This window comes from Listeria sp. Marseille-Q6474, assembly GCF_946902005.1.
Classification (GTDB): domain Bacteria; phylum Bacillota; class Bacilli; order Lactobacillales; family Listeriaceae; genus Listeria; species Listeria innocua.
The window spans coordinates 634388-749730 of the sequence record NZ_CAMPPS010000002.1 but is presented as its reverse complement, the minus strand read 5'-3'; the positions used below and the strand labels follow the sequence as shown (position 1 = coordinate 749730).

110 protein-coding genes, 1 tRNA gene, 3 rRNA genes and 2 other annotated features (2 of these 116 running past the window's edge) are annotated in these 115343 nt (G+C 37.8%); of the genes, 26 read left to right on the top strand and 88 right to left on the bottom strand.

All coding sequences use genetic code 11. The features are described from left to right. On the top strand, nt 1–265 hold the end of the coding sequence (locus tag OC533_RS14495; protein WP_045552636.1) for a TIGR01777 family oxidoreductase. The gene continues 638 nt to the left of window position 1, outside the view; the window shows 265 of its 903 coding nt (coding positions 639–903); its start codon lies off the left edge, out of view; its stop codon occupies nt 263–265. 17 nt (nt 266–282) lie between these two features. Here OC533_RS14495 and mprF read toward each other — a convergent pair whose 3' ends face one another. After that, the gene (gene mprF / locus OC533_RS14490; protein ID WP_262265272.1) at nt 283–2880 is read right to left on the bottom strand and encodes a bifunctional lysylphosphatidylglycerol flippase/synthetase MprF; all 2598 of its coding nucleotides are present in this window, start codon (nt 2878–2880) and stop codon (nt 283–285) included. A gap of 25 nt (nt 2881–2905) precedes the next feature. Beyond that, nucleotides 2906–3580 (bottom strand): VanZ family protein, encoded by a 675-nt coding sequence (locus tag OC533_RS14485; protein ID WP_003762618.1) that lies wholly within the window; start codon nt 3578–3580, stop codon nt 2906–2908. A gap of 207 nt (nt 3581–3787) precedes the next feature. Between OC533_RS14485 and OC533_RS14480 the strand changes: the two genes are divergently transcribed. Then, the gene (locus tag OC533_RS14480; RefSeq protein ID WP_194324106.1) at nt 3788–4753 is read left to right on the top strand and encodes a cation diffusion facilitator family transporter; all 966 of its coding nucleotides are present in this window, start codon (nt 3788–3790) and stop codon (nt 4751–4753) included. 44 nt (nt 4754–4797) lie between these two features. Here OC533_RS14480 and OC533_RS14475 read toward each other — a convergent pair whose 3' ends face one another. Further along, nucleotides 4798–5340, bottom strand: a complete 543-nt coding sequence (locus tag OC533_RS14475; protein ID WP_185485080.1) for a GNAT family N-acetyltransferase — start codon at nt 5338–5340, stop codon at nt 4798–4800. Between the two features lie 190 nt (nt 5341–5530). Between OC533_RS14475 and OC533_RS14470 the strand changes: the two genes are divergently transcribed. Beyond that, entirely contained in the window at nt 5531–6433 is a 903-nt protein-coding gene (locus OC533_RS14470; protein WP_010990964.1) for a methyl-accepting chemotaxis protein, read from the top strand. Nucleotides 6434–6460: 27 nt separating this feature from the next. After that, nucleotides 6461–6667 carry a hypothetical protein gene (locus tag OC533_RS14465; protein WP_003762628.1) on the top strand — a complete coding sequence of 69 codons (207 nt, stop codon included), beginning with the start codon at nt 6461–6463 and terminating at the stop codon, nt 6665–6667. Between the two features lie 34 nt (nt 6668–6701). Here OC533_RS14465 and OC533_RS14460 read toward each other — a convergent pair whose 3' ends face one another. The 7 genes from OC533_RS14460 to OC533_RS14430 form a co-directional block, all read right to left on the bottom strand. Continuing rightward, nucleotides 6702–7055 carry a hypothetical protein gene (locus OC533_RS14460; RefSeq protein ID WP_194324108.1) on the bottom strand — a complete coding sequence of 118 codons (354 nt, stop codon included), beginning with the start codon at nt 7053–7055 and terminating at the stop codon, nt 6702–6704. 20 nt (nt 7056–7075) lie between these two features. Continuing rightward, nucleotides 7076–7477: a fosfomycin resistance hydrolase FosX gene (gene fosX / locus OC533_RS14455; protein ID WP_003762632.1), complete on the bottom strand. Its 402-nt coding sequence runs from the start codon at nt 7475–7477 to the stop codon at nt 7076–7078. A 70-nt stretch (nt 7478–7547) separates the two neighbouring features. Beyond that, complete coding sequence (locus OC533_RS14450) at nt 7548–8519, bottom strand: serine hydrolase domain-containing protein (RefSeq protein WP_262265271.1); 972 nt, start codon at nt 8517–8519, stop codon at nt 7548–7550. Continuing rightward, nucleotides 8520–10826 (bottom strand): excinuclease ABC subunit UvrA, encoded by a 2307-nt coding sequence (locus OC533_RS14445; protein ID WP_194324110.1) that lies wholly within the window; start codon nt 10824–10826, stop codon nt 8520–8522. Between the two features lie 16 nt (nt 10827–10842). Then, a complete protein-coding gene (locus OC533_RS14440) occupies nt 10843–11748 on the bottom strand; it encodes a GyrI-like domain-containing protein (protein WP_262265270.1) in 906 nt (301 codons plus the stop codon). A gap of 266 nt (nt 11749–12014) precedes the next feature. Beyond that, nucleotides 12015–13388, bottom strand: a complete 1374-nt coding sequence (gene rlmD, locus OC533_RS14435; protein WP_153648789.1) for a 23S rRNA (uracil(1939)-C(5))-methyltransferase RlmD — start codon at nt 13386–13388, stop codon at nt 12015–12017. Between the two features lie 64 nt (nt 13389–13452). After that, on the bottom strand, nt 13453–13833 hold the full coding sequence (locus OC533_RS14430; RefSeq protein ID WP_070023968.1) for an OsmC family protein: 381 nt from the start codon (nt 13831–13833) through the stop codon (nt 13453–13455). Between the two features lie 105 nt (nt 13834–13938). Here OC533_RS14430 and OC533_RS14425 point away from each other — a divergent pair, with 105 nt between their 5' ends. Continuing rightward, nucleotides 13939–14583 carry a deoxynucleoside kinase gene (locus OC533_RS14425; RefSeq protein ID WP_070751897.1) on the top strand — a complete coding sequence of 215 codons (645 nt, stop codon included), beginning with the start codon at nt 13939–13941 and terminating at the stop codon, nt 14581–14583. A gap of 27 nt (nt 14584–14610) precedes the next feature. Here OC533_RS14425 and OC533_RS14420 read toward each other — a convergent pair whose 3' ends face one another. Then, the gene (locus tag OC533_RS14420; RefSeq protein ID WP_003762733.1) at nt 14611–15480 is read right to left on the bottom strand and encodes a YihY/virulence factor BrkB family protein; all 870 of its coding nucleotides are present in this window, start codon (nt 15478–15480) and stop codon (nt 14611–14613) included. 90 nt (nt 15481–15570) lie between these two features. Between OC533_RS14420 and OC533_RS14415 the strand changes: the two genes are divergently transcribed. Further along, nucleotides 15571–15792 carry a DUF1128 domain-containing protein gene (locus tag OC533_RS14415; RefSeq protein WP_003768985.1) on the top strand — a complete coding sequence of 74 codons (222 nt, stop codon included), beginning with the start codon at nt 15571–15573 and terminating at the stop codon, nt 15790–15792. A 19-nt stretch (nt 15793–15811) separates the two neighbouring features. Here OC533_RS14415 and OC533_RS14410 read toward each other — a convergent pair whose 3' ends face one another. After that, complete coding sequence (locus OC533_RS14410; RefSeq protein ID WP_194324120.1) at nt 15812–16618, bottom strand: aminoglycoside N(3)-acetyltransferase; 807 nt, start codon at nt 16616–16618, stop codon at nt 15812–15814. 128 nt (nt 16619–16746) lie between these two features. Continuing rightward, the gene (map, locus tag OC533_RS14405) at nt 16747–17505 is read right to left on the bottom strand and encodes a type I methionyl aminopeptidase (RefSeq protein WP_003767285.1); all 759 of its coding nucleotides are present in this window, start codon (nt 17503–17505) and stop codon (nt 16747–16749) included. A gap of 189 nt (nt 17506–17694) precedes the next feature. Here map and OC533_RS14400 point away from each other — a divergent pair, with 189 nt between their 5' ends. From OC533_RS14400 to OC533_RS14380, 5 genes are all read left to right on the top strand, one after another. Then, a complete protein-coding gene (locus tag OC533_RS14400) occupies nt 17695–18141 on the top strand; it encodes a flavodoxin (protein ID WP_003767289.1) in 447 nt (148 codons plus the stop codon). Between the two features lie 137 nt (nt 18142–18278). After that, entirely contained in the window at nt 18279–19511 is a 1233-nt protein-coding gene (locus OC533_RS14395; protein WP_194324122.1) for an aminopeptidase, read from the top strand. A 102-nt stretch (nt 19512–19613) separates the two neighbouring features. Next, entirely contained in the window at nt 19614–20873 is a 1260-nt protein-coding gene (locus OC533_RS14390; protein ID WP_003768991.1) for an MDR family MFS transporter, read from the top strand. A 220-nt stretch (nt 20874–21093) separates the two neighbouring features. After that, nucleotides 21094–22086 (top strand): rod-share determining protein MreBH, encoded by a 993-nt coding sequence (gene mreBH, locus OC533_RS14385; RefSeq protein WP_010990971.1) that lies wholly within the window; start codon nt 21094–21096, stop codon nt 22084–22086. A 109-nt stretch (nt 22087–22195) separates the two neighbouring features. After that, a tRNA-Arg gene (locus OC533_RS14380) sits at nt 22196–22267 on the top strand. Between the two features lie 80 nt (nt 22268–22347). On the opposite strand, the gene OC533_RS14375 is transcribed toward OC533_RS14380, so the two are convergent. Further along, nucleotides 22348–23016: a class I SAM-dependent methyltransferase gene (locus OC533_RS14375; protein ID WP_194324124.1), complete on the bottom strand. Its 669-nt coding sequence runs from the start codon at nt 23014–23016 to the stop codon at nt 22348–22350. A gap of 184 nt (nt 23017–23200) precedes the next feature. Here OC533_RS14375 and OC533_RS14370 point away from each other — a divergent pair, with 184 nt between their 5' ends. Beyond that, a complete protein-coding gene (locus OC533_RS14370; RefSeq protein ID WP_185513308.1) occupies nt 23201–23776 on the top strand; it encodes a TetR/AcrR family transcriptional regulator in 576 nt (191 codons plus the stop codon). 78 nt (nt 23777–23854) lie between these two features. Here OC533_RS14370 and OC533_RS14365 read toward each other — a convergent pair whose 3' ends face one another. The 13 genes from OC533_RS14365 to OC533_RS14305 form a co-directional block, all read right to left on the bottom strand. After that, the gene (locus OC533_RS14365) at nt 23855–24922 is read right to left on the bottom strand and encodes a type I restriction endonuclease (RefSeq protein WP_010990974.1); all 1068 of its coding nucleotides are present in this window, start codon (nt 24920–24922) and stop codon (nt 23855–23857) included. A 234-nt stretch (nt 24923–25156) separates the two neighbouring features. Beyond that, nucleotides 25157–26245 carry a DUF871 domain-containing protein gene (locus OC533_RS14360; RefSeq protein ID WP_003768999.1) on the bottom strand — a complete coding sequence of 363 codons (1089 nt, stop codon included), beginning with the start codon at nt 26243–26245 and terminating at the stop codon, nt 25157–25159. Nucleotides 26246–26266: 21 nt separating this feature from the next. Continuing rightward, nucleotides 26267–26569 (bottom strand): PTS lactose/cellobiose transporter subunit IIA, encoded by a 303-nt coding sequence (locus tag OC533_RS14355; protein WP_003722196.1) that lies wholly within the window; start codon nt 26567–26569, stop codon nt 26267–26269. Between the two features lie 67 nt (nt 26570–26636). Beyond that, complete coding sequence (locus OC533_RS14350; protein ID WP_003762761.1) at nt 26637–26945, bottom strand: PTS sugar transporter subunit IIB; 309 nt, start codon at nt 26943–26945, stop codon at nt 26637–26639. A 157-nt stretch (nt 26946–27102) separates the two neighbouring features. Next, a complete protein-coding gene (locus OC533_RS14345; protein WP_003769001.1) occupies nt 27103–29781 on the bottom strand; it encodes a sigma 54-interacting transcriptional regulator in 2679 nt (892 codons plus the stop codon). Nucleotides 29782–29915: 134 nt separating this feature from the next. Beyond that, nucleotides 29916–31244 (bottom strand): DEAD/DEAH box helicase, encoded by a 1329-nt coding sequence (locus tag OC533_RS14340; protein ID WP_010990977.1) that lies wholly within the window; start codon nt 31242–31244, stop codon nt 29916–29918. Between the two features lie 42 nt (nt 31245–31286). Then, nucleotides 31287–32060, bottom strand: a complete 774-nt coding sequence (locus OC533_RS14335) for a hypothetical protein (protein ID WP_194324126.1) — start codon at nt 32058–32060, stop codon at nt 31287–31289. Further along, nucleotides 32053–32733 (bottom strand): ATP-binding cassette domain-containing protein, encoded by a 681-nt coding sequence (locus OC533_RS14330; RefSeq protein WP_194324128.1) that lies wholly within the window; start codon nt 32731–32733, stop codon nt 32053–32055. The genes OC533_RS14335 and OC533_RS14330 overlap by 8 nt, the downstream gene beginning before the upstream one ends. After that, nucleotides 32726–33094 (bottom strand): GntR family transcriptional regulator, encoded by a 369-nt coding sequence (locus OC533_RS14325; protein ID WP_003761776.1) that lies wholly within the window; start codon nt 33092–33094, stop codon nt 32726–32728. Before OC533_RS14325 ends, OC533_RS14330 begins: the two co-directional genes overlap by 8 nt. A gap of 120 nt (nt 33095–33214) precedes the next feature. Next, nucleotides 33215–34198: a Gfo/Idh/MocA family protein gene (locus OC533_RS14320; protein ID WP_070751884.1), complete on the bottom strand. Its 984-nt coding sequence runs from the start codon at nt 34196–34198 to the stop codon at nt 33215–33217. A gap of 59 nt (nt 34199–34257) precedes the next feature. Continuing rightward, nucleotides 34258–35223 (bottom strand): LacI family DNA-binding transcriptional regulator, encoded by a 966-nt coding sequence (locus OC533_RS14315; RefSeq protein WP_185562944.1) that lies wholly within the window; start codon nt 35221–35223, stop codon nt 34258–34260. A 47-nt stretch (nt 35224–35270) separates the two neighbouring features. Further along, the gene (locus tag OC533_RS14310) at nt 35271–38531 is read right to left on the bottom strand and encodes a 1,2-beta-oligoglucan phosphorylase (RefSeq protein WP_194324130.1); all 3261 of its coding nucleotides are present in this window, start codon (nt 38529–38531) and stop codon (nt 35271–35273) included. Beyond that, nucleotides 38528–40699, bottom strand: a complete 2172-nt coding sequence (locus tag OC533_RS14305) for a glycoside hydrolase family 3 N-terminal domain-containing protein (RefSeq protein WP_070751880.1) — start codon at nt 40697–40699, stop codon at nt 38528–38530. The genes OC533_RS14310 and OC533_RS14305 overlap by 4 nt, the downstream gene beginning before the upstream one ends. Nucleotides 40700–41127: 428 nt before the next feature. Here OC533_RS14305 and OC533_RS14300 point away from each other — a divergent pair, with 428 nt between their 5' ends. Genes OC533_RS14300 through OC533_RS14290 form a run of 3 tightly spaced genes read left to right on the top strand, consistent with a single transcriptional unit; the run spans nt 41128 to nt 44174 of the window. Beyond that, nucleotides 41128–42372, top strand: a complete 1245-nt coding sequence (locus OC533_RS14300; protein WP_010990984.1) for a sugar ABC transporter substrate-binding protein — start codon at nt 41128–41130, stop codon at nt 42370–42372. 60 nt (nt 42373–42432) lie between these two features. Then, nucleotides 42433–43326: a carbohydrate ABC transporter permease gene (locus tag OC533_RS14295; RefSeq protein WP_003762776.1), complete on the top strand. Its 894-nt coding sequence runs from the start codon at nt 42433–42435 to the stop codon at nt 43324–43326. A gap of 17 nt (nt 43327–43343) precedes the next feature. Continuing rightward, complete coding sequence (locus OC533_RS14290) at nt 43344–44174, top strand: carbohydrate ABC transporter permease (protein ID WP_003722209.1); 831 nt, start codon at nt 43344–43346, stop codon at nt 44172–44174. 45 nt (nt 44175–44219) lie between these two features. Here OC533_RS14290 and OC533_RS14285 read toward each other — a convergent pair whose 3' ends face one another. Both OC533_RS14285 and gltB read right to left on the bottom strand, forming a co-directional pair. Then, nucleotides 44220–45689, bottom strand: coding sequence for a glutamate synthase subunit beta (locus OC533_RS14285; protein ID WP_160464854.1), 1470 nt, complete (start codon nt 45687–45689; stop codon nt 44220–44222). 14 nt (nt 45690–45703) lie between these two features. After that, nucleotides 45704–50296, bottom strand: coding sequence for a glutamate synthase large subunit (gltB, locus tag OC533_RS14280; protein WP_194324133.1), 4593 nt, complete (start codon nt 50294–50296; stop codon nt 45704–45706). A 194-nt stretch (nt 50297–50490) separates the two neighbouring features. Between gltB and OC533_RS14275 the strand changes: the two genes are divergently transcribed. Then, nucleotides 50491–51378 (top strand): LysR family transcriptional regulator, encoded by an 888-nt coding sequence (locus OC533_RS14275; RefSeq protein WP_045554470.1) that lies wholly within the window; start codon nt 50491–50493, stop codon nt 51376–51378. On the opposite strand, the gene OC533_RS14270 is transcribed toward OC533_RS14275, so the two are convergent. From OC533_RS14270 to OC533_RS14210, 13 genes are all read right to left on the bottom strand, one after another. After that, nucleotides 51375–51893 carry a GNAT family N-acetyltransferase gene (locus OC533_RS14270; RefSeq protein WP_194324135.1) on the bottom strand — a complete coding sequence of 173 codons (519 nt, stop codon included), beginning with the start codon at nt 51891–51893 and terminating at the stop codon, nt 51375–51377. The genes OC533_RS14275 and OC533_RS14270 overlap by 4 nt on opposite strands. A 2-nt stretch (nt 51894–51895) precedes the next feature. After that, nucleotides 51896–53002 carry an iron-containing alcohol dehydrogenase family protein gene (locus tag OC533_RS14265; protein ID WP_077916507.1) on the bottom strand — a complete coding sequence of 369 codons (1107 nt, stop codon included), beginning with the start codon at nt 53000–53002 and terminating at the stop codon, nt 51896–51898. Nucleotides 53003–53093: 91 nt separating this feature from the next. Then, a complete protein-coding gene (locus OC533_RS14260) occupies nt 53094–53909 on the bottom strand; it encodes an amino acid ABC transporter substrate-binding protein (RefSeq protein ID WP_194324137.1) in 816 nt (271 codons plus the stop codon). Nucleotide 53910: 1 nt separating this feature from the next. Beyond that, nucleotides 53911–54558, bottom strand: a complete 648-nt coding sequence (locus OC533_RS14255; RefSeq protein ID WP_185501556.1) for an amino acid ABC transporter ATP-binding protein — start codon at nt 54556–54558, stop codon at nt 53911–53913. Between the two features lie 10 nt (nt 54559–54568). Continuing rightward, a complete protein-coding gene (locus tag OC533_RS14250; RefSeq protein WP_003769032.1) occupies nt 54569–55210 on the bottom strand; it encodes an amino acid ABC transporter permease in 642 nt (213 codons plus the stop codon). A gap of 56 nt (nt 55211–55266) precedes the next feature. Beyond that, nucleotides 55267–55507 (bottom strand) — a binding site (T-box leader). Between the two features lie 102 nt (nt 55508–55609). Then, nucleotides 55610–56650, bottom strand: a complete 1041-nt coding sequence (locus OC533_RS14245; RefSeq protein WP_070751874.1) for a sensor histidine kinase — start codon at nt 56648–56650, stop codon at nt 55610–55612. Nucleotides 56651–56671: 21 nt separating this feature from the next. Next, on the bottom strand, nt 56672–58411 hold the full coding sequence (gene ade, locus OC533_RS14240) for an adenine deaminase (RefSeq protein WP_194324139.1): 1740 nt from the start codon (nt 58409–58411) through the stop codon (nt 56672–56674). A 19-nt stretch (nt 58412–58430) separates the two neighbouring features. Further along, nucleotides 58431–58889 carry a hypothetical protein gene (locus tag OC533_RS14235; RefSeq protein WP_003767354.1) on the bottom strand — a complete coding sequence of 153 codons (459 nt, stop codon included), beginning with the start codon at nt 58887–58889 and terminating at the stop codon, nt 58431–58433. A gap of 20 nt (nt 58890–58909) precedes the next feature. Continuing rightward, the gene (locus OC533_RS14230; protein ID WP_070751870.1) at nt 58910–59785 is read right to left on the bottom strand and encodes an SDR family oxidoreductase; all 876 of its coding nucleotides are present in this window, start codon (nt 59783–59785) and stop codon (nt 58910–58912) included. Between the two features lie 71 nt (nt 59786–59856). Next, complete coding sequence (gene virR, locus OC533_RS14225) at nt 59857–60534, bottom strand: two-component system response regulator VirR (protein WP_003762805.1); 678 nt, start codon at nt 60532–60534, stop codon at nt 59857–59859. A gap of 61 nt (nt 60535–60595) precedes the next feature. Next, nucleotides 60596–62575 carry an ABC transporter permease gene (locus tag OC533_RS14220; protein WP_185590743.1) on the bottom strand — a complete coding sequence of 660 codons (1980 nt, stop codon included), beginning with the start codon at nt 62573–62575 and terminating at the stop codon, nt 60596–60598. Further along, nucleotides 62565–63332, bottom strand: coding sequence for an ABC transporter ATP-binding protein (locus tag OC533_RS14215; RefSeq protein ID WP_160464862.1), 768 nt, complete (start codon nt 63330–63332; stop codon nt 62565–62567). Before OC533_RS14215 ends, OC533_RS14220 begins: the two co-directional genes overlap by 11 nt. Before the next feature lie 129 nt (nt 63333–63461). Continuing rightward, nucleotides 63462–63971: a hypothetical protein gene (locus OC533_RS14210; RefSeq protein ID WP_185485098.1), complete on the bottom strand. Its 510-nt coding sequence runs from the start codon at nt 63969–63971 to the stop codon at nt 63462–63464. Nucleotides 63972–64144: 173 nt separating this feature from the next. Here OC533_RS14210 and OC533_RS14205 point away from each other — a divergent pair, with 173 nt between their 5' ends. Then, nucleotides 64145–64666: a shikimate kinase gene (locus OC533_RS14205; RefSeq protein WP_112120426.1), complete on the top strand. Its 522-nt coding sequence runs from the start codon at nt 64145–64147 to the stop codon at nt 64664–64666. A 32-nt stretch (nt 64667–64698) separates the two neighbouring features. On the opposite strand, the gene OC533_RS14200 is transcribed toward OC533_RS14205, so the two are convergent. From OC533_RS14200 to OC533_RS14150, 11 genes are all read right to left on the bottom strand, one after another. Beyond that, nucleotides 64699–65253 carry a molybdate metabolism regulator gene (locus tag OC533_RS14200; RefSeq protein ID WP_160464864.1) on the bottom strand — a complete coding sequence of 185 codons (555 nt, stop codon included), beginning with the start codon at nt 65251–65253 and terminating at the stop codon, nt 64699–64701. A gap of 342 nt (nt 65254–65595) precedes the next feature. After that, a complete protein-coding gene (gene rlmD, locus OC533_RS14195) occupies nt 65596–66957 on the bottom strand; it encodes a 23S rRNA (uracil(1939)-C(5))-methyltransferase RlmD (RefSeq protein WP_194324141.1) in 1362 nt (453 codons plus the stop codon). A gap of 23 nt (nt 66958–66980) precedes the next feature. After that, on the bottom strand, nt 66981–67736 hold the full coding sequence (locus tag OC533_RS14190) for a hypothetical protein (protein WP_003769050.1): 756 nt from the start codon (nt 67734–67736) through the stop codon (nt 66981–66983). Nucleotides 67737–67883: 147 nt separating this feature from the next. Further along, nucleotides 67884–68816 (bottom strand): diacylglycerol kinase, encoded by a 933-nt coding sequence (locus OC533_RS14185; RefSeq protein WP_003762823.1) that lies wholly within the window; start codon nt 68814–68816, stop codon nt 67884–67886. Between the two features lie 141 nt (nt 68817–68957). Continuing rightward, nucleotides 68958–70388 (bottom strand): Asp-tRNA(Asn)/Glu-tRNA(Gln) amidotransferase subunit GatB, encoded by a 1431-nt coding sequence (gatB, locus tag OC533_RS14180; protein WP_003762825.1) that lies wholly within the window; start codon nt 70386–70388, stop codon nt 68958–68960. A gap of 11 nt (nt 70389–70399) precedes the next feature. Beyond that, a complete protein-coding gene (gene gatA / locus OC533_RS14175) occupies nt 70400–71851 on the bottom strand; it encodes an Asp-tRNA(Asn)/Glu-tRNA(Gln) amidotransferase subunit GatA (RefSeq protein ID WP_010990995.1) in 1452 nt (483 codons plus the stop codon). 23 nt (nt 71852–71874) lie between these two features. After that, on the bottom strand, nt 71875–72168 hold the full coding sequence (gene gatC / locus OC533_RS14170; protein ID WP_194324143.1) for an Asp-tRNA(Asn)/Glu-tRNA(Gln) amidotransferase subunit GatC: 294 nt from the start codon (nt 72166–72168) through the stop codon (nt 71875–71877). Nucleotides 72169–72291: 123 nt separating this feature from the next. Beyond that, a complete protein-coding gene (locus tag OC533_RS14165; protein ID WP_003762831.1) occupies nt 72292–73407 on the bottom strand; it encodes a CamS family sex pheromone protein in 1116 nt (371 codons plus the stop codon). Then, nucleotides 73404–75419, bottom strand: a complete 2016-nt coding sequence (gene ligA / locus OC533_RS14160) for an NAD-dependent DNA ligase LigA (protein WP_010990996.1) — start codon at nt 75417–75419, stop codon at nt 73404–73406. The genes OC533_RS14165 and ligA overlap by 4 nt, the downstream gene beginning before the upstream one ends. A 23-nt stretch (nt 75420–75442) precedes the next feature. Continuing rightward, nucleotides 75443–77638, bottom strand: coding sequence for a DNA helicase PcrA (pcrA, locus tag OC533_RS14155; protein ID WP_010990997.1), 2196 nt, complete (start codon nt 77636–77638; stop codon nt 75443–75445). Between the two features lie 64 nt (nt 77639–77702). Further along, nucleotides 77703–78380, bottom strand: a complete 678-nt coding sequence (locus tag OC533_RS14150; RefSeq protein ID WP_194324145.1) for a heptaprenylglyceryl phosphate synthase — start codon at nt 78378–78380, stop codon at nt 77703–77705. A gap of 207 nt (nt 78381–78587) precedes the next feature. Here OC533_RS14150 and OC533_RS14145 point away from each other — a divergent pair, with 207 nt between their 5' ends. Next, nucleotides 78588–79943 (top strand): sodium-dependent transporter, encoded by a 1356-nt coding sequence (locus tag OC533_RS14145; RefSeq protein ID WP_185485102.1) that lies wholly within the window; start codon nt 78588–78590, stop codon nt 79941–79943. 42 nt (nt 79944–79985) lie between these two features. Here OC533_RS14145 and OC533_RS14140 read toward each other — a convergent pair whose 3' ends face one another. From OC533_RS14140 to OC533_RS14050, 19 genes are all read right to left on the bottom strand, one after another. Then, nucleotides 79986–80240 (bottom strand): hypothetical protein, encoded by a 255-nt coding sequence (locus OC533_RS14140; RefSeq protein WP_194322901.1) that lies wholly within the window; start codon nt 80238–80240, stop codon nt 79986–79988. A gap of 18 nt (nt 80241–80258) precedes the next feature. Beyond that, nucleotides 80259–80555, bottom strand: a complete 297-nt coding sequence (locus tag OC533_RS14135) for a YerC/YecD family TrpR-related protein (RefSeq protein WP_003720075.1) — start codon at nt 80553–80555, stop codon at nt 80259–80261. Nucleotides 80556–80691: 136 nt separating this feature from the next. Further along, on the bottom strand, nt 80692–81954 hold the full coding sequence (purD, locus tag OC533_RS14130) for a phosphoribosylamine--glycine ligase (RefSeq protein ID WP_194324147.1): 1263 nt from the start codon (nt 81952–81954) through the stop codon (nt 80692–80694). A gap of 26 nt (nt 81955–81980) precedes the next feature. After that, on the bottom strand, nt 81981–83510 hold the full coding sequence (gene purH, locus OC533_RS14125; RefSeq protein WP_185571227.1) for a bifunctional phosphoribosylaminoimidazolecarboxamide formyltransferase/IMP cyclohydrolase: 1530 nt from the start codon (nt 83508–83510) through the stop codon (nt 81981–81983). A gap of 5 nt (nt 83511–83515) precedes the next feature. After that, nucleotides 83516–84082 (bottom strand): phosphoribosylglycinamide formyltransferase, encoded by a 567-nt coding sequence (gene purN / locus OC533_RS14120; protein WP_003762851.1) that lies wholly within the window; start codon nt 84080–84082, stop codon nt 83516–83518. After that, nucleotides 84079–85125 carry a phosphoribosylformylglycinamidine cyclo-ligase gene (purM, locus tag OC533_RS14115; protein ID WP_003769067.1) on the bottom strand — a complete coding sequence of 349 codons (1047 nt, stop codon included), beginning with the start codon at nt 85123–85125 and terminating at the stop codon, nt 84079–84081. The genes purN and purM overlap by 4 nt, the downstream gene beginning before the upstream one ends. An 18-nt stretch (nt 85126–85143) precedes the next feature. Beyond that, nucleotides 85144–86571: an amidophosphoribosyltransferase gene (purF, locus tag OC533_RS14110; RefSeq protein ID WP_003762854.1), complete on the bottom strand. Its 1428-nt coding sequence runs from the start codon at nt 86569–86571 to the stop codon at nt 85144–85146. Next, nucleotides 86556–88775, bottom strand: a complete 2220-nt coding sequence (purL, locus tag OC533_RS14105; protein WP_194324149.1) for a phosphoribosylformylglycinamidine synthase subunit PurL — start codon at nt 88773–88775, stop codon at nt 86556–86558. The genes purF and purL overlap by 16 nt, the downstream gene beginning before the upstream one ends. Then, the gene (gene purQ / locus OC533_RS14100; RefSeq protein ID WP_010991003.1) at nt 88768–89451 is read right to left on the bottom strand and encodes a phosphoribosylformylglycinamidine synthase subunit PurQ; all 684 of its coding nucleotides are present in this window, start codon (nt 89449–89451) and stop codon (nt 88768–88770) included. The genes purL and purQ overlap by 8 nt, the downstream gene beginning before the upstream one ends. Nucleotides 89452–89454: 3 nt before the next feature. Further along, on the bottom strand, nt 89455–89700 hold the full coding sequence (gene purS, locus OC533_RS14095; RefSeq protein WP_003722248.1) for a phosphoribosylformylglycinamidine synthase subunit PurS: 246 nt from the start codon (nt 89698–89700) through the stop codon (nt 89455–89457). 11 nt (nt 89701–89711) lie between these two features. Then, the gene (gene purC / locus OC533_RS14090) at nt 89712–90425 is read right to left on the bottom strand and encodes a phosphoribosylaminoimidazolesuccinocarboxamide synthase (protein ID WP_194324151.1); all 714 of its coding nucleotides are present in this window, start codon (nt 90423–90425) and stop codon (nt 89712–89714) included. 80 nt (nt 90426–90505) lie between these two features. Next, nucleotides 90506–91798 (bottom strand): adenylosuccinate lyase, encoded by a 1293-nt coding sequence (gene purB, locus OC533_RS14085; protein WP_194324153.1) that lies wholly within the window; start codon nt 91796–91798, stop codon nt 90506–90508. An 18-nt stretch (nt 91799–91816) separates the two neighbouring features. After that, nucleotides 91817–92941: a 5-(carboxyamino)imidazole ribonucleotide synthase gene (purK, locus tag OC533_RS14080; protein ID WP_010991006.1), complete on the bottom strand. Its 1125-nt coding sequence runs from the start codon at nt 92939–92941 to the stop codon at nt 91817–91819. Then, nucleotides 92934–93422: a 5-(carboxyamino)imidazole ribonucleotide mutase gene (gene purE, locus OC533_RS14075; RefSeq protein ID WP_003762860.1), complete on the bottom strand. Its 489-nt coding sequence runs from the start codon at nt 93420–93422 to the stop codon at nt 92934–92936. Before purE ends, purK begins: the two co-directional genes overlap by 8 nt. Nucleotides 93423–93634: 212 nt before the next feature. Further along, on the bottom strand, nt 93635–94159 hold the full coding sequence (locus tag OC533_RS14070) for a DUF2179 domain-containing protein (protein WP_003762861.1): 525 nt from the start codon (nt 94157–94159) through the stop codon (nt 93635–93637). 139 nt (nt 94160–94298) lie between these two features. Continuing rightward, a 5S ribosomal RNA gene (gene rrf / locus OC533_RS14065) occupies nt 94299–94414 on the bottom strand. A 77-nt stretch (nt 94415–94491) separates the two neighbouring features. Next, nucleotides 94492–97423, bottom strand: a 23S ribosomal RNA gene (locus OC533_RS14060). A 247-nt stretch (nt 97424–97670) separates the two neighbouring features. Next, nucleotides 97671–99220 (bottom strand): 16S ribosomal RNA (locus tag OC533_RS14055). Together the 16S, 23S and 5S rRNA genes form the textbook arrangement of a ribosomal RNA operon. A gap of 339 nt (nt 99221–99559) precedes the next feature. Continuing rightward, the gene (locus OC533_RS14050) at nt 99560–100165 is read right to left on the bottom strand and encodes an HD domain-containing protein (protein ID WP_070753647.1); all 606 of its coding nucleotides are present in this window, start codon (nt 100163–100165) and stop codon (nt 99560–99562) included. Nucleotides 100166–100229: 64 nt separating this feature from the next. Between OC533_RS14050 and OC533_RS14045 the strand changes: the two genes are divergently transcribed. Continuing rightward, nucleotides 100230–101003, top strand: coding sequence for an ABC transporter ATP-binding protein (locus OC533_RS14045; protein WP_194323752.1), 774 nt, complete (start codon nt 100230–100232; stop codon nt 101001–101003). A 50-nt stretch (nt 101004–101053) separates the two neighbouring features. Further along, the gene (locus OC533_RS14040; RefSeq protein WP_194323750.1) at nt 101054–101416 is read left to right on the top strand and encodes a hypothetical protein; all 363 of its coding nucleotides are present in this window, start codon (nt 101054–101056) and stop codon (nt 101414–101416) included. 19 nt (nt 101417–101435) lie between these two features. Here the strand turns inward: OC533_RS14040 and pepT are convergent, their stop codons facing one another. Beyond that, the gene (pepT, locus tag OC533_RS14035) at nt 101436–102668 is read right to left on the bottom strand and encodes a peptidase T (protein ID WP_194323748.1); all 1233 of its coding nucleotides are present in this window, start codon (nt 102666–102668) and stop codon (nt 101436–101438) included. 57 nt (nt 102669–102725) lie between these two features. After that, nucleotides 102726–103256 (bottom strand): DUF1697 domain-containing protein, encoded by a 531-nt coding sequence (locus OC533_RS14030; protein ID WP_045553289.1) that lies wholly within the window; start codon nt 103254–103256, stop codon nt 102726–102728. Nucleotides 103257–103338: 82 nt separating this feature from the next. On the opposite strand from OC533_RS14030, the gene OC533_RS14025 reads away from it, so the two are divergent. After that, nucleotides 103339–104094, top strand: a complete 756-nt coding sequence (locus OC533_RS14025) for an exodeoxyribonuclease III (protein WP_185505632.1) — start codon at nt 103339–103341, stop codon at nt 104092–104094. Between the two features lie 40 nt (nt 104095–104134). On the opposite strand, the gene rplT is transcribed toward OC533_RS14025, so the two are convergent. From rplT to infC, 3 genes are read right to left on the bottom strand one after another with little or no spacing between them, the layout of a single operon-like run. Beyond that, nucleotides 104135–104494, bottom strand: a complete 360-nt coding sequence (gene rplT, locus OC533_RS14020; protein ID WP_003720097.1) for a 50S ribosomal protein L20 — start codon at nt 104492–104494, stop codon at nt 104135–104137. 39 nt (nt 104495–104533) lie between these two features. Beyond that, nucleotides 104534–104734 (bottom strand): 50S ribosomal protein L35, encoded by a 201-nt coding sequence (gene rpmI, locus OC533_RS14015; protein ID WP_003720098.1) that lies wholly within the window; start codon nt 104732–104734, stop codon nt 104534–104536. 21 nt (nt 104735–104755) lie between these two features. Beyond that, a complete protein-coding gene (gene infC, locus OC533_RS14010; RefSeq protein ID WP_010958948.1) occupies nt 104756–105271 on the bottom strand; it encodes a translation initiation factor IF-3 in 516 nt (171 codons plus the stop codon). 82 nt (nt 105272–105353) lie between these two features. Then, nucleotides 105354–105492: a sequence feature (ribosomal protein L20 leader region), on the bottom strand. A 311-nt stretch (nt 105493–105803) separates the two neighbouring features. On the opposite strand from infC, the gene OC533_RS14005 reads away from it, so the two are divergent. Then, nucleotides 105804–106346 (top strand): Ltp family lipoprotein, encoded by a 543-nt coding sequence (locus OC533_RS14005; protein WP_045554006.1) that lies wholly within the window; start codon nt 105804–105806, stop codon nt 106344–106346. Between the two features lie 90 nt (nt 106347–106436). Here the strand turns inward: OC533_RS14005 and OC533_RS14000 are convergent, their stop codons facing one another. Further along, on the bottom strand, nt 106437–106970 hold the full coding sequence (locus tag OC533_RS14000; protein WP_194323746.1) for an NAD(P)H-dependent oxidoreductase: 534 nt from the start codon (nt 106968–106970) through the stop codon (nt 106437–106439). A gap of 149 nt (nt 106971–107119) precedes the next feature. Between OC533_RS14000 and OC533_RS13995 the strand changes: the two genes are divergently transcribed. After that, complete coding sequence (locus tag OC533_RS13995) at nt 107120–107482, top strand: winged helix-turn-helix transcriptional regulator (RefSeq protein ID WP_003772428.1); 363 nt, start codon at nt 107120–107122, stop codon at nt 107480–107482. A 31-nt stretch (nt 107483–107513) separates the two neighbouring features. Here the strand turns inward: OC533_RS13995 and OC533_RS13990 are convergent, their stop codons facing one another. Together OC533_RS13990 and rplS are read right to left on the bottom strand one after the other, a co-directional pair. Beyond that, on the bottom strand, nt 107514–108089 hold the full coding sequence (locus OC533_RS13990) for a VanZ family protein (protein WP_185590836.1): 576 nt from the start codon (nt 108087–108089) through the stop codon (nt 107514–107516). A gap of 101 nt (nt 108090–108190) precedes the next feature. Continuing rightward, nucleotides 108191–108535, bottom strand: a complete 345-nt coding sequence (gene rplS / locus OC533_RS13985; protein ID WP_003762876.1) for a 50S ribosomal protein L19 — start codon at nt 108533–108535, stop codon at nt 108191–108193. Nucleotides 108536–108742: 207 nt separating this feature from the next. On the opposite strand from rplS, the gene OC533_RS13980 reads away from it, so the two are divergent. The 3 genes from OC533_RS13980 to OC533_RS13970 are packed head-to-tail and all read left to right on the top strand — an operon-like array spanning nt 108743 to nt 110501. Beyond that, nucleotides 108743–109177, top strand: coding sequence for a MerR family transcriptional regulator (locus tag OC533_RS13980; RefSeq protein ID WP_010991014.1), 435 nt, complete (start codon nt 108743–108745; stop codon nt 109175–109177). Beyond that, nucleotides 109177–109764 (top strand): NAD(P)H-dependent oxidoreductase, encoded by a 588-nt coding sequence (locus OC533_RS13975; RefSeq protein ID WP_003772420.1) that lies wholly within the window; start codon nt 109177–109179, stop codon nt 109762–109764. The genes OC533_RS13980 and OC533_RS13975 overlap by 1 nt, the downstream gene beginning before the upstream one ends. 20 nt (nt 109765–109784) lie before the next feature. Continuing rightward, nucleotides 109785–110501, top strand: coding sequence for an MBL fold metallo-hydrolase (locus OC533_RS13970; RefSeq protein ID WP_033533943.1), 717 nt, complete (start codon nt 109785–109787; stop codon nt 110499–110501). A gap of 31 nt (nt 110502–110532) precedes the next feature. Here OC533_RS13970 and OC533_RS13965 read toward each other — a convergent pair whose 3' ends face one another. The 8 genes from OC533_RS13965 to OC533_RS13930 form a co-directional block, all read right to left on the bottom strand. After that, nucleotides 110533–110922, bottom strand: coding sequence for a hypothetical protein (locus OC533_RS13965; RefSeq protein ID WP_003762883.1), 390 nt, complete (start codon nt 110920–110922; stop codon nt 110533–110535). A gap of 18 nt (nt 110923–110940) precedes the next feature. Continuing rightward, the gene (trmD, locus tag OC533_RS13960; RefSeq protein ID WP_003762885.1) at nt 110941–111678 is read right to left on the bottom strand and encodes a tRNA (guanosine(37)-N1)-methyltransferase TrmD; all 738 of its coding nucleotides are present in this window, start codon (nt 111676–111678) and stop codon (nt 110941–110943) included. Then, complete coding sequence (rimM, locus tag OC533_RS13955; protein WP_003772415.1) at nt 111678–112196, bottom strand: ribosome maturation factor RimM; 519 nt, start codon at nt 112194–112196, stop codon at nt 111678–111680. The genes trmD and rimM overlap by 1 nt, the downstream gene beginning before the upstream one ends. Nucleotides 112197–112205: 9 nt before the next feature. Next, nucleotides 112206–112592, bottom strand: a complete 387-nt coding sequence (locus OC533_RS13950; protein ID WP_003762889.1) for a YlqD family protein — start codon at nt 112590–112592, stop codon at nt 112206–112208. A gap of 27 nt (nt 112593–112619) precedes the next feature. Next, nucleotides 112620–113354, bottom strand: coding sequence for a gamma-glutamyl-gamma-aminobutyrate hydrolase family protein (locus OC533_RS13945; RefSeq protein ID WP_045553292.1), 735 nt, complete (start codon nt 113352–113354; stop codon nt 112620–112622). A gap of 109 nt (nt 113355–113463) precedes the next feature. Beyond that, complete coding sequence (locus tag OC533_RS13940; RefSeq protein ID WP_003728421.1) at nt 113464–113694, bottom strand: KH domain-containing protein; 231 nt, start codon at nt 113692–113694, stop codon at nt 113464–113466. 16 nt (nt 113695–113710) lie between these two features. Then, nucleotides 113711–113983, bottom strand: coding sequence for a 30S ribosomal protein S16 (gene rpsP, locus OC533_RS13935; protein ID WP_003767413.1), 273 nt, complete (start codon nt 113981–113983; stop codon nt 113711–113713). A gap of 102 nt (nt 113984–114085) precedes the next feature. Beyond that, nucleotides 114086–115343, bottom strand: the 3' portion of a protein-coding gene (locus OC533_RS13930) for a poly(glycerol-phosphate) alpha-glucosyltransferase (RefSeq protein ID WP_185311776.1). It continues 401 nt past the right edge of the window; only the last 1258 of its 1659 coding nucleotides appear in the window; its start codon lies beyond the right edge, outside the window; the stop codon is at nt 114086–114088.

The window sequence follows — 115343 nt, the reverse complement described above, 5'->3', positions numbered from 1 at the left end:
TTTTAATCATGAACAGATTAATGGGGTAGTTAATTTTACCGCGCCTCACCCTGTTCAAGAAAAGAAATTTGCCGAGCGACTCGGTAAAGCAATGCATAAACCTTATAAAACTCCAGTACCGAAGAAAATCATTAAATTCATTCTCGGTGAACGAGCAATGACCATTTTGGATAGTCAGAGAGCTTATCCAGAAAAATTGATGAGTAATCATTTTGAATTTCGGTTCGAAACGTTGCAAGAAGCTTTAGATGACTTAATTGATTAAAAAAACCAGATTCTGTTTTACTCAGAATCTGGTTTTTCTATTTCTTCATTTAGCGGGAAGTCGAGCACTACTTGATTATTAGCAAGTGGTCGTTTTTTCCCTACGAGAATCATTAGCTGTAACATTGTAAACGCAATGGAGCTTCGTTTTCTAAATGCTACAAATTTTTGTTCCCATTCTGTTACATATTTGGATTTGAAATTTCGTAAACCTTTAAATCCATAGAAACCTTGACTATAACGGTATACAAGCCCTGCCAATCGTTCACCTAGAAACGCATACTTACTTTCACCAACGTTTGCTAGTGGCGCCATGCCTGCATTGAATGTTTGGAATCCGTCTTCTTTCGCTTTTTCAAATAAATTGATGAAGAGAAAATCCATAATGCCTGGCGGAGCTTCTTTTGAGTATCGCATTAAATCAATCGAAGTCATTTCATCCGTATACGACGGCATCATAGAAGCAAAGCCAACTACGGTTCCGTCTGCATTTTTGGCAAGAGCTATATCTGCTTGTTCTAAATAATACGTATCAAAGAAACCAAGAGAAAAGCCTTTTTCTTCCCTGCCATCAAGCCATTCATCTGAAACAGCTCGCAAGGTCTTCCACATCTCATTGTTAAAAGGTGGCTGGATGATTTCAAACGTGTAACCTTCGCGATCTAATTTGTTCATTAGCGCTCGTTCACCTTTTTTCTTCTTACCGCTCATTGTAAAGTTTTGAACGTCGACAAAACCTTCCTCGCCAAGCTTAATGAAGTCAAAGCCGTGGTCATGCAGATAAGGAATCATTGTGCCGCGGACTTCATAGAACACGGGACGATAACCAAATCGATCCGCATTTGTCATGACTTCTTCAATGGCGTCTTCCATTTTGTCCATATTTCCAGTTGGTTCTCCCATAATTACCATCTTATCAGCAATAATTCGGTAAGAGAAAAGTACTTCCCCGTTTGCCGCCCAAAATAGTAGTTTATCGCGTAAGAACATGGTATGGCTGACTTCATTTCCGCCCCATTTCGCTAAATGTTCACGTACTTTGACTGCTTCAAATGGCGAGCCGAGTTTTTCTTTAGTAGTAGATAAGTAAATGTAAATAATAACTAAACTAACGACAGCAATAAAGACACCGACAAATCCGACTAACCATAAATGTTCAGAGGCAATGCGTAGATAGTCAGGTATTTCTTTGGAATGCTTGATGTTTGGTGAATTATAAATACCGATTACAATATAACCAGCTAAACATACGATAAAGATGATGCTATCAATGATTACTTTACTCCAGGTATATACAAGTTTTTCCCGGTAAAATTCATTTCTAGCAAGGAATAAACATAGTAAAACAATTCCTAGGAAAATCGCTTGTTTCATCGAAAATACGCGAGCAAGTGTGTTGAAAATAGCGCAACCTAGTACGATGACCGTTATAATGTAAGCTTTCTTTGTCTTACATTCAATCCCTCTTGCAAGCCCGAGTAATAAGAAGCCAAAAGCAACGATTGTAATTTGCGATGTAAACAAGAAGTTAAACGGCATGATTTTGTATAAGAATGGTACATGGTAAATCGCATTTGGAACTGCGGAAGATAAAATCAGTAATAGCCCCGATCCATATACGAAAAACACTAAAAATCGATGTGCCACTTTTTGTAAAAATAGTAGTGGTAATCCTTCTAAAAAATCGTTTAGTCGTTTTCCTGCTTTTTGAACAAAGAAAAGTAGACCGACAATGAACGGGATAATATAGTAGAAAATCCGATAAAATAGCATCCAAGCAAGTGCCAATTCCTGAGAAACACCGAGTTGGCTAAGTCCAAGAATCATTACTACATCAAAAGTTCCTACGCCCCCTGGAACCATCGAAGCAATACCGATGACAGAAGCGATAACAAATAATGGAAATACCTTGAAAATATCAACTGGTTCTCCCATTAAAACACCAATAATTGCAAAACAGCCAAATGCAAAGCCCCACTCTAAAAGGGAAGCAACAATTAACGTTAATTCTCTCTTAATTGGCAAGTCCACGAATAACGATTTACTTTTCCATTTTGTAATCGTGAATAAAATCGGAAAGTATAGACCGCCAGCTAGAAGCCATGGCCAGTAATTAACGAAATGATCAGCAAAACCTGGAATAAGTAATGTTGTTAATGATACTAAACAGTAAATCGATAATCCCGATACTAGGAATAAAGCAATTTTTGAGATTGCTAGTAAAATTTCTTTATGGGAGGCATTTTTTCCGTAGAAACTTGCTCTTAAACTTGCGCCTAATACCCCGCCAAATCCACCAATATTGGTGAATGTATTCGTAATCCAACCAGATGCAACCACATGAATTGGCGAAAACTTTCCTGGTAAAAGTTTTACAATAACATAATCATACAAAAGCATTGGTGTCACAGCAATTAAGCCGACAATGAACATAATAAATATCTGTTCTGGGCTTTGAGAAGTGATATTTGCCTTTAATGATGGGTAATCAATCCCTGTCGCAATATTGACAATCTCAAATATGACGAACCCCATTACAAAGGTAATAAAAACTATTTTTACGATCATACTATTTCTTTGGAACCAAGCATAGGCTTGCATTAACTTTTCTTTCATAACTAAGTCTCCTTAACGATTACATTCATCTTCTTTTATTTATACGTTTTCTAACTGGTGGGATTGCATATGCAAGTAAGACACCAATTAAACCGCTTAACGTATTTAAAATAATATCATCTACATCTGTAGAGCGGTTTGGTGGAAGTGAGATACTTTCAAATCCTGTAATCATCGTTGTTTGAGCAAATTGTAGCAATTCAATACCACAAGAAGTAAGGAAAATAACAAGTATAGTTTTTCCTGCTGTACTAGTGATTTTAAAGTAAAGTAGAAAGAAAGACAGCGGACATAATAATAAAACATTCCCGATTATTTGAATAATTGTTGGCATCGTTGGTAATGTTTGTTGGAATGTGTTTTCTATTGTTGTAAAAGGTATTAAATTAATCATTTCTTTTTGAATGTGGAAATTACCTGTATACGTGCTGTTTACAAAGTCACCAATTGAAATATAGGCTACTAGATGTAAGAGCACAAATATATATAAAATAAATACACAAAACCAGATGAAATCAATCCAGTTTTTTAATTTAGCCAGTTTTGTTAAAATTAATGTTGTTAATAAAAGTATACAACTATTAGTAATCGTATTAATTAAATCAGCGTTATTCCCAAATTGTAGTGCAAGTGAAACCCCATATAAGAGATATAATACTGGCAGTAACAATACAAAAAAACGGCATTTTTGGACTTGCATTCTCGTATCCCAACGCCTTCCGTTTCAAAATCAGCTTTCAGACTCTCTGAATAAGCACCTAGTACCAGTTTAGCAGATATAAATTTGAAAAGAAAGCTTGTTTATACTTACATTTTTGCAAGCTTCTAGAAAGCTTCTTAGTTCCTATTTTCTTTTTGAGTGAAAAAATGCTACAATTTCTTAATGATATTCGTGGAGGAGACTAGGATGAAAGAATTATTAGGGTTATTAAAAGAAGGCAATAAATCAGCTTTAACAGCAGCTCTTGTTAATACGATTGTTTCAATTATAAAAGGTGTCACTTATTTTTTCACAGGGAACATTGCGATGTTTGCTGAAACGCTACATAGCCTTGGTGACGCAGCTAACCAGTTTTTCGTATTTATAGGTTCTGCTTTAAGTAAGAAACGGCCGACGAAACGTTTCCCGCATGGTTTTGGCCGGATGGTTAACTTAGTACTTCTTGGCGCGGTAATTGTTGTTGGTATTATGGCATTTGAGACAATTCGAGAAGGTTTCGCGCACATCATCGATCCGACAAGTTCAACCGGTTTTCTTATTAATCTCGTGGTACTTTTACTTTGTACTATTTTAGAGTTTTCCGTTCTTGTAAAAGCGATGCACGAAATTGCTCATGATGTTGGTTTAGAATCAAAAGGTCTTAGCTTATTTAAAGATAGTATTTTAAATCTTGGTAAGGCAAAAGCGGCGACTAAACTAGTATTCTTAGAGGATTCGGTTGCAACTGGCGGTGGCTTACTTGCAATGATTGCAGTCATTATTTCCCACTACACTCCATTTCATCAAGCGGAAGGTATTGCCTCGATGTTAATTGGGGTTATGATGTTTATTGTTGTCGGAAAAGTATTTTTAGATAATGCTGCTGGGGTGATTGGAGAATCGGATCAAAGCATGCATTTAACTGTTGGACAATTAGTAATGAGCGATCCAGATGTACGTGATATACAAGTACTTACCGTGTTAAAAGAAGGCGATGTGTTTCACGTTGATGTCGAGGTCGAACTTGATCCGATGCTTACACTTGCGGAAGTAGATGATATTAAAGACCGTTTAGAAGAAAATATCGGTAAACTTCGCGAAGTTGCTGATGTGTTAATTTCTTTTGATGAAGACGATGCTATTCGTAACTGGGAATACGGCGACGGACGTTAAAAGAAGAAAAAGCCAAGTGCGCAAATTGCGCCACTTGGCTTTTTTTAGTCTCCAGGATTTATAATGGCTAGTACTTGATGATCTTCCCACGTTCCATTAATGCGCACATTTTGAACCGCTAGTCCTTCTAAATGAAATCCAGCATTTAAAAGAACTTGCTTAGATCGCTCGTTTTTTGGCATAACACCCGCTTCAATACGATGAAGTCCAAGAATATCAAATCCAAAATCTACTATTAACTGTACTGCCTCGGTAGCATACCCATTTCCGTTATGAGCCTTATCCAAAAAGTAACCGATAAATGCGGATTGTAACGATTCACGCAAAATACTAAATAAATTAATTGTGCCAATAAGTTCATCTGTATCTTTCAAGAAAATTCCATAATAATACTCTACATCACTTGCAGCAAAATCTTCTAATCGTAAAATAAGCGCTTGTTGCTCTTCTATCGTATAAAAGCGCTCATCCCGCTCCATCGAATAGCCCGCAAAAAAAGACTTATTCGCTAAATGAAAAGCTAGTTTTTGATTCGCATCAGTTATTTGAAAAGGTCTTAAGTAAATCCGTTCCCCCGTAATTCGCATCCCTATCCCTCCCGTATTTTTCTAAATTATAAGATTGTTCTAACAGGATTGCAAGTAACTCTACTGAGCTAAATTTTTCTATTATACCCATTTTATAAAAAAATAAACCTTCTAATACGAATATAAGTGTGTTATTATGTTGATGTTGGTTATTTTCATATTATTTTTCTAAAAAATGGAGGTTTTTTTAATGAATGTTAATGCGGAAACAGAAGACGCAACTCTCCTTCTCGATGGTTTACTTCAAAACGTAGCAATAATTCGTTTTGATACTAATAAAAAAGTAACTTACGCTAATGCACTTTTCGCGGAAGCTATGGGGTATACAGAAGAAGAAATGTTGCAATTATCACACCCTGACTTATGCTTTCCAGACTTTGTACAAACTGCGAGTTACAAAGAAATGTGGACAAATCTACTAGCTGGACAAAAATTTCAAAATAAAATTGAACGAAAAAACGCTCGTGGCGAACGTGTTTGGTTCGAAGCGACTTATATCCCTATTATTCGCGAAGAAACAGTAGTCGGAGTTGCAAAAATAGCAACTGATATTACGAGAAGAGAAGAAACTGTCCATGATTTTGCATCTGGTTTAAAAAGCATGGCAACAAATTTAAAAGAACATTCCAGTGTTGGAAAAACGCGCAGTGAAGCTCTCCTTGAACTCGTGAAATCAATCACGAAAGAATCAAATGAAAATACCGATACCCTTCACGATTTGCAAACAGAAGCACAAAATATTCACGGCATTATTAATACAATTAACGGAATTGCTTCTCAGACCAATTTACTTGCCTTAAATGCAGCAATTGAAGCAGCACGTGCTGGTGATGCTGGGCGTGGATTTAGTGTTGTAGCTGAAGAAGTTCGTAAACTTTCAAGTCGTGTAGAAGAAGCAATTAAAGAAGTCGAAAAAAGTGTCAACGGTATCACGCAAGAAATTAATACTATCTCAAGTGGTACAGAACGTGTCGAAGCAAAAGTCGAGGAAAGCCAAGAAGTCCTTATTTTATCTTTAGAAGATTTTAGCCAAATTGAATCTGCCTCTACTGCCTTGGATCAAAATGCCGGTGCTTTCACAAAAATGATTTAACCGACTGAAAAAAGGAGCGAAGAAGTCTTGAAACTAATTGGAAAACATCCTTCTGGTCGTGCGATTATTATTCGCTTGAACAATCAAGAGTACCACTACGAAACTGCAAATAGTTTTGGAAGTGCGACTTCATTAACACGAGCAAAAACAGAAGCAAGAGCTGATAGTTTTACATCAAATGAAATGGATCAAGGTTTACATATCGGTAATTGGCACTGGAAAGAACTTGGATGAAAGAGAATCCCACCTAACAATAGGTGGGATGTTTTTATTTATTCAAATCTTGTTCAAGTTGATTTTTAAAGTTGGTTGCTACGTCAAACACGGTAACAAATTGAAAATCGCTCATGTTGTAATGGACGTCAAACTTGTTATCACGATGGCGGACCATTATGGATGAGCGGACTTTATCACCGATTGCATCGCCAGCTTGTGCTCCACTATAGAAAACCCAGTGTGTTGCTTCGATTGGATTCACTGTTTTTTCTGCAAGATCACTTTGAATTAGCTGTTTTATCGTGGTACTTAATTCAGGTTCAAACTCATTTTCGATATAACCGTACCAAATAGTTCGGTAGTATTTGTTTTCAAATTCATTCGTTTCATCAAATAGTTTTTTCATAGTAGTTCCTCCTGTGTTTGCTATTTATGATACCTTTTTAAGCGTTCTTCTAATGTCCCGGCGTGTAATTCAAACAGGTGATTATCATAGTCATAAAAATAAACGGATCGTCCTTCGCCTTTTACTCTAGAGCGCTCTGGTTTTATTTCCATGCCGAGTGATTTAATTCGCTCGATATATTCATCCATTTCCTCTGCTTGAATTTGAAAAGCAATATGGTTGTAAGTGCGCTCTTGTAAAGATTCACCTTCCATAATGCAAATCCACAGTCCAGCGATTAGAAAAAACTTTTCTTTGGAGAGCGAAAATGTGTCATCGCCACTAGAATAGATTTCTTCTGCGTCAAAAATTTCTTCTAAGAATGTGGTTGTTTTATTCAAATCTTTCACAATTAAAGTGATATGACTTAATCCTGAAATCATGTACTCACCCGCCCTCTTGTTTTCTTTGCAGTACTTTTCCTACCTATCGACCTATTTCTCCTTTCACTGGCTATAGTATTGATAGTATCTTATCAATTAATTCTTGTCTATCTGCAGGTTTCGAAATGATAGTTGAAGCAATTGCAATTACTATCCGTTTATTTTTATTTATATAAATAATATTTCCACCTGAACCCACTGCCATATATTCGTCTTTATTATCTCTAACCCACCACAGGTATCCATAATATCCGTAACTATTTTTTACTTGGCGGGTAGACTCTTCTAGCCATTCTTTACTAATAATTTGCTTTCCATTGAAATATCCTTCCTGGAGGCATAGTTGTCCAAGTTTTGACATTTCATTTAAAGTTAGTGTTAGCCCCCAACCACCCGCATTATTTCCTAAAGGGTCAGAAACCCAACCTTTCATTTTCCTCCCAAAGACATGATCTATATCAAATTTCATCGGGAAATTAGGAACTGTTTCAATCGATAATGGTTCAAAAAGGTGTTTATTTGCAAATTCGCGCGCACTCATTTTTGTTGCTTTTGTAAGAATTGCTGATAACAAATGGGCACCGCTTGTAGAATATTTAAATGTTCCAAGTCTCCCGCCTGTCCCCATTATTTGAAGCGCATACTCCACCCAATCATTCTGCCGACATAGTCTTGTTAAAGGTTCTCGCATATTTGGAAAAGGAAATGGAGCCGTCATTGTTAAAAGGTTTTTAATAGTTATCTGATTCCTTAAAACATTGTTATCAGTAAATTTATATTCAGGAAAAAAATCTATCACTTTTTCGTTTACACTTCGAATATAACCTTTATCGATCGCAATTCCAATTAATAAGGATATGACGCTTTTAGTTATGGAAGCAACGTTAAATTTATCATTTTTAGTTTTACGACCATAATAGGTTTCTAGTACGTGATTTTCATTTTGAAAAATAGATAGTCCTCTAATATTTGAGTACTTCTTCTTTACTAATTCATCAATTATTAAAATTTTTTCTGGAGGCAACATAGGCGTGTTATTCACTTATAAATACCTCCCTGTAATAGATGCACTATTTTCGCTTAAGTCGGTTGGAGTTCCTTGTGCAATAACTTCTCCGCCCTTGTCTCCACTACCTTCGCCAAGCTCTATAATCCAGTCACAGCATTTTAATATATCGAGATCATGTTCAATAACAATTACTGAATTACCACTTGTAACTAACTCATTTAGTAAATAAAGCAATTTTGAAATGTCATATTGACTTAATCCCGCTGACGGTTCATCTAACACATAAAGGGTATCTTTTTTTCTTGTTTTTCCAATTTCTTTTGCTAATTTGATTCTCTGAGCCTCACCACCACTAAGAGTTGAGGTAGGTTGACCTAATTTCACATAATCCATCCCTATTTTTTTAAGGATATTTAATACGGATAGGTCAATCGTTGAACTTTCCAAAAATGAGATAGCCTCATCTACGCTCATTTCTAGAACATCATTAATATTTTTTTGCTTGTACAAAACTTGCAGGGTTTTAGAATTAAATCGTGTCCCATTACATTCTGGACAAGTTTTACTAAATTGAATGTCGTAGCCAATCGAAATATCTTCAACCCCACTACCTTTACAAGATGGACATGCGCCATTTGAGTTAAAAGAAAAATCGCCTGCTTTTAATCCTTCCTTAACTGCTTGAGGTTGTTTTGCAAATAATTCTCTTATCTTATCCCATAAACCTATATAAGTGACCGGGTTTGAATTTGCTTTGCGTCCAATTGGAGCTTGTGATATTTCAATTATCTTTTGTATTTTATCCATTCCTTTGATATTTGGATTACTGAAATCGCTGTTCTTTAATTGTTCTTTGCAGAGTGGTACTAATGTTTTAGATATTAAAGTACTTTTTCCACTCCCAGAAACTCCAGCAATTCCAACAAGCCTGTTAATCGGAATTTCAATTGAAATGTTTTTTAAATTGTTTCGATTTGCATTACTAATGCTTAGTGTATCTTTTGTTTTCTGCTTATTTTTTTTGAAACTTTTTGTCATATCATAATCTAGAAATTTTGAAGTAAGCGAATGGTGATTATTCAGAAACTCTGAATAGGATCCTTGATAAACTATTTCACCGCCTAAATCTCCAGCATTTGTTCCAACATCAATAATATGATCAGCAGCTTTTATTATTTTTTTATCATGAGAAACAATAAGTACAGTGTTTCCATGGGCTTTGATTGATTGAAGTGACTCGATAATCTCTTGTTTTTCTGATTCGTGTAGTCCGCTAGTAGGTTCATCAAACACGTAGATGAGTGAATCTAGTTTTGATTCTAAGTGGTCATATAAAAAAATTCGTTGTAGTTCGCCTCCACTTAAGGTCGGAATCTCTCGGTACATCGTTAAATGTCCTAATCTAATATGGATAAGTGAATTTAAAGTTGTAATAAGCGAACGAGATAACTCTGTCCCAAAAGCTGACAATTTTTTCATTTCTATATAATTATCAAGGAACTCTTTTACTTTTATTAAGGACATGCTGGCAATTTCACCCAAGTGTAGATTAGCAATTTTCATCATTCTAGCTTCATCACAAATGCGGTAGCCATTACAGGATTCACAGATTTCTTGTGAATAAAATCTCTGAACATCTTCATTACGTAAATACCGATTGTGTATTACTCGTTCAATGCAATAACTTGTTTTCCCAGAGTAATTATCTACTACACCATAAATTAATTCATTTTGAATCTCGATGGGACAATTCGAAAAAGGTTCATGAAAATAAGCAGTATATTTTCTCTGTAGTAAATTAAGATAACCTTTTGTTGAACCAATTTGTTGAAATACTTGTTCGACCGTCACTGTTTTAGATGAAATAATATTTTCCATATGAATATGAAATTGTTTACCAGTTCCAGCGCAGTCAAAACACATCCCATTTGGCGAAAGATAGGAAAAAATATCAGGATTTATATCATCATTAGCTAACGAAAAACTTTCACTATCTTGGTAAGAACCTTCATTTGCGAATAATAGACTAAATTTGTTTAAAAGTCCTGTTTTAGATCCAACAGTAGAGCGCGGATTACTTTGTCTGATAAGGTTTTGCTTTACTGCAACAGTGGGACTTAACCCGGTAATATTTGTATAATAGTCTGTTCCAAAATCTAAAGCCATTCCTATTGATTGAAGATACTTTTTTCTACCTTCTTCAAAAATCAAATCGAATGCTAGACTTGATTTTCCTGAACCACTGATTCCAGTAATTACAATAAATTTGTTTTTAGGGATTTCTATACTTATATTTTTCAGGTTATTAATATATGCGTTTTCAATTTGAATATAGTCCATGCTTTCCCCCTACTAATTAGTTTATTGGTTCAATAGGAATATAGATATCCACAATATGTTTTTGAAGTGGGTCTTCCAGTGGATTGTTTAAATATACTTCAAATGGAAATGAGTTTGCTGGCAAATAACCACTAGAAGGAAGCCACTTTCCGTAAACAAAATCCCAAGCATCTGGATACTCTTTTTGACGTATTTCAAAATGAATGACGCCGTATAACCCAGATGGTATCTCCATAAGCCCGATTTTCTCACTATCTAACTTTTTAACATTATGTTTAATAATAATACAACTACTAGCTCTCTGATTATCAGCTGTTGTTATATCGGGATGGCTATGGTAAATTGTCAACGGAAACGATGAATCTTTATCAAGTAAATCATGCTCCATTCCATATTGAAAGAGTTCACTCAAAGGGTTGGTGAGTTCTAATTCCTTGTAAGAACCTACTATTCTCTTATAGATGACAGGTATATTCTGTAGCGTAGTAATGGTTACTTTGCCTTGAATATTATATTGTTTTTCATCTACAGGCTTATTATAGCGGGAAGTAAGAAAATTCTCTTTGCAATTGTTGCTATTTTGTTTTCTAATTTCTATAGGAGACACATCAAAATATTTCTTGAATGCCCTAGAAAAAACAGAAGAATCGCTGAAGCCAAGTTCATATGCTACATCTGTTATTGTTAAATCCTTTCGATTCATTAGTAAGCCAAGCGCCCATTCCATTTTTATTCTTGTTGTATATTGAAATATCGACTCATTTGTTAACGCTTTAAAAATTCTATGAAAGTGGTATTTGGATAATCCAGCAATTTTTGCTAATTGTTCGGATGTGAAATTCTCTGCTGGATGAGCTTCAATATAATCTTGTAAGGCGAAAATATATTTCCAATATTCGTTTTCATATTTGCTCGTTGTCACAACATAACACTCCTTTTTATGAAGCCATAACTTCATTATAGGGTATTTTAAAAACATATGAAACAACAATTATTGCGGCTTTCTGTAGTTAGATTTAATGCTCGCTTTCTTTTATAAATTAGGTGTAAAAAAAAGACGCTCCTTTTACAGAAGCGTCTTTATCATGTAAATTAATAGTTACATTAATTGAGGTCACGGTCATTTTAAATTGAATTTTATTTTCAACGATTGTTAATTGGATAAACTAAAAATTTAAGTTATCCGGTTTAGCGTCGTTGTAGTAATGTTACTGTCTCGACATGAGCTGTTTGCGGGAACATATCAACGGGTTGCATATAGCGAATTTGATATTTCTTCGCTAGCAAGGCTAAATCACGAGCAAGCGTAGACGGGTTACATGATACGTAAACAAGTTGTTTTGCTTCTACTTGTAACAGCGATTTAATTAAACCTTGGTCACAGCCACTTCTTGGTGGGTCAACGATGACTGCATCTGGGCGGAAACCTTCTTTCACCCATTTAGGCAATACGTCTTCTGCTTTCCCTACTTCATAATAAACATTATCGATACCATTTTTCTCCGCATTTCGTTTGGCATCTTCAATGGATTCTGGAATAATATCCATACCGCGAACTTCTTTTACTTTGCCGGCAAATGCTTGGCCGATTGTTCCAACACCGCAATAAGCATCTACTAGAGTTTCGCTGCCTGTGAGTACGAGCGCTTTTTCAACTTCTTGGTAGAGCCGCTCTGTTTGGAACGGATTTAATTGGAAAAAGGCACGGGCTGATAAATCGAATTCGAGTTCCATTAATTTTTCTTCAATGCTTTCTTTTCCTGCTAAAAGGAACGTTTCGTCACCAAAAATAAGTGAGGATTTTGCTTGGTTGACGTTTTGCATAATCGAAGTGACTTCTGGAAGAGCTGCTTCGATTTCTGCTAGCATTTCGCGTTTTTTAGGTAACTTTTTACTATTTGTAATGAAGACGAGTTGTGTTTCTCCGGTTTTTACGCCTGTACGGACGACAATTGTACGGACGATACCACTGCCTGCTTTTTCATCATAAATCGGCACGCCGTATTTTTCGAGTAAATCACGGACAAAATTCGTTACTTTGATGGTAACTGGTTGTTGTACGATGCAATCTTCAATCGGAACTAGTTGGTGCGAATTGGCTCCGAAAAGTCCTGTTTCAACTTGGCCACTGCCTACCATTCTTGTTTGGAATTGGCTTTTATTGCGGTAACGCCATGGGTCTTCCATTCCGATTGTTGGGCGGATTTTTAATTTTGTTGGATCGATTTTTGTATGTTTTTCGATTGATTGAATAACAATATCTCTTTTTAGTTCAAGCTGGGCGCTATAAGCCACATGTTGCAACTGGCAACCACCACACGCCTCGTATACTGGGCAAGGTGCGGTAACTCGGTTTGGAGATTTTTTACGAATTTTATTTAATTTTGCTTCGGTAAAGCGATCGCGAACCTTAACTGCTTCAACAACCACCTCTTCACCGGTAATTGCGCCAGGTACAAATACAACTGCTTTTTTAAAGTAGCCGATTCCTTCCCCGTTGATTCCCATGCGTCTAATAGTTAGCGGGAACTTTTGGCCTTCTTCTACTGGATTTTGATTCATTATTTTCCTCCATCATTCCAAGTCTTCATTAATACTAACAAAAAAACTGCCACTTGTCAGTAGTTTATGGCATGATTTCAAGACTTTCATCGACAATAATACTTTTTTCGACAGAACGAACCATCGAACAGTATTTTGGGGTTAATTTTAGCGCTTTTTCAAGTGGATTAGGATCCAAATCAGCACCAGTTATTTTAAAATGAAGATGAATCGCGCTAATCCGGTTTTCTTCTTCAGGAATACGCTCCATTGTTGCATCTACCCATAAATCAGTAAAATCCACTCGTTTTTTCCTTAAAATGTTACGAAAAACAATGGCGCTACAACTGGCAATAGACATCAACATCAAATCCGCTGGTGAATAATCGGTCATTTTATCATCAATTAAAAAATCTCCTGTGTCAAACCCATTTTCGGTATAAACTAGCTTTAATGGTTTTGTCATCATTATCCCTCATTTCTTCTCTTTTATCGTACAAAAAATCTCCTTATTAAGCAAATTAGTAGTATAATGAACAGATAGTCGACCAAAAAGGAGGCTACTCGTGTTATGGAAGGAGTAGGAAATAAAGTGATTGTTTTAGCAGGAATGATTGGCGCTGGGAAAAGTAGTTATACAGAGCTAATTGCAAATGAACTTGGAACAAAGGCATTTTATGAAAGCATTAAGGATAATCGCATCCTTGAAATGTTTTATGATGACCCAAAAAGATGGGCTTTTGCCTTACAAATATATTTTTTAAATACCCGTTTTCGCAGTATTAAAGCTGCATTAACGGATCAAAATAATGTGCTTGATCGAAGCATTTATGAAGATGCGCTTTTTACGCAAATTAATTTTGAAGAAGGTAATATTTCGGAACCTGAGATGGATACATATCTTGATTTGCTTGATAATATGATGGAAGAACTCGCGTATATGCCAAAAAAAGCGCCGGATTTGTTAATTTATTTGCGTGGAAGTTTGGACACCGTGTTAAGTAGAATTTCCTTGCGTGGCCGTCCTTATGAGCAAATCGATGATAATCCTGGCTTACTTGATTACTATAAGCATCTCCACAGTCGCTACGATAGCTGGTTTGAGTCTTATGATAAAAGTGATACACTCGTTATTAATATTGATGAAGTTGATATTAATAAACCAAGCGACGCGAAATACGTCATGCAACTCATTCATGAAAAATTAAAACGCTAAAACTGCTCACTGCAGTTTTAGCGTTTTTTAATTGATTTCGCCTAGTTCTTTTTTCTTTTTACGGATTGCAAGTGTTGCATTTAGCTCTCCGCCGATCATTAAAATAATACCAGTTAAGTAAAACCACAACATTAAAATAATAATCACACCGATACTACCATATGTTGCGGAATAATTGCCGAAGTTATTTACGTAATACGCAAATCCAACTGAAGCTATTGTCCAGCCAATGGTTGAAAAAAGCGCTCCAGGGAGAACACTAATTAACGTACTACGTCTATTTGGCGCCACCCAATATAAAAAGGTAAAGACGACAAAAATAACGACGAGCGTAACAGTCCAACGAAGATTATTCCAAAAACTAAGAAAGTCTTCCGAGAAATTCAAATGGTTAATTAAAAACATTCCAATTTGTTGTCCAAATACGAGTAGTAGCAAAGTTGCCCCCACCGTTGCAAGCATTGCTAAAGTGAAAAACATCGATAATAATCGTTGTACGACATAATTCCGTTTATTCGTAACTCCATATGCTTTATTGAGCGATTTCATTACGGCATTCATACCATTAGATGCCGACCATAAAGTCGCGATAATCCCGATAGAAAGTAATCCGCCATTTTTCTGCGTTAGTAAGGTATTTAAATTTTCTTCTAAAAAGTCCATAATCTGATCTGGTGCAAATTCTTTTATCATATTAAAAACCGAATCTTTATCAATATGAAGATAAGCGAGCAAAGTGGCTGCGATTAGAAGCATTGGGAAAATCGAAAACAGCATGTAATAAGCTAACTGTGCTGCATTCCCAGAAACATCATTTCGCCCTACTCGTGCGCTTACTGTTTGGCCCACTTGGACAATTCCGTTATGTTTAATATATTTTACTACTTTTTTCCACACTGATAAGGCCCCCTTTTTATAGTCATTCATCTGGAAGTTTTTCTTCTATTATGGTAAAATTTTGTCTATTAGCTTGAAAGGAGCAAAAAGATGAATCTTGAAACCCCTTCACAGGAAAACTTAGATTTTATGTTAGCAGAAATTACTACTAAACTAAAAATGGTGAATGTTGGCGTTTTTGAAAATCTCGAGCTTGACTCTGTTGATTATAACGCACTTACTGATATTTATCAGCTAATTAAACGTAAATCAAATTTTAGCCCACGCGAAATGCAATTATTTGCAGAAGAGTTGCGTCGGATTAGAAAATAAAACAAATTCCAGCCACTATTTAGTGGTTTTTTGTTTGGAAATAATCGGTCCCAAAATCTACTAAATCACGCATATCATAGATTTTAGTTGGCGCTCCTATAATCGTCGTTGGGTGAAAATCACGTTCTTTCTCATATGTACGACCTAACGCGATAAACGCTTCACTGTTATAATCAATTTCCTGATACTTCTTCCAAACAATCTCACCTTGTTTCAAAAATGCAGCTTGATTTTCGATAAGCGGAAACACATTTGACCGTTCTTCTGCTAAATGAAGAGAGGTATTATTATTGTTATCCACTCCAAACAAAATGATTTTAGCCGAAAGTTGATATAACTTTCCGAGCGGTGAATCATCCCCTAAACTTTTCGAAAGAGGCTGGTGAGCAAGTATTTCTTCTTTATCTTTCCCCCAAGCGCAAAACGAATGATATGGATGAAAACTGCGCGCCACATCCGGCATAGCTCGAAATGTTTCCGCAATGACGCCCATACTGCGAGTTGGTGTTACTAATGGATCAAAGGGTGGCGTTTCTGCTCGGATTATTTTCCACCAGCTTTCTGGAACAGGAGGATTTTCCCACTTTGCCGGGTCGCTCAATTGTCCAGTTTGCGCTGGCATGACGATATTTCCATTAATGCCAACTGTCTCTTGAAGTGCATAAATCACCGCCACAGGTCCCCCGCAAATCCAGTGTGCTTTCGACATGGAGGCATGAAAAATAACCGTATCACCTTCTTTAATACCCGCTTTTTTCAGGTCTGACACGATTTTTTGTTTTGTTGCTGGTTTTTTCGTTCGCCAGATGGCCATTTTTTCTCCCAATTGCCCTGTCACCACCTCTAAAAAATAAAGCCAGATGCCTAGAAAAAAACGTCAAAGTAAAACAGTGTAATAACTACAAGTGTTTTTACTCGAATTCTGTTCTAAATGCATCTGGCTAACTAGTTTAATTAATCGTTTTCGCCTTGATACGTTAAAATTTCTGGGCCATCTTTTGTAATAGCGAAAGTGTGTTCATATTGAGCTGATAAAGATCCATCAACGGTTCTTGCAGTCCAGCCGTTATCGTCCATTTTTGCTTTCCATGCACCCATGTTTACCATTGGTTCAACGGTAATAACCATACCTTCTTTTAAACGTAATCCTTTTCCAGCTTTACCATAATGCGGAATATCTGGTTTTTCATGTAAAGTAGGTCCGACACCGTGGCCGATAAACTCACGTACAACAGCAAGATTTTCAGATTCTACGTATGTTTGGATAGCATGACCAATGTCGCCTACTCGAGCTCCTACTTGTGCTTGTTCAATCCCAAGGTAAAGAGCTTTATGCGTTACATCCATTAAATGCTTCACTTCATCAGAAACTTCACCTACTGCATAAGTCCAAGCTGAATCAGCAAGCGCACCATGATAGTTCACGACCATATCTACTGTAATAATATCGCCTTGATTTAACTTCTGTTTACGCGGAAAACCATGACAAATTTCATCATTGATACTTGCACAAATGGCATATTCGTAGCCTTCAAACCCTTTTTGTTCTGGAGTTGCGCCATTTTTGCGTAAAAATTCATCTGTAAATACTTCTAAATCCCAGCTAGTAATACCAGGTTTAATGATTTTTTTTAGTTCTTTATGCGTATCGGCAAGGATTTTCCCCGCTGCTTTCATCTCATCAATTTCACGTCTTGATTTGAGTGTAATCATTCTTTTCATTCCCTTCTAAAATTTCCACTATTTACTATTATAGCTCGAAAACCGTTAGAAATAAAGTAATCTGGAAAAAAGGTTGCAGTTTTTCTGAAGACATTTATAATAGAAAGTATCAGTTGAAAAAATGGTAGACTGGTTTGTGCCATTTTAAACAATAAAAAATTCAGAAAATGGGGATGCAAAATGACAAAAGTTATGATCGTTTATGCCAGCATGACTGGTAATACACAAGAAATTGCCGACATTTTAGGTGAAGAATTAGAAAAATACGATATTGAAGTTGAAATTGAAGAGTGTATTTCAGTAGATCCAGAAGATTTGTTAGAATATGACGGTGCATTAATCGGTGGCTACACTTATGATGATGGTCAACTACCTGATGAATTTGTTGATTTTTACGAAGATATGGCCGACGTTGATTTTAGCGGCAAGGTTTGCGCTTCTTTCGGTTCTGGCGATACTTTTTATGATGAATATTGCTTAACAGTTGATTTAGTTGAAACTCGTCTGAAAGAACAAGGCGCTACAGTTCCAGTTGCTGGGCTAAAAGTAGACCTTGATCCTGACGAAGAAGATGTTGTTCGCGCAGAAAGTTATGCAAAAACTTTCGTCGAAGCATTAAAAGGATAATTCCAAAGCAAGTCCTCTTTTTCGGACTTGCTTTTTTATTTATTTAAAAATAGCAAAAACAGTTGCCTCGTGGTTGCTTTACCTCATTAATTGAGATACAATTCTCGTATTGAATAAAAAGATTGGAGTGATTAATTATGACAGTATTTAGTGAAAAATTAGAAAAGTATGCAGAATTGATCGTAAAAGTTGGTGTAAACGTCCAACCTGAACAGAAAGTAGTAATTATGGCTCCAGTTGACGCGGCTCCCCTAGTGCGCCTTATCTCTAAATATGCATTTGAAGTTGGCGCAGAGGATGTCATTATGGATTGGCGCGATGAAGAATTAGGCGCATTACGTTACAAAAATGCTCCACTACGCATTTTTGAAAGCGCTCCGGTACACCGTGTTGCAGAAAAAACAGAACTTGCCAAAGAAGGCGCTTGTTTTATTTCAATCACATCTGAAGATCCAGATTTACTAAATGGCGTAGATAGCAACAAAATTGCCACTTTCCAAAAAACAATGGGTGGCGCAATGAGCGAGTTTCGTGAGTTAATGCAAGCAAATGTTGTAAGCTGGACAGTTGTTGCAGCAGCTTCACAAGGTTGGGCAGCAAAAGTATTCCCAGATTTAACACCAGCAGAACAAATGGAAACACTTTGGGAAGCTATTTTTGAAACAACTCGTATTAACACTGAAAACCCGGTAGAAACTTGGAAAAATCATGATCAAACACTTGCTGCCAAAGCAGAAAGTTTAAATGAAAAACAATTTACTTCTTTACATTATACGGCTCCTGGAACTGACCTTACAATTGGTCTTCCAAAAAACCATCTTTGGGTTGGCGCTGGTAGTAAGAACAAAAAAGGACATGAATTTATGGCCAATATGCCAACAGAAGAAGTTTTCTGTTGTGCGGATAAACTAAAAGTGGAAGGTTATGTTTCAAGCACGAAACCACTTAGTTATGCAGGAAATATTATTGATGACTTCAAAATCACTTTCGAAAAAGGTCGTATTGTTGGCGTTGAAGCTGCATCTGGCGAAGAAATTTTAAAAGATTTAATCGCAACGGATGAAGGTTCTCATTATTTAGGCGAAGTGGCTCTAGTTCCAGATCCATCCCCTATTTCCCAATCCGGCATTTTATTCTACAACACGCTATTTGACGAAAATGCATCTAACCACCTAGCAATCGGTAGTGCGTATGCGTTTAATGTTAAAGGTGGCGAAGAAATGTCTCGCGAAGAATTAGAAGCTGCTGGTGTAAACAATAGTTTGACACACGTTGACTTCATGATTGGTTCTTCTGAAATGGACATTGATGGTGTAACCGAATCTGGTGAAGTTGTTCCTGTTTTCCGTAAAGGTGATTGGGCATTCTAATCCTTTTTTAAACCTTATACCTTTTGCGTAAAACCCTTGTAGCTCTTTGCTTTCAAGGGTTTTCGTTTGTTATTTTTCATAGAAGAGAGCGAGGTGCATTTGATGAAATTTAGAACTTGGGACATCAATTTAAAAGTAAGGCTTTTTGGGGAAGCACTACTCGATATTTCTTTTTGGATGGTCTTCCCCTTTTTAACAATTTATTTTTCTGAAAGTATTGGACGAGAGCTTACAAGTTTACTACTGATTATTTCGCAAGTGTTAGCTGTTTTTACGGCATTACTTGGAGGTTACTTCGCTGATAACTTTGGTAGAAAACGGATGATGAGTATTTCTGTCATTGGAGAAGGCTTCGGTTTTCTTGTTTTTGCAATAGGTGCACTCCATGTAGTTGACTCTCCTTACTTAAGTTTTGCTGGGTTTGCCATTGCCAGTGTTTTCATGGCTTTTTATCAGCCTGCGAGTCAAGCGATGATTGCTGATGTCGTGCCTCCTGAACACCGGACACATATTTATTCTGTTTTCTACATGATGATTAATATCGCGGTGGTTATCGGACCGATTCTTGGCTCTGTACTATTTTATAATTTTACGACTGAAACATTACTTGCGATTGTTTGTGCGGATTTATTATTACTCTTTTTACTACAAAAATTTGGTCATGAAACAGCACCACTTTTAGTTAATCCTGATTTGCAAAAAGAAGTTGTTCGGAAAAGTATTGGAGCTGTTTTATTGGAGCAACTTAAAAATTATAAAGTTATTTTTAAGGATAAGATTTTCTTCTTATACATTATTGCTGGCATTATTGTTTCTCAGTCGTTTATGCAACTGGATTTACTATTCCCGCTATATATTAAAGAAGTCATCGGTGCATCTAACTTGTTCGCGTTTCATTTTACTGGGGAGCAGCTGTTTGGTGTAATTGTTTCTATCAACGGGTTCTTTGTGGCAGCTTTAACAGTTGTTGTTACTCGCTGGATGAGTCATTTTAGAGAAAAATTTGTCTTTATGAATTCTTCTTTCCTTTATGCAGTTGCCATATTCTTGTTTGGTATTTCCACTGGTCCGTGGGGTGCGATTTGCGCAATTATTCTCTTTAGCTTTGCGGAACTGATGACAGTTGGTTTACAACAAACCTTTGTATCCCAATTAGCTCCGGAAGATAAGCGAGCAATGTATTTTTCTGCTGCTGGTCTCCGTTATACGCTTGGTAAAGTTATTGCCCCACTTGCGATTACACTTTCTACTTTAATTGGCTACACTGGAACTTTTACAATTATTGGTGTTTTGGCGCTCGTTAGTGGATTAATTTATTATTATATGTATTCGGAATTTGAAAAACAACGTAAAGTTTCCTAATGAAAAACGACTATCTATGGATGGATAGTCGTTTTTTGATTGGATTACTTTTTTTACGATTTTTTTACGAAATGGCTAAAACACCAGCTTTATTCCGCGTTTAAATTACCTTTTGATGTCAAGCATGTTTAAATAATGCTTATAAGGTGAAAAGAGTCTATACTGTTATTTATACACCTAGAATTGACTCGTTATTTTTAATAGAAAGTTAGGTGTGAGAATGTTTGGAACAACAACTATTGGGATTGATTTAGGTACTGCGAATATTTTAGTTTACAGTAAAGAAAAAGGAATTATCTTGAATGAGCCTTCTGTGGTCGCGCTAAATACGAATGATGGTACGGTACTTGCGATTGGTCATGAAGCAAAAGAAATGATTGGTAAAACGCCAACTTCTATTTCCGCTGTGAGACCGATGAAAGATGGTGTAATTGCTGATTTTGATTTAACAAGCGGATTGTTACGCGAAATTATGCGAAGAATTTCAACTAGCGGCGTTAGAAAACCAAATGTCGTAGTTTGTACACCTACTGGAGCAACTTCTGTGGAACGTCGCGCTATTTCTGACGCGGTAAGATCCACTGGTGCTCGTTCAGTTGCTCTAATTGAAGAACCTGTTGCTGCTGCTATCGGGGCTGATTTACCGGTTGCTGAGCCTGTTGCGAATGTTATTGTGGATATTGGCGGCGGCACAAGCGAAATTGCCATTATTTCATATGGTGGTGTTGTTTCTAGCACTTCCGTTCGGACTGGTGGGGATCATATGGATGAAGAAATTATTCAATACATCCGTAAAAACTATAACCTTTTAATCGGCCAAGCAACTGCAGAACGTATTAAAATGGAATTAGGGTTTGCACCAATTGAACATGTAGCTCAAACAGCAGATATTCGTGGGCGTGATTTACTTACTGGTTTACCAAAAACAATTCAAGTAAGTTCTACGGAAATACAAAGCGCTCTTGAAGAGACATTGCAACGTATTCTTGAAGCAATTCGAAATACCCTTGAAATGTGCCCTCCTGAGTTAAGTGGCGATATTGTTGATCGTGGTATTATTTTAAGTGGCGGCGGATCTCTTCTCCAAGGTTTCCGCGACTGGCTGGTGCAAGAAATTGATGTTCCTGTACATATGGCTCCAAGTCCGCTTGAATCTGTCGCAATTGGTACTGGCAGATCCCTTGCTTTTGTAGATAAATTAGCTAAAATTTGATACTTTATAAGCATTTGAAAAGGCATTCTATACGCTTTTTCAAATGCTTATTTATCTTGCTCTTCATGTTTATTTCTGGTAAACTTATTTCTGTTGTTTGCATTTCAAAGCCCATATAGTTAAACGGATATAACAAGCCCCTCCTAAGGGCTAGTTCGTGGTTCGATTCCGCGTATGGGCGTCCTAAAAAGCCGAAAGCTCTTGAGAAATCAAGGCTTTCGGCTTTTTACAGTCTTTACTTCGAAACTAATCTTGAAACTATTATTTTTTGACCGTATACAAAACCCAATTTCCTTTCTCTTTCTCCACGACTTCCCTAAAACCAATTTCTTTTAAGAGTGCTGTTAGTGAGGTGGTTGTTTTATATTCGTCCATATGATAATCAATTTTATCTTTTTCGGACGACAGTATTAAAACACCATCTTGTGACATTACCCGATAGATTTCTTCAAAGCCTTTTTGGGGATTATCCCAGTACATATGCGTTTGGATAGCGTAAACTAAATCGAAAAAATCCGCTTGATAATTCATCAAAGCAACATCTTGAATAGATAGCTTCACTTTGCCATTATTGATTGCTTTTTTATTCAAATTTGTAGCTGTTTTATAAGATTCTTCAGAAATATCCACTCCGTAAATAGTCCAATTTTTATTTAGTTCAGCTAGATTTTTAACATTGGAGCCCCCACCATAACCAATATCTAATACATGATTAACATTGCTTAGTTCAGTATTACTAATGGTCCACTCACTCAAATCTTCAAAATAGGATGACCATATTTTCGTAGTGATTTCACCTATGATTCCACGTGGATTAGCCGCTTGTTCGCTTAGATAGTTAATTAACGGTTTATATAAAATAAAACTCAAACCGATGACACCTCCCAAAATAATGAGCGTTATTTTCTTTCTTTTTGTTATTTTCATCATAATTAAAGTCCTTTCACGGCTCTTTAGTTTTGAAATAATTGTATCTATATTTCAAAACCATTGTATAATAATCCCACCTTACAAGTCAATAACTTTTGAAATTTACTGTTTCATATTTCAAATTAAATGCTTTTGTGTTATATTATTACTAATGATAAGATTAGCTTAGGGAAGTGTTTAGGACATGAATAATTATGAAAAAAGAACACTAAAAAAGAAGACTGCAATTATTCAGGCAGCCCTTTCTTTATTTGGAAAACAAGGTTTTTCTGATGTAAGTATTAAAGATATTGCAAGTCTCGCAGATGTTTCGCAAGTGTCTATTTATAATTACTTTGGAAGTAAAGAAGCGCTTGTTGGTGAATGTGCTCGCATTATTATGCAAGATACCATTACTTTAGCGGAAGAGATTTTAGCGTCAGAAGGAACATTCACGCAAAAATTAGAGCGGGCTCTCCAGCTCTGTAATGCAGAAATAAATCTGTCTTTAAGTAAATTTATATCGCAAGAAGCGAGTAAAGACACGCAATTTATTACACTGTTAGTGAATAATATTAATGTACTTAAAAACGAGATTTATATGAAATATATCGCTATCGGCAAGCAAGAAAAAATTATTGATAGCCGTCTTTCGGATCAATCTATTCAACTTTTTATTGAAGCAATTAATGGTTTAGGTTTCACAGTCCCCGAGGAAGAACTTGAGGAGAAACAGGCGGAGATATTGCAGTTGTTTTTGTATGGGTTGATTGGGAAATAATATTAAAAAAGAAAGGACCAATAAGATTGACAAAGAATATGCCAATCTTATTGGTCCTTTTTTAAGTAGACTTTTGTATTATAAGTATCTCTCGACTACAGGAATGATTTTATCCGCATGATTGAAAATATCAATCACATCAACAATTTCTATCGTAGTTTTCTCTTCGTCATTTATTACAAAATAGGTTCTTGCATTATTAATGTATAATCTTAAAACCCATTTTCTTATACTGTTATCTATAATTATATTGAAGTACGATTTATTATCTCTATAAAAAATTCTAGATGTATCAATGGTATCTTTCAATAATAATTTAGTTGTCGTGAATGCTTCAATTTCTGCTTCTGTTGTAATAATATCTTCTTCCTCTTCAGCATTTGCTTCTACTTGAGGAACTTCTAACTCTTCTACTGAAACAGATGTATTAAGTGCAGCATTTAGTTTACTATTCACTTGATCTGCAATAAATTGTCGAAATCCCCTTTTTACAACAGGTGTGAATTTATCGATAATTACTTTTGTTTTTATTCCGTCATAAATTTCGCCAAGAATAAATTTAACAAATTCTTCGCTTGGATCATTAACTTCTTTAGTTAAAAATTCTTTGACAAAATTAAGATATTTTAAATCAGAAGCAGCTTTAGAAATATTCTCTACATCAAAATTTTCTTTTTGGAATTTAAAAATTTCAGAAATTTGAACATCTTTTATTTCTGTAAGTACAAAGGAAAAGAATGGCGTTTTATCCATCTTGTTTGGTTCTTCCAAATCAGTATAGAATCGATATTCATTACCGTTAGTTAAAATTCCGAATTTTGCTGTTGTAGTTCCAAAATATCTAAACAATTGCGAATCATGGTTTTTTAAATCTGATTTAATAGATTTCGCTTCAATTAGGATAATGGGATTGTTATTATTTAAAATAGCATAATCTACTTTCTCTCCTTTTTTTATCCCTACATCCGCAATATACTCTGGTGAAAATTCGAGTGGATTAAAAACATCATATCCTAACAGTTGAAAAAAGGGCATAATTAATGATGTTTTCGTCGCTTCTTCTGTAGCTATCGAATCCTTAAGCGCAGATACTCTTTCCCCTAATTTCTTTACATCTAATAATAGTGTTTCACTATCCATTTTCATCGTCTCCTATTTTATGTATTATTATTCACATTTATTTTTAAATGGAACAACCTTTCCATTTAGTTAAGTGTAATATATATTTCTTTATACGTCTATTTATTTTAAAATATTACAAAAAAATAGTTTTAAAATACGCTTTTAAAGATGCCGGAATAGGTATTGTTTACAAAAAGAAGATAGTAAAAAAAGCAGAAATTCTCTAGTATAAAAGAAAATTTCTGCTTTTAAAAATTATTATTTCTTCTTCTCAACCAATCTAAAATGTTGCCAAGGTAAAATTGTATCAAGTAAATAACGCTCTTCTGGAACGATTCGTGCGACAATGTTAGTGTTGCCGGAGTTTTCCATTTCTTGAAGGGCTACTTGCATTTCGCCTTTGTAGCGTTCGTAGCCGTCGTTGTCGATTGTTACATCGCCTTTTGCAATGGTATTTGTGTCATGTGCTGGGAAATCGTATTGTTTGAAATTAACACGCGTCATTGTCGAGCGTAAAACGTACTCGGAAGCATCGCCACGGTTGAAATGTTTTTGTGTTAAAACGATTTCTTTTTCGACATCTGTTGCACCATCTAAAAATTCAACAGCGAGTTGTAATTCATTGCGGTTTAATTCGCTTAAAGCGCGTAATTCGTCTTCTGAAGCAAACATATTACCTACAATAACATCATCAATCAGGCCAGTGTTCCAAAGATCTTTTGCTTGAACAGTAATGTCCACACCGCGATGTTCTTCCATTGTTGGAAGTCCGCCGTCCACAACAAACCATGGGCCGAATTCGCCGCTGTTAGAAGAAACGAATGCTGCTGTACGTAAGTTTAAGTCTTTGAATTGTTTACTTGTACGTAAGAAATGTTCTCTGGAAAGACCAGTATATTTTCTTGGGTAGAAGTTGTGACACCCAATGATATTTCCTACGTTTGCTTGGTAAGATAAGATATTTTCAACGTAACGAGTACCATTACTAATGTTTAGCTCAATTTTTAGGTCTGTATCGTCAAAGGACATTGCTGCCTCTTCGGAACCAGAGAAGCCTAAATCAAGACGAAGGCCTGCTAAACCAAGTTCTTTGAAACGATCTAATTCTTTGTAAGTGATATTTAACGATTCAAATACAGTCGGATCAACATCAGCAATAACATCAAATCCTAGTTCTTTAGCGCGTTTGCAAATTGTTTCTAATTTAGCAAACTCCGCTTCGTCATTAGCAGAAATTAAACACGTGAAAATACGGCTAAAACCATATTTTGCAGCTGTTTCAATATATTCTAATGATTCTTCAAGCGCTACGTGTTGTGGAAATACGGATATTCCTAATTTTCTCATTTAAATCATCCCTTCAAAAGCTTATTTAGAACGGTATAAATCAACAATTTCTTTTGCTAAATCTTTAAAAGTAATAGCATTCATTAAGTGATCTTGTGCGTGTACTAACAGTAAAGAAACTTCTGCTTTTTCGCCGCGCGCTTCCCCTTGAATTAATGAAGTTTGTGAATGATGCGCTTCAAGTAGTGCCGCTTCTGCATTTTTGATTTGCTCATCTGCAACGTCAAAATCCCCTTTTTTTGCCGCTTCGATAGCTAACATTGCGTCACTCTTGGCGTTTCCCCCGTGTACGATTAATTGCATAATTGTTTGTTCTAATTCCATTGTTTACACATCCTTTTCATTTATCAAACTGTGTCTTTTTCCTCTTCAAGCAGTATCGAACTCGAGGTTATTTGTTAATCATTGCTAGTGCATCATTTAGCACTTTTTCGCCGTCCATTGTTCCGTAGTCAATACCATTAATGATTGAAACTGGAATACCCAGCGGATCCAGTACCCGCTTCAAATTCTTCTCTAAAAAACGAACTTGTGGAGCAAGTAAAACTACATCTACATTGCCCTTATACTTATCAAAATCAGCTTCTGCAACTGCAATTACAGTGGCATCTACATGGTTATTTTCGATAGCTTCTGTCATTTTTTTTACGAGAAGACTTGTGGACATACCGGCCGAACAAACTAACATGATGTTTTTCATTTAATAAACCTCCTAGTTTGAAAAGCTGCACGTATATATAATATGCAAGATATGTGCCAACTTTTCTTCTTATAAGTTGCTACTGTACGAACTTTCCACTTACACAAGTAAAAAAGCCAAGTGTGTAAGACAATACACACTTGGCAGGTTGTTTTTTCTAGTTAACTTCCACCTGATTAGAGAGCATCATCTGAGTTAAATAAGCAATTTCTGATTGCGGGATGACGATATCATACTCAATTTCAACGTTTTCCATCATTTGTTGCGTAATCTGCATTTCAACCATATGATTTTTAGCAAATTCATTTAAATCCGGGAACTCTCTATCCACCGCGCCCAGTTTGACACGCTCGATAAGGAAAGCCAAGTGGAGAATCATGCCGATGTCTACACCAGATTCAAGAATCACATTAAGTTGCAGCTGTAGTTCTGAAATCACTTTTCTTAGGAAATAAACAAGTTGCTCAGCAGAACTCACGGCTTGTAAATTTCCTTCTAATGAGGCGATTAATTTTTCATAAGGTACTTCATCGTTTAAAATTCTGGAAACAATTCCTAAACCGCCTTCTGATAGTACTTCAAGCGCGCTAAAGAATGGAATGTCGCGATATTCAAAAGCAACTGAACCCATAATTGCTAAAATATTATACTCTTCCATCAGTTGATCGATCCGTTCTCTGAAAGCTTCTTTATGCAAGAATTGTAACACGATAATTTCGATTTTCGTTTCGTCAATAATCGGTGCTACGACTTTACGCAGTTGTTCTGCTACCCCTTCACCAGTAAAACAAGTAAAGATTACAGCATTTTTGACTGGCTTAGCTCGTAAAACATGGGCCTTATATTTATTTTCAAATAATTGCTCACAACTTTGGTAAATATCTTCTAAACCTCGACCTAAAGATGCTTTTCGCATTGCTTCAAGTACAACAGGTGTACTTACCATCGTTACCGTTTTCGTGCGGATACCGAGCTCTTCTGTAAGCATATTCCCAAATGAAGTGAGTGAACCCATATCAGAAAGTATCAACACACCTTTGACAGGATTTAATTTAACGACGGTTTGTTTTAGTTTTTCATACATCGCTTTCACTTCAACTGTTAGAGGCATATCGAGGGCAATTCCGCTTTCAATGCTTAGTAACTCTTGCACGGTTTCAACCATACTTGTTGCAGTGGATCTGCCATGCATCATGACTATTACTTCGACTTGATTTTCCTGAGAAAGTGCTGTATCTACTACTTCCTCTGTCAAAAACATTGTCAAAAATCCGATTTCATCAAAAGGAATTTCAATGCTAAGCTCTTGCTCAATCAAAGCGGATAAGTCAATTGCGACTTGGAATTCTTTTGGATATTTTTTACGAATATTATTTAAATCAGGGTGAATAATATGTTTTTGTTCACGAACTCGCTCAATCGTACTTTGTAAATGTAAGGAAAAAGCGAATTTCATTTTTTCATTATATTTACGATTTAATTTTTCTTCTGCCATTGCGTAAACTTTTTCTGTTAATTCCCAAACTGCTGGCGCGATAATTTCTTTGGCTGTTTGGTGGGTTGGTAATTGGACCATATAGTCGTGGAAATATTGATCCACATCGACATAAAGCGCTTCTTCCAACTCACTTTGGTCTTTACCTTCTTTCATTAACTGGTCTGCTTTTTCTTGGATGGCATGATAAACATCGTGCACATCTTCCACTTCCGCAGAGGCATCGCTCGTATCAACAAATTTAAAAATCGCTTTATTAACATCAATTAAGCGGTTTAATTTCTCTGGTTCGTCTTTTAAATGTAGTAATCCTTTTTGGACGTGAATAGGTAAATCATCTTGTTCGATTAGAATATAATTGGCTGTTTTTGTTTTATAATGTAAAAAGGCTTTGGCACACGCTAGTTTTAAATCTCTTTGCAATTGACCAACGTTGGCACTTGCATGATAAAGTAAAAAGGCAATGAGTGCTTTTCGGTGCACGCGAATGGATTGATGTAGCCTGATTGCTTCTTGGTTTAAGAAAAACTCGACTAATTGATAACGTTCTTCTAAGTTTCTTTCAGCAAGTGATGGCAAGGTGATTGTCATCGGAATACGTCTAGTGAACGTTTCTAGTAAAAAGTTATCTGGTGATTCTGTTGTTGCACCAATGATTTGCACTTGCGCATGATGAACGTTAGCGCTTTCCCCAAGTGGCCGAAATTCACCTTTATCAATGAAAGTGAAGAGCATTTCTTGTCCTTCTGGGGGTAAACGGTGAATTTCATCTAGAAATAAAATCCCGCCGTCTGCTTTTTTTAGTAAACCTTCACGAGTTTCTTCTGCTCCCGTATATGCTCCTTTTATAACACCAAAAATATGACCGAATAAAAGTTGCGGGTTTTGCGCATAATCGGCACAGTTAAAGGATATAAATGGCGCATCAGCTGGAATAGTTTGAGATTCTTTCGCAAATTGGTACATACATTCCGCAAAAAGGGATTTCCCTGTCCCAGTTCGACCTAAAATCAAACTATGAAGTCCATTTGGTGGATAAAGTATTGCTGCTTTTGCTTGTTGTATACTTACTTTCAAACTATCTTCCGACCCAATTAATCTTCCAAATGCGGACTCTTGGAAGCTCCCTGCTACTTCTTCTACTTTAGAAGCAGTTTTTAAAGCCTGATAAAATACTGGTTTCCCAGGAAGTTTGTCTATTCTTTTTTCTTTAAAAAGATCATTTAGATAACGACTAGCGTTTGCTCGGTCCATTTGAAGCAATTCTGCGACATCTGCAGCAGATACTTTTTCTTCTTTTCCATTTAGAAGTTGGAGGACTTCTTCTTTTCTACTAGACATCTACTCTACTCCTTTTTAAAACTCTATGTTTCCATTATACCTTTTTAAATAGCATACTCGCAACGATAAAAATTAAGTAAAAAAAAGTGCGAATGCTTTTCAATCTATGAAGAGAGAAAAACATTCGCGACAGCTTATGATTTTTTAAAATTATTTGGCTTTTTATTAAATTTATTTGGTTTATTATTCCGTGTTGTTTTAGAGGAGTTAGTAGGTTTTTCTTTACGACTTCCCGCTCCTCCACTTGGTTTTTCGCTTCGGAAAGGTTTTTTCGTTTCATCTTTTTTGCCTTTTTGAACTTGTTTTGGAGGTCTGCTTGCTTTTTTAGCAATTTTATTTTCTGGAACCGCTCCATCGAGAAGTTTTCCTTGATAAAAACGAACTTGTTTCCCTTTTAGATGATGGATAGTTAAATATTGTTTTAACGTTCTGATTTCACGAGGATTGGCAAAAGTAATTACTGTACCAGTTTTCCCCATCCGTCCTGTACGACCAGAGCGGTGTGTATACTCTTTTTCGCTTGCTGCTAAGTCATAATGGATGACATATGGTAAGTCTTCTATATCTAGCCCACGCGCCGCAACATCTGTCACGATTAAATAAGTTAACGTGCCTTTTTTAAAGTCGTCCAAATATTTTTTGCGTTTTTCTTTACGAATTTCGCCGTGAATTCCGGCTGCTTTTACTTTATCATAATGTAGTTTTTCTAATAAAATTTCCATACGTGGTTTATCTTTCACAAAAACCAAGCCGCGCATGTCTTTAATATGAGAAATTCGGCGTAAAAGAGTTGCTTTGTCGCGTGACTCCACATCCATGTATAAATGCTCTACGTTTGTTAATTCTTCTGGTTTCGCTGTTACTTCAAGCATCACTGGCGTTTTTTCTGTTTGTAAGAAAAAGGCTTCAGGATTTTCGAGTTTTGTTGCAGATACTAATGTCAATTGACGATCGCGTACAGCACTTTCAACTATTTCTAGAGTACTTTTGAAGTTCTCTTGGCGAAGTAATTGGTCACATTCATCCAAAGTAATCGTTTTAATTTCGTGCATTTTTATTTTCTTTTGTTTGATTAGTTCAAGTGCACGACCTGGAGAGGCTACAATAATTTGTGGTTTTTTCTTTAATTTTTCGATTTGCCGTTTTACATTGGCTCCTCCGATTAAAGAGATTACTGTCAGTTCATCACTTGGTAACCACGAACGGATTACTTCCGTGATTTGCATAACTAATTCATGAGATGGCGCTAAAACAAGCCATTGTGTTTTTGGAATTGCTTCTATTTTTTCAAGAGTTGGCAGTGCATAAGCGACTGTTTTCCCCGTTCCAGTTGGTGATACTGCGAGTACATCCGCGCCGTCTTTGATTGGTTGGTACATCGCACTTTGAATCTCAGTTGGCGTTTCATAACCATGTTCTTTCCATTTTTCCGCCCAAAAGCTTGGGATATTTGATTCTGTCATGACCCGACTCCTTTATTAGTTCTTCTCTGTATCATACCATGCTTACTGCAAGTCTGCACTTTTATTTAGAATTTTTGTTGCTAGAAAAATGTAAATAAGAGCCATCAAAAGATTAAAACCCATCTGGATAAAATTAAAATGAACACTTGAAAAAAGAGAATAATAAAAATGGATTTCTGAGCTACTTTTAGGTAAAAAATCTGTGCCGATAGATATTTGAATTGCATTAATTAGGACAAAGTAGATTAATGCGCCAATAAAACCAACGCGGAAACCATTGACTGGCACCATACTCAAAGCTGTTGCTAAAAAAAGGGCACAGACGAAAGAAAAAGTATTGAGTCCTATCGCTAAAAAAGTATCAAAAATGATATTTAGTATTACTGAAAAAGACAGCTCCGCGCCGCCAATTATCGCCAAGCTAATTATAATCACAATAACCCCCGCCGTTAGAATAGCTGTTTCTATTAAGACGATGATTAATTTATTCAATAGTATTTTCCAAATAGGTGTTTCTGTTTGAAAAAACAAATAACGGTTTTCGTCGTAAATTCCAGATCGAGCTGCTGCCAAAAATAAAAGTAACCAAATGAGTAACCAACTAGCACCAACAATGCCTATTAAAGCTATGAAAACACCATCGCCGGACCCAAATATAGCTCCTTCTATATCTGACTCCATTACAAGCGGCTCTGATAAGCCATTTCCTAATTTAGAAAACAGACCAATAAGTAAACAAATCAGCCAACCAACAAAAGTTGCAAAAAATATGTAACGATGCGCATTCCATTCTAATTTCCAGTGTGCTTTAAGCATGTCCAAATACCTCCCGATAGTAATCCACCACTGATTTCCCGTATTCTTCCCGAAGTGTTTCTGTGTCTATTTGCTCGATTATTTTGCCTCGTTTTAAAAAGATAATTTCATCAAACATCATTTCCATATCTTGGATTAAGTGTGTTGTGACAACAAGTGTGGCATCTTCTTTAAGAAACGTCGCGATGCTTTTAATTAGGTCATCACGCGAAATCAAATCAATTTCTGAAAATGGTTCATCCAGCAAATAAAGGTCTACATCTCGGCATAAAATAAGGGCTAACATTACTTTTGCAGCATTGCCTTTGGATAAGTATTTGGTATTTTCTTTTACGTTGATTCCAAGCGAATGGATCATTTGTTTTGCTTTTTCTTGGTCAAAATCCGGAAAAAAACTGCGATAAATTTGAAAATAATCGCGGATAACCATATTGGGTAGAAAATCTTCACTTGGCAGATAGGCGATTCTGCTGTGTTCAGCTAGATTTATTGTCCCAGATGTTGGTTTAAGTAGACCTGACATTGCATTTAACAAAGTTGTTTTTCCCGCGCCATTAGGTCCAAGAAGGCCGATGATTTTCCCTTTTTGAAGAGAAAGGTTAATGTCATTTAATGGTTTTCTTTTTCGATATTTTTTCGTTAATCCCGTAATTGTAATTAGGTTTTCATTCATGGTTTCGGCTCCTTTTTATTAGTAATTCTATTGCTGTTTGGTCATCTAAACCGATGCTCTTCGCTTCTTCCAAAAAGCGTTCAGTAATTTCATCTGCTAACTCTTTTTTTAATTGGTCAAAAAGTGCTTTATCGGAAGTGACGAATGATCCCATCCCTCGTTTTGCATAAATATAGCCCGCTCGTTCTAATTCTTGATAGGCGCGGCTAACGGTATTAGGATTTACTGCAAGCTTTACGCCCATTTCCCGAACAGAAGGCAACTTATCCTCACCCTTCCATTCACCTGTAATCATTTGTTTTTTCATCCAGTCAGAGATTTGACTATAGATTGGTTTATCTGCATGAAAAGTCGGATTCATTGTTACCTCCTTTTTAAACGAAACTAGTGTATTAAGTAAATAGTACACTTGAATTTCATTTATTGTCAAGCACAAAAAAACTAGGAATCAGCATGGTAGCTTTTTCCTAGTTCTTCAAAATTATTTTTCTGTGTCAAACCAAATATCGTTTTGGTGCCGTAGTTCGTTTGAAACACGTAATACTTTTAAGCTTAAATCGGCTAAGTATTCGTATGTATCTCGGTCACCTTGTTCGATAATTCTTGCAAACTCAGCAGCTTCAAATTGCATATCATTAGCGACAACTGGACCAGCCAGCTCTGTTTCTTCTTTTGTCGCATTATCATAAAAAGTAATTTTTTCAATTCCTGTCAGTGGATCGACAATTAGTGTTCCTTTTTGACCGTAGATTTCACTTGGTAAGAAGGATTGTGAATTTTTTCCTTGAATGATAGTGATATTGAAGGATGGATATTCAAGAATGATTGGTCCAAGTCCGTCTACACCAGTTGGTAATTTCGTTGCAAAATAAGTTGCTTTAATGGGTTCACCGAATAGTGTAATCGCTGAATATAATGGATAGACACCTAAGTCAACTATTGATCCGCCAGAGAATTTCAACGAGAAAATATTTGGTTCTTCTCCGTTTAAAACTTGATCGTATCTGGAAGAATATTTCATATAAGCAAGTGTTGCGCCGTGAATTGTGCCAACTTTTTCGATGTTTTCTTGTAATCGTTTGAAGTTTGGTTCTTGAATGTGGCGTGCTGCTTCAAATAAAAAGACATTATTTTCACGAGCAATTTGGTGCGCATGCTCTAATTCTGCTACGGTAGAAAAAATCGGTTTTTCTACAATAACATGCTTTTTATTTTTCAGTAAGCTCACTGCATGCTGATAATGAAGCGCATTGGGAGAAGCGATGTAGACAGCATCAAGCGCATCTGATTTTCCCATTTCTTCAATATCTGTGAAATAAGTCAACTCGCCGTATTTTTCTCCAAATGCGCGTGCTTTTTCTTCTGTTCTTGAATAAACAGCAGTTAAATTCCATTCGCCTGAATTAATCGCGCCTTCAATAAAAGAATCAGTAATCCAGTTCGTTCCCATAATTCCTAGTTTCATTAGCCAACAGCTCCTTTAATTTTATCTTAAGTATACCTTAAAATAAGGAAAAAAGCGTACTAACTGTTTGAAACAGATGGACCACTGATTCTAGTTGTATAGATTATTTCATTTTCAGCTTTTTCACCCTCGAGAAGTTCGACAAGTTTATCCGCAGCCACTGCTCCCCATTTGTACTTCGAGTATTCGATAGTAGCTAGGCGCGGCACTAAATATTCGCTAATATCCGTATTATCAAAGCCAATAATTCGGACGTCTTTGCCAATTTCTAAATTCGTTCCAGCAAAATATCGATACATCCCAATCGCCATATTATCATTTAAAGCAAAGACGGAAACAGGTGCTTTCCAGTTTTCGGCAATAATTGCGGCTGCTTTTTCGCCACTCTCTTCGGAAAAATCGCCTTCAATAATATGCACTTTTTTATCATTCGAACGAGCCAGTTCTTGCTTTGCTGTTTCTAGGCGAACCCTTGCATCATAAGAATCTTCTGGACCGGTAATTACATAAAAGTCTCCTTTGAAATTAGTAGACAAATAATCAATCGCAAGTGTTGCACCACCCTTATTATCTAGCAAGACTTGGCACACATTCTCATGAGTAAGTTCGCGGTCAAGCACAACTAATTTATGACCACGATTTGCATAATTAATGATTTCACTCGACGGGAAATTCGCATCTAAAATAATAGCGCCATCAATCATTTTCTCGGGTAAAAATCGGTGTGTTTTCGTACCACTGCATGCAATGAGTTCATATCCATGTTTGTATAGCGTTTTCGTTAAACCTTCAAGTAAAGTCCCGTAAAAAATCCCGCCGTAATTCGTTAAATAAACGCCGATAATTTTTGTTTCTCTTGTTTTTAACGTTCGTGCTGCCATATTGGGAATATAATTCAATTCATTTGCGATGGTCATAATTCGTTTTCGCGTTTTTTCGGTTACTTTCGGGCTGCCATTAAGCGCGTAGGATACTGTTGAAATGGAAACCCCTGCCTTTTTCGCGATATCTTTAATTCCTACCACGTGAATCGCATCCTTTTCTGTTTTCTTTTATTATACACAAAACAACCTTAGAGACGGTTATTTTTTTGAAATTTAATCGTGATTTGTGAACATTTTGTCGTTAAATTCTTTTTCGGTAAAATGAGTGCGCCAGTTCGGTACAAATTCGCTCCATTTTCAACTGGTTGTTTTTCACCATTCACAACAATAGAACCCTCATCTGCACTTTCGAAAGTAAGATCAAGTGGATAATTATCTAGTTCAATATGACATTCTAATCCATCTAATTCTTCAGGCAAAATCGGATCAAAAATAAGCGCATCTTCCGTTTGACGAATACCAAGAACAGAACTTATTAATTGATGTAAATAGATTCCTGGACCGCTAGAATAAATCCGCCAGCCGCCTTTCACCGGAATACTGCCTTCTTTCACACGACCAAACTCATTTTGCGCCTGATAGCGATCTAAAAACGCTGCATCAGAACTGCTGAAATAAGTATTACTTTGACGAAGTGCCGCATTTGGGACAACTTCTTTAATATTGATTGGATTAATGACATCAAGCATATGCCAAGCGGATTTATCACCAATTTTTGCTAAAGCTTCAATATAACGAATATGCGCATGCACGTATTGCAAACCAACTTCTCGGCCAAAATTGGCTGCTTGCTCTGCCCGTTTAAAATGAGTACTTACACCACCAGCATAATGCGCTGGCTCGCTCATTAATCTTACGCCATCTGGATGAAGTAAATGCTCACCAATAATTTCAAAATTACGACTGGCTTGCTTTTTATCGACTAATTCAGAAATTACACTTCTCGTCAGTGGTATTAAGCGATATTTAATATTCGTTTCTTTGTCTTCTGGGTGAATCATCCATACAGGTGCTTTTCCTTCTTCTAAATAAAGGAAACCTGGAATAACATCGGTATCATTTGTCATATATTTCGCAAAGTCCGCTTGAACATTTTTTGCTAATGTTTCGTATTTCTCACCTACTGGTAAAAATGCGGCTAAACGTTTAAATGTTTGATAAGTTAGCGCGACCGTCCAGCTGGACACCATGTTTTTCTTAAGCTGGGCATTAGCTGGTTGAAGTGTGTCATCCCAGTCACCATCGCCGTAATTAGAAAGAGCCGTTCCTTTCATAAAGCGTGCTTCGATCGTTTTCACTGCGAGTTCAATGTGTTCAAGAAGAGTTCCTTGCTCTTTCGTAAAGGTTTTCGATTCGCGGTCAACAAAAGGAATAGCTTCTTCTAAAATCCCTGTATCTCCGCTCATTTCCAAGTAATCACCAATAATTTTCAGTGGCCAAACAATAACATCGCCGTGGCTTTCTTCTTGCTGAATCGATGTATATTTATCAAACATAAACCATTGTGGCCAATCACCAGTATCTTGATATTGATGAGAAAAAATAGTCAACACTAGCTTACGTAAAACAGCCTTATTGCCCGTTGCAAGGAAAAATTCAAATGGACCTTGACTCACATCACGCGTACCCCAAGCCGCTCCGCTGTACTGCTCTAAACCATGCGGTGAAGCATAGTGAACCAACATTTGATGCGCATACCAATAAACCGTTAAATTCAGTTTCTCCGCTGTTGTACTTTGATGATTTAAATGGAACTGAGCAGTTAATTCGTCATAGCTAGCGCGAATTACTTTGTTGTTTGCTTCTAAATCCTCCGTTGGTTTCGAAAATTCATCGCTGAGTTTTGCTTGAACATGGAAAGTAGCTTTATCACTTGGTTCAAAAACAAACACATCCAAACCTGCTTTTCCTGTGTAATTTTTCGCAAAATAACGTTCGTCAGTCAGTTCATTATAAGTTCCATCTACGCGGAATTGAAGTGCCGGATACGTTTCTAAAATTGGCGAGTCTTCTGCTGGGAAATAAGTGACGATTCCGTCTTTGATTTCTTTTTTCACGGTAGTATCGTATTCATTTGTCCCCATAGTCACTTGATTTGTTAAGACTAATTTATATGAATGACCTTTTTCCGAATGAACGGTGACGAATGCCTCTTTACTATCAGCAGTTAAGGTGGTTTGTACCGTGATTAGGTCGCCGTTCCACTGATAATACCAAGTTGAGTAATTCGTACTAGTTTCCCAGACAGACGGTACGCCGAGTAGTCGAAGTTCGGAATCTAATTCGATATAAATTCTTAATCCGCTTGTTTGAAGAATATTGAGCGGATTACGCGCGTGGCTATTCCATTTGTTCATATTCGTATTTCCAGCAACTAATTGTGATAAAAATGCCCCGTACATGTACGTTGTTGCTGAAAGAGTCGCTTCTGGATTTAACACATCGACTTTATCAAGCAAAATACTGCCATGAGGGCGTTCTAATTCTGCTTCTTTTTCGCGCATCACAACATGTGCATAGTTTGGTGTGAAAAAGGAAAGCAGTGCGCCGTTTTGTTGTTCTTCTTGAATCCGGTCTGGGAAGTTCTCTTGAAGCCAGCTGTCAGAAATTGTTTCGCCGGTAATTGGTGTTCCTATATGTTTGTTTAATATGGCTTTAGTACTTGGTTGATAAGGTTGCTCTGAAATATTACTTTTTAGTTCCGCTAAATTTTCGATTGGTGCTCCAGATGCTTTTGGTTGATTTTCTGTTGCATACCCGTAAAAGCTTGTTTCACCGTGATTAGTAAATAGCTCTGTTTGTAAGGAAATTTGAGCGAATTCATATTGGTAGACGCGGTTTGGCAATGATTTTTCCTTAAGGTTAGCTAGTTCGCCAGTCAGTTTATAATTAGTCCCATAAATATCAAAACCATCTGTTGCATACCCTACAATTTTCGTTAATGCTCCAATTTGAACTGCTGGGAAGCGCTCATTTTGAGGTTGGTTTTGGCGGGCTTGAACAGTGAAACCAGTCGTGCCTTCTGTCACATGATAATCAATATATTGCGACATATAAGCTTCATTTGTTCTCACTGCCGCTTGTTCTGCAAGCCCCAAGTCTTGTAAGTAAACAAGATCAAACTCAAGATCACCATCCACTGTGACATCATAAAACCAACCTCGCGTATGAAAATGCATTTGTACGCTATAACGAAATGGTCCAACTACACCGCGATACTCCACGCCATTTTCGTTAAAACCAACTTCAGCATCCCTGCTAAGTAGTGGATAAATTTCTATTTTATCTCCTAAATGCGCGCGTACATATATTTGCGATAAGCGATTTTCTAATGGATTTTGAATCACTTGATTTAGCATAATATCTTTTAATTTTAGCCAAGCAAGCTCCCCGCTCGGATAATATGCGGCTGATAAATCCGCTTTTTTAATTTCTTTTAACATTGTCACACATATCCACCCACTTCCACTTCAAAAACGTCTACATCTTCACTACTAGTCCCAACAAAAACTCGGTGAAGTCCCGGTTCTTGCACTTTTTCAAGTTGGTGGTTATAGAATGAAAATGCCTCGCTTGTTAATTCAAATGTAACTGTTTTTTCTTCGCCAGCTTGAAGCGCCACTTTTTCAAAAGCTTTTAATTCTTTGACAGGCCGTGAAATGCTCGCTGTCACATCTTGTAAATACACTTGGATTACTTCTTTTCCAGCAATATCACTAATGTTTTTAATGGTTACTTCTACATGTAGTGACTCGCCTAAATTTAGTTCTTTCGGAAGAGCGCTTGTTTTTAACTCGAATTCGCTATAACTTTTTCCGTAACCAAATGGATAAAATGGTTCATTTGGAATATCAAGATAATGCGACACATAGCGTTCGCCTTTATTTTCCGGTGTTTGTGGTCGTCCAGTGCGTAAATGATTGTAATAAACTGGAATTTGCCCCGTTGTTTGCGGGAATGACATGGATAATTTCCCTGAAGGATTACTTGCACCACTTAATAAATCTGCAGTGACACGACCTGCTTCTGTTCCTGGGAACCATAATTCAAGAAGAGCATCACTAGATTCTGCTAACTCTTTCACTTCAAGCGGTCTACCATTAAATAATGTAATAACAACTGGTTTTCCTAGTGTTTGAACGAATTTCGCTAATTCGTATTGTGCTTCTGGTAAACGAATAGTAGCAAGACTTCCTGCTTCCCCGCCCCATTCATTTTTTTCACCTAGCGCAAGTACGACAACATCCATATTCTCTACTGCCGCTTTCACTGCCACTTTGTCTTCTTCCGACAATTCAGTGTACTCCGTTGAAACAACCTCGACTGTTTCAAATACTTCACGTAACCCTGTTTCAACATTGATGCCATCTTTTTCTTCGCCGTATACATTCCAACCGCCGAGAATATCAGGTGACGTTGCAAGCGGACCAACCAAGGCAATTTTTGCTTCTTTAGCCAGTGGAAGTAATCGGTTTTTGTTTTCTAATAACACAGCGGATTCAACGCCTGCTGCCCGAGCTTTCCCGCGACTTTCATCGGTTAAAATGTCTTTTGTGCGGTCGTTATTTTTTAATCCGCGATATGGATCTTCAAATAGTCCTAAATCATTTTTTAAATTTAACATCCGAAGTACTGCTTCATCTAAAAGGCTTTCGGATAATTTGCCTTCTTCAATTAAACCTTTTAATTCATGGATATAACAAGTCGTCATCATTTCTAAATCAACGCCTGCTTCCATCGAAAACTGTGCAGCTTCTTTAGGATTTCTTGCTGTTCCGTGATTAATTACTTCGGCAACAGCGCCCCAGTCAGAAATAAGTACACCGTCAAACTCCATTTCGCCTCGTAGCACATCTCGGTTAAGCCATTTGTTCATTGTTGCTGGAATCCCGTCCACTACGTTAAAAGCAGTCATGACTAATTTAGCTCCAGCTTGTATCGCCGCATTGTAAGCAGGTAAATAATTTTGATATAATTCGCGCGTAGACATATTAACTGTGTTGTATTCCAACCCAGCCTCCGCAGCCCCGTATGCCGCAAAATGTTTGACACATGCCGCCATCTGCTCCAAGTTTTCATTTAGTTTACTCGCATCACCTTGGTAACCATCTACCATTGCTTTCCCAAGTTCACTATTTAAAAATGGATCCTCACCAGTTGATTCCATCACACGTCCCCACCGAGGGTCACGTACTAAATCAAGCATTGGTGAAAAAGTGACATGATGCCCATCTGCAGTTGCTTCGAGCGCCGAAACTTCTGCCATCACTCGAACTGTCTCCCGGTCAAAAGAACAACCAAGTGCAAGTGGAATAGGAAAAACCGTTTTATAACCATGTATAACATCCGCCATAAAAACAAGCGGAATTCCTAAGCGATTCGTTTTTAAATAAGCTTCTTGAATACCAATCATATCAAGCGCCGAACTTGATCCAAGCACCGAACCCGCATTTTCAGTATGCGCATCCGTTAATTTCATTTCTTGAAGAAGTGGCCCTGTTAGTTCTGCATTTTTGTTTGTACCTTTAAAAAGAAAAGGCGAAAGTTGAAGACATTGAGCGATTTTTTCATCTAAGGTCATTTGACTAACTAATTCTTGTACTTTTTCTTGTTTCATAGGAACCTCCTGCACACATTTTTCGAAACGTTTCTATTCAAATATAACAACAGTATAAGCGCTTTCTTTTCTTTAGTCAACCAAAAACGACATTCACATGGTGAAACGGTCCTATTTTCCAGTTCTTTCTATAGTATCTCGTTTTTGAGAATTTTACTCGTTTAAATTTTTCTGATACCAAAAGCATTGATACACAACGCTCTAACTAGATAAACTAAAAATAAAATAGCAATTCACTTGAAACCGATTACATAATATACTATAATAACCTTGTCGAAACGTTTCTATGAAATATTGTGTATGTGAATTGATTTTCACAATTTGCTTCATCCCGTACGGCGCGTTAGTTCTGTACAACAGTTTTTATTCTTTAACAGCTTTTAGTTAGTCAAGTTGCTTTGAAAAAAACAAAAAATGGAGGAAAAATCATGAAGAAAAAGATGTTTGTCGTTTTAGCTTTAGTGTTGTCGCTTAGTTTAGTATTAATGGCGTGTGGTGGGTCAAAGGATGATGCAAATTCCAGCGATTCTAAAGTATTAAATGTTTGGGCTATGGGCGATGAAGCCAAGTCATTAAAAGAACTCGCACAAAAATTCACGAAAGATACTGGCATCGAAGTTAAAGTTCAAGTTATTCCTTGGGCAAATGCACATGATAAATTACTTACAGCCGTTGCTTCAAAATCTGGCCCCGATGTAGTCCAAATGGGAACAACGTGGATGCCTGAATTTGTCGAAGCTGGTGCACTACTTGATATTACAAAAGATGTAGAAAAAAGTAAAAATATGAACTCTGATCTATTTTTCCCTGGTTCAGTAAAAACTACTCAATTTGATGGAAAAACATACGGTGTTCCGTGGTATGCAGAAACTCGCGTATTATTCTACCGTACCGATTTACTGAAAAAAGTTGGTTATAATGAAGCTCCAAAAACATGGGATGAACTATCTGACGCTGCACTTAAACTTTCTAAACGCGGCAAAGATATGTACGGCTTTGCAATTGATCCAAACGAACAAACTACTGGTTTCATTTTCGGACGTCAAAATGGCTCCCCTCTTTTCGATAAAGACGGTACTCCAGTATTCAATAAAAAACCTTTCGTAGACACTGTTACTTATTTAGATAGTTTCATTAAAAATGGTTCCGCACCAGACACTGATCTTGGTTTAGACGCGTCTCAAAGCTTTGGCGGCGACGGAATTGTACCAATGTTCATGAGTGGCCCTTGGATGGTTAATACACTGAAAGACACTGCCCCTGACATTGACGGAAAATGGGCAACTGCTGTACTACCTAAAAAAGAAAATAACGAATCAAGCTTAGGTGGCGCGAACCTTTCCATTTTCAAATATAGTAATAAAAAAGATGATGCGCTTAAATTCATGGACTATATGAGTCAACCTGACGTGCAATTATCTTGGTTAAAAGATACAAACTCGATGCCAGCACGTATGGATGCTTGGGAAGACGATATGCTGAAAAACGACCCTTACTACAAAGTCTTTGGCGAACAAATGAAAACTGCAGAACCAATGCCACTTATCCCACAATTTGAAGAAATTGCTCAATTATACGGAAAATCTTGGGAACAAATTTACCGTGGTGGTGCAGATGTACAAACACAAATGGATACTTTCAACGATCAAGTAGAAGCACTTCTTAAAAAATAACGAATAAAAAGGGCAAATGATTTATTCTGCCATTTGCCCTTTTAGAATGGACTGGATGTTATGAAACAATTTTTAAATAAAAACACACCCTATTTGTTTATATCGCCAGCACTGTTTTTACTTCTTCTGTTTTCCCTACTTCCGATTTTGCTTGCTTTTGTCATTAGTTTTACGGACATTGATTTAGTCGGGCTTGCCGATTACTCTAAAATTAACTTTGTTGGTGTGGACAATTACGTCAATATTATGCAAGACCCGGTATTTTTAAAATCTATTTTTAACACGCTTTTCTATGTAGTTATTGGCGTTCCACTGGTTATCGTTTGCTCGCTTGGTATTGCGCTTATGATTAACTTTTCGCAAGCAAAGATTTTCCAATTTTTCCGGTTAATTTTCTATACTCCTTCAATTACAAACGTTGTCGCTGTAGCCGTTGTTTGGAGTTACTTATATAATCCGCGCTTTGGTTTACTTAACTATTTGCTTTCGTTTTTAGACTTAGGACCAGTTCCATGGTTACAAGACCCTACTATTGCGAAACTATCACTGATTATCCTAGCTGTTTGGCGAGCAATCGGTGTAAATATGATTATTTTCTTAGCCGCTCTTCAAGGCATTCCACGTGAATATTACGAAGCAGCCTCACTTGACGGAGCAAATAGCCGCCAACAACTATTTAAAATTACTGTTCCAATGCTTCGTTTCGCGATTTTCTTTGTAACAGTTACAACGATGATTGGTTGGTTACAATTCTTCGAGGAACCGTTCGTTATGACAGAAGGTGGACCACTTGATAGTACAAACTCTGTCGCCCTCTTTATCTATCAAAACGGTTTCCAATTAAGTAAATTTGGTTATGCCGCTGCTGGATCGTTCATCTTGTTTATCGCGATTATTATTATCACGATTATTCAATTCCGAATTCAGCGCAAAAATAATGATGGGGATATTTAAGAGAGGAGTGTTTATAAATGAATCAATATAGACAAAAGTCGCGCGGTGCTCAAATTGCCGTAATTACAATTTTAACAGTTGGCGGATTCTTTATGATTTTACCGTTCATTTGGATGGTTCTCTCCTCTTTGAAAACGGATGCTGAAATTTTAAAAATCCCACCTACTATTTGGCCAGAAACTTTTACACTAGATAATTTCACCAAACTATTTACTGAAATGGACTTTGCTATTTACTTAAAAAATACGTTAATCATTGTGTTCTTCTCGTTTTTCGGTTTATTTTTAAATGCGATGGCGGGTTACGGCTTTGCTAAATTTAAATTTAAAGGGAAAAACAAGTTATTTTATCTTGTCCTTGCTACGATGATGATTCCAGGACAAGTAACAATGATTCCGGTTTACTTGTTGCTTAATGCGGCTGGATTAACAAATACAATGACAGGTATTGTGCTTCCAGGACTTGTTGGTGCATTCGGGATTTTCTTATTCCGTCAATTTATGTCCACCATATCCGATGATTTACTCGAAGCAGCAAGACTTGATGGCGCTAGTGAATTTTACATTTTCTGGAGAATCGTTATTCCGATTTCCCGCCCCGTGCTTGCGGTACAAGGTATTCTTACTTTCATCGCTGGTTGGAACTCCTTCTTATGGCCATTAATCATTGCCAACGACGAAAAATTCTATACCCTATCAGTTGGTCTGCAATTATTAAAAGGACAATACGGCAGCAACTACGCTTTACAAATGGCCGGAGCAACTTTCATGGTCATTCCAATCATCTTGATTTTCATGACATTCCAAAAGTACATTTTAAAAGGATTCAATGTTTCAGGAATGAAATAATTGATCCAAAAAGAGCTTACCCTGTTTAGGATAAGCTCTTTTTTATTATGGTAAAAATGTTTCTCCCATCAAGTAAAAGTCTACTTCACGCGCTGCTTCTCTTCCTTCTGCAATCGCGGTTACAACTAAACTTTGACCGTGACGTGCATCCCCACAAGCAAACACGCCTTCTTCACTTGTGCGGTAAAATCCTTTAGCAGCGTCAATTGTATGGCGCTCTGTTTTTCCTACACCGAAATTAGTAAATATATCTTCTGTCGTACCAGCAAAACCAATAGCAATTAAAACCATATCTACTTCAAAATATTTCTCGCTACCTTCTACTGGTGTATATTGTCTCGTCTCTTTATCTTCTGTAACTTCTACCGTGTGTAGCCCAATAAGATTTCCGGCTGCATCTTTTTCGAAAGAAGTAGTATTGATGAGATACTCACGTGGATCTCTGCCGTACACTGCTTCTGCTTCTTCATGCGCATAATCCATTTTGAAAACACGTGGATATTGCGGCCATGGATTTTCACCATTTCTTAATTCGGGTAATTTATCTTGAATACCGAATTGATAAATACTTTTAGCGCCTTGTCTAAGCGCAGTTGCCACACAGTCAGCCCCTGTATCTCCGCCACCAATAATAACAACATTTTTATCTTTAGCAGAAAGAGTTTGAACTCCGCCATTATCTAAATTATCGCGCGTGCTTTGTGTCAAATACGGAACGGCGAAGTGAATCCCAGCCGCATCACGTCCAGCAAGCGGAATATCTCGTGCATTACCAGCCCCAGTCGCAAGAACAATCGAATCATATTCAGCGCGCAGTTCAGCAAAAGTAACATCTGTACCTGCTGCAACACCTGTTACAAATTCAATTCCTTCTTCCGCCATCAAGTTCACTCGGCGTGTCACTTGTTCTTTTTCTAGTTTCATAGTTGGAATACCATACATCAATAAGCCGCCAATTCGATCACTTTTCTCGATGACTGTCACACTATGACCAGCTTTATTTAATTGATCGGCACAGGCTAGTCCAGCTGGTCCAGAGCCAATCACGGCAATACGTTTACCGGTACGTTTCTTAGGAGGTTGGGGTTTAATCCAACCTTCCTCAAAACCACGATCAATAATTGCTTTTTCAATTGATTTAATGCCGACAGCAGGTTCAGAAATAGCTACTGTACATCCCCCCTCACACGGGGCTGGACAAATTCGACCAGTAAACTCTGGAAAATTATTTGTTTTTAGAAGTAGTTGTAACGCTTCATACCAGTCACCCCGATAAACAGCATCGTTCCACTCGGGAATTAAATTATGCAGCGGACAGCCAGACACACCATTTTTAATTTCCATTCCTACACTACAAAATGGCACACCACAATCCATACAGCGAGCGGCTTGTAAAGTTAAATCTGCTACCGGCATCGGTAAACTATATTCATTCCAGTCACGCGTCCGACTTTTCGGATCACGTCCTGGCGAAGGAATTCGATCATATTCCATAAATCCAGTTGCTTTTCCCATGCTTTCACTCCTCTCTATTTCGCCACTCCGGCAATTAATTTTCCGTCTTTATGTTCATAAAAAGCTTGTAATTCTGCTTCATCATGTGTTTTTCCAGTTTGTTCTAGTGAAGTTATTCTTGTTAACATCATTTCATATTCATTCGGGATAACGAAAATAAAATTCGCTTTTTCATCTTCCCAGTTGCTAAGAATTTCTTGTGCAAACTCGCTTCGAGTAAGGTTAGCATGTTGCTCGATTAACTGTTTTAGTTTAGCTAATTCTGGTGCAGATAACGTAGACCTACTGTTAACAAGTTCGTGGTTGATTTTTGTAGTTGTTTCTTGGCTGTTTTTCGTATAAATGTATGCAACTCCACCAGACATCCCAGCTGCAAAGTTCTCGCCAATTTCTCCAAGAATTACTACCGTGCCGCCAGTCATATATTCACAACCATTATCGCCAATGCCTTCCACTACAGCAGTTGCGCCACTATTACGAACAGCAAACCGTGCACCTGCTTTTCCGTGCATATACGCATGCCCTCCCGTTGCCCCGTATAGCGTTACGTTCCCAACAATCGCGGAGTCATGAGCTTTAATTGGCGTTCTATGATCTGGACTTACAATTAATTTACCGCCAGAAAGTCCTTTTCCGAAGTAGTCATTAGCGTCACCATGAATTCGAAGCGTCATACCAAGTGGTGTATAAGCGCCAAAGCTTTGACCTGCTGATCCGACAAAATCAAGTGATATGGTGTCTTCAGGTAAACCTAACGCACCATATTTTTTACTTATAAAGGAGCCTGCAATCGTGCCAATTGCGCGGTCAACGTTTCGTACTGCGAAAGTTCCAGTTACCTTTTCACCGTTTTCGAGTGCCGGTTTAATTAATGGAACAATTTCTCGCATATCTAGCGTTTGATCGATTTTGTGGTCTTGCTGTTTCGTACAGTATTGGACTTGATTTTTATAAAAGTCATCGCTGTAAAGCATATTCGAAAAGTCGATATATTTCGCTTTCCAGTGCGCTTCTTTTTTCTCATGGGTTGTTAAAAACTCTTTATGACCAATAATTTCTGTTAGACTTCTAAATCCAAGCTCAGCCATCATTTCGCGCATTTCTGCAACAATAAAATGGAAAAAATTAACCACATAATCTGCTGAACCATTGAATTTTTTACGAAGCTCAGGATTTTGCGTTGCTACTCCAACTGGACATGTATCTAAATGACAAACACGCATCATAACACAACCTAGCGTTACAAGTGGCGCAGTTGCGAATCCAAATTCTTCCGCGCCAAGCATAGCGGCAACTAAAACGTCTTTCCCGGTCATTAGTTTTCCGTCTGTTTCAACGACAACTTTATTTCTCAAGCCATTCAGCAGTAATGTTTGGTGAGTTTCAGCTAAGCCGATTTCCCACGGCACACCTGCATGACGGATACTTGTTCTTGCCGCTGCCCCGGTTCCGCCTTCATAGCCACTTACTAAAATGACATCAGCATTTCCTTTAGCAACCCCAGCAGCAATCGTTCCAATCCCTGTTTTCGAAACTAATTTTACGTTTACACGCGCATTTTGGTTAGCATTTTTTAAGTCGAAAATTAGTTGCGATAAATCTTCAATTGAATAAATATCATGATGAGGTGGTGGTGAAATGAGGCCAACCCCTGTTGTGGAACCACGTGTTTTGGAAATCCATGGATAAACTTTTTTCCCAGGTAAATGTCCGCCTTCACCAGGTTTTGCCCCTTGAGCCATTTTGATTTGAAGTTCCTCTGCATTGACCAAATAATGACTTGTTACGCCAAAACGTCCAGAAGCGATTTGTTTTATAGCACTTCTACGCCAATCTCCATTTTCATCTGGCGTAAAGCGGTTCGGGTTTTCGCCGCCTTCTCCACTATTACTTTTGCCGCCAATACGGTTCATCGCGATAGCAAGTGCCTCATGAGCTTCTTGACTAATCGAACCATAAGACATCGCGCCAGACTTAAAACGCTTGAAAATCGACTCCGCAGGCTCTACCTCATCTAAAGGAATCGGCTTGCGGTCGCTTGTAAATGTTAATAACCCTCTTAAAAAGGCATTACTTTGATTTTGCATTAAATCCGAATATAAATTATATGTTTCTCGGTTATTTTCACGCGTAGCTTGTTGTAAAGAATGGATTGCAAGTGGATTATATACGTGATATTCTCCGTTTGAACGCCACTGATACTCTCCGCCTGTATTAAGCGTGAAACTTTGGTAGCCAATATCATGATAGGCTTCACGGTGGCGCAACCAAGCTTCTTGAGCGATAACTTCTAGTGGAATACCACCAATTTGTGAGGCAGTACCCGGAAAATAAGTGTTAATTACTTCGTCGCCAATTCCGATTGCTTCAAAAATCTGTGCCCCACGATAGCTCTGAACGGTAGAAATCCCCATTTTCGACATGATTTTTAAAATTCCATCGGTAATTGCTTCAATATAACGACTTTCCGCCTCATCTAGCGTGAAGCCTTTAATGCGCCCTTCTTTAATTAAGCCATCAAAAGTATCAATTGCTAAACTTGGGAATACAGCATCCGCCCCGTAACCAATTAACAGTGCACATTGATGAACGTCTCTTGCTTCTGCTGTTTTTACGATAATACTTACTTTCGTCCGCGTTCCTGCTTTTACTAAATGATGATGCAAACCACTAACAGCTAATAATGCTGGAATACCAATCCACTCTGCATTCACGCCATCATCTGATAAAACTAGCAATTCTGCCCCGTTCGCGATTTTTTTATCAGCTGCTTCAAATAATTCTTCCAAACATGCTTCTAATCCATCCCGCTCTTCCGCCTTAAATAAAATCGGTAAAGTAGCAGTTGGTTTAGCAAATTTTGTTTGCAAGGTGAGAGCAGCAAATTCTTTTCGAGATAAAATAGGCGTTTTTAAGCGAATTCGATTAGCATTTTTCGCAGTTGGATTTAAAATATTCCCCTCATCACCAAGTAGCGTCATCGCCGAGGTAACAGTTTCTTCGCGTATACCATCAATTGGCGGATTCGTTACTTGCGCAAAAAGTTGTTTAAAGTAATTAAACAATACTTGGGGGCGCTGACTCAAAACTGCAAGCGGTGCATCATACCCCATTGCGCCCATCGGATCTTTTTTCTCTGTGACCATAGGAATCAAAATTTTATTTAATTCATCTTGCGTATAACCAAATGCACGTTGTTTTTTGAAACGCTCTGACTTATCCATCGACTCATAACGTAAATCTGCTGTTACTAAGTCAGCAATCTCTGTCATCTCTAAATCTAGCCATTCACGATACGGTTTTTCAGTTGTTAGTTCTTCTTTAAGTTCAGAATCAGTGACAATTCGTCCCGCTTCTAAATCAATCAGCAACATTGTTCCCGCGCCAACCGTTTCTTTACGAATTACTTCACTTGGATCTACTGGCACGACGCCTGTTTCCGATGAGTAAATGATTGTATGATCTTTTGTTTCATAATAACGTGCTGGGCGTAACCCATTTCTATCCAAAATAGTGCCGATAACACGTCCATTTGTAAATGAAATCGATGTTGGTCCATCCCAAGGTTCCATTAAAGTACTATGGTATTCATAAAATGCGCGTTTTGGATCTGTCATATGTGGATTTTTATCCCACGGCTCTGGAATAAGCATCATTGCCGCATGAGGTAGCGAACGACCAGCCTGCACTAAAAATTCTAAAGCATTGTCTAACGTTGCCGAGTCACTTCCACTTTCGTCAATAACTGGTAATACTTTAGCTAAATCTTTTCCAAGTAAAGCTGATTCCGCTCTTTTTTCCCGTGCTTTCATCCAGTTTACATTACCACGTTGCGTATTAATTTCACCGTTATGAATTAAATAGCGGTATGGATGCGCCCGTTCCCAGCTAGGAAAAGTATTTGTTGAAAAACGCGAATGCACCAAAGCAAAAGCCGATACATAAGCTGGATCTGCTAAGTCTAAGTAATATTGATTAATTTGCTCTGGTAGCAGCATTCCTTTAAAAATAACTGTTCGTGTCGATAAACTTGGAACGTAAAAAGTTTCGGTAATTAGTTCAGAAGTAGCTGCAAATTTTTCGACTTGTTTTCTAATTAAATAAAGCGCCCGTTCAAAACCGGCTTCGTCCAATTCGGCATTTTTCTGAATAAATAATTGATACATTGCAGGCTCTGTTTTTCTAGCTCCGGCACCGACTTTTGTAACATCAGTAGGAAGTTTACGCCAACCTAGAAACGTTTGGCCTTCGCTTGCAATTAGTTTTTCTGTTTCTGACATTAAACATTCGCGCTGAGCTTTATTTTGAGGGAAATTAAACATCCCAACAGCATAATGATATTTTTCTGGTAACGTAATGCCAAGCTTGCTACATTCACGTCGGAAGAAAGAGTCTGAAATTTCAAGCAAAATACCAGCCCCGTCACCTGTATCTCCCCCAACTTCTCCGCCGCGGTGTTTAAGCTGGCATAGCATATGAATTCCTTGTTCGACAATCTTATGAGAAGAAATCTTTTTAATATTAGCTACAAACCCAATACCACAAGCATCATGCTCATTCTCTGGATTATACAGGCCGTGTTTTTTTGGCAAATTTGTTTGTTTCATCCTAACTCCTCCTCTTCAAAAACTGAATCATCCGGATGGTTTACATCGGAATTATTCAAATTAACTGATAATTAATTGGCGATCCAGCTTACCTTACATTTCTTGTAGTATCTATTTTATTCCTTTTCATTTATCGAAACAATATATATAATAGAATAAAACAATCTCATTTCGAGAACAATTGGAGGTAAGTAATGGAACTTAGACAATTAAAGTATTTCATGGAAGTAGCCCGCGTCGAGCATATGACTAAAGCTAGCGAGAATTTGCACGTAGCCCAATCTGCCGTTAGTAGACAGATAACGAAACTAGAAGAAGAACTAGGTGTACCTTTATTTGATCGTGTTGGACGTAATATGCAGCTCACGAGTGTCGGTCAAGACTTCCTGAGTCAAGCTACAATCGCATTAAATGAACTACAAAAAGCCGAAGCCCTCGTAACTGAATACACCGATCCCACCAAAGGAACAGTTAGAGTCGGCCTGCCCAATTCGCTATCTACCAAAGTCTTGCCATCTGTTATTTCAACTTTCCGAGAAAAATATCCAGAAATCACCTACCAATTTATGGAAGGAACGAATGAAGAACTTACCGAAATGCTAGTAAATGGCGTTTTAGACATGACGTTCTTATCTCCAGTCCCCGAATCTAGTGAACAAATTGAAGCCCTCCGTTTTTTTGATGAAAAATTGAAATTAATCGTCCCAACAAGTCATCATCTTGCAGAAAATTTCACTGTTTCACTCAAGGAACTCGCTTCTGAAAAATTCGTACTTTATCCTGAAGACTTCGATTTATATAAAATTGTTACAAAAGCGGCGAATAAAAAAGGCTTCGAACCGCAAATAGCTTTTCAAAGCAGGGATTTTTATACAATTCAAGGATTGGTTGGCGCTGGTCTTGGCATTAGTATTTTACCGGAAATGATTTTAGATGGTGCGATTTTTAAAGAAACGAAAAGTATTGCACTCCGCGATAAAGAGTTACGTCGATCTGTAGGGATTATTACGACAAAAAAACGGAACCTATCCCCTTCTGAGAATTTGTTCCGTTCATTTATTATTTCGTTCTTTTCCAATTAATTATCTTCAGAAAATGCAGCTGGGTAATGAATTGTCCCTGCTAGATTCTCTAAACTTCCATCATACAGTTCAAGTAGCATAAAGTATTCAGATGGCACATCAAATGGTGCTGGAATCGCAAATTGATTGGAAGGAATAAATCCAAATCGCGGATAATAATCAGCATGTCCTAACACAGCAATAGCAGGATATGCTTTTTCGCGTGATAAGCGGATCCCTTCCTCCAATAAGCTTGAACCAACCCGTTTCCCCTGGTATTCTGGCAAAACGGCAAGCGGGGCAAGACCTAAAATAAATCTGCTGCGCCCAGCTGTCTCCAGTGAAATTTCACTAAACATAATATAGCCTACAATAAGCCCATCTTCCGTTTCTGCTACAAGTGACAAACCTGGCTGATAATAATCGGATTTCCGGATATTTTGAATTAAGTCTGCTTCCACAGTACCTTTAAAAGCTTCCTCATTCACACGACGAATGGCCTCGTAATCTTGTGGTTGTTCTTTCCGAATAATCATTTTTACTTAGCCACACGCTTCATTGCCATGCTATCTTCCAGCTGTTTTATCGCATTTAATACTACTTCAGCTGTCATTTCACCTGGCATCATATGGATCGTCTCATGTGGCTCAGTTGCACGTTTAGATACAGCAACGATGGTTTCTTCAGTAAGTGTCGCCAGCCCCATATCATATAAACTCGTTGGAAGACCCAGTTTGGCATAAAAAGGTAGTAATTGGTCAATTTCATTCCATCGATTTTCAATAACTAGTTGAACTAAAATTCCGTACGCCACTTTATTACCATGTAACAAATGATGCGTTTCTGGCACCATAGTTAATGCATCATGAATCGAATGCGCTCCCGCACAACGTCCATAATCATCACCAAAACCGCCAACCATTCCGCCAACTAAAATATTTGTTTCGATAATTTTCACGAATGCTTCATTTAATTCTTGCTTATCCATTGCGTTAAGTGCTTCTTCGCTAAATTGCAGTAAATTATCTCGGCACATTTTAGCAGCAATATGAGCAATTTCGATTTCGACGGATTTAGTTGGTAATGATTTAATAATCACATCTGCTTCATACCATTTAGCGAGCGTATCGCCAATGCCTGCAACGAGCAATTCTTTTGGTGAATCTAAAATCATTTCCGGATCAATTAATAATAAGGCGTTGCTGCTAGCGAATACGTCGTAACGAATCATTGCGCCATAAACGTCATACATCACACTAAGCGGTGTATAAGCCGCACAAGTGGAAGCAAGTGTTGGTAAAATAATCACTGGTAATCGTAAAACTGCTGCAGCTGCTTTACATACATCAGCAATTTTTCCGCCACCGACTGCTATAATCGCATCCATATTATTTGTTTTCATTATCGCTACCAGACGATCGCGTTCCTCATACGTTGAACCGCCATTATATACTTCAAAAGTAGATGTAACATTAGATAATACCGGGAATTTCTTTTTAGCGACTTCCCAAGAAGCATTTCCACGAACTACTAAAACATTTTTCAAACCGCGGCGTTCTAAGTGGGTAGGTAAAGTATCCCATGCGCCTACTTGGCAAAAATACTCTTGCGGAGCTCCGCGAACAATCAATTCTTTATTCAACAAAAATCATCCCTTCTGTCTGGCACGGTCGGATATTCGGCTGCGACATTTATAATTCAAATTGTATCGGAACTTAAACCTACTGTCAATCTAGCTACTGCTTAGCGATTTCGTCATCACCAAACCATTTTTTACTAATTTCCTGCATTTTTCCTTCTTTGTATAATTTTTCAAATGCTTCATTGATTTTTGATTGCAGTTCTTTATCACTTTTACGCATACCTACAGCAAAATCGGTCGGATCAAAGCCACCAGTTATAATAGTATAGTCATCTTTGTTTTTTTGTTTATCAATATAATAACGCGCGTATACTTCATCAATAATCAAGCCGTCAATGCGTTTATTATTCAAATCAATAAATGCTGTATCGAACGTATCATACAATTCTGGTTCGTTGTTCTTGATAATATCTGTGAGCACTTCTGGTTTTTTAGCCATGTCATCAATCGAACTTGCGCCGTTTTGAGCCCCTAGCGTTTTATCTTTCATATCACTAAATTTATTAATATTGCTTGATTTCAATGTCACTAATACTTGTTCGTTTTTCATGTAAGGTTTGCTAAATGCAACTTGTTTTTTTCTTGCGTCATTTACCGTATACCCATTCCAAATCAAATCTATCGATCCATTTTTCAGCTCGGACTCTTTCATCGTCCAGTCAATTGGCGTAAATTTCGCTTTAATACCATATTCTTCAAAAACAGCTTTTGCAAGGTCAATATCAAAGCCGACTAAATTATCATCTTTATCACGAAATCCCATTGGTACAAAACTATCATCTAAACCAATGACGACTTCCTTATCTTTTTTAATTCTACTCCACTGGTCTTCCTTAGATTCACCACTTGAACATGCCCCTAGCGCTAACATTACGATTGCCATTACCGTTATTAATAATCCTTTTTTCATATTAGTTTACCTCCTTTTTTAGTGGTTCGACTTCCATCATTTGATCTGCAACTTTTTTGGCAAAATCGTGATCATGTGTCACAATAATCTGCGTAATACCAACATTTTTTAAACTCAAAATTAACGACGCCACATGATCTCGTAAGTCAGGATCTAAAGCCGATGTCGGTTCATCAAATAGTAGTACTTTTGGATTCATCGCCAGTGCCCGAGCAATAGCCACACGTTGCTTTTGTCCTCCAGATAATTGGTAAGGCATATTATCCGCTTTGTCTGCTAAATCAAGTAAGCCAAGTAACCTTTTAGCTTCTTTAATAGCTTCTTCTTTTTTAGTTTTCCTAGCAAGCGTCGGTGCCAAAATCAAATTATCTAACACACTTAAATGTGGAAACAAGTGAAATTCTTGAAAAACTACGCCAATCGTATTTTCCACATCTTTTCTCGACATCGGATCAATTTTTTCACCGTCAATAAAAATTTCTCCGGCATCCATTTTTTCAAGACCACTAATACAACGAAGCAAAGTGGTTTTCCCGCCACCGGATGGCCCGACGATAGAAAGTATTTCCCCGTCTTGAAGCGCAATATTCACATTATCTAAAATCGTTTTTTGATCAAATTTTTTCGATAAATTTTTAATTTCCAACATTTTCTTCACCTCATTTATAATAACTAAAACGTTTTTCTAATTGTTTAAATAGTAGCGTTAGGATAGCCGTTAACGCTAAGTATATTGCAGCCACTAATACGAGTGGAATTAAAGTAACATCTCTACTCATAGCAATTTTTCCTGCTCTTAGTAAATCACCAATGCCCAGGATGTAAACTAACGAAGAGTCTTTTACTAAATTGATAACTTCATTTCCGATCGCCGGCAAAACACGTTTGACAACTTGCGGTAAAACAATTTTTCGAAGCGTTTGACCGTAAGTTAGACCAAGAACTTTAGCACTTTCATATTGTCCGTTTTCGATTGATAAAAAGCCACCCCGGAAAATCTCTGCGAAATAAGCAGCATAATTTAAAATAAAAGCAATAAACACCGCGTCCATTCGGTCAAAAACAACTCCGATAATCGGCAAACCATAATAGATAAAAATTAATTGTAAAAGTAATGGTGTACCTCGCATAATCCAGATATAAATGTTTAAAATAAATTTCAGCGGGGCTATTTTACTAATGTTTCCTACTGCCACTATAGCTCCTAGGGGGATAGAACAAACTAGCGTGACGACAAAAACAAGTAAGGTTGTTTTCGCCCCGTCAAGTAATGCTGGTAAAATTTCCATGATATAATCCATATTGTTTCGCTCCTTTTTTACATAAAAAAATCTCGTCGCACTTGGCACAAAATTGCCAAGAGGACGAGAATACTATTCACGTGGTTCCACCTCAATTTACTGATACTTCACAGCACCAGCCTCAGTTAGTTCGAGACTAACAAGCTATAACGGGCTTTTCCCGAGTTCACCTACTCACTTATGCTTCAGTAAACCAGCTCCGAGATGTGTTCGATAACGCTATCTTTATCCTTTCGCACCAACCAAGGACTCTCTTAAAAAGAATGACGCTCTACTTGTTCTGTTCATCGCTTTTACTTCTTCTTGCTAATACTCTACCACGATAAAGCGATAGAGTCAACCGTTTTTAATTGAACAAAAAAAGACAAGCAAACAGTTAGTCGTTTGCTTGTCTTTTTATTAATCTTTCGCTATTAGTAAGTAGTCGTCTTTTTGTTCGAAGTAAATGCGTACTTCTGTCCCTACTTCACTTTTAGACTCGATACAAATTTCATGACCTAATTTCTTCGCCATTTGCTTAGCGAGATATAGCCCCATTCCAGTTGCTTTCTTTTCTTGGCGACCGATTGTGCCGGTAAACCCTTGTTCAAAGACGCGAGGTAAATCTTCTTCTTTAATACCTCGACCGTTGTCTTTAATGTGAAGCACTTTTTTTCCGGTTACTTCTGTATCGCACCAAATTTGAATATCGCCACCATCAGCAGTATATTTTAATGCGTTAGATAACACTTGATCGATAATAAAGCCCAGCCATTTACTATCAGTTCGCACATCAATATCTACATTTTGTAAATCAAGTTTCATCTTTTTACCAATGAAAAGCTTGGAGTGACGCTTAACTGATTCGCGCATAACAGCACCAAGATTTTGTTCTTGGATGAAATAATCTTTAGAAAACGTATCAAGCCTTGAAAAATAGAGTGCTTGCATTACTAATTTATCAATTGTCTCTAATTCTTCATCAATCTGTTTAAAAATGGTTTTGGTATCATTTAAATCTGGATTATTAATTAACATTTTGCTTGCTACAACAGGAGTTTTCACTTCATGTACCCAGTATAAAATGAAATCGTGATATTCTTGCTGCTTGTCTTGAAGTTTACTAATGGTTCGTAATTCTTCTTTATGTTTTTTTGCCATTAGCTGATTAAAAAAAGCTTGCTCGCGTGTTCGCGGTTTTGGTAATAATTCAATGATATTTTCTTCAATTTCGCCACTTACTAGGTCTTCCATTTCACGCCAATAATTGTATTTAAAGAAGTAGCCTAACACTAAGTAAGAAAGCAGGAAGACAAAAACAAAGACATATAAGTAAATGAAATTCCCGAGAGTTAATTTACTGTTAGGATCAATTGAAATTAATACCCCGACGAAAAACATAATACTGCAAAAGAACAATAAGAAAAATCGTTTATCTTTTATATAGCTCCACCAGTTCATATCGCACCTCCCTCATTCGAGTTAATTTACTTCATTTGGAATAATTTGGAATGTCGCAAAATCAAACAATCCTTGATCTGTTAATTTTAATTCAGGAATTACTGGTAAAGTCAGAAACGACAATGTCAAAAATGGGTCAAACCCCTTAGCTTTACTAATCTGATTAAATGCTTTTAAAAGGCCTCCCAAATCATTTTCTACTTCTTCATATGGTTTATCACTAAGAAGTCCCGCCACTTGGAGCGCTAAATCATGCAATACATTACCTGCTGCATCTACTACTGCAATGCCTCCACCTGTTTTTGTCACATGGTTGATTGCTTTTTCCATGGCCTCATCGCTCACACCAACTGCGACAATATTATGGGAATCATGCGCGACGGTCGTAGCAATCGCACCTTCTGTTAAGCCGAAACCTTTAACAATTCCAACACCGACGCATCCAGTATTATGATGACGTTCCACAACAGCCATTTTTAGCAAGTCTTTTTCGATTGACGGAACAAATTTACCATTTTTAATTGTAACTTGTTCTATTAGTTTTTCTGTAAAAAGGTTATTTTGTTGCATTCCAATGACATAGCAAGTTTCATTTGTTAATGGAAGTTCTAAATCTTTGATGCTTAAATGATGATTAATTTTTGGAGAAATGAACTTCGCTTTGTTTTTCTTTTTAAAGGCTGCTTCTTTACGAGTTCCGTTTTCAACGACAACTTGTCCATTTTTTAAAACTTTGCTAATTTCAATTGTTTTTAAGTCTTTTAGAAAAACAATATCCGCTTGATAGCCTGCTGCAACTGCACCGAGGTAAGGCAAGTTATGGCAATTAGCTGCATTAATTGTCGCCATTTGGATGGCTGTGATTGGCTCAATACCGTTTTCAATTGCGAGTCGGATATTATAATTAATCGAGCCTTCTGTGATTAAATCATTAATTAGTTTATCGTCCGTACAAAAACAAAAACGATGGCTATTTTTCTCCGTTACTGCTGAAATAGTTTGCTTTAAATCACGACCGACTGTACCTTCGCGCAACATAACAAACATTCCCGCACGTAAGCGATCAAGTGCTTCTTTGGCACTCGTACTCTCATGATCAGTTCGAATTCCAACAGCAAGATAATTATTTAAATCCGCGCTAGTTAAACCCGCCCCGTGGCCATCAATTCTGCCACCTTCTTGTTTTGCATCAATAATTTTTGTTAAAATATCTGCGCTACCTTTTGCAACGGATGGGAAGTCCATTACTTCTGCGAGACCGATTACTTTTTCGTGTTTATAAAGTGGATGAAGATGTTTTGCATGAAGTGTTTCGCCGTTATGTTCACCTTCTGTTGCTGGTACGGATGATGGTAGCATGACGAACATATCAAGCGGAGCGCCTTTTGCATCTTCAAGCATAAATTCAATACCTTTTTCTCCGGCAACATTGGCGATTTCATGTGGATCTGTAATGATTGTAGTTACGCCATTTGGAAGTAGCACCCGGGCAAACTCAGAGGGGGTTACCATCGCGCTTTCAACATGTACGTGCGCATCAATAAAGCCCGGTGAGATAAATTCTCCAGCGGCATCAATTATTTGATCTGCATCCGGAAAATGACCAATTCCAGCAATATAACCATTTTTAATCGCAATATCGCCTTCCATAATTTCACCTGAAAATACATTTACTATTCGTCCATTTTTTATAACTAAATCTGCTTTTGCACGGCCATCACTTACTGCGACCCGTTCTTGCAGTTGCTTTAAATTCTCCACCGATTTTCGCCTCCGTTAATTATGCTTCAAAAAAACCTTCATCAAGTAAATAACCTTCTGCAGCTTCTAAAGTTGGGAAAACCGCTTCTAGATTTTCTCCTGTGTAAATAACCCACATTTTATTTTCATAGACTAAAGAAAGCTTTTCGCCCTCATTATCTTTGTATATTTTTGTAAAACCTTCTTTAAACCCATCTTCATCTTTATCCATAAACTCTTTCGCTTCAAGTAACAACACGCGAATTTCATTTTGAGAGTAGTCTTTTACATTGACGTAACCTTGCTTATCTAGCGGTTCTACTTCTAAAAACGGCGCATAAACAAACGCGTTACCATTAGGATGAAGATGTTTGACGATGATTTTTTTATCCCTTTTACTCGCTGGATAATGTACGTTCACGCGCCCCATAGAAATTTCATGCAGTTCAAAACCATCGATTGATTCTATTAGCGCTTTTTTCTCTTCAAAATTTAACATAATATATTTTTGCCTCCAAATTAATTTTCTTTTAAAATATCCGTCACAAGCGCCGGCAACCAGACTTTTATATCTTCAAAAGTAAAGCCAGCTTCTGTTGCTTTTGCATTATCCATGTAATAAGTTTTATTGATGCTAAACGGCGAATCATCCACATCATCTGTTACTTCTTCAACGAGTGCCACTTCACCTGTTTTCGCTTCAAGCATTTTGATAAAAGCATTTAACGAATATGTACCGTTAGAGCTAGCATTAATTGGTCCAGTAAGGTCAGATTCCACCCCTACCCATTCTAAAAAATGAGCTGCTTCATCTGAAGTAATAAAACTTATTTCCGCCTGCGCATTACTAATACCAATTTCTTCATGGTTTTTAATATGCTCCAAATGAAAATGTAGACGTTTCGTATAATCATCGAGTCCAAGGACAATCGGAAAACGAACTGCTACCACTGGAAAAGAGGCTTTTTGAAAAAACACAGCTTCAGCAAGGCGTTTTCCTTCCCCGTAATCAAAATCATCTTTGTCACCAATAACAATTTCATAATGTTTTGGATTAAAATCATCTTCCACCAACGCGCGACCTTTTTGACTATAAACGGACAGAGAAGATGTATATATGTATCGTTTTACTTTGCCTTTAAATGCATCTACTGCATAAAGAGCTTCTCGCGGTGAGAAACAAATATTATCATAAATAACGTCCCATTCTTCTTTTGCTAATTGGAATAAGGCGTCTCTAGATTCGCGGTCTAGTACAACATGTTTTACAGAATCGCCAAAATCATCTTTTGTTTTTCCTCTAGTGCCAATTGTGACATCATGCCCAGCGGAAACAAGTCGTTCTACTAATTTCTTTCCAAAAAAACGCGTACCACCAAATACTAAAATTTTCATTTTGACTCCTCCTTAATTTACGAAAAACAGGAAGTTCGCGTTTTTTGGCGCTATCTTCCTGTTTTCTTACTTCATTCAATCATATAACCTTGGCCTTTTTTCGTCTTAATAAATTCATCTAAGCCGATTTCTGCTAGTTTTTTACGAATTCGTACAACGTTGACTGTAAGTGTATTATCATCGACAAAACTTTCATCTTCCCAAAGTGCACGCATAATTTCGTCACGACTTACAATACTACCTTTTTGTTTCATTAATTCATATAAAATCAAAAATTCGTTTTTCGTTAATTCAATTTTATCTTCTAAATGGGTAAGTGTATTAGTATCAATGTGTAAAAATACATTATTATGTTCCATTACGTTCGCTTCTTCTAAATCCGCATACGAATATGTCCGTCTTAAAAGTGCATTGATCCGAGCCATTAAAACATCCAAATCTACTGGCTTTTCAATATAATAATCTGCTCCCATGTTCATTCCCATGATTTGATCCATTCGCGAGTTACGTGATGATAAGAAAATAATAGGTACATTCGAAACTTCGCGAATTTGATTACACCAGTAGAACCCATCAAAAAATGGAAGATTCACATCTAAAATAACCAATTGGGGCTCAAATGATAAAAACTCTTGCAAAATATTATTGAAATCATCAACAACCCCTATTTCAAATCCCCATTTACTTAAATGTTTTCTAATAGTATCACGAATTACCTCATCATCTTCTACGATATATACCTTAACCATTTCTTGTACCTCCTCGGCAGAACTCTCTTTTCATTTTAGCTGAATTAAACACAAAAGCCAATTACTTTTTATCTGCCATAACGATTTTAATAAAAGAATTAATACATAAAAAGTAATAAGCAGCATAACAAATAATGTAAATACCTGTTCCAATTAAAACAGGATATTTGATATTATCCATTAAATTAATCGAAATTCCCCATAATGCAGCCATTGAATGGGCAATTCCAAAAAACAACGGAATGGCAAAAATTGGCCAAACTTGTTTGGAAATAATCCTTCGTACTTCTTTTTCGGTAACACCTAATTTAAATAATATATCAAACTTAGACTTCTCAGAAACAGCATCTGTTACAAGTTTAAAATAAATAATGCTTCCTGTTGCTAAGAAAAATACAATACCGATGAAAATCCCAATAAATAATAGCGAACCTACTAGCGTGGAAATCAAGTGATAATTCGTATAATAGGACGAAACATTTTCAGAAAAAAGAGAAGGTTCCCCGTCCACGATAGTCTGTACTTTCTTATCTAATTCTTCACTGTGATTGGGATTCGTAATATCAAACATTGCCACTATTTCTGGTGCGAATAGCCTTTCCAAATCATCATAATATTCATCTGATACAACGAGCGTCTCATAAGAAATACCCGTATTGAAAATCGAATTCTCTCGAAAATCAACTACTTTTATTGGTGGCATTTTTTTCGCTAAAGACTCATTCGACTGGACTACCATTTTTCTTGATAGCCACTTATCTTGAATCTCTTGTCTTGCATAATACGTATTTTTTCCAAGTAAGATGGCGTCTCCATAAGAAAGCTTTTTCGGCTTCTCAAAATCACTTTGCTGTTTGGCGCCAATGCGGTTATATTCGGATTCTGCTACGACCGTATGAATCATGTTATCCATCCGCGTTTTATATTTGGGAATATCTTTATATTCTAGCGTAGCACTAACCATTTCCGCTTGCATCAAACTTTTTAATTTGTGATCTTGGTCATTTTGTATCGTTTGAATAATTTCTCGTTCATCTTTAGCCGAAATATCAAGCACTTGGTAACTAGAAGGGTTTTCTGCTGAAATGTCATTAATTGTTCGAACATAAAAACTACTCATCGATCCAATAATCGTTAATGTCGTCGCGCTTAATACTGCAATCATCGCAATCGTTCCTGCATTTTTCTTTAACCTAAAGCGAAGGGAGGTAACACCAATCATGTTTGTTCCGTTATAAAAGAAACGTTTATTACTATATAACTTCCGAATCACATACGGCGTGCCAAACCTCACCATAAGCCATGTCCCTAAAATAACAGAACATAAAATAACTAAAATTACATCAAAAAAATCATATGTTAGCCAAATTGGTGATACTTCAATATTACTTGTTGCCAAATAATAACCAAAAATAATAAGAGCAAGTCCAATTAACATAAGAAAAATAGAACCCTTAGCCAATTTCTCTTCTTTTTGATCATTTTTAAACAATTGGCTTAAATTATATCTTAATACAATATAAACGGCATAAAAAGAAGTGAACAGCATGATACAAAAAAAGACAAGCCCAGTATCAAGAACTGCTTTAAATGAAATAATAAATTCAGCATCAATCGCGAGTCCAACAATCCAAAACAAAATCATCGCGAAAAACTTTGAAGAAAATATGCCAATTAAAATACCAAATAAGGTCGCAAGCATGTATAACAAAGCATTTTCATAAAATAAAACTAAAACTATTTGCGACTTACGTAAACCAAGTAATGAATAAAGTCCGATTTCTCGTTTTCTTCTTTTAAGAAAGAAGCTATTAGAATAAAATATGAAAAAGAAAATAAATAATATCAACATTAAACTTGCCGATGAAAACATTGCTGGACCAAATAATTCCCATCGTTTAAACACCTTGTCTATGAGCGGATTATAAGAAAGTGAGACGAAAGTAAAAAATACTAATACACACACAATAAGCGAAACAAAATAGACGATATATTGATTAAAATTCTTTCGCATATTGGTCAGCGCGATTTTAAATAACATTATTTTCGCCACCTCCAAGAAGCGCCAACACATCTAACACCTTTTGGAAAAATTGTTTTCTTGAACTTGTTCCGCGGTATATTTCTGTAAAAATTTCGCCGTCTTTAATGAACATAATCCGTTCGCAGTAACTCGCCGCAAAAGCATCATGAGTTACCATCAAAATGGTAGAATCTCGAACACTTTTAGCTTGAGAGAGACCTTCTAACAAGTTAGTTGCCGCTTTAGAATCAAGAGCTCCAGTTGGTTCATCAGCAAAGATTAATGTTGGTTCGGTAATCATTGCGCGACAAACCGCCGTTCTTTGTTTTTGCCCACCTGAAATATCTGTCGGGTATTTATTCCGTAAATCATAAATGCCAAACTGACGTGCAATAATTTCAAAACGTTCATCAATTTCTGCTTGCTTTACTCGAGCTAAGGCCAGAGGTAGCACAATATTATCTTTAACTGTCATTGTATCTAATAAATTATAATCTTGAAAAATAAATCCTAGTTGATCTCTACGAAACACTGCTAAATCTTTCCCTTTCATTTTAGACAGCTGTTTTCCGCCAATTTCTATTTCTCCAGAAGTTGGCTTATCTATAGAAGATAAAACATTAAGTAATGTAGATTTCCCTGCACCTGATGGACCCATAATACCTACAAATGAGCCTCTTTGTATTTCTAAACTAATACTTCCTAACGCAGAAAACAAATTTCCTTTTGAACCATATACTTTTCTGACTTTAAGCGCCTTTAGCACTGTATCCATTGTTTTCCTCCCGTTACACGATTATTTGCTTATTTTACCCTATAATGAAGCAAGATACCATGGTCTATAGATGTATTTATCAAAAAATCATCTCCCTATTTTAAGAAAACAGAAAAATGATTCTTGTTATTATTTCTTTTCAATGAATATTTCTTCCCCAACTGTATTATCATCTGTATACGTTTCTTGCATGGACTGGATAATTGCACTTAATTCTTCTAAACTAACAGACACATCTGCCGCAACAATATCCCAAGCAACTTCTTCCCGTCCGTTAATCGATGTCATAATCTTTAATCTTCCCTGAGAAAAAAGAATTACTGCTGGCTTAATTAGTTCTGTCCCTTTAATTTCATTCCACGGCTTAAAATCGCCACGATAAGCAAGCCCACGTTCTGTTAACTCTACAGTGGGTGCGATATTGATTAAACGCAGTAATGGCCGTAAAACACAAAGACCAATAAACACAAGTAAAATCACTTCTTCTGTACCTGTAACGCCTTTTATATGACTAAAAATTACATATAACAATAATCCGGCAGCAATCCAAAGTAAACAACTTGAAAAAATAAGGCGTCGGTTTACGCCAAATTCGATTTTTTCTATTTTATTCGCTTGATTTAGCTCATTTTCTATCATTTTCTTCCTCCAGTTTACTTCTCTCTTATTTCTATTGTACTAGAAATATACTACAATGGAAAGAAAGCATTCTATCGTTTAAAAACTACTACCAAAATGGATTATTTACAGTTGACGTTTCTAGCATTTGTGATATAATTTCTTTAATGCTTTTAAGTAGTAAAATATAAGAAATAATAAAGGAGGAGAACATCATCGATCAAGTTATCTTAATTGGCTTCATGGGAGCTGGAAAAACAACAGTCGGCAATATACTCGCGAAATTAGCTGATTTGCCTTATATTGATATTGACGAAGTAATTATTCGCGAACAAGGAATGAGTGTATCTGAAATTTTTGCAAAGTATGGTGAACAAGAATTCCGCCGACTAGAACACGAAAAATTAAAAGAACTAGCTAATACCAAAGCCGTTATTGCAACAGGCGGTGGCATTGTTCTAAATCCTGAAAATAGAAAAGTCTTAAAAAATACATATCCAGTTATTTATTTAGAAACCGATCCGGAAGTATTTATGAACCGCTTAAAAGGTGATACAACACGCCCGCTAGTTCAACAAAAGACACCTGAAGAAATCCGAGCAATTTTCGAACCGAGAATTGCCCATTATCAAGATTCCGCAGACTTCATTGTCAATACGGACAACCGTAATCAACACGAAGTCGCTAAAGCCATTTTAACCATGCTAGATAAGTAAAAAAGAGCGCTAATAATATTAGCGCTCTTTTTTTATTCCGTGCAGTGTCGACACCACATATCGGGTAAAACAGAAGTATAATCTTTTGTAAATGTTAATAAATCATAAAACATACTATCTGCGTAACCTGCGTCGATATTTTCGATTTTATTTAATTCTATTTCGCGATGGAGTGCTTCGAGTGCGGCATCACGAAGAGCGGGCAATACATAGCCAGTTATCTTAATTTGCGCTAACGCAGCCGATACAGTTATCCGGTCCGACTCTCTAAGAGCGCTACCATATTCCGCTAAAAGTTGTTGTAAACGGTCTACCCCGTCGTCTTTGGCTGGTATATAAGTGGAATGTTTGACTGTTTCCATCATGTATTTCGGAAAAGCTGCTAAATTAAGTCCTTGGTCACTTTTATCACTAAAATATTCTTCTAAACGATGAAGTACCTCCATTCCATCGGCATATCCAAAAGGACTATAAGCATCATTTTTGTCTAAATAGTAACTTGCTTTAAAATGTTCTTTAAAATGGGGATGGGTTGTCTCTAAGTCAAGAGCAGCATCTGGGCGGTCAATATACATTGTAATAGCCATTTTATAAGTTCCTCCATTCATGTGAAATCTGTTACATACATCTTACCAAATTCGCACGGTTATGGAAAGCAAAAAAATATTATGACAATTTAGCGACAATTTCTTGTGCCCTCAGCCCTTAATTCGTGTTTTATTTAACTTTTTAGTGATAAAACAGTAAAATTTATCTATTCTAATATTTGGAAAGTTAAAAATAACACCTTTGACCATATTTTTATTTCGTGGTTAAATAATAATTGGACTTGATTTTCGTAAATCACGTCTGTTAATTTGACTTAGTCAACCACACACACTCGAAAAGCAAAAACCGCCATTTATCCCATTTTGGCGGTTTTTGTATGTTTATTTTAAGGTTAAAACGGTCACAGCTTCAATATGTGTCGTCATCGGAAACATATCTACTGGTTGCACTTTCTTCGCTTCATAACCGCCTTCTGTTAATATCTTCATATCTCGAGCAAGCGTCCCTGGATTACAAGAAACATATACTACTTTCTTTGGTTTCATTGCAAGAATTGTTTCAAGTAGTGTTTCATCACAACCTTTTCTCGGTGGGTCTACTACTAAAACATCCGCTACAATCCCGTTCTTATACCACTGTGGAATAACTTCTTCAGCTTTACCTGTTTCAAAGGTTGTATTCGTTAGGTTGTTTAATTCAGCGTTTGCACGGGCATCTTGAATAGCTTGGTCAACAATTTCAACACCGTAAACATGTTTGGCTTTTTTCGCAAGACAAAGTGAGATCGAGCCAATCCCGCAATATGCATCAATTACTGTTTCTTCTTCCGTTAACTCGGCGGAATCAATAGCTTGTTGATATAAAACCTCTGTTTGCAAAGGATTTACTTGATAAAAAGAACGTGCCGAAATTGCAAATCTAATACCATGAATCGTATCTTCAATAATATCACTTCCCCAAAGTGTTTTCGTACGATCACCGAAAATCACATTTGTTTTTTGTGGGTTAATATTTTGAACGATGGACGTTACTTCTAGTTGATTCGTTAAGTCTTGAATAATTTCCGCTTTGAAAGGAAGGCGCTCTTTCGTTGTTACAAGGACAATCATTAATTGACCGGTAGTGTGCGCAAACCTAGTCATAATATGGCGAATATCACCTTTACCTGTTTTTTCATCGTAAGGTTCTGTCCCATATTTTGCCAAGATTTCTCTTGTTTTTTGAACGGCAACATCCCCTTTTTCATTGTGAATTAGACATGTCGACATATCAATAATATCATGGCTTCTTTTTTGATAAAAACCGGCTGTTAATTTTCCGTTCACAAAGCCAACTGGAACTTGTGATTTATTACGATAGCGCCACGGGTTTTCCATACCAAGCGTGTCTGGTACTTCTACATTTAACTTACCAATGCGTTTCATTGTTTCTTCTACTTGGTTTCGTTTAAAAGCTAGTTGTCCATCGTAGCTCAAATGTTGTAAACTACAGCCACCACATTTTGAATAAACGGCACAAGGTGGTTCAACACGTTCAGCACTAACAACTTCAATATTTTCCATCCGCGCAAAGCCGTAATTTTTATTTAATTTAGTAATTTTTGCAGTTATCTTTTCTCCTGGTAATGCATTTGGAATGAAAAGCGGATAGCCATCAATCTTACCTACACCACTGCCGTCATGTGTTAAATCTTCAATAGTTAGTTCTACGGATTGGTTCTTTTTTAAAAGGGATGCTTCCAAAGTCCCTTGCCCCTCTCTTTGCTTTACTTAATAATGTATTCGATGCCGATTGGTTCTGTGATAGTTGCTTCTTTTTGGTCTTTAAATATAAGCATCGTATTTTTTTGTAAAGTAAAATCATAAACAAATGATTTTGGATAAATCGTTACGTTTTTTTGAGTACTTAAATTTTTTGTATTGTCATTTATAGTTATTTCATCGGGAATTTTATTGCTAAAAATAGCCGCAGCAACTTCTGCATCCTTACTTGAATAAGTCGTTTCAAGTGTTAATTTAATATCGCTTTTTTTAGTTGATTCTGCTTTTATAGCTTTTTGACCTGTTTCGATTGTTCGTTCGCCGCTTTTAATTTCGTAATTAGCAAACTTTTTTTGGACGGTCGTTGTTGGATAACGATATTTTGTATTAGTAATATATTCCGAAACTTTTTTCGCTTCAATGCGAAGACGATATGCCTTCATTCCGTCATAACGACTATTAGAAGCTGCTAATTTATTTAAAATTTCTGGATTAGTTGTTGCTATGATTAAATCGCCGTTTTTAGCGATTGTTGCTTCAGTACTTGGAGATGGGATAGATAGAAATACATTATCCTCTAAGGGAATTTGCATTTGGTCGTTTATCCACACTTTATTACTTTCAATTAATTCTGATTTACTGACTGTCGGCGCTTGTTCTTCGGCATCAACTTGCCAAAAGAAAAATATAGCCGCTGCGATAGCAATGATAAGGATAACAATTACCATAATGAATTTTTTTAATACATATCCACTCGTCATATCGCATTCACCTCATTTCTTGTCAAGATACCTATTATACTTGTTTTGCGCAAATAAGACAAATATCTAACAATAATTACATCCTTTTTACTATGTTGCAGTTAGGACATTTAGGCTAAAGAAAAAAACTACCAAGCTGGGCAGTTTTTAGCTATTTTCTTTTATAAATAAATCGGTTGCTGGAATATCATCTACACTCGCAAAAAATTCGATATGCTGTTTTAAGTTGCGGAATTCCATCGGGGTTTCGCCGCCAAGTTCTCCGTCAAGGTTAATAAGCATCTTGTCTTCAGAGTGTACACTTACTTTTTCTGATTTTACATAAATAACGTTTGGTTCTTTAATATGATCTCCTCTAAGCGCCAAAGTAACTAAGCGAATAAATTCTGCTAAATTCACTTTTTTGACGATGATGAGCGAAAACTTACCATCATCTAACTTGGCATCAGGAGCAATTTTTTCAAAGCCTCCAATAGAATTGGTTAAACCTAAAAGAAAAAACATTACTTCCCCTTCAAAGACACCTTGATCATATTCTACTTTTACTTTGGTAGCTTTTAAGGAAGGGAGCATTTCAATTCCTTTTAAGTAATAAGCTAATTGTCCAAGCATTGTTTTTAATCTGCTTGGGACATCATACGTGAGCTCTGTAAGCCTACCCCCACCACCAATATTAATAAAATAAGTATCATTTGCTTTACCTATATCCATTGCTACACTTTGACCAGCTGCTATAATCTTCGTTGCTTTTATCACGTCTCTAGGAACATGTAAGGCTCTTGCAAAATCGTTGGTTGTCCCGGTTGGAATAATCCCTACTTTTGGTCGATAAGGTTGTTCTGCAATCCCATTAATAACTTCATTAATGGTACCATCTCCGCCCGCTGCAACGACTAAATCATATCGATCTCTTACAGCTTCTTCTGCTGCGTGCTTGGCGTCACCTGGCTCTGCAGTTGTGGCATGTGCAGATGTTACATAACCTGCTTGCTCTAATATCGAAAGGACATCTGCGAGATTTTTCTTGATAATCTCTCTTCCAGATGTGGGATTATAAATAACTCGAGCGTGTTTTTGCATTATGTTCGTCCTCTCCTTCACTCAAACAGCGTTGTTCAAAAGAAAAGCGCGTTTTGACACATGATAGTAACATTATAGCAAATTTCGCTATAAATTCCTAATAAATAAAGCAGTGAAGCGAAATGCCTCACTGCCTAAAAATTAACGTTTGTTCATTTCTTCTAGTAAAATTTTATTAACCATTGGTGGGTTTGCTTGGCCTTTTGTTGCTTTCATAACTTGGCCTACAAGGAAACCGACTGCACGATCTTTCCCATTTTTGTAATCGATAATAGATTGTTCGTTGTTATCTAAAATTTCTCCAATGATAGTACGTAAAGCTCCTTCATCGGAAATTTGAACAAGTCCTTTATCTTTTACAACTTGCTCTGCATCGCCACCATTTTGTGCTAATTCACGGAAAACTTTTTTGGCGATTTTAGAGGAAATAGTTCCAGCTTCGATTAATTTAATCATTCCTGCTAGATTTTCTGGTGTTAATCCTGTGTCGTGAAGTTCTTTTTGTTCTGCATTTAAGTAAGCAGAAACTTCACCCATCAGCCAGTTAGATGCTTGTTTAGCGTCTGCTCCAGCCGCAAGAGTTGCTTCAAAGAAATCAGACATTTCTTTTGTAAGCGTAAGAACCATCGCATCGTATGCTGGTAAACCAAGATCATTGATATAACGGATTTGACGTTTATCTGGAAGTTCTGGAATTTCAGCACGAATACGTTCTTTCCAAGCATCATCAATAAATAGATCTACTAAGTCTGGCTCTGGGAAATAACGATAATCATCCGAACCTTCTTTGATACGCATCAAGGAAGTTTTGCCCGTTGCTTCTTCAAAACGACGAGTTTCTTGTTCGATAATGCCGCCGGACTTAAGCACTTCTGCTTGGCGTTTTTCTTCGTATTCGATACCTTTACGCACGTTGTTAAAGGAGTTTAGGTTTTTAAGTTCTGTTTTTACGCCAAATTCTTCTTGCCCGATTGGACGGATAGAAATGTTGGCGTCACAGCGCATCGAACCTTCTTCCATTTTCACATCGGATACGCCAGTGTATTGAATGATAGATTTTAATTTTTCTAAGTACGCATAAGCTTCTTCAGCAGAACGAATATCTGGTTCAGAAACGATTTCGATAAGTGGTGTTCCTTGACGGTTAATATCCACTAAAGAATAACCATGCGATGTATGCGTGTTTTTCCCTGCATCTTCTTCTAAATGAAGACGAGTGATACCGATTTTTTTCTTTTTGCCCCCAACTTCGATTTCAATCCAGCCATGCTCGCCAATTGGTTTATCGAATTGAGAAATTTGGTATGCTTTGGGATTATCAGGATAAAAGTAGTTTTTACGGTCAAATTTTGTATGCTCAGCAATTTCGCAGTTAATCGCCATTGCAGCTTTCATACCATATTCGACAGCACGTTTATTTAAAACTGGTAAAACACCTGGCATTCCTAAGTCTACCACGGTTGTATTTGTATTTGGTTCTGCTCCAAAATGAGCTGGCGCAGAAGAAAATATTTTTGAATTGGTTTTTAACTCTACGTGAACCTCAAGTCCAATAACTGTTTCAAAATTCATTGCTACGCCTCCTATAAGTTTGGTTTTTCTTTATGGAATGTTGTTTCTTGTTCAAATGCGTGTGCTACTTTGTATAGTAAAGATTCTTCAAAGTAATTACCGATAATTTGTAATCCTACCGGTAATCCTTCTGAAAATCCACAAGGAACAGAAATAGCTGGTACGCCTGCTAAGTTAATTGGAACAGTTAAAATATCATTGGAATACATTGTAATTGGATCATTAATCATCCCGTCAATTTTAAATGCAGTTGTCGGGGAACTTGGGCCAATAATGACATCGTAGTTTTTAAACACGTCAACAAAATCTTGTTTAATTAACGTACGTGCTTGTTGTGCTTTTTTATAGTAAGCATCGTAATAACCAGAACTTAATGCGTATGTTCCAAGCATAATACGACGTTTTACTTCATCACCAAAGCCTTCAGAACGTGTTTTTGTATAAAGTTCTTCTAAAGTAGTCGCGTTTGGAGAACGGTATCCGTAACGAACGCCGTCAAAACGAGAAAGGTTAGAAGAAGCTTCACTGGATGCTAAAATGTAATAACTTGCTACACCGTATTCAGAATGAGGTAAAGAAACTTCATCCCAAGTAGCGCCAAGTTTTTCGAGTGTTTTAAGTGCATCTAACACAGCTTGTTTGACACCAGGATCCACGCCTTCACCAAGGTATTCTTTTGGAACACCGATGCGTAAGCCTTTAATATCACCTGTTAAGCTATCTGAGAAACGTTCTACTGGTTGGTTAATCGATGTAGAATCATTTGCATCTAAACCAGAAATCGCTTCTAATAAATAAGCGTTATCTTCTACATTTTTTGTAATTGGGCCGATTTGGTCTAAAGAAGACGCAAAGGCAATTAAACCAAAACGAGATACACGGCCATATGTAGGTTTCATTCCGACTACCCCACAAAAAGCTGCTGGTTGGCGAATCGATCCACCAGTGTCACTACCAAGCGAGAATAATACTTCGCCTGCTGCAACTGCGGATGCGCTACCACCTGAAGAGCCACCAGGAACTCTTGATAAATCCCATGGGTTATGTGTTTTATGGAAGTAAGATGTTTCTGTAGAAGAACCCATCGCGAATTCATCCATATTTAATTTTCCGATATTAATCGTTTGCGCGTTTTTTAATTTAGAAACTACCGTCGCATCATAAATTGGATCGAAGTTTTCTAAAATTTTGCTTGCTGCTGTTGTACGTAAGTTTTTAGTTACGATATTATCTTTAATACCGATAGGAAGACCAGCCAGCATATTGTTCGGATCAATTCCTGCATCACCAAGCTCTTCTGCTACACCAAGAGCTGTTTCTTTGTTTAAAGTAATAAATGAACCGACTTTATCCTCTACTGCTTCAATACGGTTAAATGATTCTGTTACTAAATCAAAAGGTGTGATTTCTTTTTTTACTAATTTATCATGTAATTCTTTTACTGAAAAATCAAATAAGCCCAAAATATTTTCCCTCCTTAGCGTGTTTATTGTTCCATTATTGTTGGTACTTTGAACATGCCGTCTTGTTGATCCGGCGCATTTTTCAGTACTTCTTTACGATCAAGGCCTTTCGTTGCTATGTCTTCACGTAACACATTCGATACATTGATTGCATGGCTTGTTGGCTCTACATTGTTTGTATCTAGTGTATTTAATTGCTCCACTAGCTCAATAATTTTACCAAGCTGACCAGCAAAAGCAGTTGCTTCTGTTTCTGATACTTCTAGTTTGGCAAGATTTGCTACTTTTTCTACTGTTTCTTTGGATATATTTGACAAAATGCCATCCTCCTTTTTAGTGGTACTTTCTATGCGGTAGTGCTTCCCGCCTTGCTAAATGGGAAGAACTGTCCTCTCCTGCATAATTATACAACAGGAAAGAACAATTCGCATTGTTTTTTATTAATCATAAATGTGAGCAGTAGCTGCGTCTTCATTTGCTTTTCTAGTAATTAATGCAGCTGGACCGTCTGATGTAGAAATATTGACTTGTAAATCAGCTGTTTTAGGAATATGTTGTCCTACTAAATCTGTTACATATTGTGTAAAGCCAATAATTTCCGCTTGCCCATAAAATTGCAATGGAATATCAATACTAAGTTCTGCTAATTGCCCGTCTTCATATCTAGCGCGACCAACTACACCTGTAAAGTTCGGGTAGTAATCTTCAATAGCTTTTTTGAAGTTCAGGAAATTATCATTGTCAGTTTTGTGATCTTTTGCAGATTCAGTGGAAGGTAAAACGTAATTTTTTTCTTCCACATCTTTCCAACTGGATAAGCTGTCACCGTTTGCTGTTGCATAAGTAAGAAAATTACCTGGAGCTACAGCATCACGTGGACCTTGTTTATAAATAGCAATCGTAACTGGAACATTTTCTAACCCTTTTGTTTGGCGAATTCGGTTCAATACAGTACCAGACATTTCTTTACCTTGTGCTAGTAAATCGCTGTCACTGATTTCTTGTTCAAAAGTGTCGCCGTATTGTTCTTTTTGATAGTAATCAACTGAATTCATTGCCAGCGCGATTGAAATCCCACCAAGCGCTACAGTATCTTTATCTGTTTGTTTTAAATAATCTTGTTCTAAAATGTGAGCTAAATAAATTGGCTTACGATCTTTTCCGTCGCCATTACTTTCTGGATTTAAACCATTAGGATTTTTTTCACTTTTTCGGTCTAACCATTTTTCTAGTGTTTCCTTGTCCAAATACTGCCCCTCTTGGAAAAGATAATTGTCTGGCGAATATTTATTTTGGGAAACTCGCATTAAACCAGATTCTAACTCGTTAATATCGTATCTTGAGTAAATATTCGATACTACAAGTCCACGAGATTTACTTGCTTTGTACGGTAATACCGTTTTGTAATAATTGGATGAAATTTGATTTTTTGTCATGATGCCCGTTTCTGCTTTTTTATCATCTTTTTGTACCACTTTATCGTTTGAGTCGAGTTTTGGGGCACAGCCAGAGAGAATAAGCGTTAAACCGAGCGCTGCAATTATGAGTTTTTTCATTCGTTTAATCCACCTTCGTCTGGTAAGTACTCTATTAAGTCTTCTTCGGACCAAATAGGAATTGCTAGTTCTTCAGCTTTGGCTAGTTTAGAACCAGCATCACTGCCAGCTACAACAACATCCGTTTTCTTACTGACGCTTCCAGAAACATTTCCGCCGAGTGATTCGATTAATGCTTTTGCATCGTTTCGTGTTAATTTTTCCAGTTTTCCAGTTAAAACAACTGTTTTCCCTGCAAAAACAAGCTCCTCTTCGGACATGTTTTCTAGTTTTGGCCCTGTATAGGTCATATTGACGCCAGCCCTTTTTAGTTCTTCCAGTAAATCATGTACTTCTTCATTCGCAAAATAAGTCACAATGCTATCTGCCATTTTTTCCCCAATGTCATTAATACTTGTCAGTGTTTCTTTGTCTGCTATTTTCAAATTATCCATTGTTTCAAAATGAACTGCAAGCGATTTGGCTGCTTTAGCACCAACATGGCGGATTCCCAAGCCAAAAAGTAATTTTTCAAGCGAATTTTGTTTACTTGCTTCGATGGATGCCAGTAAATTGGTTACTGATTTCTCACCCATTCTTTCTAATTCTAACAGTTTCTCTTTCGAAAGGAAAAACAAATCTGCAACATCTTTAATTAAATGCATTGAAAATAGCTGAATAATAACTTTTTCTCCAAGGCCATCGATATTCATCGCATTTCTTGAAACAAAATGGATAAGCCCCTCTTTAATTTGAGCTGGACACTTAGGATTAATACATCTTAGTGCTACTTCTTCTTCTAAGCGAACAAGTTCACTATCACATGTTGGACAGTTTTTTGGCATATGGAAAGGTTTTTCACTACCAGTACGTTCTTCGGTAATGCTCTTAATCACTTCAGGAATAATATCGCCAGCTTTTTTAATTAAAACGGTATCGCCAATGCGAATATCTTTTTCTGTAATTAAGTCTTCGTTATGAAGTGACGCACGGCTAACTGTAGTTCCTGCAACTCTTACTGGTTCTAACACCGCTGTGGGAGTTATTACGCCAGTTCTGCCAACGTTTAATTCAATATCAAGCAGTTTAGTGGGTACTTCTTCTGCAGGAAATTTATAAGCAATTGACCATCGTGGTGATTTAACTGTTGTCCCCATTTGGCGTTGTTGTTCTAAATTGTTTAATTTTAAAACGATACCATCAATATCGTAAGCTAAACCAGCTCGTTTTTCCGTCCACTCGTCAATGTAAGCATATACTTCCTCTAAATTACTGCAAAGTCTACGCTCTTTATTGACTTTAAGGCCTAGTGTTTCAAGCATATCTAAGCCCGCGCTATGTGTTTCAACACCCATTTCACCAAAATCAGCTACTGCATAAAGGAAAATATCAAGGTTTCTAGATGCAGCAATTTTTGTATCTAATTGACGAAGTGAGCCAGCCGCTGCATTTCGCGGATTTGCAAATAACATCTGGCCTTCTTCTTCGCGTATTTCATTTAATTTTTGGAAGGAACGTTTTGGCATAAAAGCTTCACCGCGGACTTCAATGGAATAAGCTTTTTTCAGTTTCATTGGGATAGAACGAATCGTGCGTAAATTAGCAGTGATGTCTTCACCAACTGTTCCATCACCTCGCGTAGCACCTTGTTTATACTTACCATTTTCGTATTGAAGTGATACAGCTAGTCCGTCAATTTTCAGTTCGCACATATAACTAATGTCATCACCAACTTTATCGCGGATACGGCGGTCAAAATCAGCCAAATCATCGCGATTAAACGCATTGGCCAAGCTTAACATTGGTGTGTCATGTTCTACTTTTTTAAAACCTTCTAAAACTTCTCCGCCTACTCGTTTCGACGGGGATTCAGGTGTAACCCATTCTGGATGCGCTTCTTCTATTTTAAGTAGTTCTTGCATCTTTTGATCGTATTCGGCATCTTCTACTGTTGGATTATCAATTACATAATAATCATAGCTGTATTGATCAAGTATGTTTATTAGTTCTTCATACCGTTTTTTATCAGCCATTTCTTCACCTGCTTTTTCCAAATTTATACTTTTTCAATTGGCGCAAATTCTGCGAGCAATCGTTTGACTCCAGTTGGGCTTGGGAATGCAATATCAAGTTCCATTCCGCTACCTTCTCCTTTGACACTTACGACTGTTCCTACGCCCCATTTCTTATGACTAGCTTTATCGCCGACTGTCCAACCGAGTGTTTCCGCTCCAGAAGATTTATAGGCAGTAGTTGCTTTTTGCGGCATGCGCGGTTTGGCATACGGTTTATCAGCTGTTAATTTATTTTCGTTACCTAATTCTAGTAAGTCACGAGGAATTTCGCCAATAAAACGAGATTCTTGGTTGGATGATGGACGACCGTAAAGCATACGGGAATACGCGCTCGTTAGGAAAAGTTCTTCTTCTGCTCGAGTGATACCAACGTAAGCAAGTCGGCGTTCTTCTTCCATTTCTTCTTCTTCATAAATGGCTCTAGAATGTGGAAAAATCCCTTCTTCCATCCCAACTAAAAAGACAACTGGGAATTCTAGCCCTTTGGCAGAGTGAAGCGTCATCAGCGTCACCGCACCGTTTTGTTCTTCATTATCTTCTTCTAACTTATCAACGTCAGCAACCAGTGCTAAATCCGTTAAGAATGCGAGTAATGTTTTATCGTCATTTTCTTTTTCAAAGTTTTGTGTAACAGATAAAAACTCATCGATATTTTCTAAGCGAGTTTGAGCTTCAATAGTTCGTTCGTTTTTCAGCATTGCTCGGTAACCTGTTTTTTCGAGAATTTCTTCTACAAGTTCAGTTACAGATAGGAAATCTTGCATTTGGGTGAATCCGCGAACCAAATCATGGAAAGCAACTAAATCTTTGCTTATTTTAGCAGAAATCCCGGCTAATTCAATGCGATTAAGTACTTCAAATAAGCTTAAATCGTAAGCCGCGGCAACATTGTTTAGTTTTTCTAATGTGCCTGGTCCAACTCCGCGTTTTGGTACGTTGATGATACGTGTCAGACTAATATCATCCTCATTATTACTAATAAGTCGTAAATAAGCCAAAATGTCTTTAATTTCTTTTCTGTCATAGAATTTCGTACCGCCGACCATTGTGTAAGCCATATTTGACTTCATGAAATATTCTTCCATTACACGGGACTGGGCATTGGTTCTATAAAGAATCGCAAAATCAGAAAGCGGACGACTCGAATTATTTACTTCTTCTTGAATTTTCATAACGACGTAAGCCGCTTCTTCTTTCTCAGTTAACGCCTTATGGTAAAAAATCTTCTTCCCTTCCGCATTACTAGTCCAAAGATTTTTTGGTTTACGATTGCCGTTATTTTCGATTACACGGTTCGCCGCTTCTAAAATACGTTTGGTCGAACGGTAATTCTCTTCTAGCAAAATGGTTTTGGCGCTCGGGTAATCTTTTTCGAAAGACATAATATTACTAATATCTGCCCCTCGCCAGCCGTAGATTGATTGGTCAGAGTCACCAACGACACATAAATTCTTAAATCTAGAGGCAAGTAGTTTTACAAGTAAGTACTGCGCGTGGTTAGTATCTTGGTACTCATCCACGTGAATGTATTGAAACTTGCGCTGATAATATTCTAAAACATCTGGAACACGTTCAAATAATTGAATCGTCACCATAATTAAATCATCAAAATCGAGCGCTTGATTTTTCTTAAGTTTCTTTTCATATTTTTCATAGACTTCGCCGACCATTTTATCGTAGAAACCACTTGCTTCTTTTATATATTCGCTTGCAGTTATAAGTTCGTTTTTTGCATTGCTAATAGAAGCTAAAATACCTCGTGGCTCAAACTTCTTAGGGTCGACATTCTTTTCTTTTAAAATGCCTTTAATAACCGATAATTGGTCACTTCCATCTAAAATAGTAAAATTGCGTTCGTAGCCAATCCGGTCTATATCACGACGTAAAATTCTTACGCACATGGAGTGAAAAGTGGAAATCCAAATTGATTCCGCTTCTCCGCCCATTAAATTACCAATCCGTGATTTCATTTCACGCGCTGCTTTATTGGTAAACGTAATCGCTAAAATATTATAAGGATTCACGCCACGTTCTCTTACTAAATAAGCGATGCGATGGGTTAAAACACGTGTTTTACCACTCCCTGCACCAGCCATAATTAATAAAGGTCCTTCTGTACTTTCTACTGCTTTTCGTTGTTCTGGGTTTAATCCGTCAACTAATTCTTTTGCATTCAATTGCATTCTCCTATACACCACCATACAAACATTTGTTCTTATTTTATCATACTACACTTTATAATCAAACCGTTTTCTTCCTAAAAATAGTTGCGGTTTCTAGTGCTTTTTCTAAATCCTCATAAATAATATTGCCCACAATAATCGTATCCGCGTACTTCGCCATTTCAGCAGCTTGTTCTTTGGAACGGATTCCGCCACCATACCAAAACTCGGTGTCGCTTAAAACTTCACTTACTTTTCTTACTGCTTCTGGATCGCCGTACATCCCGCTATATTCGACATAAAAAATCGGCAGACGAAATATATTCTCTGCTAATCGCGCATAAGCAATAATATCTTCATCCGTTAAGTCTGTTTTCGCTTCTGTTAAATGGGCAACTTTTGCGTCTTTATTTAAAATAACATAACCTTCTGATGTGATTCGCTTCCAAGGAATAAATTCCCCTAGTTCCTTGATTAACTCTTTGTGTAAACCGTGCGTCCATTTACTATTTTCTGTATTTAATACGACTGGAATTAAAAAATGTTCTGCTTCTGGTAAAATCATGGATTCATCGCTTACTTCAAGGAAAATCGGCAAATCTGTTTCAGTTAATAATTCATACAGATTTTCGACTGCTTCTATTTCTAAATTATCTGTCCCACCAATGATAAATCCATCGGTTCCAGAATGAATGAGCTTTGTGACACTATTACGAGGTAAATTCTTTGCTGGGTCTAACTTGAATAAATGCTTCATATGCTCCTCCAATTCTCTATAATGGGATATCTTATTATAGCATTAGTTACATTTCATCGCACCCTTACAATAGGAAATTTTAACTTTTTTTAAGCTTTTTTTACGACTTCTTGTTGGGATAGCTTTTATTTTATGGTATGATGAGGAAAATTTGATTTTATTATGACTTCTAGAGTATTGACATAGAAAAAAGGAAATGGGGATATTATGCAAGAAAACAGAGAAGAATGGGGCTCAAAAGTCGGATTTATTTTAGCATCCGCTGGGTCCGCAATAGGAATTGGCGCAATTTGGAAACTGCCTTATGTGGCTGCAACTGCAGGAGGTGGCGCATTTTTCTTATTGTTTTTAGTTTTAACCTTACTTGTAGTCATGCCACTTTTGATTGCTGAGTTTGTTATTGGACGAGGTTCTGGTGGGGATGCGGTTCAAGCTTATAAAACGCTCGCACCTGGAACGAAATGGAACTTAATTGGAAAATTAGGCGTAGTTGGCGCAAGTATTTTATTTTCATTTTATAGTGTCGTTGGCGGTTGGATTATTACTTATTTAATTAAAACGCTCGCTGGTGGAATTGCCGGTGAAAACCAAGCGACTTTACTCCATGATTTTCAAGTGACGACAGCCAACCCATGGATTTCGGTTGGTGCGACAATTTTCTTTATTTTACTCAATGTGATCGTTATTAGCCGCGGAGTTGTTAGCGGAATTGAAAAAATGAGCAAGTTTATGATGCCCGCGCTTTTTATTTTATTTATAGTGTTAATTATCAGGTCCTTGACACTACCTGGTGCAATGGAAGGTGTCGCATTTTTCTTACGACCCGATTTTAGTCATTTTACTGCTCAAACGGTTCTTATTACACTTGGTCAGGCGTTCTTTTCACTCAGTGTGGGGATTTCGGTGATGGTTACGTATAGTTCTTATTTGAACCGTTCGACTAGTTTACCTCAGTCGGCGATTTCGGTTTCGCTTATGAATGTGTTTGTTTCGTTACTTGCTGGGTTAGCTATTTTTCCAGCGGCATTTTCGTTTAACATTACGCCAGATGCAGGTCCGGGGTTATTGTTTGTTATTTTACCCTCGATATTTAATCAAATGCCGTTTGGGATGTTGTTCTTTATTATTTTCTTGATTTTATTCTTATTCGCCGCATTAACGTCTAGTTTCTCGATGCTTGAAGCAACTGTTGCTCCGCTGATGAATGCGGGCGTTAATCGTAAAAAGGCTAGTCTTTGGATGGGGCTTGTGATTGTGTTAATGGCAATTCCAAGTGCGCTTAGTTTTGGTGTTTGGAGCGATGTTCAGATTTTTGGACTAAGTATTTTTGATGCTGCCGATTATCTTGTGTCGAATATTATCTTGCCAGTTGGTGCTTTATTTATCGCTATTTTTGTTGGTTACCGATTACCTCGTGAATTACTTTTAAAAGAATTTACATCAAGCAGCCATTTTGGCAAAAAGGTTTTTATTATTTGGCTCTTTCTCATTAAATATATTGCACCAATTGCGATTATTTTTGTCTTTCTCTCAGCGACCGGTTTAATTGATTTTCTGTTTTAACAAAAAAAGCAATCCGCTAATTTCTTAGCGAGATTGCTTTTATTATATTGCCATCAGTACGATACTTGTCACACAAATCAGGATTCCACTTAGGCCAATCGCCGTTCCAATTGCTCGTTTTTCTCTAACATTAGCAAGCGTCGTGAAGATAAAACAAATAATAAAGACCCAGTGCCACAGTAAAGAAAAATCAAGCCCAGTTCTAGTGGAAATCATATTAATCACAAAATAAATAACTGCAAGAGCAAGAATAGAGATGATTACAATCTGATAGGTTTTACTATTAAACTTTTTCAATATTAATCCCTACCAATCTTATTCTGGCTTTGTCATTCTTGAAAATACGACATCGTACATATCATTGCCATAATGAAGTGAACGTTTTACACGTGAAATTGTTGCTGTACTTGCACCTGTTTCAGATTCAATCACATTATACGTTTTTCCATCATGAAGCATTTTTGCTACTTGGAAACGTTGAGCCATGGATTGTATTTCGTTCACAGTACAAACATCATCAAAAAAAGCATAACATTCTTCTAAATTCTCGAGCGTTAAAATCCCTTGGAAGAATTCATCCAATCCTTGTCCACGCAACTTCTCTATTTGCATATCTTTACCTCCAAATAATCTCATATATCCTACTTTCATATTTTAACGTACCAACGCGTAAAACACAAACGTTTCTCTTTACGAAATAAACAAAAAAGTACTATCCAAGCAATTTGCTTAAAGATAGTACTTTTTATTATTCTGCCTTTGTTCCAATATCCATTCGGTAAAAGAAATTTGGATTATCTAGTTTTTGCATTTCTGGATACAGTAAAGTCCGGGCATCACTCATGGTTTCAGCTTCTTTTGCTAGTAATAAAACGCGACCGCCACTTGAGACAAATTCCCCGTTTTCATTTTGTTTTGTTCCCGCATGATAAATGGCGACATCCTCTCTAATATCATTTAAGCCAGTGAGTTTATTTCCTTTTTCATAATGTTCTGGGTAACCGGCACTTGCTAAAACGACACCGAGCGTAATTCCTTCTTTTTTAAAGCGAACTTCTGGTTTTTCGTTGTTGAGTAAAGCTGCTATAAGTGCTGCAAAATCACTTTCTAAACGAGGCAATACGACTTGTGTTTCCGGATCACCAAATCGCGCGTTAAATTCAATTACTTTTGGCCCATCTGTCGTTAAAATAAGACCTGCATAAAGAATTCCGCGGAAGTAGCGATCTTCTTGCACCATTCCTTTTGCAGCGGGGCGAAGGATTTTTTCAACAGCTTCATTCACTACATCTTCTAAAATATGTGGTACTGGTGAATAAGCACCCATGCCACCAGTATTAGGTCCTTTATCGCCTTCATAAGCACGTTTATGATCTTGTGCAATCGCCATTGGATACACTTCTTCCCCGTTTACAAAAGCCATCAAGGAAAACTCTTCGCCAGCTAAAAAGTCCTCTATAACGACTTTGAGAGATGCGTCACCGAATTTTTCTTCTAACATCATATCTTTTAACGCAAGGACAGCTTCTTCCATCTCTAAAGCTACTGTGACACCTTTTCCAGCGGCTAATCCGTCTGCTTTAATAACGATTGGTACACCGCGTTCATCCAAATATGCTTTAGCCTCCGCATAATCAGTGAAAGTTCTTGAGGCAGCAGTGGGAATGGCATATTTCTCCATAAATTGCTTGGCGAAGTCTTTACTACCTTCAATTAAAGCCGCATTTGCTTTTGGTCCGAAAGCTTTGATTCCCGCTTCTTCAAACGCATCTACCACCCCTTCTAAAAGAGGTACTTCAGGTCCAACGATGACAAAGGAAACGTCTGCTTTCTTGGCAAAATCAATCAAACCAGCTTTATCTGTTTCGGAAATAGCAACTAATTGAATATCATCTAAACGCATTCCGTCATTTCCGGGAGCGCAATATACTTTTTCAACATTGTTTGATTCTAGTAATTTTTTACTAATAGCATGTTCTCGACCGCCGCTACCAACTACTAATAAATTCATTTAATGACACGTCCTTTTTATGAGGATTAATGTTTGAAATGGCGTACATGTGTTAGAACCATGGAAATACCATATTTATCAGCCATTGCAATTGATTCTTTATCTTTGATTGATCCACCAGGTTGAATAATCGCCGTAATGCCTGCTTTTGCCGCAGCCTCAACTGTATCATCCATCGGGAAAAAGGCATCGGAGGCAAGTACAGCACCTTTTGCTTTTTCACCAGCTTGTTCTAGCGCAATCAATGCTGAGCCGATTCGATTCATTTGACCAGCGCCAATTCCAAGCGTTTGTTTGTCTGAGCCAACAACAATCGCGTTTGATTTGACATGTTTGACAATTTTCCACTGAGCAAGTAAAGCTTTCATTTCTGAGTTGGTTGGTTGTTTTTCTGTCACTACTTCATAACTAGTTGTATCTTCTACAAGAGCGTCGTTCGCTTGGATAAGAAGTCCACCGTTAACAGATGTTTTCTCAAAACCTTCCACATTACCCGCAAATGGAACAGTTAACAAACGAATATTTTTCTTTTTCGCTAAAATCGCAAAAGCTGCTTCGGAAAAACTTGGTGCAATGATAATTTCTAAGAAAATTTTACTCATATGTTCTGCTGTTTTCGCATCAACTTCTTTATTTAAAGCAACAATTCCACCAAAAATAGATATTTCATCTGCTTCGTAGGCTTTTAAATAAGCTTCTTCAATAGTTTCACCAACGCCAACTCCGCATGGATTCATGTGTTTTACTGCAACTGCCACTGGTTCTTTGAATTCACTAGCAATTTTAAGTGCCGCATCTGCATCGCGAATGTTGTTATAAGATAACTCTTTACCGTGCAACTGTTTCGCAGCACTAATCGAGTTTTCAACCGCACGTGGTTCTGTATAAAAAGCTGCATCTTGGTGAGGATTTTCACCGTAACGCAAAACTTGTTTTCGATTGTAAGTTAATGTTACTTTTTCTGGGAAAGTTTCACCGGTAACATCCGTTAAGTACTCTGCAATTAAAGCATCATAAGCTGCTGTGTGTCGAAATACTTTAGCAGCAAGACGTTGGCGTGTTTCAAAAGTAGTTGCGCCGTGTTCTTGTAGTTCTGTAAGTACTGTATCGTAGTCCGCTGTATCAACCACAACAGTTACCGCCGCATAATTTTTCGCAGCAGAGCGTAACATTGAAGGTCCGCCAATATCAATGTTTTCAATCGCTTCTTCTAAAGTAACACCAGGTTTTTGAATCGTTTCTTGGAAAGGATACAAATTAACAATGACTAAATCAATTGGCTTAATATCATGTGCAGCAATTGCTTCCATATGTTCCGCCGTATCACGTCTTGCAAGCAAACCACCATGAATAGCTGGATGAAGCGTTTTTACTCGGCCATCAAGCATTTCTGGAAATTCGGTAACTGCTTCAATTCCCGTAACCGGTACGCCAGCTTGTTCGAATGCTGCTTTTGTTCCACCAGTTGAAATAATTTCTACACCAAGTTCTACTAATTTTTCTGCAAATGGCACGATGCCGTTTTTATCTGATACACTTATAAGCGCTCTTTTCATGATAATTAATCGTTCCCTCCATTTTGAATTAATCCTCGAATCACTTTTGGATAAAAAATATGTTCTACTTGATGAATTTTTTCAGCTAAACTATCTGCTGTTTCTGTTTTAGCTACCACTACTTTGACCTGGTCAATCATTGGTCCTGTATCCATCCCGGCATCCACAAAATGAGCTGTAACACCGGTTTCTGATACTTTCGCTTCGATAGCTTGACCAATCGCATCTTTCCCTTTGAATGCAGGTAATAACGACGGATGCAAGTTAACAATTTGCTCAGGGAATTCCGCAAGTAACGTAGGCCCTATCAAGCGCATATAACCCGCAAGCACTAATAAATCAATTTCCAAACCGCGCAGTTCTAATAAAATTTCGGTTTCAAAAGCCTCTTTATCCGGATAATTTTTCACATCAAATAGGAAAACTGGAATATTTTGCTTGTTTGCGCGTTCTACAACATAGGCATTTGGTTTATCACAGACAAGTAGCTTCACATGAGGCTTAATAAGCTCATCATCTACTAAAGCTTGAAAATTCGAGCCATTACCAGAAGCAAAAATAGCTATATTCATCCTTTTGCGCCTCCGAAAATAACGGCATCATCAGAACGCGTTGTTACTTCTCCAATAACATAAGCCGCTTCCCCGTTTTGAACGAGTACTTCTAATGTTTTTTCGACATCCTCTTTCGCAACTGCCAACACCATTCCGATACCCATATTGAAAATCTCATACATTTCAAGTTCGCTCAATTGACCGTATTTTTTCATTAAGTCAAAAATTGGAAGAACCGGCCACGAACCAAGCTCCACTTTAACAGCCAAATCATTTGTTAACATTCGTGGTAAATTCTCTACAAATCCGCCACCTGTCACATGAGTAATACCGTGAACATCCACTGCTTTTAAAACTTCTAAAACTGGCTTCACATAAATACGTGTCGGCTTAAGTAACTCTTCCACAAGTGGCACATCTAGTTCCGTGAACGCTTCATTTAACTTAAAGTCATTGTCTTTAAAGAAAATTTTTCGGACTAGTGAGTAACCATTACTATGAATTCCGCTCGATGGAATACCAATGAGAGTATCTCCGGCTTTAACTGCACCTTCTGTAATCAGTTTCTTTTTCTCGACAGCTCCGACAGTAAAACCTGCTAAATCATAATCATCTGCCCCGTACATATCGGGCATTTCAGCAGTTTCCCCGCCAATTAAAGCCGCCCCAGCTTGTTCACAACCATCAGCTACCCCTTTAACAATTTGTTCCATTTTAACAGGATCTGTCTTCCCTGTTGCGATATAATCTAAGAAAAATAATGGCTCGGCACCTTGAGCTAAAATGTCATTCACGCACATTGCCACGCAGTCAATCCCAATCGTATCATGCTTATCTGCTTCAATAGCCAAAAGCAATTTTGTTCCAACACCATCTGTACCAGAAACAAGAACGGGTTCTTTTAAATTCAAACTACTTAAGTCAAACATTCCGCCAAAAGAACCAAGGGCACCCATTGCGCCCATCCGCTCTGTTCTAGCTACATGCTTTTTGATGCGCTCGACTACTTGATAGCCAGCATCTACGTCCACGCCTGCTTTACTATATGCATTCTCTGCCATTCGATTTGTCACTCCTCATTATTTTTCTGCTTCTAAGCTCGCTAAATATTCTGCTTCATAATCGTATAAAGGGGTCGGATAATCCCCGTTAAAATAAGCCATACAAAGTCCCCCATAAGGTTCGTTCGGATAAGGTCTGCCAATGGAATCAACTAAACCTTCTTCACTCAAATACTCTAAAGAATCAGCGCCAATAATACGGCAAATTTCATCAACAGAATAATTAGAAGCAATCAATTCATTTCTTGTTTGAATATCAATTCCATAAAAACAAGGATAAGCAAGTGGTGGAGAAGCGATTCTCACATGAACTTCCGCCGCGCCCGCTTCACGTAAAAGCTGGACAATGCGTTTACTTGTCGTCCCGCGAACGATGGAATCATCAATCATGACAACTCGTTTACCTTCCACAACTCCTCGCACCGCAGAAAGCTTCATTCTAACCCCTTGTTCCCTAAGTTCTTGCGATGGCTGAATAAAAGTTCTTGCCACATATCTATTTTTGATGAGACCAAGTTCGTATGGCAGTCCGGCTTCTTCTGCATAGCCAATCGCCGCAGAAATACTTGAATCCGGCACACCTGTCACTACATCCGCATCAATAAATGCTTCTTTTGCAAGTCTTTTCCCAGAACGCTTTCTAGCTGAGTGAACATTAATTCCAGCAATATTAGAGTCCGGACGAGCAAAATAAATATATTCCATACTACAAATCGAATGCGTCACATTTTCCGTAAATTTTTCAATCCGCAGTCCGTCATTATTAATAATAATCAGTTCACCTGGCTCCACATCACGGACAAATTCAGCGCCAACCGTTTCAAAAGCACAAGTTTCAGAAGCAACTACATAAGAATCGCCAATTCGGCCAATTGAAAGCGGTCTAAAGCCATTTGGGTCAAGCGCGGCGTACATTGTATCTTCTGTAAGCAGCATATATGCAAAGCCACCTTTGACCTTGTTTAAAGCTACTTTTAAATCTTCTACAAAATCACCAGTATGGCTGCGTTTAATTAAATGCGCTAATACTTCCGTGTCCGAACTTGTTTGAAAGATAGCTCCTTCTTCTTCTAATTCGCGGCGTAAAGTCTTCGCATTCACTAAATTCCCATTATGCGCAAGTGCAAGTGAAGAACTGTGAAAATGAAATAAAAATGGTTGTACATTTCCTAAGTTTTTTTGACCAGCTGTCGCATAGCGAACGTGGCCAATTGCTGCCTTACCTTTTAAATCGTCTAGTTCACCGTGCTTAAATACATCTGCTAAAAGCCCAAGATTCCGATGCCCTTTTAACGTTTCTCCGTCTGTTGAAACAATTCCGGCACCTTCTTGACCGCGATGTTGTAAACTATGCAACCCATAGTAAGTGATTTCCGCTGCATTAGGATGATCCCAAATACCAAAAATACCACATTCTTCATTAAGTCCTTTTACTTCAGCAAGCATGGAATAGCCCCTTCCCAAATAGATCGTAAATCAGATGTACTCGCAGTTACTAGCTCTTCTTTATGTTTCACGCGAATCGTTTCATCTGCCGTTACTACACCAAGTCGATATACTTTTTCCAGTTCCATTAATTTAGCAAAAGCTGCTTCATTTTCTGGTTTTACAGATACTAAGAAACGTGATTGTGATTCACTGAATAGTTGATTCAACTCAAACGGTACTTCTACATCCACACCAAGCCCTGCTTTAAATGTCGCTTCCGCAAGAGCAACGCCAAATCCGCCTTCTGCTAAATCGTGACTAGAAGCAACCAATCCTTCTTGAATCGCTGTTAGAAGTAATTGTTGGTATTTTTTCTCTGTCGCTAAATCTAATTCTGGCGCACGTCCGCTAATTTTCCCTTGTTGTAATTTCTGTAATTCCGAGCCACTATATTCAGCTTTTGTTTCACCAATTAAGAAAATCACATCGCCACTATTTTTAAAATCTTGTGTTGTAATGTGTGCTAAATCCTCTACTAAACCAACCATCCCAATCACCGGCGTTGGATAAATCCCCGTACCATCTGTTTCATTATAAAGCGAAACATTTCCCGAAATGACTGGTGTATCAAGCTCTAGACAAGCTGCACTAATGCCATCAGCCGCTTTTTCAATTTCCCAAAAAATTTCAGGTTTTTCAGGATTACCAAAATTAAGTCCATCTGTAATCGCGAGTGGCTTCCCGCCAGAACAAACGATATTCCGCGCCGCTTCCGCAACCGCTATCGCTCCGCCTACTTCTGGGTCAAGATACAAATAGCGCGAGTTGCAGTCAGTTGTCATCGCAATCGCCTTCTCGGTTCCACGCACACGAACAATCGCCGCATCTGATCCGGGCACAACTGCTGTGTCTGTGCGCACTTGATAATCATATTGTTCATAAATATGTCGCTTACTAGCAATCGTTGGTTGAGCAAGTAACTCTTTCCACACACCAACCACATCTTCAATCACCGGCACAAATGCTTCCTCTTCTTGGAAAGCTTGATAACGAGCTGGTTCTTTCGAAGGTTTATGATAAACTGGTGCATCTTCTGCAAGCGCATCTACAGGAACGTTCGCAACCACTTCACCGTGATGAATAATTTTATACATTTTATCGCCCGTTACTTTTCCAATCACAACTGCTTCTAAACCATATCGTTCAAATAAAGCTTGGATTTCTTCTACATGACCTTTTTTCACACATAGAAGCATCCGTTCTTGAGATTCAGAAAGTAACATTTCGTATGGCGTCATATGTAGTTCACGTTGCGGCACATCATCCATAATTAATTCTAGCCCAGCACCCGCTTTTGAAGCCATTTCAGAACTTGAGCTAACAAGCCCAGCAGCTCCCATATCTTGAATCCCAACTAAAATATCTGAATGATCACGAATCACATCTAAACAAGCCTCAAGCAACAATTTCTCCATAAAAGGATCGCCCACTTGTACAGCAGAACGTTGTTGTTCGCCTTCTTCACTAAACTCTACAGATGCAAAAGTGGCACCGTGAATGCCATCACGACCAGTTTTAGCGCCAACATACATCACCGGGTTGCCAATTCCTTTTGCCTGCCCTTTTTGAATATCTTTTGCTTCAATTAAGCCAACACACATCGCATTTACTAATGGATTTTTTGTGTAACAAGGATCAAATTGGATTTCGCCGCCAACAGTTGGAATCCCAATCGAATTACCATATCCAGCAATCCCAGCAACAACTTCACTAACTAAGTACTTCGCATGTGGAGTATCTAGCTCACCAAAACGAAGCGAGTTCAGCATTGCAATCGGTCTAGCTCCCATCGAGAAAACATCACGAATAATTCCGCCGACACCAGTTGCAGCTCCTTGGTACGGCTCCACGTATGATGGATGATTATGACTTTCGACTTTAAAAGCAACACCTAAACCATCGCCAATATCAACAATCCCAGCACCTTCACCCGGTCCTTGCAATACTTGTTTTCCCTCTGTTGGAAATTTTCTGAGTACTGGTTTAGAATTTTTATAGCTACAATGTTCCGACCACATAACAGAGAAAAGACCTGTTTCAGTATAATTAGGCTCGCGTCCAAGAATGGAACAAACAAGCTCATATTCACTATCCGTTAAACCCATTTCTTGATAAATCTTTTGTTCTTTAATTTCTTTTGTCGTTGGCTCCATGTTAGGCATTTACTTGTTCCTCCTTCCAAGCTTTTACAACGGACTCGAAAAGTCTTAAACCATCAGTGCCGCCAATAATATCTTCCACCGCGCGTTCTGGATGTGGCATCATTCCAAGCACATTCCCGCGTTCATTAACGATACCAGCAATATCTGCACGACTTCCATTTGGGTTCACGCTATCATATGTAAACACAATTTGATTATTGTCTTTTAATTTTAAAAGTGTTTCATCATCACAATAATAATTACCTTCCCCGTGAGCAACTGGAACTTGAATAATTTCGCCTTCTTCATAAAGTCCAGTAAACATTGTATCGGCATTCGCCACACGAAGCGGCACCGTCTTACAAATAAAATGTAAATTATTGTTTCTAATTAAAGCTCCTGGTAGTAAACCAATTTCTGTTAAAATTTGAAATCCGTTACACACACCAAGCACTGGTTTTCCCATTTCAGCAAAGCGTAAAACTTCTGGCATAATACTTGAAAATTTCGCAATCGCACCAGTTCGCAAGTAATCTCCATAAGAAAATCCACCTGGAAGTAATACCGCATCAAAACCTGCAAGACTTGTTTCCGCATGCCAAACATATTCCGCCTCCTCACCAAGAGAATCGCGAATCGCATGTAGCATATCAAGGTCACAATTTGAACCTGGGAACTGAATGACAGCAAATTTCATCGTTTAAGCCTCCTCAATTTCATATCGGTAATCTTCCATCACCGGATTTGTTAACAGTTTGTCGCACATTTCATTCAACACTTCATGAATATCTCTATCTGACTTCGCTACTTTTAATTCCATAAATTTACCAATACGGACATCTTCTACTTCTTCGTAACCCATGCTTTTCGCTGCGTCTTTTACTGCAACCCCTTGTGGATCTAATACGCTTTTCTTTAAAGTGACATAAACTTTGACATTATACATTTTGTGGCCTCCTAGTTTTGAACTTGCTTTAATCTATTCAATACTTCTGTATACACATCTGTTAAATTGCCAATATTCCGACGAAAGACATCCTTATCGAGCTTTTGATTTGTTTCCTTATCCCAAAGTCTGCAAGTATCTGGTGAAATTTCATCCGCCAGCAAAATATTTCCCGCTGCATCACGACCAAATTCTAATTTAAAATCAATGAGAGTAATATTCATTTGATTGAATAATTCTTGTAGCACCTTATTAATCGAACGAGCAGCCTGACGAATCGCGTCCATTTCATTTGTTGTCGCAATGTCTAAATAAAGCACATGATCATCATTAATAAACGGATCATCTAAGGCATCATCTTTATAATAAAATTCCACAATCGCATTTTGAATTTCCTCGCCTTCTTCTTTACCAAGACGTTTCGCAAGACTACCAGCCATCACATTACGAACAACAACTTCAAGTGGAATAATCGAAACTTCTTTAACAAGTTGTTCCGTTTCTGAAATCGCCCGAATAAAGTGACTCGAAATCCCTTCTTTTGCTAGATAAGAAAAAATAAGTGATGTAATCTGATTATTAAGTTCGCCTTTACCAGTAAAAGATTCTTTTCGAACACCATTTAGAGCAGTCGCATCATCCTTATATGCAACACGCAAGACCCCAGCCTCATCTGTTTTAAAAAGTCGTTTTGCTTTTCCTTCATACAACAGTTCATTAGTCACGATAATTTATCTCCTTATAAATTACTTAACCTCTTTGAAAAAACATATATCAAAGAGGTTAGGTTGTATTCTGTCCGTAATTATAATCCTAAGCGATCAAAAATTAAGTCGACATTCTTCAGGTGATAGTTGTAATCAAAGCAGTCTGCAATTTCTTCTGCAGATAGATTTTCAGTAATGGTTGCATCTTGTTCTACTAATTCACGGAATGGTACTTGTTTTTCCCAAGCTTCCATTGCTCTTGGTTGTACGACATCATAAGCCGCTTCTCGAGCTAAGCCTTTATCAATCAGCGCAAGTAGAACACGTTGCGAATAAATTAATCCTAGAGTTCTATCCATATTACGTTTCATATTTTCTGGGAATACCGTCAAGTTTTTCACAATATTACCAAAACGATTTAAAATATAATCTAATAAAATAGTAGAATCTGGTAAAATAATTCGTTCCGCTGAACTATGAGAAATATCACGTTCATGCCAAAGTGGTACATTTTCATAAGCAGTAACCATATGTCCACGAATAACGCGAGCTAGCCCAGTTACATTTTCAGAACCAATTGGATTACGTTTATGCGGCATTGCGGATGAACCTTTTTGCCCTTTTGCAAAGAATTCTTCTACTTCGCGTACTTCACTTTTTTGTAAAGCACGTACTTCGACTGCAAATTTTTCGACAGAAGTGGCAATTAAAGCAAGCGTTGCAAGATATTCTGCGTGACGATCACGTTGCAATGTTTGTGTTGAAATCGGTGCTGGAGTAGTTCCTAATTTTTCACAAACATATGCTTCCACAAAAGGATTAATGTTAGCATAAGTCCCAACAGCTCCAGAAATCTTTCCGAACTCTACACCATCAGCAGCAAAGTTAAAACGTTCTAAATTACGTTTCATTTCCTCGTACCATAGAGCAAGTTTCAAACCAAAAGTAGTTGGCTCCGCGTGAACACCGTGCGTACGACCCATCGTTACTGTATATTTATGTTCTTTCGCTTTTTCGCCAATAATCGCAATGAAATTCTCCAAGTCTTTTCTTAAAATTTCATTTGCTTGTTTTAGTAAGTAAGAATTCGCTGTATCTACTACATCTGTTGAAGTTAAGCCATAATGCACCCATTTACGTTCCTCACCAAGAGACTCAGATACCGAACGAGTAAATGCTACTACATCATGTCTAGTTTCTAATTCGATTTCATGAATACGGTCGACATCAAACTTAGCATTCGCACGAATTTTCTTTACATCTTCTTTTGGAATATCACCAAGCTCTGCCCACGCTTCACAAGCCAAAATTTCCACTTCTAACCAAGCTTGATAACGATTTTGTTCTGTCCAAATATTGCCCATTTCTTTACGAGTATAACGTTCTAACATCCTTTTTAATTCCTCCAGTTACTTCCAAATTTGCGTTTCTTCTATATCACTCAATACCGCTTTTGGTTCATCAGTCAAGATAGTTATATGACCCATTTTGCGATTGATTTTAGCTTCTTTTTTACCATAATAATGCACAAACCAATGTGGATAATCTATCATTTGTTCATTCACTGCATCCACATGTTGTCCTAAAATATTGACCATTAATGCTGGTTTCAATAGCTCAGGTTTTACTAGCGGCAAGCCAACTATCGCACGAATATGCTGTGTGAACTGAGAAATCGAACAAGCCTCAATCGTAAAATGTCCTGAATTATGAGGTCTTGGAGCAAGTTCATTTACATAAATCGCCCCAGAACTAGTCACAAACATTTCTACAGCTAAAACACCACATAATTGAAGTACATCGGCTAATTTTTTGGCAATTTCTTCCGCTTCTTCATAGACATCCGCTGCCACTTTGGCCGGCGCAATAGTCGTATGCAAAATATTGTTTACATGAACATTTTCAGCTACGGGGAATGTTTCCACTTGTCCATTTAAGTTACGAGCAACAATGACAGAAATCTCTTTTTCAAAAGGAATCCAAGCTTCTAACACACAAGAACCGTAACGCAACAATTGTGCGGCATCCTCAATATCACTTGCACTGTGAATAACAACTTGTCCCTTTCCATCATATCCGCCTTGCGCTGTTTTTAAGACAGCCGGATAACCAATACTTCTTATCTCACTTTCGATTTCTTCTTTATCAACAATTACAGCATATGGCGCAATATTAATGTTAGCAGATTCTAAATACGCCTTTTCTAAAATTCTGTCTTGCGTAATCGAAAGTAATTCCGATCCTTGTGGGACAGATACTAAGTTTTGTGTCATTTTAAGCGCATCGTAGTCAATGTTTTCAAATTCATATGTCACAACATCTGCTTTTTCCGAAAGTTCACGTAAAGCTACTTTGTCATCATAATCAGCTACGATTTGTTCATCGCTTACTTGAGCAGCTGGACAATCTGCTGTAGGATCTAAAACAATAATTCGGTAACCCATTGCTTTTGCAGCTATCGCTAGCATACGTCCTAATTGTCCACCACCGATGATACCAATTGTACTATTTGTCAGTAAAAATTTTTTATCCAAGAGAATCACTACTTTCTAGAACTGTTTCTTCTAGTGTAGCACGTCTTTTTTGTAATCTGTTAGTAATTGCATCGTTTGTAATAGATAAAATTTGCGCTGCTAAAAGACCCGCATTGACTGCTCCACTTTCACCGATTGCAACAGTAGCAACAGGAACACCACCAGGCATTTGTACAATGGATAATAGAGAATCCATTCCGCTTAACGCTTTTGACTTAATTGGCACACCAATAACAGGCAAAGTTGTTTTAGCAGCAACCATACCTGGCAAATGCGCCGCTCCTCCAGCGCCCGCAATAATAATTTTCAAACCACGTTCCCGCGCTTGTTCTGCATATTGAAACATTAAATCTGGTGTACGATGAGCAGAAACGACTTTTTTTTCATAAGCAATTTCAAGTTCATCCAATACATCACATGCTTTTTTCATTGTATCCCAATCTGAGGTACTCCCCATAATGACACCAATTTCCGCAGGCATTACGTGATCAACTCCTTCTTAATTTCATAATCTCTTTCGACTCCTTCATTCTAACAATAGCTATCACAAAAGTCAACGAAAAATCGAACATTTAATTGTTACGTTTTATTAACGTTCGTGTTTTACTGTTCTTTATTACTATTAGCGGTATTATGTAGCTCATTTCACTAAATAAATAAAAAAAGAAGCTACCATGCTTGGTAAGCTTCTTCCTATTTTCTAACTTGTTTTATCCAAAAACCGCCATGAATTTGTTTTGGCTCAGATGAAACAATAAATGCTCCATTATCAATTTCAATAATTTGTTTATATAGTTTTCGTTCATTCTTTCTTTGAGTCAAAATTTCAAGCATCATACGCTCTCCATCACGCCCACTCGCAAGCCAGCTAGTTACCCCGTAGCCTAAATCACGAATTTGATTCGGCAAATCTAAATTATATTCTTTCGTAATAACATTTACAGTGATATAACCTAAAGCAATTCGCTCTTCAATTTTCATTCCAACAATAATACCCACACCAAAACCTACTGCATAAGCTAAAACATTCGCTATGTTATTTAAATTATCTAATACCAAACTTAGTGCAACAACATAAATAATCATCTCAAATACACTCGAAAGCGCAGCTAAATAACGATATCCTTTCATCGTAAGTAGCAACCTTACCGTATAAATGGTCACATACAAAATATTTACAACAAAGATTGTAGCTACTATAAATATACCATTATCCACTAAAAAACACCCCTCCACCTAAAAAACTCCATTAAAAATTCTATTTAAGGGTCTTTTACTAATATAACATCCAATAAGATAGCTGACAAAGGAAACACTTCAACAAAAAAAGCCCTAAATAATTAGGACTTTTACTAATGCCCGGCAGCGACCTACTCTCGCAGGGGGAAGCCCCCAACTACCATTGGCGCAGAGAAGCTTAACTACCGTGTTCGGGATGGGAACGGGTGTGACCTTCTCGCCATAACTACCAGACAATATGAAGTTGTTGAAAGATTGCTCTCTCAAAACTAGAGAAGAAAGGGTTCAGTTAGGTAACTTCGTTTCATTTTTTGGTTAAGTCCTCGATCGATTAGTATTTGTCCGCTCCATGTATCGCTACACTTCCACTCCAAACCTATCTACCTGATCATCTTTCAGGGATCTTACTTTCCGAAGAAATGGGAAATCTCATCTTGAGGGGGGCTTCACGCTTAGATGCTTTCAGCGTTTATCCCTGCCACACATAGCTACCCAGCGATGCTCCTGGCGGAACAACTGGTACACCAGCGGTGTGTCCATCCCGGTCCTCTCGTACTAAGGACAGCTCCTCTCAAATTTCCTGCGCCCGCGACGGATAGGGACCGAACTGTCTCACGACGTTCTGAACCCAGCTCGCGTGCCGCTTTAATGGGCGAACAGCCCAACCCTTGGGACCGACTACAGCCCCAGGATGCGACGAGCCGACATCGAGGTGCCAAACCTCCCCGTCGATGTGGACTCTTGGGGGAGATAAGCCTGTTATCCCCGGGGTAGCTTTTATCCGTTGAGCGATGGCCCTTCCATGCGGAACCACCGGATCACTAAGCCCGACTTTCGTCCCTGCTCGACTTGTCAGTCTCGCAGTCAAGCTCCCTTGTGCCTTTACACTCTGCGAATGATTTCCATCCATTCTGAGGGAACCTTTGGGCGCCTCCGTTACTCTTTAGGAGGCGACCGCCCCAGTCAAACTGCCCACCTGACACTGTCTCCCCACGCGCTTAGCGTGGCGGGTTAGAATGGTCATACAGCCAGGGTAGTATCCCACCATTGCCTCCTCGTATGCTAGCGCACACGTCTCTTCGGCTCCTACCTATCCTGTACAAGCGGTACAAACATTCCATATCAGGTTGCAGTAAAGCTCCACGGGGTCTTTCCGTCCTGTCGCGGGTAACCTGCATCTTCACAGGTACTATAATTTCACCGAGTCTCTCGTTGAGACAGTGCCCAGATCGTTGCGCCTTTCGTGCGGGTCGGAACTTACCCGACAAGGAATTTCGCTACCTTAGGACCGTTATAGTTACGGCCGCCGTTTACTGGGGCTTCAATTCGTACCTTCGCCGAAGCTAAGCACTCCTCTTAACCTTCCAGCACCGGGCAGGCGTCAGCCCCTATACGTCACCTTACGGTTTTGCAGAGACCTGTGTTTTTGCTAAACAGTCGCCTGGGCCTATTCACTGCGGCTCTCTCGGGCTTGCACCCTAATAGAGCACCCCTTCTCCCGAAGTTACGGGGTCATTTTGCCGAGTTCCTTAACGAGAGTTCTCTCGCTCACCTTAGGATTCTCTCCTCATCTACCTGTGTCGGTTTGCGGTACGGGCAGTACTACTCTTCCTAGAGGCTTTTCTTGACAGCGTGAAATCAGGAACTTCCGTACTTAATTTCCTTCCCCATCACAGCTCATGCTTCGCAAGAAGCGGATTTGCCTACTTCTCACACTCACTGCTTGGACGCACATTTCCATTCGTGCGATTCCCTATCCTTCTGTGTCACCCCATCGGTTAAACAATTAGCACTGGTACAGGAATCTCTACCTGTTGTCCATCGCCTACGCCTATCGGCCTCGGCTTAGGTCCCGACTAACCCTGAGCGGACGAGCCTTCCTCAGGAAACCTTAGATATTCGGTGGAAGGGATTCTCACCCTTCTTTCGCTACTCATACCGGCATTCTCACTTCTAAGCGCTCCACCAGTCCTTCCGGTCTGACTTCACCGCCCTTAGAACGCTCTCCTACCACGAACCTCCGAAGAGGTTCATCCACAGTTTCGGTAATATGTTTAGCCCCGGTACATTTTCGGCGCGGGGTCACTCGACCAGTGAGCTATTACGCACTCTTTCAATGGTGGCTGCTTCTAAGCCAACATCCTGGTTGTCTAAGCAACCCCACATCCTTTTCCACTTAACATATATTTGGGGACCTTAACTGGTGGTCTGGGCTGTTTCCCTTTCGACTACGGATCTTATCACTCGCAGTCTGACTCCCGAGTATAAGTACATGGCATTCGGAGTTTATCTGAATTCGGTAACCCGAGAAGGGCCCCTAGTCCAAACAGTGCTCTACCTCCATGACTCTTTACCTCGAGGCTAGCCCTAAAGCTATTTCGGAGAGAACCAGCTATCTCCAAGTTCGATTGGAATTTCTCCGCTACCCACACCTCATCCCCGCACTTTTCAACGTGCGTGGGTTCGGACCTCCAGTAAGTATTACCTTACCTTCATCCTGGACATGGGTAGATCACCTGGTTTCGGGTCTACGACCTGTTACTTATGCGCCCTATTCAGACTCGCTTTCGCTACGGCTCCGCTTTTTCCGCTTAACCTTGCAACAAATCGTAACTCGCCGGTTCATTCTACAAAAGGCACGCTATCACCCATTAACGGGCTCTAACTACTTGTAGGCACACGGTTTCAGGAACTGTTTCACTCCCCTTCCGGGGTGCTTTTCACCTTTCCCTCACGGTACTGGTTCACTATCGGTCACTAGGGAGTATTTAGCCTTGGGAGATGGTCCTCCCGGATTCCGACGGAATTTCACGTGTTCCGCCGTACTCAGGATCCACTCTGGAGGGAAAGCCATTTCAACTACCGGGCTGTTACCGTCTTTGGCGGGCCTTTCCAGACCGCTTCATTTATAACTTTCTTTTGTAACTCCGTATAGAGTGTCCTACAACCCCAAGAAGCAAGCTTCTTGGTTTGGGCTCTTTCCGTTTCGCTCGCCGCTACTCAGGAAATCGATTTTTCTTTCTCTTCCTCCAGGTACTTAGATGTTTCAGTTCCCTGGGTCTGCCTTCCTCACGCTATGTATTCACGTAAGGATACTATCCGACTAAAGATAGTGGGTTCCCCCATTCGGAAATCTCTGGATCAACGCTTACGTACAGCTCCCCAAAGCATATCGGTGTTAGTCCCGTCCTTCTTCGGCTCCTAGTGCCAAGGCATCCACCGTGCGCCCTTTCTAACTTAACCAATTTACTTCTACGAAGTAAAGGTTGTTTTTCTGATGTTCCGTATCAGCGATGATACTTCCTATCAGATGAAAGATTCACTTTCAGATGATTCTCGGTTACTTATGTCATAAATAATAAATTATCTATGCTAACTTTACTAACTTTCTTATCTAGTTTTCAAAGAACAAACATACTTGAGAAGTACTAACCTCTCAAAACTGAACAAATAGAGAAGAACGAAAACTCACAGGTTTCCTTTTCCTTAGAAAGGAGGTGATCCAGCCGCACCTTCCGATACGGCTACCTTGTTACGACTTCACCCCAATTATCTGTCCCACCTTCGGCGGCTGGCTCCATAAAGGTTACCCTACCGACTTCGGGTGTTACAAACTCTCGTGGTGTGACGGGCGGTGTGTACAAGGCCCGGGAACGTATTCACCGTGGCATGCTGATCCACGATTACTAGCGATTCCGGCTTCATGTAGGCGAGTTGCAGCCTACAATCCGAACTGAGAATGGTTTTATGGGATTGGCTCCACCTCGCGGCTTCGCGACCCTTTGTACCATCCATTGTAGCACGTGTGTAGCCCAGGTCATAAGGGGCATGATGATTTGACGTCATCCCCACCTTCCTCCGGCTTGCACCGGCAGTCACTTTAGAGTGCCCAACTAAATGCTGGCAACTAAAATCAAGGGTTGCGCTCGTTGCGGGACTTAACCCAACATCTCACGACACGAGCTGACGACAACCATGCACCACCTGTCACTTTGTCCCCGAAGGGAAAGCTCTGTCTCCAGAGTGGTCAAAGGATGTCAAGACCTGGTAAGGTTCTTCGCGTTGCTTCGAATTAAACCACATGCTCCACCGCTTGTGCGGGCCCCCGTCAATTCCTTTGAGTTTCAACCTTGCGGTCGTACTCCCCAGGCGGAGTGCTTAATGCGTTAGCTGCAGCACTAAGGGGCGGAAACCCCCTAACACTTAGCACTCATCGTTTACGGCGTGGACTACCAGGGTATCTAATCCTGTTTGCTCCCCACGCTTTCGCGCCTCAGCGTCAGTTACAGACCAGAGAGTCGCCTTCGCCACTGGTGTTCCTCCACATATCTACGCATTTCACCGCTACACGTGGAATTCCACTCTCCTCTTCTGCACTCCAGTCTTCCAGTTTCCAATGACCCTCCCCGGTTAAGCCGGGGGCTTTCACATCAGACTTAAAAGACCGCCTGCGCGCGCTTTACGCCCAATAAATCCGGACAACGCTTGCCACCTACGTATTACCGCGGCTGCTGGCACGTAGTTAGCCGTGGCTTTCTGGTTAGATACCGTCAAGGGACAAGCAGTTACTCTTATCCTTGTTCTTCTCTAACAACAGTACTTTACGATCCGAAAACCTTCTTCATACACGCGGCGTTGCTCCGTCAGACTTTCGTCCATTGCGGAAGATTCCCTACTGCTGCCTCCCGTAGGAGTCTGGGCCGTGTCTCAGTCCCAGTGTGGCCGATCACCCTCTCAGGTCGGCTATGCATCGTTGCCTTGGTAGGCCATTACCCTACCAACTAGCTAATGCACCGCGGGCCCATCTGTAAGCGATAGCCGAAACCATCTTTCAAGAGCGTGGCATGCGCCACACTCTATCATTCGGTATTAGCCCCGGTTTCCCGGAGTTATCCCCAACTTACAGGCAGGTTGCCCACGTGTTACTCACCCGTCCGCCACTAACTTTGGAAGAGCAAGCTCTTCCTCCGTTCGTTCGACTTGCATGTATTAGGCACGCCGCCAGCGTTCGTCCTGAGCCAGGATCAAACTCTCTTTAAAATATAAATTGAATTTGAATACTTATTCAACACCGTGAATAAGATTCCTTGCGTCAAATTGACTTCGCTAGCAATTAAATTACTAGTTTGTTTTTGTTGAAAACAGCTTTCTGTTTTCTGCCCTGCGATTACCAGTGAGACTTTACGTCTCATTGCTTTTCGTCTTCTTCTTTGTTCAGTTTTCAAAGGTCAGTTGCTTTGTTAACGCAACTTTTAAATCTTACCATAAAGTTTATATCGCGTCAACAACTAATTTTTAAATTGTTTTTGATGAATTATTTCGTATCAATTCAGCTTTATTATTATATAATACCTTTTCTATAAATACAAGTGTTTTTAATTATACTTTTAATTCTTTTTCTAATGCTTGTATAAAATCCTGCATAATTTTTTGTTTTTCTTTTGCTATAGTTTTGGCTGTTTCAGTGTTTAATTGATCTTTTATAAGGAGAAGTTTGTCGTAAAAGTGTTGTAATGTGGTGTTTTTTGGATTGTCCTGGTTAGCTATTTCTCGATTATGAGCGCCACCATAAGTGAAGGTTCTTGCTATGCCGATTGCTCCGATGGCATCTAAGCGATCTGCGTCTTGAACTATTTTTTCTTCTATTGTTAATGCTTTAAAAGTATTTTTTCCTTTTTTAAATGAAACTGATTGGATGATTCGGATGATTTTTTTGATTAGTTCTGATGGTATTTCTTTGGTTTCCATCCAATTGATTAGTGTTTTAGTTGCTTCCTGTTCGTCGGTTGTTAGCTTAATATCTGAGTAATCGTGGAATAAAGCGGCTAATTCTATAGTAAACAGGTCGCCACCTTCTTTTGATTGGATTTCTTTACTTAATTTCCATACTCTTTCTATATGAGACCAGTCATGACCGGTCGTTTCATTTTCAAAATGAGAGTGCATCCAATTCTTTGCTGAAAGGATAATTTCTTCTTTATTCATTTTTTTAACTCCTTTTTATGTTATGTTTCATGTACAATAGTAGAAAATGGAAATGGGGTATTCGATGTTTGCATTTGAACATGTTTATTTAAAGCGTGAAAATAAAACTATCTTATCGGATATTAATTGGACCGTTAACGAAAAGGAAAACTGGGCTATTCTTGGGCTAAATGGCTCTGGGAAAACTACTTTGCTACAACTTCTAAATGGGTATCTTTGGCCTAGTAGTGGAAAGCTTCAAGTGCTTGGGCATGTTTTTGGACAGACTTCTTTACCAGAATTACGTAAATCAATTGGTTGGGTGAGCAATGCTTTAGATCATCAGCTGAAAGATTACGAGCTAAGTGAGCAAATTGTGCTTAGTGGTAAGTTTGCAAGTATTGGAATGTATGCGAAAGTGACAGATGTTGAGGTAAACCAAGCGAAAAAACTGCTGACTGATTGTGGTGGGGCCTCGCTTATTGGTAAAGCTTATAAAATCTTATCTCAAGGAGAACGACAAATTGTTTTAATTGCTCGTGCTTTGATGGCAAATCCTAAGTTACTGATTTTAGATGAACCTTGTAACGGACTTGATTTATTTGCGAAAAGTCGTTTATTAGAACGGATTAAAAAAATTGCAGAACGTCCTGATTCGCCGACAATTCTTTTTGTCACGCATCATACAGAAGAAATTCTCCCCTGCTTTGATAATATCATTTTACTCCGTGACGGGGAAATAACTCATCACGGGAAAACAGAAAAACTTTTGACAGAGGAAGTGCTTCAAGCGTTTTATCAAAAGCCTGTCGAGTTAATTCGTATTAAAGATGGTGCGATTGCGGTTTATCCGAAGTAAGTGGTATAGTAAGGTTACGAATAACGCGTATGTAAAAGGGGCGAAACAGTTTGTATAAAACTATGATTGCAAAAGCAGGCGCACGTGAGCTTCTTGGTATGGATACTAGCCTGATTTATGGTTCGTTTTCTTATGTAGTGGAAGGCGAATTAATGGATCTAACAGGACTTTGGATTTCAAATGAAGATGTTTTTATTTTTTACTTAGAAAATGAAGATGTTTACTTACTTAAGAAATTCGCATATGAAGACATAGAGCTATTAGAGCAAAAAGTAAGTATTATCTCGATGACAAAAAAATTGATATTACATCTTAAAAATAGCGAAAAATATACATTGCTCGTTGCAAATGGAGAAGCAAAAGTGTTTGCAGCTAAAGTAAATGAACGTATAAAAAAAGGGAGTCTAACTTAAATTAGACTCCCTTTTTAAATTATTCTTTTTCTTCAAATAAACGCGCTACTTCAATGATTACTTCGGTTGCTTTCACCATGCTTTCTAACGCGACGTATTCAAACTTACCGTGGAAATTTTCGCCGCCGCCAAAGATGTTTGGTGTTGGTAGTCCTTTGTATGAAAGTTGAGCTCCGTCTGTCCCACCGCGAATTGGGCTTATTTTGGGTTCTATATCTAGATTTCTCATTGCTGCGCTTACTATATCTACAATTTCTTTTACTGGTTCGATTTTTTCGCGCATATTGTAATATTGATCATTCAGTTTTAATTCGACTGAACCTTCCCCATATTTTTCTGCTAGTTTTTCAGCAATACTTGCGATAAGAGTTTTTCTTTCTACAAATTTCAGATGATCAAAATCGCGAATGATATAGTAAGATTTTGCTTGTTCCACATCACCGTTTAATGAGATTAAATGATAAAAGCCTTCGTAGCCGTCTGTATATTCAGGGGCTTCTTCTTTTGGAATCTCGGCATCGAATTCCATTGCCATTTTGACAGCATTAATCATTTTATTTTTAGCTGTTCCTGGATGCACACTATTTCCGTTAAAAGTAAGTTTCGCACCAGCTGCGTTAAAGCTTTCATATTCTAGTTCGCCAAGTGGTCCGCCGTCCATTGTGTAGGCATATTTGGCACCAAATTCTTCTACGTCAAAACGCTCTGGTCCTCGGCCGATTTCTTCATCGGGTGTAAAAGCTACGCGAATTTTACCATGCTTGATTTCGGGGTGATTGATTAAATAATTCATTGCCACCATAATTTCTGTAATTCCTGCTTTATCATCCGCGCCAAGCAATGTTGTTCCGTCTGTTGTAATAAGCGTTTTTCCTTTGTAATTAGCTAGTTCTGGAAATTGTTTAGGTGACAGTACGACATTTAGGTCTTTATTTAGAACGATGTCTTTACCATCATAGTTTTCATGCACTTGTGGGTTTACATTTTTTCCAGTTAAGTCAGTGGCAGTGTCTAAATGAGCTAAAAACCCGATAACTGGTACTTCTTTCGTTGTATTAGAAGGAAGAGTTGCCATTACATAACCGAATTCGTCTACTGTTACTTCTTGCATGCCGATTTCTTTTAGTTCTGTAACGAGAATGTTCGCTAGTTCCATTTGTCCTGGCGTTGTTGGACAAACTGTGCTTTCTTCATTTGACTGTGTATCTACTTTTACATATTTTGTAAATCGTTTTAATAGTTCTTCTTTCATTTCTATCACTCCCTCAGATTGATTCTTTTTCATTATAAACTTGATTTTCAAAAAATTCTATTCCTGACTGTCGAGTAATGTTAGTAATTTAGCGGTTGTTCGCCAGTTTCGCGTTGTCGTTAGTGTTTTTTTATATTCTCCGAGGAAAACAGGCAATTTTAACTGATGGATTTGGTTCGAGAAAACGTGGATATATAGCGCTCGGTCGATTGCAATTACTTCGGCTTGAGTATTTTTTTGTTTAGGAATATCAATATTTTCATTGTAAAAAGCAATCATCCAACGTTCTTCTTCACCAATTATTTCTGGTGGAAACGGGTTGTTTTTGATGATTGTTTTGTAGTTTTGTTCTGAAAAAACGAATACGTCAATGGATAGATTGAAGCTCGCTATAATTACTTCTGTTATTTTTGCTGCTACTTCGGTTTCTGTCTGTAAATTAGAACTTAGAACGAGGTTGCCGCTTTGGATATAGGTTGTTACATTTTGGAATCCCTCTTCTTGTAAGGCTGCTTTTAAATTTTTCATGTTCACTTTATTTTTCCCTGCGACATTTACGGCTCTTAGTAAAGCAACGTATTTTTCCATTCTAGTCCCTCCCAATCGTTTAACTACATTATAGCATGTTAGTTACGTTATAATAGGTCTATTAGAGATGGGAGGTTTTTGGATGAAATTAATTTCTTGGAATGTAAACGGGCTTCGTGCAGCTGTGAAAAAAGGTTTTTTGGAGTATTTTGAAGAAGTTGATGCTGATATATTTTGCTTACAAGAAACAAAATTACAAGAAGGTCAAATTGAACTTGATTTACCTGCGTATAAAGATTATTGGAATTATGCCGTAAAAAAAGGTTATTCAGGTACTGCCATTTTTACAAAAGTTGAGCCATTATCGGTGCAATATGGTTTAGGTGTCCCGGAACATGATACTGAAGGTCGCGTAATCACGCTTGAATTTGATGATTTTTATATGGTAACGGTTTATACACCAAATTCGCAAGCTGAGTTAAAACGATTAGATTATCGTATGACGTTTGAGGATGCGATTTTGGAATATGTCAAAAACTTGGATAAAACGAAGCCGGTTGTCCTTTGTGGTGATTTGAATGTTGCGCACGAAGAAATTGATTTGAAAAATCCGAAGACAAATCGCAAAAATGCCGGTTTCTCGGATGAGGAACGCGCAAAATTTTCTGCGTTTTTAGACGCTGGTTTTATTGATAGTTTCCGTTATTTTTATCCTGATTTGACCGACGCTTATTCTTGGTGGTCATACCGAATGAACGCGCGTGCTAGAAATACTGGTTGGCGGATTGATTATTTTGTTGTTTCAGAACGATTGAAAGATAAGTTAGTGGATGCGAAAATTCATGCGGATGTGCTTGGTTCGGATCATTGTCCAGTAGAGTTAGAACTTAATTTATAACATAAAAAAATCCTCACTCCAACGAGTGAGGATTTTTGAATTATTTAGCTAATGCTTTTTTTGCTGAATCAGCAAGTGTGTTAAATGAAGCAATATCATTTACTGCTAAGTCTGCAAGCATTTTACGGTTAATATCAATACCAGCTAATTTTAAGCCGTGCATTAATTTGCTGTAAGAAAGATCTTGCATACGAGCTGCCGCATTGATACGTGCGATCCATAATCTACGGAAATCACGTTTCTTTTGACGACGATCTCTATAAGCATATTGGTAAGATTTCATTACCGCTTGGTTAGCTACTTTGAATAATAAATGTTTAGAGCCGTAATACCCTTTGGCTAATTTAACTATCTTTTTACGACGTTTGCGTGTTACTGTTCCGCCTTTTACGCGTGGCATATTGTCTACCTCCTAGAATTTACAAAAATGTTGTTTCTCTTATTTCATTTTAGCGACCATTTGACGAATACGTTTGAAGTCGCCAGCTGATACCATTGCTGATTTACGCAATTTACGTTTTTGTTTTTGGGATTTGTTAGCGAACATATGGCTTGTGAAACCGTGTCTGCGTTTTAATTTTCCAGATCCTGTTCTCTTGAAACGTTTAGCGGAACCGCGGTGGGTTTTCATTTTTGGCATGAATATTTCCTCCTCAAAACTTTACTTTTCATGAAGTGGTGCTAGGACTAAGAACATGGAACGTCCGTCCATTTTTGGTCTTTGCTCAATTGTACAAAGGTCTTCGCACGCTTTTGCAAAACGGTCAAGCACCTTCTGACCGATTTCTTTGTGTGTAATGGCACGACCTTTAAAACGGATAGAGCATTTTACTTTATCGCCTTTTTCAAGGAATTTACGTGCATTACGTAGCTTCGTATCAAAATCATGTTCGTCAATTGTTGGACTTAAACGAACTTCCTTCATTACGATGACTTTTTGGTTCTTACGGGCTTCTTTATCTTTCTTCTGTTGTTCAAAACGGAATTTACCGTAGTCCATGATACGAGCTACTGGCGGTTTCGCTGTTGGAGCAACAAGCACTAGATCAAGATTAGCCTTTTCAGCAATTTGAAGCGCATCGATTTTACTCTTCACGCCTAATTGTTCACCGTCTTGGTCGATCAATCTTACTTCACGTGCACGAATCCCATCGTTTACCAACATGTCTTTGCTAATGGTGAGCCACCTCCACTTAATTTTGTTACAACAAGATAGAAAATAGCTGTTCAAATCTGCGGCCTGCTAACTCGTTCGTTCAGAGGCCATAAAAAAACGGGCTGCTTTTCAGCAATCCCGCACATTCAAAATCGCGTAAGTTACGCGACGAAAGTTTGAATTTTTTGCCTGAAAACGTTCGTGTTAACGAGGCGAGAAGCGGGTTGCTTCTTCTTTCTTGTTTAATAACCTTACTTACTATATCATATGGGGTTTTTAGTGTCAAGGCGAATTACAAGAACTTAAAAAAAATCTCGAAACAGCTTTATAAGCTAGATTATGATATTGACATAGATTTAAGATTATTATAGACTTGGGATATAACCAAATATTTATTACAATAGCCCGCCATAATATGAAAAATTCGTTGTTTAGTGGCTATTTTGTTTTGTCTTCTTATGTAAGTACATATAAATTTGTAAACCTTTCCAAAGTACAAAGGGGTATAAACGCATCAGCGATTATATAGATATAAAAAAAGGGAGATAGAAAAATGGAAAAAGGGAAACAAAAGAAAGCAATTTACAAAAAATGGTGGTTCTGGTTGATTGTCGTAATCGCGTTGGGAGCGATTGGTTCTGCAATGGGTGGAAATGACACTGCAGCAGATGATAAGAAGAACACCGAAGCAGTAGAAACAAAAGATAAAGCAAAAGATGAAGCTAAGAAAAAAGAAGAAAAAGCTGCTGAAGAAAAGAAAGCTGAAGAGAAGAAAAAAGAAGATAGTGTTCCTTCAGAATATAAATCTGCTCTAAAAAAAGCGGAGCAATATTCTTCTATGATGAAGATGTCTAAAGCTGGTATTTACGACCAATTAACATCAGAAGCTGGTGAAAAATTTTCCGCAGAAGCTGGAAAATATGCTGTAGATAACTTAAAAGCTGACTACAATGCAAATGCACTCGCAAAAGCTGAAGATTACCAAAAATCAATGGCTATGGCTCCTGAAGCTATTCGCGATCAATTAACATCTTCTGCAGGTGAAAAATTCACTGCTGAAGAAGCTGATTATGCGATTAAAAATTTAAGTAAGTAATCTTTTCTAGATATATTAATAAAAAAAAGCTATTCTCTGAGGATTAAAGGAGAATAGCTTTTTTTGGTAGTAGCCATCACAAAGTATCTTTTACTCCAAGCATGTTAAAAATTGGTTTGCATACACATACGCATTTTCTACTATTTCTTCATCTGTGACTTCAAAGGAGCTGCCATATATCGTGTGAGCCCCTCTATAGTCAGCTCGAATGTGGTTTATTGTTGCTCGAAATGGTGTAAGTAATGTGTCTAGTGAATAGCCAATTGGCGCATCTTCTTTATAATTATATTTTTTATCGCCAATTGAAACTGCAAGAGCAAGCTTTTTCCCAGCCATCTTGTCCCCTTTTGAGCCGTAAGCCCAGCCATACGAAAAGACATCATCGAACCATTTTTTTAATAACGGCGGGTAGCTGTACCAATAAAATGGAAATTGGATAATGACTTTATCGTAGTTTTGCAATTGTTGTTGTTCAAAGGTTACATCAATATCCCAGTTAGGATAAACTTCATATAATTCATGAATTGCCAACTCTTCTGTACTTTTTAAAAGAGCTTCTTTCCATACTCTATTTACGCGTGAATTTTCGATATTCGGATGTGAGATAATAACTAATGTTTTCATTCGATTACTCCTTTATTCTATCGTTATTATTTATCGTAATTTAGTTTTGAAAGAAAGTAAATACACACTCGAAAGTGGCTTAGTTACTTGTAAGTAAGTGTCTATAAGTGGTATTATTTGCAAGTATCTAAATCGGAGGAGGAAAACAAATGAAAGTTTATAATTTAGGTGTAGAAGCTACACTCGATATTATGGGTGGAAAATGGAAACCCTTGATTATTTGTTTTCTTGCTCAAGGGACTAAGCGGACTGGGGAGCTGCAAAGATGTATTCCGAAAATATCACAGAAGGTTCTAGTTCAGCAACTAAGGGAATTAGAGAGAGATGGGATTATTGATCGTACGGTTTATAATGAGCTTCCACCTAAAGTCGAGTATAGTATAACTGCTTACGGGCTTACTTTAAATGCTATAGTTGATACAATGTGTCAGTGGGGAAAAGAAAATATCGCACTTAGAAACAGCCAAGGAGAACCAGTGACACTAATCGAAAAATCTTATAACCTTCAGTAAATAAATCGAAAAAAACAGCTAGTATATAATCCTAGCTGTTTTTTTCTACAATTGGGCATAAATTCATTTTTCTTAATACAGGTCGAATTATAACATAAACTATGTAGCCGAAAATCCCGCCAGAAAAGTTCAATATTACATCATCAATGTCTACAAATTTAAAAGGCGCTTGATAAATAAGGTCTTGTAATAACTGGGCAAATTCAATCCCAACGGTTGCTATAAAACTTATAGCGAAAACACTTTTCCATGTTAATTTTGGATAACATAATGGTAAAAGTATTCCGAGGGGAACAAACATAATAAAATTTGCTACTATTTGGAAACTAGCATATTCTCTCCCTTCCATAAACATTTCACCTATGGAATTAAATGGTATTAAATTCATATAGGAACCAGTTGCATATTTTTTTGTATCCTCAATTAGAAAAGAATCTAGCATAATAGGAAACATCGTAAACTTGATTACTCCACACGTATACACATAAAAACAAGTTTTGAAGAAAATTATTTTTTTTGTGTCGTGCCTTTTCAACCATCTCCATAAGAAAAAGACAATATATATAATTAAAGCGATTGTTATTACTAATCCAGAAAATCTAAGCATAATAGTTCTCCTAATCTGTAGTTAATATTCTTTCGGATGTTTGTCTAATAATTAGTAAAACAAAAACCCTTGATTTCTCAAGGGTTTCAGCCGTTAAATGATTAACGAATTTCTTTAATACGAGCCGCTTTACCACGTAGGTTACGTAGGTAGTAAAGTTTCGCACGACGTACTTTACCACGACGGATAACTTCTAATTTCGCGATACGTGGAGTATGTACTGGGAAAGTACGTTCCACACCAACACCGTTAGAAATTTTACGAACAGTGAAAGTTTCGCTGATTCCAGCTCCGCGACGTTTGATTACAACGCCTTCGAATAATTGGATACGTTCGCGAGTACCTTCGACTACTTTCGCATGTACACGTACAGTATCACCCGGACGGAAACTTGGAACATCTGGGTTTAGTTGACTTTTTGTGATTTCATCAATCAGTTTGTTCATGTTTTTCTCTCCTTCCAACAAACATTCATTCATATTAATAATGAAGCGGAATATCGTTATCAGACTGGTCTCTCCAGTCACCTTATTTAGGTTACCATAAACTAGATTCGCTGTAAAGTTTTTTTCTTACTTTTTCTTTAATAAAAAAACTTGACCTTAGAGTATGGTCTAATGTTACCTTAAGTATATCAAATGGAGGTGTCGAACATGGAACAATGGACAGTAAAAGAAATGGCTGCTTGCGTTGGAATTCGGGCAGACACACTACGATATTATGAAAAAAATAAGATAATAGTACCTAATCGGCTGGAAAACGGGTATCGTGTTTATAACGCACAACATTTACTAGAATTAAAGTTTATTTTGGTGATGAAGTATGCCAGATTCTCCCTTGCCGAAATAAAATTAATGATGGAATGGTTAAGAAGTGAGCCATCTGTTGCCTGTAATACGGCGTCGAAAGAATTGCTTGCCCTTAAAGCAGCAGAGATTAAACAAACTATTGCACACTATACGAAAATCGCCGCCCTTTTAGAAGAATTACCTCAAATCGATGATGTACAAGACTATTCGACTGTCCAAAAAGATGTAAATACCTTTGTGGAACATATTTTCACTGACATCAGGAAGGACGGATTTTAATGGCAAAAGTTGTAGCAATAATGGGTGACCCGCGAGAAAAAGGAACATCAAGAGAACTGTTTCATAAGTATTTAACTTTTTTTCAAGGACACTCAGCAATCGAGATAAAAACGTATGATATTCGCGAATTGGCTTTTGATCCAAATTTACCTGAGGGCTACAGAACTGAACAAACTACCGAAATGACCAACTTAAAACAAGATGCCAGTTCGGCTGATTTGCTGCTATTTGCTTATCCCGTTTGGTGGTTTAATGTTCCAGCTGTACTAAAAGGTGTAATTGATCATTTGTTTTGGCGCGGCGAGAGTTATAGTTTTAAAGATAAAAAATATTTACTGACAGGTCCTTGGCGAAAAAAACGAGCGCGCTTAATTTATACGATTGGCGGGATGGAGTTACAACATCGGCTGTTCGCTCGTCCTGCCCTTACCGCCCTCCGCTATCCACTTTGGATGAGTGGCGTCCTTTCTGTTAAGACGACTTCAATTGACCGACTTGATCTTTCCATTAGAAAATCAAATGAATACTATGATAAAAAAATTGCTCGAGCAGCTAAAAAAGATTTACATTTTTTATTAAAAAAGTAATGTAGAAAGAAGGTTTTGGAATGAAAGTTACTGCGAAACATCAATATTGGCAAATAACAACATTGCCGCACCTTTTTCCGGTAAATTGTTACTTAGTTTTGGAGAAAGATGGTTTAACTTTAATTGATACAGGGATTTTATCTCATGCAAAAGGAATAATTTCACTTATTACTAAACTGAAATTACCTTTAAAACGAATTTTGTTGACACATGGGCATGGGGACCATATTGGCGGTTTAGTTGCACTTAAAGAAGCTTTTCCAGAAGCCCTTTTGATGGTTGGAAGCAGGGAAAAATTGCTGGTAGAAACAAAAGAGATTTATGCTTTTGAAGCTCAAAAACCGTTAAAGGGTAGTTATCCTGATCAATTTCCAGTAAAAATTGATCAACTATTAAAAGATGGTGATATGGTAGGTTCATTATTAATTATGGATACACCCGGACATACACCTGGCTCGATTTCCTTTTTTGATGAGCGTAATGGGCATTTATTCGTTGGTGATTTATTTCAAACTCGTGGTGGTGCAGCTATTTGTGGGGAGAAACGGATTTTGTTTCCTTTTCCTGCGATGGGATCTTGGGACTTAGAAACGAGTATTGCTTCCGCGGAAAAGTTGCAGCTGGTTGATGTGACTGAAATCGCTTGTGGTCACGGACCTGTTAAATCCATGAGTGATTTTGATTTATTAAGCATCATTCAGCGTGCAAAAACACAACTAACAAATAAAAAAGACTAGAAAACCAGTTACCCGGCTTTCTAGTCTTTTTTTAGAATCTCGTAATTTTAATGTTCACGGCTGTTCCATATGCCAGTTGATATACAAGCCCGTCGACGAATTGCTCAGTGAATGAACAATGAATTAAGCCATTTCCGCCTGCATCTAAAGCTTTCTTTTGCAATTCCTGTAGTAAATTTTCAAAGCCTACTGTTTCTAAGTACGCTTCTGGATCGCTTTTAATTCTTGGGCGAACACTTTTGGCGAAAACAACGGTTAGAATATCATGATTAACATTTATGGGTCCTGTTGAGACCTGAATATCCTGCCATCTTTGACCTATTCGCTTTTGGTCATTTTCTTCTTGCACATAGGCTTCTCGTTCTTTTTGTCGTTCGGATTTTTTAGCTTCTTTTTCATCTGGAGTTCCGAAGATTGCCATTTAAAATCACGTCCTTTTTTATTTACTGTCAGACCATTCTTTGAGCCAAGTTTTTTGCTTGTCTGTTAAGGGGTAGTTTTTAAGTAAATCTGGTCGGCGTTCGTAAGTTCTTTTGAGTGATTCTTTATCGCGCCACTCTTCTATCCAAGCATGGTTTCCGCTGAGTAAAATATCAGGTACTTTCATTCCGCGAAAATCGGCTGGTCGTGTGTAGTGTGGATGTTCAAGCAAACCGGTGGAGAAAGAATCCGTCACAGCTGAATCTTTATTTCCAAGTACACCTGGTAAAAGACGAATAACGCTGTCCATCACAATCATTGCACCAATTTCGCCACCTGTTAAAATATAATCCCCTATCGAAACTTCATCTGTAACAAGATGTTCGCGAATTCGCTCATCGTATCCTTCGTAGTGACCACAAATAAAAACAAGATGTTCTTCTTCTGCAAATTCTTCTGCCATTTTTTGGTCGAAGCGTTTACCGGCTGGATCCATTAAAATAACTCTTGGCTTTGTTTCTGGTTGCTTATCTTTGACCGCTTGAACGGCATCAAAGATAGGTTGGGCTTTAAGGAGCATCCCTGCCCCACCACCATAAGGATAATCATCGACAACCTGATGCTTTCCTTCTGCATATTCCCTGAAATCAGTTACTTCAACCGCGACCCGCTCATTTTCGATTGCTTTTTTAATAATGGAACTCCCAGTCACTCCCGAAAACATATCTGGAAAAATGGATAGAATGTCGATTTTCATTAATCTAGCAGCCCTTCCATTACTTCAATGGTAATTTTTTTATCGTTAGTATTAATATCTTTAACTACATCAGCAATATAAGGGATGAGTTTTTCTTTTTTGTCTGCGCCTTTTACAACCCATACATCATTTGCGCCTGGTGTTAGAATTTCTGTGATTTCGCCAAGCTCTTCTCCGTCAGTCGTCACAACTGTGCAACCAATGATTTCATGGAAATAAAATTCATTTTCTTCTAAATCGGTTAGTTGCGCTTCTTTGATTTTAAGAACGCCTTCTTTCATACGCTCTACTTGATGAATGCCGGTAAGTCCTTCAAACATAAGCAAATCAAAGTTTTTGTGTTTGCGGTGTGAACGAATAATTAGTTTTTCAGGCTTTTTGCTGTTTTTTTCAAATAAGTACACGGTATTCCCAACTTGGAACCGTTCTTCTGGAAAATCGGTCGTCGCGATAACACGAATTTCACCGATTAAGCCATGCGTATTAACAATTTTTCCTACATTATACATTTTCTCCATAAGTCACCTCTAGCGTATTTCTACTATGATTCCATCTCTCACAACGATTGTTTTATCGAAAATGGATTTATCCCACTTGTCTCCTACTTGTACATCAATGATTGTTTCCATTTCTCGTTCGCGAATTTCACTACCAAGTTCAAGTACTTCTAATTGCTCCATTTGAAACTGGATTAATTTTTTCTTTTCTCGGCGTACTTCAAGTTCATGCGTGAAATAGTCAGCCACTCGTTCTGGTTGAAATTTGCTTTTTCGTTCCATTTTCTTTTGTTCAAAATGCAACTGATCGCATTCTTGTTCAATTTGTCGTTTTTGTTCGGTATAATACTCGATTAATTCTTGTTTACTTGTTTCTGTCAGAATTTGTTTGACGACAACTTTTTGGATGATTTCCACAGGACACCTCCACTAGCGATTATGTCCTTATTTTACCATAGTTTTTTTGGATTCATCTACTAAAGCTTGGAATAATTGTTCACTTTCTGGATCTGTTTGGAACATTAATTCCGGGTGCCACTGAACACCTAAATACCAGCTTGGTAAATTGTCACCCTCCACTGCTTCAATCATCCCGTCAGCAGTCCGAGCCGTTACTTTAAAACTCGGTGCTAATTTTTTGATAAATTGGTGATGGAGTGAGTTAACTAGTTTTTTATTTGGGTGGTGTTTTGCGAGTTCGCTTGTAGGTTCAATATCGATTGTATGGGAGCCGAGTTGCTCATCGACACGTTGCAGATGTTGGAGTGCTTTCGTTTCAACTTGGCTAATATCCTGATACAGCGTGCCACCTAGTGCAACATTGACAAGTTGCATTCCGCGGCAAATCGCAAAAATAGGTTTTCCAGCGTCCAAAGCTGCTCGGACTAAGGCGATTTCATAGCTATCGCGCGGTGGAAAATATGCCCCGATTTCTTGGGACGGTTCTTCTAAATATAATTGCGGTGTAATATCTTGCCCACCGGTTAAAAGTAAACCATCTACGAGAGAAATTGCTTGAACGGCAGCAGACGGGTCATCTATTGGTAACGCGATAGGAAATCCGCCAACTTTCTGAATAGCATCTACATATCGCTGTTGTGTATAAGTTACACGGTGTCCGTAAAACACGTCCACTCCTTTGACTAATCTATTTCCTGTAATTCCAATAACTGGCTTCATAACAATTCCTCCATTTCTATTTTATTTTACAACATTTAGTGAGGTAATTGCTTCTCTGATGATTATTAAAAAAAGTTATAAAAAAACTCGCCAATTTGACGAGTTTTTGTTATTCGATAATTTCAAGACGAATCTTCTTATCGTTTTTGGAGCCAACTGCATAGACAAGAGTACGAATCGCTTTTGCAATACGACCTTGCTTACCAATCACGCGTCCCATGTCTTCTTTACTGACAGACAATTTGTAGGTTAACGAAGTATCCGTTTCTTCTGGCGTGATAACAACGTCTTCCGGGTGGTCAACAAGGGGTTTCACGATTGAGAGAATGAGTTCTTCCATTCGCGCCGAGACCTCCTTATTTACCTAATTTTTGGTTATGGAATTTTTCCATGATACCTTCGCGGCTAAGAAGATTGCGAACTGTATCAGATGGTTTCGCACCATTATGCATCCATTTCAAAGTTGCTTCTTCGTCGATTTTCACTTCAACCGGATCAAGTAATGGATTATAAGTACCAATAGTTTCGATTGAACGGCCATCACGTGGGAAACGAGAATCAGCGACTACAATACGGTAGAAAGGTTTCTTTTTAGAACCCATACGTTTTAAACGAATTTTAACTGCCATAGTTTAATTACACCTCCATAAAGTCTTACACAAGTATATATATTACCAGTAAAGGATTTGTTTGTAAAGTGTTTTTTCTTTACAGAGGATATTTTTTTCTTTTCAGCGGACACTTTCGGCTTCAGTGCTTAGTTTTCCTTGTTTTAATAGTTGATAATATCTCACATATCCGGAAATATTATGCTCAACATCATCAATTCTCACGCGGAAAGACTGGTGACGAATGAAGAAACTACCTTCTATTCTGGCTGGATTTTTGTAGTACATCGCAAGCTCTGGATAAAAGTAACCATTTAATTGATAAAGTGCGCGTTTTGTAATCGTTTTTTCAAGATTTTCCAGCGAATAAGATGTTAATAATGCTTGATGGCCTTCCGCTTCCATCCGCAGTGTCATTTCTTTTGTAGCGACGGTAAGCTCTAAAAATGTTGGAAAAGTGGTTTCGCGCTCGTAAATAAATGGTAAGTTATCAAAGGCATTTTGCAGTCCGAATTCATAGTAAGCTTCGTCTTTGATATATTTGGTAATTTCATTGGCACAGTAGCTTAACCAGTGATCGTGATTTTGCCAGTATTTATCTTTTATAAAGTGATTAAATGATTTAGCTGCTGCGTCTAACCATTTGGAATCGCGGTCAATTTCATAGAGGCGAAGTAGACCAAAGACAGCTTCCCCGTCATAATAAATAATTCGAAAAATATCTTTTACTTCTAATGACGGATATTCTAACACATGTGTGAACTTCCCATCTTCGTCTTGTAATGAGAGAATTGCGTTTGCTATTTTCCGGCAAAGAGGTAAGTATGTTTTAGTACCAGTAATATGCATATATTTAGTTAATGCTAGTAGCGTCGCGGCTGAACCACCTAATTTAACTTCACGAAGTTCTGGTTCGATAAGAAAGGCCCTGTCGTCTTTTTCATAAATAAAGTGTTTTTCTAGGTATGTTAATGCTTTTGTTGCGGCTTCTAGAATAGCTTTATTTCCCGTTAATTCATATGCTTCTAACATGGAATAAGTAGTACTAGCATGGCGCAAACTATTATAATGTTTGATTTTTTTGTCAAAACAAGCAAACCAACCATAATTAAATTCACCAGTTGCGTTTACTTGATGCGCCAAATATTCTCCAGCATTTTCAACTAATGTAGAAATAATTTCTGGCGTCAAACGTTCTACTTTCCTACGTCCGTGGTCTAAACTAGAGGTTTCTAATTCATGAATGTTTTTACCATCAAAAAACCACCCTACTGTTTCGAAAGTGACAACACTAGAATCGATGGTTAAGTTTAATTGGGCTTGATTTTTATTGGCTTGAATTAAATATCTATTCATATTTTCAACGTTGATAGCTAGTCCT

Coding starts and splice junctions, on each gene's coding strand:
- mprF (WP_262265272.1), bottom strand. CDS start 2,880: ATGAAAGAAAAGTTAATGCAAGCCTATGCTTGGTTCCAAAGAAATAGT.
- OC533_RS14485 (WP_003762618.1), bottom strand. CDS start 3,580: ATGCAAGTCCAAAAATGCCGTTTTTTTGTATTGTTACTGCCAGTATTA.
- OC533_RS14480 (WP_194324106.1), top strand. CDS start 3,788: ATGAAAGAATTATTAGGGTTATTAAAAGAAGGCAATAAATCAGCTTTA.
- OC533_RS14475 (WP_185485080.1), bottom strand. CDS start 5,340: ATGCGAATTACGGGGGAACGGATTTACTTAAGACCTTTTCAAATAACT.
- OC533_RS14470 (WP_010990964.1), top strand. CDS start 5,531: ATGAATGTTAATGCGGAAACAGAAGACGCAACTCTCCTTCTCGATGGT.
- OC533_RS14460 (WP_194324108.1), bottom strand. CDS start 7,055: ATGAAAAAACTATTTGATGAAACGAATGAATTTGAAAACAAATACTAC.
- fosX (WP_003762632.1), bottom strand. CDS start 7,477: ATGATTTCAGGATTAAGTCATATCACTTTAATTGTGAAAGATTTGAAT.
- OC533_RS14445 (WP_194324110.1), bottom strand. CDS start 10,826: ATGGACTATATTCAAATTGAAAACGCATATATTAATAACCTGAAAAAT.
- rlmD (WP_153648789.1), bottom strand. CDS start 13,388: ATGAATCAAAATCCAGTAGAAGAAGGCCAAAAGTTCCCGCTAACTATT.
- OC533_RS14430 (WP_070023968.1), bottom strand. CDS start 13,833: ATGACAAAACCATTAAAGCTAGTTTATACCGAAAATGGGTTTGACACA.
- OC533_RS14425 (WP_070751897.1), top strand. CDS start 13,939: ATGGAAGGAGTAGGAAATAAAGTGATTGTTTTAGCAGGAATGATTGGC.
- OC533_RS14415 (WP_003768985.1), top strand. CDS start 15,571: ATGAATCTTGAAACCCCTTCACAGGAAAACTTAGATTTTATGTTAGCA.
- map (WP_003767285.1), bottom strand. CDS start 17,505: ATGATTACACTCAAATCAAGACGTGAAATTGATGAGATGAAAGCAGCG.
- OC533_RS14400 (WP_003767289.1), top strand. CDS start 17,695: ATGACAAAAGTTATGATCGTTTATGCCAGCATGACTGGTAATACACAA.
- OC533_RS14395 (WP_194324122.1), top strand. CDS start 18,279: ATGACAGTATTTAGTGAAAAATTAGAAAAGTATGCAGAATTGATCGTA.
- OC533_RS14390 (WP_003768991.1), top strand. CDS start 19,614: ATGAAATTTAGAACTTGGGACATCAATTTAAAAGTAAGGCTTTTTGGG.
- mreBH (WP_010990971.1), top strand. CDS start 21,094: ATGTTTGGAACAACAACTATTGGGATTGATTTAGGTACTGCGAATATT.
- OC533_RS14375 (WP_194324124.1), bottom strand. CDS start 23,016: ATGATGAAAATAACAAAAAGAAAGAAAATAACGCTCATTATTTTGGGA.
- OC533_RS14370 (WP_185513308.1), top strand. CDS start 23,201: ATGAATAATTATGAAAAAAGAACACTAAAAAAGAAGACTGCAATTATT.
- OC533_RS14365 (WP_010990974.1), bottom strand. CDS start 24,922: ATGAAAATGGATAGTGAAACACTATTATTAGATGTAAAGAAATTAGGG.
- OC533_RS14360 (WP_003768999.1), bottom strand. CDS start 26,245: ATGAGAAAATTAGGAATATCCGTATTTCCACAACACGTAGCGCTTGAA.
- OC533_RS14355 (WP_003722196.1), bottom strand. CDS start 26,569: ATGGAATTAGAACAAACAATTATGCAATTAATCGTACACGGGGGAAAC.
- OC533_RS14350 (WP_003762761.1), bottom strand. CDS start 26,945: ATGAAAAACATCATGTTAGTTTGTTCGGCCGGTATGTCCACAAGTCTT.
- OC533_RS14345 (WP_003769001.1), bottom strand. CDS start 29,781: ATGTCTAGTAGAAAAGAAGAAGTCCTCCAACTTCTAAATGGAAAAGAA.
- OC533_RS14340 (WP_010990977.1), bottom strand. CDS start 31,244: ATGACAGAATCAAATATCCCAAGCTTTTGGGCGGAAAAATGGAAAGAA.
- OC533_RS14335 (WP_194324126.1), bottom strand. CDS start 32,060: ATGCTTAAAGCACACTGGAAATTAGAATGGAATGCGCATCGTTACATA.
- OC533_RS14330 (WP_194324128.1), bottom strand. CDS start 32,733: ATGAATGAAAACCTAATTACAATTACGGGATTAACGAAAAAATATCGA.
- OC533_RS14325 (WP_003761776.1), bottom strand. CDS start 33,094: ATGAATCCGACTTTTCATGCAGATAAACCAATCTATAGTCAAATCTCT.
- OC533_RS14320 (WP_070751884.1), bottom strand. CDS start 34,198: ATGAAACTAGGAATTATGGGAACGAACTGGATTACTGATTCTTTTATT.
- OC533_RS14305 (WP_070751880.1), bottom strand. CDS start 40,699: ATGAAACAAGAAAAAGTACAAGAATTAGTTAGTCAAATGACCTTAGAT.
- OC533_RS14300 (WP_010990984.1), top strand. CDS start 41,128: ATGAAGAAAAAGATGTTTGTCGTTTTAGCTTTAGTGTTGTCGCTTAGT.
- OC533_RS14295 (WP_003762776.1), top strand. CDS start 42,433: ATGAAACAATTTTTAAATAAAAACACACCCTATTTGTTTATATCGCCA.
- OC533_RS14290 (WP_003722209.1), top strand. CDS start 43,344: ATGAATCAATATAGACAAAAGTCGCGCGGTGCTCAAATTGCCGTAATT.
- OC533_RS14285 (WP_160464854.1), bottom strand. CDS start 45,689: ATGGGAAAAGCAACTGGATTTATGGAATATGATCGAATTCCTTCGCCA.
- gltB (WP_194324133.1), bottom strand. CDS start 50,296: ATGAAACAAACAAATTTGCCAAAAAAACACGGCCTGTATAATCCAGAG.
- OC533_RS14275 (WP_045554470.1), top strand. CDS start 50,491: ATGGAACTTAGACAATTAAAGTATTTCATGGAAGTAGCCCGCGTCGAG.
- OC533_RS14270 (WP_194324135.1), bottom strand. CDS start 51,893: ATGATTATTCGGAAAGAACAACCACAAGATTACGAGGCCATTCGTCGT.
- OC533_RS14260 (WP_194324137.1), bottom strand. CDS start 53,909: ATGAAAAAAGGATTATTAATAACGGTAATGGCAATCGTAATGTTAGCG.
- OC533_RS14255 (WP_185501556.1), bottom strand. CDS start 54,558: ATGTTGGAAATTAAAAATTTATCGAAAAAATTTGATCAAAAAACGATT.
- OC533_RS14250 (WP_003769032.1), bottom strand. CDS start 55,210: ATGGATTATATCATGGAAATTTTACCAGCATTACTTGACGGGGCGAAA.
- OC533_RS14245 (WP_070751874.1), bottom strand. CDS start 56,650: ATGAACTGGTGGAGCTATATAAAAGATAAACGATTTTTCTTATTGTTC.
- OC533_RS14235 (WP_003767354.1), bottom strand. CDS start 58,889: ATGTTAAATTTTGAAGAGAAAAAAGCGCTAATAGAATCAATCGATGGT.
- OC533_RS14230 (WP_070751870.1), bottom strand. CDS start 59,785: ATGAAAATTTTAGTATTTGGTGGTACGCGTTTTTTTGGAAAGAAATTA.
- virR (WP_003762805.1), bottom strand. CDS start 60,534: ATGGTTAAGGTATATATCGTAGAAGATGATGAGGTAATTCGTGATACT.
- OC533_RS14220 (WP_185590743.1), bottom strand. CDS start 62,575: ATGTTATTTAAAATCGCGCTGACCAATATGCGAAAGAATTTTAATCAA.
- OC533_RS14215 (WP_160464862.1), bottom strand. CDS start 63,332: ATGGATACAGTGCTAAAGGCGCTTAAAGTCAGAAAAGTATATGGTTCA.
- OC533_RS14210 (WP_185485098.1), bottom strand. CDS start 63,971: ATGATAGAAAATGAGCTAAATCAAGCGAATAAAATAGAAAAAATCGAA.
- OC533_RS14200 (WP_160464864.1), bottom strand. CDS start 65,253: ATGGCTATTACAATGTATATTGACCGCCCAGATGCTGCTCTTGACTTA.
- OC533_RS14190 (WP_003769050.1), bottom strand. CDS start 67,736: ATGACGAGTGGATATGTATTAAAAAAATTCATTATGGTAATTGTTATC.
- OC533_RS14185 (WP_003762823.1), bottom strand. CDS start 68,816: ATGCAAAAACACGCTCGAGTTATTTATAATCCCACATCTGGAAGAGAG.
- gatB (WP_003762825.1), bottom strand. CDS start 70,388: ATGAATTTTGAAACAGTTATTGGACTTGAGGTTCACGTAGAGTTAAAA.
- OC533_RS14165 (WP_003762831.1), bottom strand. CDS start 73,407: ATGAAAAAACTCATAATTGCAGCGCTCGGTTTAACGCTTATTCTCTCT.
- ligA (WP_010990996.1), bottom strand. CDS start 75,419: ATGGCTGATAAAAAACGGTATGAAGAACTAATAAACATACTTGATCAA.
- OC533_RS14150 (WP_194324145.1), bottom strand. CDS start 78,380: ATGAAGCATTTATTCAAGTTAGACCCAGCAAAGAATTTACCTCGTAAT.
- OC533_RS14145 (WP_185485102.1), top strand. CDS start 78,588: ATGCAAGAAAACAGAGAAGAATGGGGCTCAAAAGTCGGATTTATTTTA.
- OC533_RS14135 (WP_003720075.1), bottom strand. CDS start 80,555: ATGCAAATAGAGAAGTTGCGTGGACAAGGATTGGATGAATTCTTCCAA.
- purD (WP_194324147.1), bottom strand. CDS start 81,954: ATGAATTTATTAGTAGTTGGTAGCGGCGGTCGAGAACATGCTATTAGT.
- purH (WP_185571227.1), bottom strand. CDS start 83,510: ATGAAAAGAGCGCTTATAAGTGTATCAGATAAAAACGGCATCGTGCCA.
- purN (WP_003762851.1), bottom strand. CDS start 84,082: ATGAATATAGCTATTTTTGCTTCTGGTAATGGCTCGAATTTTCAAGCT.
- purM (WP_003769067.1), bottom strand. CDS start 85,125: ATGGCAGAGAATGCATATAGTAAAGCAGGCGTGGACGTAGATGCTGGC.
- purF (WP_003762854.1), bottom strand. CDS start 86,571: ATGCTTGCTGAAGTAAAAGGACTTAATGAAGAATGTGGTATTTTTGGT.
- purL (WP_194324149.1), bottom strand. CDS start 88,775: ATGCCTAACATGGAGCCAACGACAAAAGAAATTAAAGAACAAAAGATT.
- purQ (WP_010991003.1), bottom strand. CDS start 89,451: ATGAAATTTGCTGTCATTCAGTTCCCAGGTTCAAATTGTGACCTTGAT.
- purS (WP_003722248.1), bottom strand. CDS start 89,700: ATGTATAATGTCAAAGTTTATGTCACTTTAAAGAAAAGCGTATTAGAT.
- purB (WP_194324153.1), bottom strand. CDS start 91,798: ATGTTAGAACGTTATACTCGTAAAGAAATGGGCAATATTTGGACAGAA.
- purE (WP_003762860.1), bottom strand. CDS start 93,422: ATGCCTGCGGAAATTGGTGTCATTATGGGGAGTACCTCAGATTGGGAT.
- OC533_RS14050 (WP_070753647.1), bottom strand. CDS start 100,165: ATGAATAAAGAAGAAATTATCCTTTCAGCAAAGAATTGGATGCACTCT.
- OC533_RS14045 (WP_194323752.1), top strand. CDS start 100,230: ATGTTTGCATTTGAACATGTTTATTTAAAGCGTGAAAATAAAACTATC.
- pepT (WP_194323748.1), bottom strand. CDS start 102,668: ATGAAAGAAGAACTATTAAAACGATTTACAAAATATGTAAAAGTAGAT.
- OC533_RS14030 (WP_045553289.1), bottom strand. CDS start 103,256: ATGGAAAAATACGTTGCTTTACTAAGAGCCGTAAATGTCGCAGGGAAA.
- OC533_RS14025 (WP_185505632.1), top strand. CDS start 103,339: ATGAAATTAATTTCTTGGAATGTAAACGGGCTTCGTGCAGCTGTGAAA.
- rplT (WP_003720097.1), bottom strand. CDS start 104,494: ATGCCACGCGTAAAAGGCGGAACAGTAACACGCAAACGTCGTAAAAAG.
- rpmI (WP_003720098.1), bottom strand. CDS start 104,734: ATGCCAAAAATGAAAACCCACCGCGGTTCCGCTAAACGTTTCAAGAGA.
- OC533_RS14005 (WP_045554006.1), top strand. CDS start 105,804: ATGGAAAAAGGGAAACAAAAGAAAGCAATTTACAAAAAATGGTGGTTC.
- OC533_RS14000 (WP_194323746.1), bottom strand. CDS start 106,970: ATGAAAACATTAGTTATTATCTCACATCCGAATATCGAAAATTCACGC.
- OC533_RS13995 (WP_003772428.1), top strand. CDS start 107,120: ATGAAAGTTTATAATTTAGGTGTAGAAGCTACACTCGATATTATGGGT.
- OC533_RS13990 (WP_185590836.1), bottom strand. CDS start 108,089: ATGCTTAGATTTTCTGGATTAGTAATAACAATCGCTTTAATTATATAT.
- rplS (WP_003762876.1), bottom strand. CDS start 108,535: ATGAACAAACTGATTGATGAAATCACAAAAAGTCAACTAAACCCAGAT.
- OC533_RS13980 (WP_010991014.1), top strand. CDS start 108,743: ATGGAACAATGGACAGTAAAAGAAATGGCTGCTTGCGTTGGAATTCGG.
- OC533_RS13975 (WP_003772420.1), top strand. CDS start 109,177: ATGGCAAAAGTTGTAGCAATAATGGGTGACCCGCGAGAAAAAGGAACA.
- OC533_RS13970 (WP_033533943.1), top strand. CDS start 109,785: ATGAAAGTTACTGCGAAACATCAATATTGGCAAATAACAACATTGCCG.
- OC533_RS13965 (WP_003762883.1), bottom strand. CDS start 110,922: ATGGCAATCTTCGGAACTCCAGATGAAAAAGAAGCTAAAAAATCCGAA.
- trmD (WP_003762885.1), bottom strand. CDS start 111,678: ATGAAAATCGACATTCTATCCATTTTTCCAGATATGTTTTCGGGAGTG.
- rimM (WP_003772415.1), bottom strand. CDS start 112,196: ATGGAGAAAATGTATAATGTAGGAAAAATTGTTAATACGCATGGCTTA.
- OC533_RS13945 (WP_045553292.1), bottom strand. CDS start 113,354: ATGAAGCCAGTTATTGGAATTACAGGAAATAGATTAGTCAAAGGAGTG.
- OC533_RS13940 (WP_003728421.1), bottom strand. CDS start 113,694: ATGGAAGAACTCATTCTCTCAATCGTGAAACCCCTTGTTGACCACCCG.
- rpsP (WP_003767413.1), bottom strand. CDS start 113,983: ATGGCAGTTAAAATTCGTTTAAAACGTATGGGTTCTAAAAAGAAACCT.